Raw genomic sequence first — 115343 nt, forward strand, 5'->3', positions numbered from 1 at the left:
AACGGTACATGACCGCGAAGAAATTGAACAGGTTCTGTCACCAGCTATCAGTGATTATGTAACTGCGCTACAGCCTTATAAAGAGGATGAAGCGTTCCAGCGTGCATTAAAGCCTCTTCTATTGAATGTCATTGATGCAGAATGGATTAAGCACCTTGAAGCAATGGAACGTTTAAAAGAAGGAATTGGGTTACGAGGCTATAGCCAAGAAGATCCGATGCGCCAATATCAGCGTGAAGGCTTAGAGTTGTTTACGATGTCTTATCATCAATTAGAGAAAGTAGCGGTTCAGCAGCTCTCTGCTTTAATTGAAGCGACAGAAGAAGCACGACAAACGAACTTATAATCATAACGGAGGTTACTCATGCTTTCATTTTTCAAACGAAAAGGTAAAAACCCTAAAAAGCAAGGTTTAGATAGCACGGTCGAGTCAAAAGATATTGTGGCCATTGAGGAATCTGCCACAACAGAAGAAGAAGTGCAAACAACCTTATCCATTCACCCAGATTGGAATGTATCAGAAGAAGACCGTTACATTTATCAGTTCATGCACAATAGCTGTGATCCGTTAAAACCAAATCAACTTTCTTTATCAGGTCTTGATTTACATCGTGAAGAAGGAACGGAACGCGTGATTGTGACAGCACTTGTTCGTAACAGCCTTTCACAAACGGTTCGTCTACAAGCTACACCACTTGTTTTAATTGGATCAAACAATGAAATTCTTGCAAAAAAGACATTTGACTTAGAAGCAATCGGTGAAATCCCAGAAAGATCAAGCCGTCCATGGCATTTTGCTTTTGAAAAGGAAACACTCCTTACAGATACACTGCCAGAAAATGAGTGGAAATTAGCGTTTCAGTTAAAGCCATCTCACAAGCTTGATTTAGAAGAGTCTTGGCAAAAGTCATTAGCTCCTGAACAACAAGCTTCATTAAAAGAACTTGTTGAAACGAAATTACCAGCTTTAAACGAAGGTGAAGTAAACTTTATGGGTCTGCAAGCCAATCGTCCAGAGGATAAAAGTTTACACGTTACGATCTTAATTCGAAACGGTAGCGAAAAGGACTTAACACTGCAACAGCTTCCTCTTTTTGTTGAAGATGCTACAGGTGAAGTGGTAGCAACCGGTGGATTTAAGCTTGATAACTTAACGGTAAAAGCTTATACAACAAAGCCGTGGACCTTTATCTTCCCTGCTGAACTTGTTCAGAAAGAAGACATTGATTTAAGTAAGTGGAGAGCATACGCGAAGCAATAAAAAGGATGAAAAATCCCATGCCGTCAACCTATTGGATTGATGGCATGGGATTTATTTTTATATACCTTTTTCACATACATCTTAAAATAAAAAAAATGAGAAAAACGCCTAATTTGTTAGGCGTTTTTCTCATTGGGCTACCAACCGAGGTTATTATTTCAAAAGAAGGAAATATTTCTCTCTACTGTTATTTTATCACCGAAACCTCGATTGGACAATTGCTTTTTTTGAATTTCTTAAATTATTTTTGATCATACTTACTCAGTATGAAACGTGGCAGCTTGCGTGTTTTCTAGCTTATGCTTTGAGCTTTTCACGATCTTGCTCAATGCTTGTCGAAGCAATCGCATAGGCAATCATTAACAAGAACACAAGGTCTAGTAAACCTGTATGAATGGAGATAACAAAAATGGTTAAGACAAATCCATATGCTAATGATTGATACGATTTTACGCCTGTACGCTGCATTTGATTATAAATCATCGCTAGCACTGCTCCGTATAATGCAAAGCCAAGCGCAACAGCAATATATCCACCTTCAATAAAGAACTGACCAACAAGGGTTGGCGTTGTTGTACGACCTGGACGCGTCACGTACTTTCCTTCATCAACTGTTCGTTCATTTACAACTTCCGTAATCGTCATACGAGGTGATGTTTGCTCACCTGGTAACACCGTTGAGAAGATGCCTGCATGAAGGCTTCCATACATGTAGCCATTATCCCCTGTGTGATCCATAATCTTACTAACAACGATACGTCCTGTTACCATTTCACTTGTCAGCGCACGTACCCATTTCGGTGTACTATTGATCTCACGGATGAGTTCTAAGTCTTTTGATACCTCTTCCTCTTCACGAGGTTGCTCAACTTTCGGACCTTCACGGCTGTTGAACTTTTGTGTTGTATCTTCCGTTACAATACGGAACAAGCCGAATAACGAGAATGTGACGCCAATAACAATCATGAATAGAATAAGCCAAGATGTTTTAATCCGCTTCACAATGTAGTGGAATACAATTAACGACGTAAAGAACATCACAGCGATCGGTGTACGATATCCCATTAAAATAAATGCAACAAACACAAATGCTAATAAAATTAAGTAAAACACCTTGCGTTTTGATGTTAGTTCTTTTTCTTTAATGACGCGATAGCAAATTAAGAAAATAACAGCAAACCATAAGAATGAACTTAAAAAGTTCAGCTTTGGATCTAGGTTACGACGAACAGATTCGTCTGTAATCCCAATTTGACCAGTCGCTAGCATAATGATGTAACTAACAAGACCAATAATTCCTAATAAATATAAAAAGTAAATCGTTTTCCCTTTTAAGAAGCTAAGACCAAATGCCGGAAATGTCCACCCTAACTTTTGTACAGCATAAACTGCAAGGTAATAAGCGGCTAGTCCAACTAGAATCGGCCATAAAATATTTTCATGAGCTTCAAAATACTCAATTCGACCAAAGTCAAAAATACTTAAAAAGAAGTAAATGACTAAGATAGCCGGAAAGAATATATAGGGAGAAAATACATCGTGCTTGTTAATAGCTTGAATAAGTCGATTGTTTTTAAACATATTCTTTACAGGGTAAGGTTGTTTACCCACTTACCTCCCTTCACGCGCTTGGCGGCGGAATTCTTTAATGTTCATTAATTCTCGAATCGATTGCGATTTCATGAGCCATAAAAGCGCAAAATAAACGATGGCACCTACAGCTCCCATGATAAACACATACAGATACACATGAAGCTGTTGAAGTGCAAGTTGTGTTTTTGCAGTCCATAGTACTCCTAGCATTCCGGCTGTTGCGATCGTCATTTTTACATACTCTAAGCCTACATAACGCAGACTAAAGCCCTCTATCATTCGATAAAGAGTTGTAAATGTAATCGCTGAGTAAATAAATCCAACAAGCGAAAAGGACAGAGCAAGACCTGATGCACCCATCGTTTTTGATAAGATGGCATTTAAAATCACATTACAGATGATTGAAATAATACCGACTCTAAGCATATAATGTCCTTTTTCAAGCGTATAAAACCCTTTTGCAATGACAGCTTGAATACTATAGAACACAACTGAGCCTGTATATAAAACAGCGTATTTTGCTGTTTCAGAAGCGGCGTCTGCACTGAACGCACCACGTTGGTACACAATTTGAACCACTTCTTGCATTAAAAAGATCATTCCTGCAACCGTTGGCGCCAGCAATAAAAACATAAACGAAAGCCCTTTTTCGATTCCTCGCTTGAATAACGCCATGTTATTTTCAGTCTTCGCACGAGCAATAATCGGGAAAATGATGGTCGCAATTGTCACTCCAAATACAGCTTGTGGAATGTTCACAAGACGAAATGCGTAGTTTAAGTTCGCTAAAGCTGTTTTATCCTCCAACTGAGCAGAAAAGATCGTATTTACAAACAAGTTCACTTGTCCCACTGCAATCGTTAACCCAACTGGTAAAAAAATTAAATAAAATGCATACACTTCTTGTCGATCAATGGATTGCTTCCAGTCGAGAAAGTTTTTTGGCTTTACATACACAAGCTTAATGAAAAAGGATAAAATCGTTCCAATGAAATAACCAAGTGGCACAGAATAAATTCCAATTGAACCATGAAGCAACATCGCACCACCGATTGTACATAGAACGACAATCGTTTGTGAAAAGGTTGAAAATGAGAACTTTTTCTGAGAGTCAAAGTACCCTTCATAGACAGCATTAATGCCGACTAAAAAGACAGAGCCGAAGTAAATAATCGATGTCCAAATGGCTACTTGGATGACTTCTTCTTCCCCTGCCCATTGCGGGTAAATCAGAGGCATTAAAAAAGGTGATAAAGCGATGCCGATAATCGATACGAGTAACGAAATCCAAAACGTCCCTTTTAAAATGTTGGTTAAATGAGAGAAGCCTTGTCCCTTCGCTTCAAATTTATAATAGCTCGGTAAAAATGCTTCCTTCATTCCTGTTAACATAAATAAAATAAACGCATTTGGAATGGTCATGGCTGCTACATATGCACTTGTTACTGCACTAGAGCCAAAATAGTTTGCGATGACCATTTCGCGTAACAAACTCGAAAATTTTAAAACAAATGTGGAAACAAAAAATAAAAGAGTCGCAACTCGTAATTTTGACATAGCAACCCCTTCTATCCTTTTAATACTTTAATTAAAAATTTCGGTAGTACAAGTTGTCTTTTCCAACGCCACGGTTCTTTTAATAAGCGGTATAACCACTCCAAGCCAAAGCGTTGAAAGAAAGCTGGAGCACGATTTAAGCGACCTGAAATGACATCAAATGAGCCACCGACACCTTGATAGACAGATGGAGAAAGCTTGTCCTTATGCGAAATAATCCAATTTTCTTGCGTAGGACTCCCAAGTGCAACGAAAATGATTTCAGCTTTTGATTCATTGATGCGCGCTTCAATCACTTGTTCATCTTTTTCATAACCATCTAATGTGCCAACAATTTGAATGCCAGGATACATTTCTTCTAATTTACTCTTTGCTTCATCCGCAATGCCCGGCTTTGCTCCGTAAAGAAAGACTTTCTTTTGATGAATAGCCGCTTCTTTACAAAGGTGAAGCATCATATCAATTCCAGTTACACGCTTTCGAATCTTTCCACCTTTTAACATCGAAGCTAAGATAATCCCAATTCCATCTGGTATTTGATATGTCGCTTGATTTAAAAGATGGTTCAACTCTTCATCTTGTTGAGCCTTCATTATTTTTTCTGGGTTGATGGCAACAATAAATGACTTTCGCCCATGTTCGATATCCTCTAACAATTTATCGGCTAATTGTTCATACGTATCGCCACAAACATCTACCCCTAAGATGTTTTCCTTCATCAAATCACCTATTCAAAAGAGTTCTTGAGCGGATAACGCTCAAACCACATACTGCCTTTTATTTCTCATGGTTACTAAGAAGCGGTATGAATAACAATATTTACAATAAGGAGAGAAAGACAGGCAGCCTGCCCATCTTTTCTCACTTCATTTATCATTTATAGAGACGAGTTTTTAGAATCGCCTAATGAAACAACTTCAAATCCAGCTGACTCCCATTTCTCACGATCAATACAATTTTTTGTATCAAAGATAACAGGTGTACGCATTGAATCTTTTACTGTTTCAGGGCTAAGTTCTTTAAATTCATTATGATCCGTTAAAACAAGAATAAGATCTGCATGCGAAACCGCTTCTTCTAAGCGTTGTGTTTGACGCTCTAGCTTGTTCTCTTTAATATGTGGATCAAACGCTGTATAGTCTACTCCAGCTTGTTCTAGGTGATGAATCACTTCTGTTGAAGGACTTTCACGCATATCATCAATGTTTCCTTTGAACGCTAAGCCTAATACTGCCACACGACCGTGCTGAATACCTTTTTGCTCAATAATACTCTTTGCTTTTAACGCTGTGTATTCAGGCATTGAATCGTTTGTTTGACGAGATAAGGAAATAATTTTTGCTAATTCTGGTTGAAGCTCCACTAAGAACCATGGATCAACCGCGATACAGTGTCCACCTACACCTGGTCCTGGTAAGTGAATGTTTACACGTGGGTGATAGTTGGCAAGCTTAATCGCTTCCCATGCGTTCACACCAATTTTTTCACTGATTTTTGCTAATTCGTTTGCAAACGCAATGTTTACATCACGATACGTATTTTCAATTACTTTTACCATTTCAGCCGTTGTTGCATCTGTTACGTGAATGTTTCCTTTTACAAATGTCTTATACAACTCAACGGTTAAACGGCTTGATTCTTCATTAATTCCACCAACAATACGGTCATTGTTGATTAACTCTTCAAATACTTTACCTGGAATCACGCGCTCAGGTGAATGAGAAACAAAAATGTCTGTACCAATTTCAAGTCCCGTTTCTTCTAGTACAGGTAACATCACATCTTCTACTGTACGAGGAGGAACAGTTGATTCTAAAATCACTAAGTTTCCTTTACGAACGAAAGGAGCAATTGATTTTGTTGCTTCACGAACATAGTTTAAGTTCGCTGTTTTATCAGCATTAATTGGAGATGGAACAGCGATAATAAATACGTCTGCTTCTTCTGGTGTTGTTGAAGCAGTAAAGTGACCACTTTCAACTGCTGATATTAATCGTTCTTGTAATCCGTTTTCTTCTATGTGAAGTTGTTTTTTATTAATTAATTCGACTGCTCTTTCATTTACATCCACACCATGAACATGTAACCCATGGTTGGCAAACATAACAGCTGTTGGTAATCCAATGTAACCTAAACCAACTACGCATAACTTCTTTGTCATTGCAGAAAATCTCCTTTGTATGACTTCCTTTGTAATTTTAACCTAAATGATATTATATCGAAAAACACAAAATCATGATAGCATTTATCGAAAAACATGAAAAGAATTTATCTCATGTAAAATACGCTTTTTTTCCTGTTCTTTTAGGTTTTTTACCCAAAAAGCGACTTTTCACTCATCATTCTTTCTTCATATATGTTTATTATTTGTTGAGGATATGCTCTTTATCCAATTGTCATTCAAGTAAAAAAGCCGCTGATTAGCGACTTTTCTCGATAGGTTCCCGACCGATTGATAAGTACGTAATCGGATATTTTTTCGCTTCTTCAATTGAATAACAGTTACGACCGTCAAAAATCATCGGTTCCCTCATATATTCAATGTATGCGGTTAGTGGTAAGCTCTTAATGTCACTCCATTCGGTTACAATGAACGCTAGGTTGGCATCGGTAATTGCCTCAATTGAGGAACCTGCATACACTAATTGGTCTCCAAATTCTTTTTCAACATGAGGCATCGCAATAGGATCATACACCGTTACGTGAGCGCCATCCTTTAACAGCTCACGAATTAACAAAAGCGAAGCTCCTTCACGAATATCATCTGTGTTTGGCTTAAATGCCAAACCTAAAACCGCCACCTTTTTCCCTGTTAGCGAACCTACTTTTTCAACAGCTTTGCTATACAATACCACTCGTTGCTTGTCGTTGACTTCAATAACAGACTGCAGCATCGGTGAGGTATAGTCCTTTTCACTTGCTAGTTGAAGAAGGGCTTTCGTGTCTTTCGGGAAGCATGAGCCACCATATCCAATGCCAGCGCGCAAAAACTCTTTTCCAATGCGCTTATCCATCCCAATCCCTGATGACACATCATCAATGTTTGCGCCTACTCGCTCGCAAATATTGGCCATTTCATTAATGAAGCTGATTTTTGTTGCTAAAAAGGCATTGGCTGCATACTTAATCATTTCTGCACTGCGGATGCTTGTTTTGACAATCGGCAAGTTAAATGGCTTATAAAGTGCTTCTACTTTCAATGCGACTTCTTCTTCATCTGCTCCAATGACGATGCGATCTCCATTGAATGTGTCATATACAGCAGAGCCTTCTCGCAAAAACTCTGGATTTGATGCGACTTGAAACTGAACACCATTCTTATTCTTTTCTAATAAAATGCTTTTCACATGCTCATTTGTCCCAACTGGTACCGTGCTTTTTGTAATGACAATCGTGTCTTGCGTTGCATGAGTAGCAATTGCTTCAGCTACTGCTTCAACATATTGCAAATTAGCAGAGCCATCTTCTTTTTCTGGTGTGCCTACAGCAATAAAGATAAAGTCTTTCTTTTCATACGCTTCGTTCGCACTTGATGTAAAATGAAGTCGACCCTCTACAATGTTCTTTTTCATTAATTCTTCAAGTCCTGGCTCATAAATAGGAGAAATCCCGTCTCTCATGTGCTGAACTTTTCCTTCATCTATGTCATAGCACGTCACATGATAGCCAATCTCAGACAAGCAAACACCTGTCACAAGACCTACATATCCCGTTCCTGCAATTGAAATGTTCACAAAACTACCTCCACATATCTACAATCTAGACTATTACACTCGCTTCATCACATCTTGAAAATAAGCGATTAATTCATCACGAAGATGCTCTCGTCTTAAAGCAAAATCAATCGTTGCCTTAATAAATCCAAACTTATCTCCCACATCATAGCGAACACCTTCAAAATAGTAAGCAAGCACCTCTTGAAATTCGCTTAACTGACGAATGGCATCCGTTAATTGAACCTCTCCGCCTGCACCGGGTGGTAGCTCCTCTAAAATATGAAAAATTTCAGGTGTGAGCACGTAACGCCCCATAATGGCATAGTTTGATGGCGCCTGCTCTAACGTCGGCTTTTCAACGAGTGATTGAACCGTTAGAATGTCATTATCTAACGTTGACTCTTTTGGTGCAATAATTCCGTATTTTGATACATCTTCATCGTCTACTTCTTGCACACCTACCACCGCACAGTGATGCTTCTCATACACATCCATTAACTGACGCAAGCAAGGTACATCTGATTGTACAATATCGTCACCTAACATGACCGCAAATGGTTCGTTGCCAATAAAGCTCCTTGCACAATAAATAGCATCTCCTAAGCCTTTCGGTTCTTTTTGACGAATGTAATGGATATTCGCTAAATTTGAAATGGCTTGAATTTCGTCTAAGGAAGCCCACTTTTCTTTTTGAGCTAATGTTTCCTCTAATTCATATGATTTATCAAAATGATCTTCAATTGCTCGCTTTCCACGGCCACTAATGATCATAATATCTTCAATTCCAGATGCTACTGCCTCTTCTACAATATATTGAATAGTCGGCTTATCAACAATTGGCAGCATTTCTTTTGGTTGTGCTTTTGTAGCCGGTAAAAACCTCGTCCCCAATCCAGCCGCTGGAATAATAGCTTTTCGTATCTTCATTTAAATTGTCCCCCTATCATCTATGTATAGCTTAACCGCTATATTCTCATAAGGAAGCGCTTTTTCTCTATGCTTACACATAGCTAATTCAGTTCTTTCCACCATAATCATACCAAAAGCCCTTCGTTAATTCTATTTCTATCATGTAAATATAGCGTGAATTCGTTTACAAAAGGTGGAAGAAATTGACGAGTGTTTCATACTACGATTTCTCCCTTGTTCTTTAACGCTTGGTCTCACTCATTCAAATAGAATGCTTTAGCATTTCCACCTCGAAACTACTAGTTCTCCTTGTTAGATTTTCTGCATAAATTCAGATATAATTTGCTCATATATTTTGATGAACGAAAGGAAAGTTTAAGGATGAACGATTCAATCGCTAAGACAGAAGAACAATTCCTGCGTCTTTTTTCATATGAAGATTCGAGTGTGCGAGAAGCTGCACAAAAAGGATTACAGTTTTATCGTTTAAGTCATGTTAAGGAAAGCGAAGCGTTGCAGCGAACATTCGTTGACAACGAGCAGGTGCATATGGATGAAAAGAACCTAAAACAAAGTACTTGCTCATGTGGAAGAGCTAACCCATGCGAGCACTTTTTCGCTACTTTTTTCCATAAATACGCACGACAACAAGATTTAATGACCCTTATTCATACTTGGAAAAGCCAATCAACGCCTTCTGTCTCATTATCAACTTTAAACGTTTCACCTTCACAGACACACACCCACTCATATAAGAGTTGGAAAAAAGCATTTACCCATCAATATGAAACGTTCATTCAGCATCAATTAAATGTTGATTTTACAATCTATGAAAAGCTCTACCACCACTACTTTCAAAAATTGCAGAGTCAAGCTCCTTCAGCTTCTCCGTTGCGAGAACTTTATACCGTTTATAGCGGGGTGGAAACGTTTTTTAAAATGAGTCTCTGTATGCAAAGCCAAGAAATGACATCCCACCGATTAGATTCGTTTGTTCGACCCTATATCTATCAGCTACTAGAGCAAATTGACTCGCAGTTGTCTCAGCTAAAAAAGGAGCAGCTTTCACCGTATAAAACGTCCATTCTTTCTGCCAGTATCTCTGATATTCGCGAACTGTTACAGCTCTCTATTCCATTACCTTATGAGAAGGTCGAGCTTTATCAAATGATGTGGACAACTTTATATCAAGATTCAACATGGATGCGAAATGAGCAAAAAGAACTTCAAGAAAACTCACTCGAACAAACGATTGCACGAGCTCATTTGCTCTTTTTACAAAAGCAGGATACAAAAACGATTGAGCAAATTCGCCACCAACCAATCGCAACCTTTCTTCCTGCTATGAAGTGGGCCACAACTGTCGTCATGAATGAAGATAAAAAACGAGCGCCTCAATGGATGGATTACATAGAGCGTCATATGAATGGTTATGTTCGCAGTCTTTCCTCTTATCAAGGAAGTCGAAATATGGTGTCGATGATGTTAACACTGTTTGAATCTTATGATGAAGCTGCCTATATCCGCGCTCTTCGACGATTATTGCCTTATAGCTTTATCGAATATAGCCGCTTCTTGTACGAACGAGGAGACTTGAAGCAATGGATTGAGATGCAAGCTGCATTTCGGTACAACATTTTAGAGTATGAAAAAGAAGCATTAGCAACGATTAAACAAGATCATAAAGAATGGTTATTACCTATTTATCATCAATCTATTCATTCACTTATTGAACAACGCAATCGTAAAAGTTATGAAGAAGCTGTTCATCATTTGCATGAACTAAAAACACTTTATCATGCGCTTCAACAAGAGGACGAGTATAAAACCTACGTAGAAAAATTAACCACATCAACAAAGTCATTGCGGGCGTTTCAACAAGCCTTACAGAAAGGACAGCTTATTCATGTTTGATTTGTTTCATATGACCTTACATGTCGAATTGCAACAAGATGACCAATTTTTTATCTATTGTACAAATGAACAAGACAACGTCATAAAAGTAGACATGTGGAAGCACGCCGTTCTCCTGTGGCATAAGCCAACGTATTACGGAACACTTGTGACAACAGCAACGCTTGATGAAAAAGAAGGAGTTATCCTCTCTGCTTGGGAAGCCTTTTGTTTCTTTAAGCACTATACACAAGATTCCGTTCTACAGCTATCACTCTCAGCAAATGCACAAAGCTGGGTAAAACGCGCTCAAGAAGTTGAAGCGTTAATTGAAAATGAAGCATTCATTCCAAGCTTTACAGATTGGCAAAAAGGATCACTTCAGTGGATAGCAACCGTTGATCAAGTGTCTAAAGAGACCACCTACTTGCTTTCACACGTCGTCAATGAGCTTATTCAAGAGGATGAAACGATCGCTCACATTTGGAAGGAGCTCGTAGATCAACACTCACTGTTTAATAAAAATCCACTAATTGTAGACAAACAAGATTGGCTTGAGCAGACAGGTCTTCAGCAAATCGAGGTTCCGTTTCAGCTTATTTTACGATTAACAGAACCTGAGGAGGACGGTGGATTATGGCAAGTGCGTACACTCGTGATTCCTTCAGATGAAGAGAAAGAGCCGTTTACTTTTCATGGCTCCTTGCCAACAGAATGGGTAGAACACGAGCCCTATGTCGCACGTCAACACAATAAATGGAGGCTGTTAGCTCCTGTTTTAGATGGCTCTTCTTCTTGGATTAACGAATGGCTGACCGAGGACGAGGCGTGGCTGTTTTTAACCGAACAAAGTGAAGCTCTGTTACAGGCCGGAATTGATATTCACCTTCCAGCTTGGTGGCAAGCAGTGCATAAACTGAATATGAAGATGAGCGTGTCTGTAGTGGATTCAGCAGAGGATGGGCGTTCATCCTTCTTTGGATTGCAGTCTCTTATTAACTATCAATGGAAATTTTCTTTAGGCGGGATTGCGCTATCCGAAGAAGAATTTCAGCGTCTCGTTGAACAGAAGCGACGCTTGGTTCATATTGATGGTCAGTGGATTAAGCTTGATCCACAATTCATTAAACAAGCTCAATCACTCTTACGCGAAGCTGATAAGCGAGGTCTACATGTAAGAGATGTACTAACAAGTGAACTGAATCGTGCTAGTCACTCTTCCTCAGCTCCTCAAGACAGCACAGTTTCTCTTTCCTCGGTATCCATTGATTTATCAGGAGGGTTTAAGCAATTCGTGCGGCAATTACAGGCACAAAAGCCGTTGAAAACACATCCACTGCCTACTTTGTTCAACGGGCAACTTCGCCCTTATCAGCAAGAAGGATTCAATTGGCTCTTGTTTTTACGAAAGTACGGACTAGGGGCTTGTCTAGCAGATGACATGGGACTTGGAAAAACCATTCAACTCATTGCCTACTTTGCACACCTTAAAGAACAAGAAGAAGCGAGGCCATCTTTACTTATTTGCCCAACATCCTTAATTGGAAACTGGGAGCGCGAATTGAAGGAATTTGCTCCTTCCCTTAATGTCTATGTCCATTATGGATCAAAGCGGGATGACGATGCGTCCTTTTCTAAACGAGCAATGGATGCCGATATTGTTATTACGTCTTATCAACTCTCTGTTCTTGATTTTGAGCAGCTTTCTTCTGTTCATTGGACATCTATTTGTCTGGATGAAGCACAGCACATTAAAAATGCTTATACAAAGCAATCGAGAGCGATTCGAAAGCTTCATAGCCACCACAAAATCGCATTAACAGGTACACCGATGGAGAACCGCTTAACGGAGCTATGGGCAATTTACGACTTTATCAATCCAACTTATTTAGGAACACTTCCTTCTTTTCAAAAAAAGTTTGTAACTCCCATTGAAAAAGATGGAAGCAAACAAAAAGTGGCACAGCTTAAACGCTTTATTCAACCATTTATGCTGCGCCGAACAAAGCAAGATCAACACATTCAGCTTCACTTACCAAGTAAAAGTGAACAAAAGCAGTTTATTCCACTAACAATCGAGCAAGCTTCTTTATATGAACAGCTTGTAAAAGATACATTAACAGAAGTAGAGAAGCGGTCTGCGTTCGAACGAAAAGGATTCATATTGCAAATGCTCACAAAATTAAAGCAGCTTTGTAACCATCCTGCTCTTTATTTAAAAGAACCAGGATCCAGGCAAACCATTAAAAGATCACATAAACTTGAAGCATTATTAGACTTAATGAAGGAAATTCGTGCACAAGGTGAAAGCTGTCTCATTTTCACTCAATATATTGAGATGGGAACAATGATTGAACGAATGGTTGAAAAAGAATTAAAAGAAAAGGCACTCTTTTTGCACGGCAGCCTCTCAAAGACAGCGAGAGATGAAATGGTCGAATCATTTCAGCGAGGAGATTCTTCTATTTTTATCTTGTCATTAAGAGCCGGCGGAACAGGCTTGAATTTAACAGCCGCTAATCACGTCATTCATGTCGATCGTTGGTGGAATCCAGCTATTGAAAACCAGGCAACAGATCGTGCGTATCGAATTGGGCAAACAAAATTTGTTCACGTTCATAAACTCATGACCATCGGAACAATCGAAGAAAGAATTGACAAAATGATGACAGAAAAGCAAACTTTAAATGACCAAATTATCGGTGAGCAGCAATGGATAACAGAGCTATCAAATGAGGATTTAAAGGAGCTGTTGACCTATCACAGAGAAGAAACAACCAACCCAAAAGAACCAAGTTCAACCAGCTAACAAGTCTGAAAAGTGGACGAAATTCTATCAAACTATGAAAGAAAAAGTCAAAAAGTCCTAGCGAGGACTCTTTACTTTTTCTTTTTTTTCCATCATATTATACATAAGGACTAATTTGTCAGAAAAATAGTATAGTCTAGATACCCCTTTATCATCCATTTTAATCCATATACAACACACTGTGATGACTTACAGATTAGTTATCGTTACGCATATCAATTGTTTTAGAGGAATCTATAGAGGGTGTTTTTAAAATAAGACTTGTCACTTTGTTCATTGATTTAGTAGATTACTAACTTTTACATATCATACTTAAAAAACAATCGATTTGTTACATACCAGGAGGAACTGAAAATGAGAAAAAAGTCGTTAGCCTTTACATTTGGGGCTCTAGTTGGAGGAACATTTTTGTTTCAAGGATCCGCTTCAGCATCGACGGAAACAATTGAAGTTAAAAGTGGAGATTCATTGTGGGGATTAGCTCGTACACATCAAGTACCTGTTTCAGAATTGAGAAGCTATAATAAATTAACATCTGATACTATTTATGTTGGACAAAAGCTAAGCCTTCCTTCTTCTACCAATCAGGTTGTGTCAAAACCAGTTGTAACACCTCCCCAACCTCAACAACCTACTAGTATAACTACATATAAGGTAAAAAATGGTGATTCTCTTTGGGGCATCTCAAAGCAATTTGACTTGTCTGTAACCGAAGTAAAAACGTTAAACAACATGAACTCTGATGTCATCTATGTTAATCAAGAGCTAGTTGTAAAAGGACAAGGTGTACCACCAACACAGTCAATTTCGCCATCACCACCACCGGTATCATCGCCTGTTACAACCTTTCCAACTAGCTTAAATGTGAACACACTCTTAGATCACGCAAAAGCAGTTGTAGGTGTTCCTTATCAATGGGGTGGTTCTACGACCAAAGGCTTTGACTGTAGCGGATTTATCTATTATGTATTAAGCAAGCAGCTGCCAAATGAAAAGCGTGTAAATACGGTCAGCTACTGGAACAAGTCTCAATCTGTATCGAGCCCTCAACCTGGAGACTTTGTCTTTTTCTCTACATATGCTTCTGGTCCCTCTCATATGGGGATTTATATCGGGAATGGCTCTTTTATTCATGCAGGGTCTTCAACAGGCGTTACCATTACTAAGCTAGACAATAGCTACTGGAAATCTCGTTATCTTGGTGCAAAGCGTTACGCTACAAACTGAATACATAAGCAAAAAACAAGGTGAGAATGATAACTCACCTTGTTTTTTTAAATAAGTGAACTAAAAAAACTGTTGAGCATATCATGTCAACAGTTCAAATAAAAGTGGGCACTTTCGTGCATATTACAACGAGGTGTCTTGCTTATTTCTGGAAAAGGATTTGAGGAGAGTTCACTTAGTAAACTCTTTTGAAAAGAGGAATTCGGTATATTATACCAACTAAGAGTACTTATTACCTTTAATGATTATAAAAAGAAAGTTGTCATTCAATAGAAAGTTGCTAATAAAAAAGCTTGGTTACCTATCTTTTACAACATATCGCTACGTCAATCTCTAACGCTGAACGCCTCCTTTCTTTTATGAAAAAACGTTGATCCATTCACCTCCTTTCACTTTCGATTATTACTTTTCTAGTTTATTGCTTAAAAACTTCACATAGTCTGCTACAATATCGGTCACGTACACGCGTTGCTGCTGCTGATTCTCAAAGGACCTAGACTGTACTTTACCAGTGACACCTACTACCGCTCCTTTTTTACAGTAGCTTACTGTATTCTCTGCTGTTTTTCTCCATAGTGTTACATTGACGAAGTCTGCCTCTACTTCGCCTTCTTGATTCCGATAATGACGGCTAACGGCAAGTGTAATCGTAGCAAACGGGGTTCCTTCATTTGTATAACGCAGCTCCGGATTTTTTGTTAATCGACCAACAAGAACTAATTGATTAATCACGCATTTTCACTCCTTAGATTACTTCTTTAATCGTTTACAAATTTTGTAACAAGAAAGAATAATGTGAAAATTCATCCATTCATATGATATACTAGTCACTAAGAGTCATTTCAATTAATTGTAAAGGGGGAACTACGTATGAAAACCTTTAAATTAGTCGCTCTTCAATTTTCAGATGAACGTGTCAAATCGCAACAGCTTTCTTTATTAGATGGGCTTATTATTAATAAAGAAGATGGGGAAAATCATTGGGTGCTAGAAGCTTTACTGGATAAAGAGCATCGTGATGTGTTTCATCAACTATTGCTTACAAAAGAACGATTTAACATGTATGCAACGATTTCAAAGAAAAGCAACGATCCAGCAACCTTCTCTGCTATTGTGACTCATATTACAACAATCGGTGAACGAATTAGTGTTCTAATGGACGGACTGCTCATCGAGCGAAGAACAAATAGATCTGAAATGGTATTATCCGATTTAATTGAAAAGGGACTTAATGGGACGCAGCTCCTACATGAATTTAAGCTACAGCTACAAGAAAAGAAAATGAATCGCTCTTCTGTTAAATAAACATTCTTCATAAAAGGATAGATTGTCGATAAGGTGGAGAGTTAGAAAGTGGAGAAACTCATTTTGAGGTTTGTTTCACTTTCTGGTGTTGAAGATAATATTGCTTAAGCGGGTCGAATATAAATTGTGGACTTCGTTTTCCTAAAAATAAAGGTACACCTCGATTCGATAGTGCATTCTCTCTATTTTTAGTAGGCTTGTTCAGATGATACTTGGTCATTTCATCCTCCTTTTGATATGCTCTATTTGTAATAATAAACCATTTTTTCTAAAATACAACTATTTTTTCATCGTTATAACGAAAGCAAAATACGAAGGTTTACACCTTAGAGTCTCGGATGTAATCCGTTTTAATTGTTAGTAAATTTAACACTGTGTAAAAATTACTAACCTTCTTTTTTGTTTGTATCTCTTCATTTTTAATCACTCACATTCGTTTGTCTCGCATCTGCTTAGGCACAATTTTCTTAACATTGTTCGTATTTTGAACAATATTCAAAACTGTTCTTTTTATCTTTTTTGACAATTATTTTACACATTTACTTTAAAATATGACAAATTTCTAAGAAAGTAGTGTTCATCTATGAAACCTATTGGCGAAAAAATGACCTATCTACGTAAGCGCTCAGGCCTTTCTCAAGGAGAACTGGCCTTCCACCTCAATATGTCTCGATCAAAAGTAGCCAAGCTAGAAACAAATACACAACCTCCATCCATGGAAGACCTTATGACCATTGGAGATTTCTTTCAAATAAGCTTAGATCATCTCGTTGGACGAGACTTTTCTAAAATTCAAACTCTATCGGAAGTAAAGCAAGTTTATCAAGTTGGGCAGGCGGTATTAGATACTGAACTGTACGAGGTTGTCACATTACTATCAACTTATCCTCACTTACAATCTTCGTTACATCAAGTATCGTCTCTACCTAAAACAAAACAAGATAAGCGAATTCCTCTAATCACGTCATTAATGACACAAATAGCTCAATTAGATGACTAAACATAAAAAGTCCTCTTCATAAAAGACCTCTTCTCTTTTGGGACATGTTCATGATGATGCCTCTTTCTGTTATATTGTGTTGATACTTATACGACGTGTAGAAGGAATCTTGATTCCTGTAGAAAAAAACACCTCCAAGTTGAATTTCGGCATTGTAAATCCGTTTTTTCAACTGAAAGGTGTTTTTTATGAGTTAGGGTCAAATATGTTCCTTGTATATAAGTCCTATTACATAGCATTGCATGATTTCTTAGAAAAAGACCGCTTCATACGTCGCTATTCAGACGTTCTGAACTTTTTCTCACATAAGGTAGTGTGTCCGAGCTCGATTATTAAAGAATGTTGCACCTATATGACGCACCACTTATTTATGATGAAAGTTTATCAATTAAAAAACGTGCTTCCTCTTTACAAGAATAACTCACATCCGTCATATTGTGCTGTTCTAAGAGGCTTTCTACTTGTTGAATCTGCTCGTCAGTCGGTCTTTCTGTTAAAATCTTTTGAACCGTTTCATTAATTTTCACTGCTAGCTCTTCATGAAAAATTGGACTACCTTTTATTTCTTCATCGAGGTTTTTGTACCAAGACGCATGCTGCTCAATATATTGTTTCCACTCTTGAATAAAGTGTTCTAGTTTGTACTGGTCTTCATTCCATTCAATATTACTCATATACGTTTTAAAAGCAGTAACAATTGATCTTGTGATACTACTCTTCGTGCCAGGTGATAAATGTTTTAACATGTATTGAAAGTACCTCCAACATATAGTTTCAGTATGTATTATTTTATCAAAATTAATAAAAACTGTCATGTTTCAGAACATAGCTTCTACTCCAAAGCAAATAAGAGAAGTACAACCTTACAAAATAGGAGGCTGTACTTCTCTTAGTAAAAAATTCATTTTAAATTGTCTCTTGTTCCCTATCAAAGAACAAAATGAGTAATTAGTATTTCAAATCGAGTAGATTTTACTCCATTTGAAACATTTTTTATTCATCTTTTGTATCTTTGTCTTCCATGTCTTGTGGGTCTTCCATCATGTCTTCACCGTCTGATTCTGTGTTTTCATCATCTTGACCCATTTGATCATTTTCTTCCATACCAGGAGCTTGATCTTCTTCTGGTGCCATATCGTTTTCACCGTTATCTTCAGGAGCTTGCTCCATGTTCGGATCTTCTTCTGGAGGTGGCTCTTGAGTGTTACAAGCAGTTAACGCCATTGCAGATAAAAGTAAGGCTGTTACCATTAAAGATAGTTTTTTCATCAGTTTGTCTCCTTTCTGTGATATGTAAGACCATACAATGATACGGCCTGTGTATAGATTGCCCTCTCCATATTAAAATATTCACTCTAAAAACAATGTAAATAAAAAAGTTGCTTCTCATTGTACTGAAGCAACTTTTCGTTCATTCTTATTCAGCTTTTTCACCTAAAGCAAACATAATATCGGTTTCACAAACGAGCTCACCATCAACAGTAGCAATCCCTTTACCTTTACCAATTGCCCCTCTTACACGAACCATTTCCACTTCTAAGCGCAGTTGGTCACCTGGTTTTACTTGCTTCTTAAAACGGCAGTTATCAATGCCTGTAAAAAACGCAAGACGCCCACGGTTTTCTTCTTTTTTTAGCATCGCAACCGCTCCTACTTGAGCAAGTGCTTCAACAATTAACACACCTGGCATCACAGGATAGTCAGGAAAGTGTCCATTAAAGAACTCTTCATTTGCCGAGACGTTCTTGATTCCAACGGCACTCTTACCTTCTTCTATTTCAAGAATACGATCAACTAATAAAAATGGATAGCGATGCGGAATAATTTCCTTAATTTGTTGCACATCAAGCATCGTATAGTCTCCTTCCGGCTAAAAGCATTTACTACTTCCACTATACCGAATGCATGTGCATCACGCAATCATTTTTATGACCTGATACTAAAAACAAGTTCTATTAAGAGCGAATACTGTTGACAAGACCCATCATCTGATCCGACATCGAGATTGACCTTGAATTAAACTGATAAGCACGTTGCGTAAGCATCATTTCAGACATTTCTTTACTTAAATCGACATTTGATTGCTCTAATGCACCTTGTTGAATTCCCGCTTCTTGACGTCGCACGCCAATGAGCTCATTTACAATTTCTTCTGCATTTTGATTAGGGGGAAGTTCAAATAAATTTCCACCACTTGCAACAAGTAATTGTGGACGATTCACTTGCACCAAACCTAGCTCAAATGTTTGAGGTATACCGTTAGCAGATTGCGCTACAATCTCCCCGCTTGCCGTAATTGTAATATCCGTTGCTTCACGTGAAAACACAATTGAATTTCCGTTCGCATCAAGAATTGGATAACCATTGTCACTTACTAACATCACGTCGTTTTGTCCAACAGGTGTTAATTGAAAGTTCCCACTACGTGTATACTTGACTGCTTGCTGTCCATTTTGCTCAACAAGAACTTGAAAGAACATGCCCGCTTTGGAAAAAGCCACGTCTAAGGGTCTTTCCGTTTGTTGAATAGCACCTTGCGTTAACAGTAATTTTGTCGCACCAATTTTAGCTCCCACACCTTGTCGAATCCCCATGGGCGTTAAGCGATTATTCTCAAATCGTTCATCAAATTGATTGTCAAACTGTTGATAAAGCATCTCGCTAAACGTGGCTTCACGCTTTTTATAACCTACTGTATTTACATTCGCTACGTTATGGCTGATTAAGTCTAATCGTTGCTGAAGCTGACTCATTGTATTTGCTGCATGAATCATCGATCTATTCACGTTATAATCCCCCTAGATGTTCTTAACGAACTCTCCCGATATCATTGACAGATTTCTCCATACTACGATCATAGGCTTGCATAATCTTTTGATTGGCTTCAAAAGCACGGTAAGCTGTTAGCATCTCGGTCATGGTTTGAGACGTATCTACATTCGAACGCTCTAAAAAACCTTGCTGTATGTGATACGAAATCTCGTTGTTTCCAATTGCAGAAGGAAGGGGCTGCCCATTTTCAGTTCGGTAAAGACCATTTCCTTCCTTAGCAATAGTGGACAAGTTATTTGCGTACGCTACATTCAAGCGAGCTACCTCTTCTTCATTTTCAAAGATGATTCCACCTTCGTTAATGCGCACATTTTCACTTTGTAATTGAATTCGCTCGTTCGCCTCGTTTAACACATAGCGACCATCCGTTGTTGTTAAGAAACCCGCCTCATCAATTGTAAAGTTTCCATTACGCGTATAACGCAGCTCATTGTTATCACCTTCTACAACAAAAAACAGTGCACCTTTTTGTCCATTTTCATCGAAAGGTACAGCACGTTCTACTAAGGCAACATCAGTTGGAATTTCTGTTTCATGTATATCGCCTTGTGCTAAATTTGGCATCGTCTCTTGCATATATACACCCGTGTGTAACGATCCAATCGTTTGTTGAACGGGAACATGAAAGCTCTTCTCAACAGGTATATCTTTTGAATCCATACGCTGTACCAACATGTCAGGAAATGCACGAAGTGACGATTGATCAGCCTTAAAACCAGGAGTATTTGCATTTGCCATATTATTTGTTAACAAATCCGTTCTTCTTTGCTGTGCCATCATACCAGCTGTTGCTGTATAAAAGCCTTTAAACAAAGCAGTCACCTCTTTTAACTTTCAATAGTTTCATTTTAAAAGATGCCTTAGATGAGTTGACGACGAGAAAGCTTATCCATATTATCTAACATAATGCCAGTTCCGATAGCCACACAATCCATTGGTTGTTCAGCAATAAGAACTGGAACCTTCAGCTCTTCTGCAAGTAATTGGTCCATTCCGTGAAGAAGGGCGCCCCCACCTGTTAAAATGACACCTCTATCAATAATATCGGCAGAAAGTTCTGGTGGTGTACGCTCTAATACACTTTTAGATGCTTGAACAATGACACTTACAGATTCACGTAACGCTTCTTCTACTTCACGAGAATGAACGGTCACTGTACGTGGTAAGCCTGTTACCATATCTCGTCCACGAATTTCAAGCTCTTCTTCACGTGATCCAGGGAAGACGGTACCGATTTTAATTTTGATTTCCTCTGCTGTTCGTTCACCAATTAACAGCTTATATTTCTGTTTAATATAGTGTAGGATTTCATTGTCGAACTTGTCCCCTGCCATCTTAATGGAAGAAGCGGTTACAATGTCTCCCATTGATAGTACAGCAACATCTGTTGTACCTCCACCAATATCAACGACCATGTTACCACTCGGTTGAAAAATATCCATTCCGGCTCCAATTGCGGCAACTTTTGGCTCTTCTTCTAAGTAAATCTTCTTACCACCGCTCTTTTCGGCTGCTTCACGAATTGCTTTTTGTTCAACAGATGTGATATTTGTCGGGCAGCAAATCAGAATTCGTGGCTTCGATAAAAAGCCTTTGACATTTAATTTATTAATAAAATATTTTAACATTGCTTCTGTAATTTCAAAGTCAGCAATGACACCATCTTTTAATGGGCGAATAGCAATGATATGACCAGGTGTACGTCCAACCATTCGGCGAGCTTCCTCCCCAACAGCTAACACTTTTCCATTCGTTTTATCAATCGCTACAACTGAAGGCTCATTTAATACGATGCCTTTTCCTTTTACATGAATTAAGACGTTAGCGGTCCCTAGATCGATACCAATGTCCTTGGCTAACATACTTACAATCTCCTTCCATTTGACCATTCTATATGTGAAGATCAACCTTTTTTCCCTAATTTATTATTTTATCACAAATTGGTTTTACATGTAGATTATTACAAAAAACTTTTAATAAAGCTATCTAGAACGTAAGTTTGATTAAAAATGTTAGAACAAACCAACACCTTCTCCAACTTTTTCACTAAACAGTTACATATTGAACGTAAAAATAAAGATCGGGAACATGTTCGTATGACTCATGTCCCCGACCTTTATCTACTATTTTGATTGGATTTTCATAACTGACTGTCGATTTTATTTGACAGGCTCCTCTTGAAGTTCTTCTTTTTTGTACTTAAGCTTTGTTGCTTCCCCTCCGCGTAGATGTCTAATGGATTTATGATAATCGAGAATTTCTTTTACTTCATTTGCTAATTCAGGGTTTATTTCTGGTAGCCTCTCGGTTAAATCTTTATGGACAGTACTTTTGGAAACACCGAATTCTTTCGCAATTACACGAACGGTTTTCTTTGTCTCCACGATATACTTTCCAATCTTGATAGTCCTCTCTTTGATGTAATCGTGCACACCACTCGCCCTCCCCAAATTGGATGTGAGAAGTGTGAAATGAGACTAAATGCATGAAAACGAAATATTACTTTCGTGGCCTCACCTCAAACACTCTCTTTGTTAGGTTTGTAACATTTTATTAGCTTGGGTAAGGATATATGCTAGAAAAGTCAAGAAGGACAAGGGTTTTATCATATTTTTTTGAAAATTCATTTGGTGTTCGACACATTACATGACAACTTGATTTAAAAAGACAAATGTCGCGCTGGTGAATTTGTCACTTGTAAAAGATCTCCCCACGTCGAATAACCTCTATCTTTGAGATGACCTAATAATTCTACAAATAAATAAGCCGTCGTTAGTGCGTCCCCTAATGCTTGATGGCGAGGATAGATGCGCGTACCAAATGCTTGAGCATACTTTTCAAGATCTCTCATATCAAATGACGGAGCAAGAAAACCAATTAAATCGAGCGTATCAATGTGCTGTAGCTTTTTTAAATGGAATTTGCTTCTCTTTAATTCATTCTTTAATACAAGTACGTCAAAAGCGACATAGTGCCCTACAAGACAAGATGTTTCATTTCTCTGAACAAAGTCAAAAAATTGTTCAATAGCCTCTAAGGCAAAAGGTGCCCCTGCAACTTGTTCGTTTGTGATTGTCGTTAATTCGGTTATTTCCTGAGAAATTTGTCGCTCTGGGTTTACATATAATCGAAAGGTGTCAGAAGATTGTACCTGACAGCCTTTTACGGTTACTGCTGCGACTTCAATTAAGCGATCCGTCGAGGCAACCTGAAAGCCAGTCGTCTCTGTATCAAACACTGTGAAGACGATATTTTCGATTAACGTATTAAGTGGAAGGTGTTCATTGAATTGAACGGGAAATGCTTTTCTTGTAAAAAACACATTTTGCTCCTTTCTCTTCAAATAGAGAAGTGTAGTAGCATTTTACTTTGAAGCTCCTTTAGGGTTTTTAAGCTCCATATGAGTTCATCCTTTTGGCGAATAGTGAGAGTATGAAAAGAAAGAATAGAGTTTTTCTCTTCATTCATTGAAAATTGACGCCACTTTAATTGCACGTATCGTTCAAGAATCGTTTCAATGGCCTTTTTTATGTCTTCTGCAAAAGAAGCGGTCAATACGCCTTTTTGCACTAGTCGGTCCACTTGCTCCAAAGGTGAGCCGTGAAGTGTATCATGACTAGCGGCGAGGATTTGCAGTGCATGATGATATGGAAACAATACTTCTTTCTTTAAATCAATTTGCTTTCGTTCAAGATGAAGAAGAGAACGAATTCGCTGGTGAATAGATGGAATGGGCCTTGTTTTTTCTAGTTCTGCTAAGCGATACAAAAGAATTTGCGCTTTCTTCCTATGTGTTTGAACAAGGTGGTCAACTGCTTGATGAATGGATTCGTTTCCGTATAAAAGTCGATAAGAAAAGAAGTTTTGCACGTTTAACATCACTTCATTTGTCGATTCAAGTGTCCAAGAACGAATTCGATTGTCCCATTGCCCAACTGACCCTCTCCAAATATGGTTACTAGCCATCATGTTGCCTTTACATCGTTCATAACCAGCTTGCTCGAGTAACTTAACAATCCGCTCACTTAGCATTTTAAAATAATCATGATTGTCTCCTTGATAGACAAGGAAATGGTCTTGGTCTGTTAAGAGAAATTGTTCTTTACGACCACTACTGCCCATTTGGTAAAAACAAAATGGAGCTGGTTGCTTTTTTCCTTGCTTTTCTAAATCTTGTAATGCTAATTCAATGCATCGTTTCACAAGGCGATCGTAAAGCTTGGTTAAAATATCTAACATGCTAAGGACTGGAACTTGATGATGAATCAATGTTTGAATGATCTCGTATGCTGCTTCTTTTACAACAGGCAAAGTAGATGAATCTGCTTGATCAATTTGGTGAATGACCCTAATCATGTTTTCATTTTTCTTTCGTAATAAATCCGATAATGACACAACTCCTACCACTTGCCCTTCATCCGTAACTGGTAGATGCTTAATTCCTCTAAGTAGCATCATGGCTAACGCTTCATAATAGTAGGAAAAGCGAGAAACCGTAACAGGCTCTGGTGTCATAATCGTTTCCACAGCTTCTTCTACACTTCTTCTTTCTGTGATGACTCGTTTGACTAAGTCTTTTTCTGTCACAATTCCTACTAGTCGATGATTGTCGATTACGACAACAGAGCTTATATTATGATCAATCATTCGTTTAGATACTTCATGAATAGACATCACTGGTGAAGCTGAAATGACCTTGTCAGACATCACTTCTTGTACACGTAAAATGATTGAATCTTTCTCCCCAAATGAACTAGCTAACTCAATTTGTTCAGCTAATGATTGATACACACCTTTTAAGCGAATTGATACTTGTGTTAATAGATAATGTTTCACTTTTTCGTCTTGCCAACGATTTTCAATAACCGAAAAAGGGATAAGCAAAGCTTCAGCTTCTGTTAGCGTCCGAACTTCTAAGTTATCTTCCTGATACTTGATTTCTGCTTCATTCAAGAAATCTGCTAGTGTAGGAAAGCCAATAAGCTGGCCTTCTCTTACAACTTCTAATACTTCTTCACGCTCATGCTGACGATCCTTTACGTATACCTCCGCAATGCCATGAAGCAGCAGAAGGAGACCCTTCTGCTGCTTCGTTTCAAATAAAATATTCTGATGAGACTGATACGACTTTATCTGACAATCTTGTAAAAGCGACACCATTTCTTCTTCTGATAACCCTTGAAATAATGGATGGCCTTTGACCTTTAAAACATGTTGGTGATTACATTTGTTTGTCTGATCCATCGTTCATCCAAACCTCACCGTCTTTGTATGTCATTTGTTCTGGATAACGAAGATCCATGACTTCTTCTTGAAGTTTTTGAGAAGGTGCTTTTGTCGCTAGTGATACGCCAACGTTCGCCAAAATAGCTGCTACTGCTCCAAATACACCTGCACCTGTATCAATAATTCCGGCAATTGTGAAGCCACCATATTTTGCTGCAATAATATAGCCTAATGTGACAAACAGCCCAACAAGCATCCCTGCAATGACTCCATTTGAATTTGAGCGCTTCCACCAAACTCCTAATAAAAGAGCAGGGAAGAATGTACCAGATGCAATGGCAAATGCCCATGCAACAATTTGTGTGATGGCTCCCGGAGGGTTTAACGCAATTAACCCTGCAAACAGAGCGGCTAATGCAATCGATAAGCGAGCCATGAATAATCGACTTTTTTCTGATGCATCTGGCTTCAATACACGATAATAAATGTCATGAGCAAATGAAGAGGAAATAGCAATCATTAATCCTCCTGCCGTTGATAAGGCTGCAGCCATCGCTCCCGCTGCCACTAACCCAATGACGAATACGCCTAAATTTGCAATTTCAGGTGTAGCCATTACGACAATATCTTTATCAATCATGAGCTCAGACCACTGTAAAATTCCATCATTATTTGTATCTGCTAATTGCAATTTCCCTGTATTCACCCATGATTCTGTCCATGCTGGCAAATTATTAATATCACTACCTGCTACATTTTTCATTAAAATAAAACGTGAAAATGCTGCATATGCAGGAGCTGATATATAAAGTAAACCGATAAATAGTAACGCCCACGCCCCTGACCATCTTGCTGCTTTCATTGTAGACACGGTATAAAAACGAACAATTACGTGTGGTAAGCCTGCTGTACCTGCCATTAACGTAAACATAAGTGCAAGAAACTGCCACTTTGTATCCTCTGTAAAAGGAGCAAAATATTCAGAGAGTCCTAGTGCTCGGTCAAGTTCACCTAATTCAGATACAACTTTTCCATAGGATAGCCATGGAATCGGGTTATTTGTTAGTTGAAGTGACATAAAAATAACTGGAATTAAGTAAGCAATAATTAAAATGATGTACTGTGCAACCTGTGTCCAAGTAATTCCTTTCATTCCACCAAATGATGCATAGAATGCAATTAAAACGACACCAATCATTGTGCCTACTTTTGCATCAATCTCGAATAAACGACCAATAACCACACCTGACCCCGATAACTGTCCTACCGAGTATGTAAAACTAATTAAAATGGTACAAATGGCTGCGATAATACGTGCAGAGTGACTATTAAATCGATCTCCGATAAACTCTGGTACTGTATATCGACCATATTTACGAAGTTGTGGTGCTAATAGAAAGGTTAGAAGCAAATAACCGCCTGTCCACCCCATAATGTAAGCTAGTCCATCATAACCCATCAACATCACTGTTCCAGCCATACCAATAAAGGATGCAGCACTCATCCAGTCTGCTCCAATCGCCATTCCGTTATAAATAGCAGGAATCCCCCGACCCGCTACATAAAATTCGGAAGTTGCGCGCGCTTTGTTATAAATAGCAATTCCGATATATAAAGCAAATGTAAAAATAATAATTAAAAATGAGACCCAAAACTGCGTATCCATTCATGTTTCCCCCTTTGTCTAAATCATGTTCTCTAATCCCCTGATTTTCTTCCCTTAGTGATCAAACACTTTTCCTTCCGATAATTGTTTGTTTTTCGCTTCATCAATGCCATATTTACGATCAATGGAGTCACTCACTTTCGCATTCACAAACAGTAAAAGAATGAACACTAAAATAGATCCTAATGCTCCCATAAAATAGTGAAACGGGAAGCCTAAGAATGTAAACATTAAGGATTCTGCAAATAACACAACACCAAAGGACACCACAAACCAAATCACTAAGCAAATTGCAATGAGCCTTGTTCGCTCACGAAAGTAGGAATCCGCTATTTTTTTATCAATTTTTTTCAATCTCTCCACCCCCAAAAGTATTGAAAGCTTTTCACATTTCATCAATCTTTTTGAACATCAATTGATACATGTATCACATCCTTTCAAAGTGAGAGTTAAAGGAAACAGGTACATTCATTCGAAGATAAAAGACAAAGAAGTGTTGATAGGACTAATTGTGTAAGAGTAGAACGGAAGTCTTGTTGTAAGGTACAAAACGAGGTGACTAGACTCATGGAGAAAAATAATGTTAGTGCAAGCTAAAAATAAATTTGACCGTTTCAAAAAAGGGCGCTGGAACTAATGCGATTTCAACGACAAAATAAATCAATAAACTTAAAAACGGAACGGCAAAAAAGAACGGTTTCTGCTTTCTTAAAGCAATGACAATGCTTATAACTGTAATGATAACTAGTAAAGCCAAAATAACCATTCCGCCTCCCCCCCTCTCTGTAAGCGTTATCAAATTTGTTCTAATAAACCAACGATTGACTTAACCTACGATTAATTTCAAGAATATTCTAATAAGTAAAATATTACATTTTTTCCCTCATTCGTCAATACTTGTTCTCATATAATCCTAATATGAGTCTTTTCGCTTATAGGATAACCGATTAACTGATGAGTAAATAAAAAAAGTAGAAGTTGAGAAATCTCAACTTCTACTTTTTTTATTTAGGCTGTTTTATTAAAAGATGTGCTAGAGTCTTCTTCTTTCACATCTGATTCACCTTTTTCTTCATCAGAAGATTCTTCGGTTTCAGACTGCTCGTCCTTATCTGTTGATTCAGATTCAGATGCACCATCTTCCTTCTCTTCTTCTGAAGCTGTTGTGTCAGCTTCTACTTTAATGGTTGATAATGTTTTTCCAAAATAGCTATTAGGGTTAACAGCCACGCCATCTTTTCGTACTTCAAAGTGTACGTGTGTTTTTGCTTCTTGATTATAAATATTTTGACCTGCTTTTCCAATCACTTGTCCTTGCTTAACAGTATCGCCAACTTCAACACTAACATTTTCTAATGATTGATAGTTCGTTACGACACCATCGGCATGCTCTACTTCGACAACATAACCAAGTAAAGGATCTTTTTCGTTATTTGTCACAGTACCACTTGCTGCAGCTACTACATCAAATGAACTGCCATCTTTTGCAGTAATATCAATTCCTGTGTTTGGATGATACGTATTGTTGTAGAATACAAGCGCTGCTTCTTGCTCTTCTTTTGAAGCTTGGTCATCATAAAAAGACTTTTGAATTACTGTTTCTACTTCTTCTAGTACAGGCATTGCTAAATTTTCCATTGCACTGTTTACTTCAACTGCATCTTCAGTTGGGTCATAAGCTGTACCTTCTGATACATCATTCTGTTTGTCTTGTGCATTGTCTGGGCCATTTGCTTGAAACCAAAGGACTGCTGTAAGAATGATTGCTGCACTCATCAAATAAATTGCAGGAAATACCCAACGTTTTCTTAAAAGCTTTTGTAATTTTGAAGATTGAGAAATGCGATTCTTTTCTTCTTCTCTCATTTATTATCACCTCTGCAATCATTGTGAACAGAATTTAGTAAATATATACACATCAAAAAAAGTTTTTTCGATTATTGTTCGACAATGTTTGCAAAATTATACGAGGAAATCAAAATCGCATTTTTCTTATACAAGAATAGTCAAAAAAGGAGTGGCCTCAACTACTATGAAGCATAAGTAAAAGCTGTTGTTTGTAAACAAGTAGCGGTTAACTTGTAAGAAAACCATCTAACACAATCATCTTTTAGAAGAGAGCGGAAGAAAAGAATGACTTAACGTGAACATCCCTTGCTCATTTATCCATTAATGTTGGATATCATGAGCAAGGGATGTTGTGTGATGTAGTCAAAAGGAGACGTTTCGTTCATTTGACCATCTTCCCATTTTCTATTGTTTAGCTGTTAATTTTGAAACGTATTGATCTGGAAGAGCAATACTTACTCCTTTATAGTAATACTCAACAATTTGTTTGTATGACTTCCCTTCTACTGCCATTCCGTTTGCACCATATTGACTCATTCCTACACCATGTCCAGACCCTTTTGTTGTAATGACAATTTGATTCCCTTTTTTCGCCCAATTGAAGTCTGCAGAACGCAAATCAAGCTTTTCACGAACTTCTTTACCTGTTAACGTTTTTCCACCAATTTCAATAGAAGCAATTCGTTTACCAGTTGTTCGAGCGACTACCTTGCCTAACGAACCATCTGTTGGTATCTTTATTCCTAATTGTTGCTCAAATTCTTTGACTGAAACTACTTTTTGATCTGTAAAACTTGGTGCTTCTTTATCCCATGGGCTTTCTACACTCTGAAGGTAAGGAAAAGGATTCGACCAATACTCTTCCGAATTTTCAGTGTATCCGTTACTTGTTGAAAAGAATTGGGCACTAATCGGTTGATTTTCAAAAGTTAAAATTTGTCCTGCTGTTTCTTGTACCGCTTTTCTTACTTTCTCCATCTTCCAATTATAGTCACCTTGCCATTGTACTTTTAATTCATCTGCACTTTTATATACTTGATGTGTTACTGTATCGGATACATGCGCTCCTCCTGGTAGCTTTTTTCCAATATTACCACTTAGCATTTTTTGGACGATATACGTACGTGCCGCTAAACTTTGAGCTTTTAGTGCTTCTACTTCAAAATCTGCGGGCATTTCTGAAGCGACCACCCCTACAACGTATTCTTCTAATGGTAATGTCGCTACTTTCTTTGTGCTCATTCTATATACAGCCACTTCTATTTGCGGACCTAAGTTTGTTTGTTTCATTTCTACCTTTTGACTTTCAGATGTTTTTTTTTCTGTCAGCTTACCGTCTGTTTTATCTCCAAATGAAACAACGAGAAGCGTAGGGATCATCAAAACAATAAAAAAGAAGACCGAGACTAGTAGGACTACTGGTTTTATATGCTTCATCAATATTGAACCTCCATTGCCTGTGTAGGATAAGAACTATCTTCATAACATTTGTATGGAGATGGACAACCTTTTATGACTTAAATGGGGAAGATCATCATTTATACAAGTCACTCCTAAAAAGAGCCTATTAAAATAGCCAACCACCTAACCCAAAGAGGTCAAGTGATTGGCTATTTTCGTAAAAAGCATGAAACATGTTATCTTTCGTTCACACCGTTTTCATATAAAATGGTTCTCAGAAGTTTGAAGAAGAATTAGCTAATATCAGAAGATACTTGCTTTACTTCACCTGTTTCAGTTGCTTCTTCATTTACACGTTCAATATCTGCACCTAGCGCTTGTAGCTTATTGTGGAAATCTACATAACCGCGATCTAAGTGTTTTAATTCCGTTACGCGTGTATACCCATCTGCTACTAAGCCAGCTAATGTTAAAGCTGCTGCTGCACGAAGGTCTGTTGCTGCCACTTCTGCACCTTGAAGTTTAGAAGGACCATTGATAATAACTGAGCGCCCTTCAATTTTAATATCCGCATTCATGCGACGGAATTCTTCTACGTGCATAAAACGGTTTTCAAATACCGTTTCCGTAATCATACTTGTACCTTGAGCTGCTAACAGTAGTGACATCATTTGTGACTGCATATCAGTTGGGAACCCAGGGTGTGGCATTGTTTTAATATCAACCGCTTTTAACTTTTCAGGGCCGATTACACGCAAACCATCTTCTTCTTCGCTGATTTTAACACCCATCTCTTCCATTTTCGCTACAAGTGAGCTTAAGTGCTCCATTACAGCACCACGCACGAGAACATTTCCACCTGTAATTGCAGCAGCTACCATAAATGTTCCTGCTTCAATACGGTCTGGAATAATTGTATGGTTTGCACCATATAATTTTTTAACTCCCTCAATGCGGATTGTACCTGTACCAGCACCACGAACTTTACCTCCCATTGCATTTAGGAAGTTCGCTAAATCAACAATCTCTGGTTCTTTTGCAACATTCTCAATGATTGTTGTACCTTCAGCTAACGCTGCTGCCATCATAATATTTTCTGTTGCACCAACACTTGGGAAGTCTAAATAAATCTTAGCTCCACGTAATTTATCTTCTACTTCAGCATCAATAAACCCGTTTCCTACTTTAACTTTTACTCCCATAGCTTCAAAGCCTTTAAGGTGCTGATCAATTGGTCTTGAACCGATTGCACAGCCACCTGGTAATGCAACGCGTGCTTTACCTGTACGACCTAATAGTGGGCCCATAACAAGTACGGATGCGCGCATTTTTCTTACATATTCAAACGGTGCATCTGTCTTTAATTCTCTCGATGCATCTACAACAACACGATTTGTCCCAAAGTCTACTTCTGCATTAAGATGACGTAAAACTTCGCTAATCGTAAATACATCGGAGAGAGCTGGTACATCATTTAGAACTGTTTTTCCATCACTAGCTAATAAAGTTGCAGCGATAATAGGTAATACGGCATTTTTAGCACCTTCTGCTTTCACAGTACCGTTTAACCTTTTTCCGCCGCGGACGATGATTTTTTCCAAGGTATTCCCCTCCGCGTCCATTTTCTATATATTAATATTCAGACGTGATGATTGGTGTGCCAACAACTAGGGTTGTTTGACCGCCCAATCCTGTCTCTCGTAGTGCTATCTGTAAATTCATTTGTTGTCCTTTTGTTGGAATTGCTTCTTCCCACAATTCAGTATATGCCGACACTGATACGAATGACTCTTCGGTAATCGATTCAACCGGTGTAGCATGAAAAGCTTTCAATAATTTATCAGTTGTCAAAGACAAAACACTTTTCATCTTATCACTTAATTGCCCTTGCATACAAGAGAAAATTATGGGATTTGATAGAAAAAGTTTATGATAGCTTACTTGAAAGATTTCTTCATAAGAATTCCAGCTTTGATTACTCCAATCTGTTCCCGTCACATGATATAGTATATACGCATGCTGAATCTTTTTTGTGGGTGTATAGGCAAATGTAATTTTCTCTGTAATTGAGCCCGTTACATTCACACCAACTGCTTTCCACACTTCTCTTTCCCTCTTTAACTCCCAATTGAAACTATTAAATTCAATTTTTAATGCATTTAATTTGCGATTAAATGCATTCATGTTGTCAATTGTTAAAATTTCTTCCCTTGCATATAAAGACCATTCATCAACTTTAACATTTTGTTGTTGCAATACTTGAGCCAATTTTACAATGGTTGATTGGTTCTCTTCAGCTTGACTCACATAATTTCCATGATATATGAATGCAGCTATAATGAAAATAGCTAAAAAGACACTAATTTTTTTATTCACCCCGTCACTCCCTCTCCTTATCTTCATTTTTGCCAAAATAAAGAGTGACATACATGAAAAAGGTCGTCACATTTAGACAGAGAGGTGACAATTTTCATAAGCTCAATCATTCACAATCATCGTTAAAAAGAATGGTTCATTAAAATAATGAAGAAAGGCGCTGTGACCAAAATAAGTAATCTAAAAAGAAATTACTAACCGCTGATCCAATTGCAATTGTTAACAAAATCATCATTAATCGCCCTTGCATCACACGATTTGGTTTCATCATCTTCTCTATCTGAAACCCCTGTAAAGCATACCAAGTAATGACGATAAAGAACAAGTGAGAAATAATCCCCAATAAAGCTTGCGAACCTGCTCCTGGTAACAACATCTCATTTAACACCCCTTCACAATTATAAAGTGTACCCTCATAGATAAAGGATTGGCAAGTTTTTACCTTGCCAATCCTTTTTATAAATATAACGACTCATTTTCTATTGCTAATACACTTATTAAATCACAACTCCCTCGTCCCCGTAAATTACATTTCAAGAGAAAAAGTCTGTAAAGCCACTAAACTGTTCAAAGAAGAATGTATATGCAATGTTTGGAACAATCCCTAAAATGATTGTAAAGCATGCACACAATCCAATTGACACCAACAACCCATTTGGTTTCTTTATTTGCGCACTTTCATAAGAAGGTCGGAAAAACATATGAACAAAAAGAGTAAAGTAATAATAGTAGGAAATGACGGTGGTCACAATCATAATACTGACTAATACATAATGAGTAGATGAAACGGATAGTGCACCAACAAAGATGTTAAGCTTTCCAATAAAGCCAGCCGTTCCTGGAATTCCTGCTAATGAAAGGAGGAAAATAGCCATACTTATCGCTAAAAATGGCGATCGTTTGTACAATCCTGAAAAAGTAGTTATTTTCGCGCTATCACTCGCAATCGTGACAAGCTGGATAACAGCAAATGCTCCAAGGTTCATGAAAATGTAGGCTAGAAAATAAAACCAAATCGCATCGAACATAAACGGCGACAAAGCAGCCAATGCGACAAATAAATATCCTGCATGTGCCACACTAGAATAAGCGAACAATCGTTTAATGTTTTGTTGTTGAAGCGCCACAAGATTACCGATAATCATTGTAGCACCCGCTATTAATCCAATATAACCTTGCATGGATTCTAAAATGGATGTTGTCATTTCTTTTGCAGGGGCATTGGCAAAAATGGTGAAAAAGAGACGAATAAGAAGAGCAAAGCCTGCAATCTTAGAAATGACGCTTAAGAAAGCCGTAACAGGAATCGGAGACCCTTCGTATACATCTGGAGCCCACATATGAAAAGGAACGGTCGCTACTTTAAAAGACAAGCCAACGAGCATCATTAAAAAAGCCAGTGATAACATTCCCTCATAAGCACGTCCGTTTAAAAATGTAACCTGAGAGGCAATTTCTAATAAGTTTGTCGAGCCGGTTAATCCATATACATAGCTCATTCCAAACAATGTAATCGCTGTCGCAATCCCTCCATTAATCACATACTTCATCGCTGCTTCATTAGATGAAAGCTGCTGTTTACGTATACCTGCTAAGATATACGATGAAAGAGATAATAGCTCAAGTCCTACAAACAAAGTAATTAAGTCTCCACTCGATGTCATAAACATGGCCCCTAATAGAGCGGTTAACAACAGATAATAAAACTCGCCTCTATATGTTAGCCCCTCTTTTGGTTCATAGGAGGACGCTAATACCATCACACACGCCGCCCCTCCTAATAAAAGGAGCTTAAATGCTTTTGCAAATCCATCTAATCGAAAGGTATCTTCTAGTATGCTGACGGGTGGTTCATTTAGTAAAAGGAGAAGAGAAATCATTGCTAATAAAATACCAACAACCCCTATATACCCAAACCACTTTCGATTCCATGTCTTACGAGCGAATAAATCAAGAAGGGATAAAAATGTAGCAACTACTAAAATGATAAATTCCGGCAACATCGCTCCCCAACGATAACTTAACAATGCTTCCATATCCATCTCATTCACCTCCTAACCCTTCAACAATCATCTGTAAAGATGGCTCAATCATATTTGTTAACACATCCGGATACACACCAATCAGGAGAATAAAAAGCAGGAAAAGAGATACAATCGCGATTTCTCCTTTATACAAATCATGTTTGCTAACGTGGTGTTCTGATTGCTTACCAAACGTCATATTTAACACCGCTTTTAGCATATACACCGCGGTCATAATAATACCTAACGTTCCCAATGCTCCGAGCCAAGGAAATGTATTAAAAACACCTAAGAACGTCATAAACTCGCTAATAAATCCTGATAAACCAGGCAGACCTAATGATGCCATAGCTCCTGTTAATAACACACCTGATAAAATGGGGGCTGTGTTCGCCAATCCACCTAATTTCGAAATCATAGACGTATTGAAACGTTCTAATAAGGCATTAACGAGGAAGAATAACAGCGCCGAAATGAAGCCATGAGAGATAACTTGAAAAATCGCTCCTTGTACGCCTGCATGATTTAAAGCTCCCAGCCCCATTAACACAATGCCCATATGCGATACACTTGAATAAGCGAGAACTTTACGTAAGTCATCTTGCCGCCAAGCTAGAAACGCACCGTATAGTAAGTTAATGATCCCAAGAATCACAATCAACATCGAAAGTGAGGAAAACTCTCTAGGGAACATTCCTATGCCAAAACGAATCAAACCAAACGCACCAATTTTCAACAGAATGCCTGCATGGAGCATAACAATGGAAGGCGGTGCCTGCACATGAACACGTACCATCCATGTGTGAAGCGGAAAAACAGGTAATTTAACAGCAAAAGCAATTAGTAACCCAAGAAATAGCCCCCACTTTTCTTGATTTGTAAAGATCTTTAATTCATTGTTTGCTAATAGATCGGTTAAAAAAGCGATATTGGATGTTCCTGTCTTTGCAAATAGCGTCATAATGACAACTAATAAAATCGCAGAACCAATCCCGTTATAAAGGAGAAATGTGTACGCTGCTTTCTCCCGATCAAATCCCCCCCATTTGCCAATGAGAAAAAACATCGGGATGAGTGTAAGCTCAAAAAAGATGAAAAATAAAATTAAATTTTGAGCTACAAACACTCCAAGCATTCCTACTTCCAACAAAAGAAACAATGCATAATATCCTTTTAACCCACTTTTAATTGAAAAAGATCCAAACGCTGCTAGTGTTGAGATTGTGGTCGTTAATAATAAAAGCAGTAATGAAAACCCATCTATCCCAACTTCGTATTGAATAGAAAATAAGTCTGTTGGACTCTCTGTATAACCAAACCGAAACCATTCATACTGCTGTAGAAAAGAATCATACGCTCGCCCAGTCTTCACTTGTATATAAATGAGCCATGCAACTGAAAGAGGAAGAAGTGTTGATAACGCACCTACCCATTTTATTAATTTCTCTTTGTCTTTTTTTATAAAAAGAAGAAAGAGTAAGCCAATGAACGGGGAAAAAATAAGAAATGTAAGTAAAAAGGAATGCATCACCCTATATCCCCCCCTTTACGACAAGCAACAAGATGAAGAAAGCCAATCCTACAAATGCTACTAATCCATAACGCTGAACTTGACCATTTTGAACACGAGCCCCTGTTTGACTAGCGATAGCAATCAGACCGACAATAAAGCTTATCAACCCTTGAACTACAAACTTTTCAATATAGTAAAAAGTAAGGCTAATCACCTTGCCACTTTTTATAAACGTTGCTTTATAAAACTCATCCACGTAATAGTGATGAAGGAGTATACGAGTCATTGTAGGGAAAGATTGACTTCCCCAGCTTTTAGATACTGTCTGCCTTTTATACATGAGGTACGCTAAACCTATTCCTAAAGATGATAACAAGACCGTTACAAGCATAATCCATAAAGGGGCTTCAGTATGTGAAGCGTCTAACCACTGCTGATCCGCTGTTAACCAGTCTCCTAAAAATGTGCCAAACCAATGGGTGTTCACATACCCACTGCACACAGCTAGAAACGCTAACACTCCCATCGGAACCGTCATAAATAACGAAGATGGAGTCGTCTTGTGACTTTGAGGTTGCTTTTCTCCTGCAAAAATGAGAAAGAATAGACGAAACATATAAAATGCGGTTAAAAAAGCGGTCAAAAGCGCCACGATAAACAACACATATCGTCCATCATTCCACGTTGCAATCAATATTTCTTCTTTACTAAAAAAACCAGATAATAATGGCACACCGCTAATGGCTAATGTTCCAATCAAAAAGAAAACTCCAGTCATTTTCATGGTTTTCCATAAGCCACCTAGCTTTTGAACATCTTGAATATGAATCGTATGAATGACGCTGCCTGCTGCTAAGAACAGAAGCGCTTTGAAAAATGCATGGGTCATTAAATGAAATACACCTGCAACATAACCTGCTGATCCTAAAGCTAGCATCATATATCCAAGTTGACTTACCGTTGAATAAGCTAGAATTCTCTTTATATCTGTTTGAGCGAGCGCGATAGAAGCCGCAAACAAGGCCGTGAATCCACCGACCGTAGCAACAACTGTTAAAGCAAAAGAGCTTGCTGAAAATAAAGGAAACATTGTGGCTACTAAATACACGCCTGCTGCTACCATCGTTGCCGCATGAATGAGGGCTGATACTGGTGTAGGACCTTCCATAGCATCTGGTAGCCAGGAATGAAGGGGAAATTGACCTGATTTTCCAATAGCACCAACAAACAGTAAAAGACTTGTTAGTGTAATCATTGTCGGAGAGATTGTTCCAGCACTCACTGCAGCAAAAATCTCGTCATAATTAAAGCTTCCAACCTCCCAGAATAATAGAATGATTCCCATAAAAAGGCCGATATCGCCAATACGCGTCATAATAAATGCTTTTTTAGCCGCTTCTTTCGCTTCCTCTTTATGATAGTAGAAACCAATTAATAAAAACGATCCTACCCCTACTAATTCCCAAAACACATAGAGTTGTAATAAATTCGTCGATAACACAAGGCTTAACATCGCAAATGTAAAGAATCCTAGATAAGCATAAAAGACAGAGAAGCGCTTTTCACCTTTCATATATGCTTTTGAGTACATATGTACAAGCAAGCTAACCGTTGATACAATGACAAGCATTAACGCATTTAACGGTGTTACTTCAAAACCTACTTGAATGGAAAACTCTCCAATCGTGAGCCATGTTCTTTCTACTTTAAATGTGGACATATATAAACGGTCAATGAGTACCATGACTGAAAAGATAAGCGAAATAAATGTTAACAGAATTCCTACGTAAGCACATCGCTCTTTTAATTTCTTACCTATAAGTAAAAGCAAAATAAACGAGACAAGTGGAAAGAGTGGTATAAGCCATGCATTCTCCATCATCTTTTTGTCCCCCCTTTAATTAAGCAAAACACGAAATCTAGTGTTTTAGTGTATCCATCTCATCTACATTGACTGTTTTTTTGTTGCGATAAAGCGCAATTAAAATTGCTAGTCCGACCGCTGCCTCTGCTGCTGCAACGGTAATTGTAAACAAGGAAAAGATTTGCCCGGTAAGGTTCGCACCCATTCCATACTTACTAAATGCCACTAAATTAATGTTCACAGCATTTAACATCAGTTCAATACAAATCAACACAATGACCGCATTTCGCTTCGTAAGTGCACCGTACAAACCGATGCAAAATAAAATGAGAGCTAATACAAGATAGGATGATAATGGACTATTGCTCACTTTCATTCGCCTCCTCATCATCTTTCTTCGCTAAAATGATGGCCCCAATTAACGCCACAAGTAATAAGACAGACGTTAGTTCAAACGGGATGATAAACGTTGAGTAGAGTTCTATTCCAATTTGCTTTGTGTTTTCTTCATGCAACCCCGTCGCTTGCCCATCAAATGGCACGGCACTAATTGAACGAAAGGTAACAGCGGCGAATAAAAAAATCGAGAGTAAGATCAGTAGCTTTTTCCATCTTTTTATATGAGGAAAGGTTTGATCATTGTGTTTCGTTAGCATGATGCCAAATAACATAATAATGGTAATTGCACCTGAATAAATCAAGATTTGGACAGCAGCGACAAATTCTGCTGATAACAACACATACAATCCTGCAATACTAACAAAGGTAAAAACGAGCGCTACGACCATGTGGACAACTTTTGAAAGGCTTAGCATCAAAATGCCTCCAGCGAGAGCGACGAGTGCAAGACATAAAAAGATGATGTATTCACCAGAGAACATCATGCCTTGTTCTCCTCTCTTACATGTTGATTGTTTTCATCAAGCCACTTCATATCTTTAAATAGCGCATCACGGCTATACTCTGCTAACTCAAAATTACTCGTCATGACAATCGCTTCTGTCGGACAGACTTCTGTACATAAATCACATAAAATACAAATCTCAAAGTTTATATCATACGTATCAATAATTTTTCCTTTTTTTGTTGGGTCAGGATGTTTTTTACCTGTTAACTGAATACAGTCAGTTGGACAAATATTCGCGCATTGATTACATACAATGCATTTTTCGGGGTAAAACTTTTGAATACCTCGAAAGCGATCTGGAAGTGGCAAAGGTTCGTTAGGATAGTCGTATGTGACTTTTTTCTTCGTTAAATTCTTCAATGTATAAGCTAACCCTTTTGCTAAACCAAACATAGCCGTCACCCTTTCCTTTTCTTTTTTATTACGAAAAGAATAATTCCTTAATGAGAGCCGTGATAAAAATATTCGCTAATGCGACAGGAAGCAATACTTTCCATCCAAATTCCATCAGCTGATCGGCACGTACACGTGGAAATGACACGCGAAACCAAATAAGAACAAACACAACCATAATGAACTTTAAAGCGAACCAAGCCGCCGCTGGAATAAAGTCTAAAAATAAAACGGGTTGCCACCCTCCTAAAAACAAAACGGTTGTTAAAGAGGCCATTGCAAAAAAATACACGTACTCGGCGAGCATAAAGAAGGCCCATCGAAAACCAGAATATTCAACATGAAAGCCTGCAACTAGCTCCGACTCTGCTTCAGGTAAGTCAAAAGGAGTTCGATTTAATTCCGCTACTGATGCAATGAAGAATACTATGAAGCCCACAGGTTGAACAAAGATATACCATACGTCTTTTTGAGCATGCACAATCTCATTTAGATTTAAGCTACCGGTCAACAGCACTACTCCCACGATCGACATTACAAGGGGCACTTCATAGGAAATCATTTGTGCAGCTGCACGCATTCCTCCTAGTAATGCATACTTATTATTGGAAGCCCAAGCTCCTGCTACAATTCCAACCGTTGACAGGCCTGAAATCGCGATATAATAGAGCAAACCAATACCAATATCAGCAAACTGGAGTTTATCTGTAAAAGGAATGGTCGCTAACACCATAAAAGCAGGAGCAAACGCTAATACGGGTGCTAAAATAAACAACGGACGATCGGCTAGTTTTGGGATGGTGTCTTCTTTTATGAGTAGCTTTAACACATCCGCTACGGTTTGAAGCAACCCCCACCTGCCACCTACTTGGTTCGGACCGTACCTCCCCTGCATAAATCCCATCACTTTTCGCTCTGCTAAAATCCCATATGTGACAAAGCCTAAAACTACAAAGAGAAAACAAGCTGCTAATCCAAAAAACAAAAAGAACTGTGTCCAACTAGGAGATGATTGTAACAAGCTTTCAATCATTAACCGTCTACCTCCCCTAATACAATGTCAATAGCGCCTAAGATCGTAATAAGGTTTGCGATGTTCTCTCCTTTCAATAACTTAGGTAGAATTTGTAAGTTATAAAAAGACGGTCTACGAAATTTTAGTCGATACGGCTCTTTTTTCCCCTCACTTGCAATGTAACAGCCAATCTCCCCTCGAGGCGATTCAATTCGAACGAACGCTTCCCCTTTTGGTGGTTTAATAATCTTGGGCACTTTCGCCATGATATCTCCTTGCCTCGGCATTTGTTCGACTGCCTGCTCAATAATCTTAAGTGACTCTTCAATTTCCTCTAAACGACACTCATATCTTGCAAATGCATCTCCCTTTTCTCGAACGGGGATATCAAAGTGAAAACGGTTATAAATGGAATAGGGTTCATCTACACGAAGATCCCATTTCACGCCGGTACATCGTAGATTCGCTCCGCTTAACGAATACTGCAACGCTTCTTCTTTTGAATAAATACCAATTCCTTTTACTCGGTTTAAAAAGATTTCATTCCCTGATACAAGGTCATGATAGCCTTTTAATTGTTCTCTCATGTAAGGAATGAATTCTTCTACTTTCTCAACCCAACCATCTGGTGCATCCCATTTAACACCCCCAATTCGCATATAATTAAAGGTTAATCTTGCACCTGATAACTCATTTAATAAGTTAATAATCATCTCACGCTCACGAAAAGCGTATAAAAAAGGACTAACTGCTCCAATATCAAGTAAATACGTCCCCCACCAAACAAGGTGACTCGCAACTCGTCCTAACTCCATCACGAGCACTCGTAAATACTCTGCTCGTTCGGGCAATTCAATCTCCATCATTGTTTCAACGGCATGACAGAGAACATAGTTATTAGTCATCGCTGATAAGTAATCCATACGGTCTGTGTATGGAATGATTTGTGTATATTGTAGGTCTTCGGCAAGCTTCTCCGTACCTCGATGTAGGTAGCCAATCACGGGTGTCGCTTCTGTAATGATCTCTCCATCGATTTTTAAAACAAGACGAAATACACCGTGTGTGCTTGGATGTTGAGGGCCAACGTTTAATAGCATTTCTTCTGTACGAATCAACCGTTACACCTCCACATCGTAAGCTTCGTAGTCTTTGCGTAATGGATAGCCAACCCAATCATCCGTTAACATAATTCGCTTTAAATTAGGATGGCCGGTAAATTGTATACCTAATAAATCAAACGCCTCACGCTCTGGCCAATCTGCACCATTCCATAGAGGCTGTAGAGAATCAATTACTGGTTGCTCTCGATTCACTTTTACCTTTAAGGCAACCGATTGTTTATGTTTAGATGAAAACAAATGAACATATAGTTCAAAGTGAGTTTGAAAATCTGTTCCATGCAGTTCCGATAAATAATCAAATGCAAGTTCCTCATTGTTTTTCAACAACTGTGCGACTTGGAAGTATGTATCATCGTTAGCAACTAAGGTGGGTACGTGTTTTGAGAGACGATTAATATAGTAGTCATGGATAGCGTCATCGTTTAAATGCTTTCGAATGACACTCACATATTGATCTAGAAATGGTTGATTAGGAGATGGAATTTCTTCTGGTTGAGGTGGATGATCGACGTCATTCATATTAGCCGACTTAGCTTTTTCTATGGCGAGCGCTTTTGCTTTTGCCGCTGCAGCCGCCTTTTTCTTCGCGAGCTCTAGGTCTTCTTCGTCTGTCTCTTCTCGCTTTTGTTTTGCTTGCGCTGCTGCCTTCGCTTTTGCCGCTGCGGCCGCCTTTTTCTTGGCAAGCTCTAGGTCTTCTTCGCCTGTCTCTTCTCGCTTTTGTTTTGCTTGCGCCGCTGCCTTTGCTTTTGCCGCTGCGGCCGCCTTTTTCTTGGCAAGCTCTAGGTCTTCTTCGCCTGTCTCTTCTCGCTTTTGTTTTGCTTGCGCTGCTGCCTTTGCTTTTGCCGCTGCGGCCGCCTTTTTCTTCGCGAGCTCTAGGTCTTCTTCGCCTGTCTCTTCTCGCTTTTGTTTTGCTTGCGCTGCTGCCTTCGCTTTTGCCGCTGCGGCCGCCTTTTTCTTGGCAAGCTCTAGGTCTTCTTCGCCTGTCTCTTCTCGCTTTTGTTTTGCTTGCGCTGCTGCCTTTGCTTTTGCCGCTGCGGCCGCCTTTTTCTTGGCAAGCTCTAGGTCTTCTTCGCCTGTCTCTTCTCGCTTTTGTTTTGCTTGCGCCGCTGCCTTCGCTTTTGCCGCTGCGGCCGCCTTTTTCTTGGCAAGCTCTAAACCTGACTCTAACGCCACTTCTGTTTCTTTCTTGCTTTCAGTGGACTTTTTTAACACGTCTTCCTTTGCTTTTTGAGCTTCTTCCTTCTTTCGTTCCTCTAGCGACTGGTCTCGACTCATCGACTACATCACTCGCTTTCCGGTCTTTGCTTCATATCTTATTTTTTCTTTTAATTTATTGATTCCATAAATTAAAGCTGCTGGGTTAGGAGGACAGCCAGGAATATAGACATCCACAGGAATGATTTGATCGACACCTTTTACAACAGCGTATGACTTCACATACGGTCCTCCTGCTGTCGCACAAGAGCCCATTGCAATGACCCACTTTGGTTCAGGCATTTGATCATACAGTCTTTGTACAACAGGAGCCATCTTTTTAGTCACTGTTCCTGAAATAATCATCACATCAGACTGACGAGGAGATGTCCGAAAAAAGGAGCCAAACCGATCTAAATCGTAATGAGAAGAGCCAACTCCCATCATTTCAATCGCACAACAAGCAAGTCCGAATGTAAGAGGCCATAACGAATTACTTCTTGCCCACGCTTTTAACTGCTCAAGAGTAGTTAAAAAGATATTTCGACGCATCTCTTCTAATTCTTCTTTAGAGATATTTTCAATATTTAATTCCATTTCAACACCTTCTTCTTCCAAGCATATAAAAGACCGATTAATAACATCGCAACAAAAATGAGCATTTCAATTAATGCGAATAAACCAAGCTCATTATAAGCAACTGCCCACGGGTATAAAAAAACCGCTTCGACATCAAAGATTACAAATAATAACGCAAAGATATAATACCTTACGTTAAATTGAATTCTTGCATCGTGAAACGGTTCAATACCACTTTCATATGTTGTTTGTTTTTCCTTGGTTGGTGCATGTGGTCGCAACCATTTTCCGAGTGTCAATGCGACAACGGGAAGTAACATACCAATTAATAAAAAAACCAAAACAATAACGTAGTTATTCACATAAACATTTTGGAAGTCCACCTACACACCCCTTTGTTTATTTTCTGATTTTTCTAAATGTAATCGCTATCATTATAGCAAATCTATTTAATAGTGTCGATACAAATCATGGTTATCACTCTTTCTCTACTATATGTAGTAAATAAGCCATAAAAAAATAACCGCTCTTTCGAAAAAGAGCGGTTATTTCGTCAAGCACGCTTAATTAATTTGACAACTAGCACGATCAGCGCAATCACCAGTAATGCATGAATTAAGCTTCCTACATCAAACACGACACCTAATAACCATGCTAATAATAAAACTCCAATAATTGTCCATAGCATTTTATCATCACTCCTTATGTATAAGTTTCTTTATTGTTTGCTTATTTTATACCCATCATGAATGTAGACAAACATTTATAAGAAATATTTTTTATAAAAAGGATGTAAGTTAAGCTGATGAATCTTATTTAAAATAAACATAAAAAATAAACCCTTGAAGGCAAGAATACCTCCAAGGGTTTACATTACATTTTACGTTGTGTTACTTCAATACGGTTAATTGCACGCTTAAGCGCAAGTTCTGCACGTTTGAAGTCAACGTCATCTTGTTTACTGTTTAATCTTGATTCTGCTCGGTTCTTCGCTTCTTCAGCACGAACAAAATCAATATCTTCAGCTTTTTCAGCAGTCTGTGCTAAAATTGTCACTTTGTCAGGTCTTACTTCAAGAAAGCCTCCACTAACAGCCACAAGTTCTGTGCTGCTTCCTTTCTTCAAGCGGACAGCTCCAATTTGTAAAGGAGCAACCATTGGGATGTGACCTGGTAAAACACCTAACTCACCACTTTGAGCTTTCGTGCTCACCATTTCCACATCTGATTCATAAACCGGGCCATCAGGAGTGACTACACTGACATGGATTGTCTTCATTTAAAAAACCTCCTATGTCCCTAAATTAAACTTCTACTCCCATACGCTTCGCATTCTCAATTACCTCTTCGATGCGTCCTACAAGACGGAATGCATCTTCTGGTAAATGATCATACTTGCCTTCAAGGATTTCCTTGAATCCACGAACCGTTTCTTTTACAGGTACATAAGATCCTGGTTGACCTGTAAACTGCTCAGCAACGTGGAAGTTTTGAGATAAGAAGAATTGAACGCGACGTGCACGTTGTACAACAAGCTTGTCTTCTTCAGAAAGCTCGTCCATACCTAAGATCGCGATAATATCTTGTAACTCTTTGTAACGTTGTAATGTTTGCTGTACTTGACGAGCCACAGCATAGTGCTCTTCACCAACGATTTCAGGTGATAACGCACGAGAAGTTGATGCTAAAGGATCCACGGCTGGGTAGATACCCATCTCTGAAAGCTTACGCTCAAGGTTTGTTGTTGCATCTAAGTGAGCGAAAGTTGTTGCAGGAGCTGGATCCGTGTAGTCATCGGCTGGTACGTAAATCGCTTGAATCGATGTTACAGAACCTACGCTTGTTGACGTGATACGCTCTTGTAATTGACCCATCTCTGTTGCTAATGTTGGCTGATAACCTACGGCTGATGGCATACGACCAAGTAATGCCGATACCTCAGAACCAGCTTGCGTGAAACGGAAGATGTTGTCAATAAAGAATAATACGTCTTGACCTTGCTCATCACGGAAGTATTCTGCCATTGTTAAACCAGTTAATGCAACACGTTGACGTGCTCCAGGTGGCTCATTCATCTGACCGAATACCATCGCTGTTTTCTTAATAACGCCTGAATCAGTCATTTCATGATAAAGGTCATTACCTTCACGAGTACGCTCACCAACACCTGCGAATACCGAGATACCACCATGCTCTTGAGCGATGTTGTTGATTAACTCCTGAATTAATACTGTCTTACCTACACCGGCACCACCAAATAGACCGATTTTTCCACCCTTGATATAAGGAGCAAGTAAATCTACTACTTTGATACCTGTCTCAAGAATTTCTGCTTGAGTTGATAATTCTTCAAACTTCGGAGCTTGACGGTGAATTGGATCACGACGAGCACCTGCTTCAATTGGTGCATCTAAATCGATGTTTTCACCAAGTACATTGAATACGCGTCCTAAAGTTATGTCACCAACAGGAACAGAAATTGGTGCACCAGTATCTTCTACTTCTAAACCACGAACTAATCCGTCAGTAGAAGACATTGCTACTGTACGAACTGTGTCATCACCTAAGTGAAGCGCCACCTCAAGTGTTAATTCGATGCCTGCTTCATTTTCATTGTTCGCTTTATGAGAAATTTTAAGGGCGTTATAAATTTCAGGAAGGTGTCCGCTGTCAAACTTTACGTCTACAACAGGACCCATGATTTGAGTAACGCGTCCTTTTGCCATCGTGTTCCCTCCTAACTTGCTTCTCTATGATATGAAACCAAAAACTGTTCTATTCTAATGCAGCTGCACCGCCAACGATCTCTGTGATCTCTTGGGTAATCGCTGCTTGACGAGCTCGGTTATAAGATAGAGTAAGTGAATTAATAAGTTCTTTTGCATTATCTGTTGCACTTTTCATCGCTGTCATACGAGCAGCATGTTCACTTGCTTTACCATCAAGTAACGCGCCGTAAATTAAACTTTCTGCATACTGTGGTAATAAAACCTCAAGAATTTCTTCTTGAGAAGGTTCGAATTCATACGACATAAGCTTTGTTGAAGAAGCAATATCTGTTAATGGTAATAGCTTCTTCTCCGTTACTTCTTGTGAAATTGCACTTACAAAGTGGTTGTAGAACATGTAAAGCTCATCAAACGTTCCATCTCCAAACATATTAACCGTTTGAGATGTAATCCCTTGAATATCGGCAAATGATGGTTGGTCAGATAAACCAGTAATCTCTAGAAATACCGGTATTTGACGTTTTTTAAAGAAGTCACGGCCTACACGACCAATTGCAATGATTGCATATTCATCTGTTGACTTGTGACGCTTTTGGATTGTTTGATAAACCGTACGTAATACGTTACTGTTGTAAGCACCAGCTAAACCACGATCAGATGTAATAACAAGATAACCTGTTTTTTTCACTGTTCGTGACACTAGCATCGGATGAGAAGCATCTTTACTACCGACTGCAATGCTTGCTACAACCTCTTGGATTTTATCCATATACGGAACAAATGATTTCGCATTTTGCTCTGCTCGATTAAGCTTGGCAGCTGAAACCATCTCCATTGCTTTTGTAATCTGGCTTGTTTTTTTTGTCGATGTGATTCTTGTTTTTATATCACGTAATGATGCCAAAGGTTTCACCACCTTTTTCAGAAGATCACATGGTAATTGAAGGTGAACAAAAACGAACAGTATGATGTTCACCTTCATCATTATTTATTATTCTGATGGAACGAACGTTTTCTTAAATGCCGCAATTGCTGCTTCGAAATCAGCATCTTCTGGTAAACCACCAGTCGTGCGGATTGTTTCAAGTAGCTCTTTACGGTTTGAATCTAACCATGTTAAGTACTCGTCCTCAAAACGGTTAATGTCAGTTACAGGAACATCGTCTAAATGTCCACGTGTTAACGCATAAAGAATCGCTACTTGCTTTTCAACAGCAAGTGGCTTGTGTAAGCCTTGTTTTAACACTTCTACTGTACGTGCACCACGGTTAAGCTTCGCTTGTGTTGCTTGGTCTAAGTCAGAACCAAACTGAGCGAATGCCTCAAGCTCACGATAAGAAGCTAAGTCTAAACGAAGTGTACCTGATACCTTCTTCATCGCTTTAATTTGCGCTGAACCACCTACACGTGATACTGAAAGACCCGCGTTAATCGCTGGACGTACACCCGAGAAGAATAAGTCAGATTGTAAGAAAATCTGTCCGTCTGTAATTGAAATTACGTTTGTTGGGATATAAGCAGATACGTCACCTGCTTGTGTTTCGATAAATGGAAGTGCTGTTAAAGAACCTGCACCTTTTGCATCTGATAATTTTGCAGCACGCTCAAGTAAACGAGAATGCAAGTAGAATACGTCACCAGGATATGCTTCACGACCTGGAGGACGACGTAGTAATAATGAAAGCTCACGGTAAGCCGCTGCTTGCTTCGTTAAGTCATCGTATACAACAAGAACGTGCTTGCCGTTATACATGAACTCTTCACCCATTGTTACCCCTGCATAAGGTGCTAAGAATAATAATGGAGCTGGTTGAGAAGCTGATGCTGTTACTACGATTGTGTAATCTAATGCACCGTGGTTACGAAGTGTTTCTACTACGTTACGCACCGTTGATTCTTTTTGTCCGATTGCTACATAGATACAAATCATATCTTGACCTTTTTGGTTAAGAATTGAATCAATTGCAACCGATGTTTTACCTGTTTGGCGGTCACCGATGATTAACTCACGTTGACCACGACCGATTGGCACAAGCGCGTCAATCGCTTTAATACCTGTTTGTAATGGCTCATGTACAGACTTACGATCCATTACACCTGGTGCTGGGCTTTCAATTGGACGTGTTTTTGTTGTTTCAATTGGGCCTAAACCGTCTACTGGTTGACCTAATGAGTTAACAACACGACCGATTAACGCTTCACCAACTGGTACCTCCATGATACGACCCGTACGACGCACTTCGTCACCTTCACGAATGCCTGTATAAGGACCAAGGATAATGATACCTACGTTATTTTCTTCAAGGTTTTGTGCCATACCCATGACACCGTTTGAGAATTCAACAAGTTCTCCAGCCATGACATTGTCGAGGCCATGAGCACGTGCGATACCGTCACCAACTTGAATAACTGTACCTACATCACTCACTTTAATTTCAGACTGATAGTTTTCAATTTGCTTTTTTATAAGCGCACTAATTTCTTCAGCTTTGATGCTCATGCATTTCACCCCTATCTACGATCTGTTCGCTAGAAGCTCACGATGGATACGCTCTAGTTTACCGTGGACACTACCATCATAAATACGATTACCGATTCGAAGCTTCACGCCACCAATTAAACTTTTATCTACAACATTCGAAATACGTAATGATTGCTTGCCAACTTTGCTTGCAAATGCTTCTGATAACGCCTTTTCTTCATCTTCACTTAAAGGCTTTACAGAATACACTGTTGCTTGAGCAATTCCACGTGCTTCGTTCGCTAGTGTGACATATTCATTGATTACATCTACTGTACTATTAACACGATGACGCTCTAATAGTAAGAAGAGTGTATTTTGTACAAATGGTACTAATCCTGAAAAAGCAGAACTTACCATTTGCTTTTTTGTTTCTAACTCAACTTTTGGATGCATTAATAACTCCAATAAGTCTTTGTTTTCTAGAAACACTTGTTTAACAACAAGCAACTGATCTTCAATTTGATCGACCATGTTCTGTTCGTTTGCTAATTGAAAAAGAGCGAGTGCGTAGCGTTTTGCGACTAATTCGTTGCTCATCGCGCGTCCCCTACTTCTTGAATGTACTCATTGATTAACTTTTCTTGGTCTTGTTCAGAAAGTTCTTTTTCAATTACTTTAGAAGCGATAAGAACAGATAATGACGCTACTTGCTCACGTAAAGCTGCAACAGCTTGCTCTTTCTCTTGCTCGATTTCTTTCTTTGCTGCTTCTTTCAGACGATTAGCTTCAGCACGAGCTGTAACCATGATTTCTTCTTTTTTGTCTTCTGCAGACTTTCTTGCGCTTTCCATTAAAGCTTGTACTTCTTGACGCGCTTCTTTTATCGCTTGCTGTTGTTCTTCCATCAGCTTTTTCGCTTCTGCATTTTGCTTTTCTGCTGAAGCAATCTCATTCGCGATATGGTCTTCACGCTCTTTCATGATGCCCATTAATGGACCCCATGCAAATTTACGAAGTAATACTAATAAGATAAGGAACATGACTAATTGGAAAAGGATATCTCCCGTATTTAGACCCGCAGCTCCTACTACAAACATATTTGACACGACCATGTTCACTCCCTTCAGAGATTCAACATATGTGAATGTAAGACAAATTTTTGTTCTTTAAATTAAAGACATAAAGCAATGGCGAAGGTTCTTTTCGAATGATCTTCGCCATTTTTGAACGTTGTTAAATTGCTATTATTGACCTTGTACCATGAACGCGATAACTACAGCGATGATAGGAATCGCCTCTACTAATGCTACCCCGATGAACATAGTTGTAGTTAAAGTACCACGTGCTTCTGGTTGACGAGCGATACCTTCTACAGTTTTAGATACGATTAAACCGTTACCAATACCTGCACCTAGTGCGGCTAAACCAATTGCGATTGCAGCTGCTAATAAACCCATTGTATAAAGTCCTCCCTTAATGTATGTAGAATTTTTTCAACAAAGTTTCAAATTGTCCAAAATGGGTATTTGAACAAAAAGTTTTATAAATTAATGGTCCTGACTCACTTTGTGTGCCAAATAAACCATTGTTAACATTGTAAAGATAAATGCTTGAATTGAACCTACAAAAATACTAAATCCTTGCCATATAAGCGTTGGAACTGCTGCTCCTAACACGCCCATAAAGCCAGTTGCTGCCATACCTGCTAGTAGACCTAATAAAATCTCACCAGCGTAGATATTCCCGAAAAGACGAAGACCAAGCGTTAATGTGTTCGCAAACTCTTCAATAATCTTAAGTGGGAATAAGAAAGGCATTGGTCTAAAGTAATCTTTGCCGTATTCTGCGAAACCTTTCATCTTAATTCCATAGTAATGTGATAATACAACTACCATGGCTGCCAATGTTAAAGTAATCGCTGGGTCGGCAGTCGGTGATTTCCACCATAGATTATGGTCAACAATGACTGCAAATGGTAAACCTAACATATTTGAAACAAAAATATACATTAATAAAGTCATTCCAAGTGTTAAGAATCTTCCACCTGTTTTCCAATCCATCGTGCTGTTAATGATGTTTTTCACAAAATCAACAATCCACTCCATGAAGTTTTGAATACCTGTTGGCTTCATAGCTAAAGAACGAGTGGCTAAGACAGCAATAAAAAATACGATGGCAGAAGCTACTGTAATCATTAAGACGTTACTTAAGTTAAAGGTAAGACCTAAAAACTCCGTAGTTGGCGATTCGTGACCCAACTGTTTTCACCTCTCTTCCCATCTCTTACGTAAATTTTGGACAACTAAATCTATGATTATGACAAGATAGGATGTCATTAATCCCAAAACAACACTAACTATATGGAACTCAGTTGGATAACGCATTGCAATAATGACAGCTAATGCAGCTGAAGCAAATCGTGCAAACGTTCCTACTGATCGGGGTCTCCGCCCCTCTTCTACGGCTTGTCCAAATTGCTTTGACCTTCTTACTAGCACCCACAGACTGTACAAACTGAGCACTGTCCCTAAAATTAAGCCTAAAAAGACAGACTGATAGCTTGTAAATCCCCAGCCCAACACATATAAAGCTAGTAAGTAGAAAATGTATGAACGAAGTCGTGGAAACATTTGATGCAGCTCTTGCATAGGATACTATTCTCCTGAGAAAAAATGACGGACTGATCGCAACATGGCATAAACACCTGTTGCAAGCCCTAAAAGAAGGCCGACAATTAAAAAAAGTGGTTCGGTTACAAATCTTTCATCGAGCCATTTGCCTAAAAATAGCCCTATTAAGACTGACCCCGCTAATTGCGAAAGAATGGCTGTCATAAGCGCCATTGCTTGTAAAGGGTGACGTTGTTTTCGACTCATTTTACCCACTCCTTTTTTAGCAAAAATTCCATATTTTCGAAATACTTTCTTCGTTACATTATATGTATATACAATGTGAAAATATTGCTAAAAAAGTGTAAGATATTGTCGAAAAATTATGGCAAAAACGTTGATTTTCCAACATTGAAAACCTTACCATTTATGTCCCCTGTAAGCATACAATAGCTACTATTTAATGTCAATGTCTTTAAGCCAAAAACTTCACAAACTGTCAAGCATCGTTCACAAAATTGTCATACCATAAACAAAAAAGTGTATCAAGAAAAGCAAATAGTATGTTATTTAACACAGCAAGCAACACTCCTCACCATTAAAATCCAGTTATATCAACAGGTGGGCAAGGAATGTTGCATAAAAACATTCTTTTTTCTCGTCTTAACCACTTATAGGACAACTCCTATTTATTGCATTTCAATTGTAACATCAAGTGTATCTTCATGACCATTCTTTTTCGCAAACACAATTGCTTTGTACATTCCACGTGGAATTGTATTACCGATTTGAACAGTGCGACGTACTGTTCCTCTTTCGACATTTTCCTCAACACCTAGGTACGTAACAAACCTTAACGTATCTGGATGATAAAGCGCAATCCCTACTTCATCTGCTCCTTCTGGTAAAAATAATTCATAGATATATTCTCCTTTTTTATCACCTGGAACAAATTGAAAACCCATGACTCTTGGATAATCTGGTTCCTCTATAATAAATAGATATGGAATTTCAACGACCTCTTTATTGGACTGTATACGAAGCACTCCATCATGCATGCCCGCTCTCCACTTTCTTGCATCTACTTCTAAACCAATCTCAATTTGTTTTTTCTCTTTTGGCCCCACTACAAAGGAAAGCGGGAATTTCCACGTTAAGCCTGGCTCATAATGAGGGGATTCGATTTTATACATTTGTTTTGTTGAAGATTGATTATCAATCGTAACGACTTGTTTAACGAGTTGAAGCGGCTTATCTTTCTTATGGACTCGATAAGATAATGTACTTGGATAAATAAGTGATGATGATTGGATGGCTTTATCCACTTGTATCCTGCCAGTTCCTTGTTCATAAGGAGCATATCTCTTTCCATTAGACTTAAATAGTGGTTTCGCCGTATTCATAAGAGCTGCTTTCACTTGTTCAGGTGACCATTCAGGATGCGCTTGCAATAACAGTGCACAAGCTCCAGCTACATGCGGCGCTGCCATACTTGTTCCATGCATGGAAACATACCCACCTGGAACGGTACTATCAATGCTATAACCAGGTGCAACGATATCTGGCTTAATATCCCAAGTTGAGGTAACAGGACCTTTTGAGCTAAACGAAGCCAAAAAATCCTGAATCACTGCATAGCGTGTATATAAAAGGACGTTTGACTGGACTCCCTCTTTTAATTTGATGGCATTTTCTTTACTTATTGATACAACTGGAATTCCTACCTCTTGTTCTAAAGCACCTAAAAAGCTTCCTTTTAAATTGTTTCCAATGATTAACGCAATCGCTCCTGCTTTTTCAGCATTTCGTGCTTTTTGTGTAAAGGAAAGCTCCCCTCTTTCAACTAAGACAACCTTGCCTAATGCACTTGTTAAGTCACTTTCCTCCCCTATTCCTCCATCTATCACCTCATACCCTCTAGTAAATGCCCACGGAATTGAGCCTTGAAGAGGGTTCACTTCTATCTTTTTATTATCAAAGCCTAGCTGAAGATAGGGAAGTTTAACAGGTGGAAGTGACGCTCCTACTGAAATGGCTTTTGATGCTGTACCTGGTGATCCTACTGTCCATAAATCTGGACCGGAGTTTCCACTTGAAGTAACGGTGACAATTCCTTTTTCTGTTGCCTTATTTAATGCAAGACTTGTAGGTAAATCGGGACCATTCACTTCATTACCAAGTGATAAATTAATCACATCCACTCCATCTTGAATGGCTTTCTCTACTGCTAAAATGACACTTTCCGATGTTCCTACTCCTCCTGGACCAAGCGCTCGATACGCATAAATTTCAGCTTCCGGCGCTACACCTCTCATTTTACCGTTTGCGGCAATGACACCCGCTACATGTGTGCCATGGATGGTAGGATCGCCTTCTCCTTTCAGCGTTTCCATTGGCTTATAGTCTTTATCAATAACATCATAGCCACCTATGTAATTGCGCCTCAAATCAGGATGAGTAAAATCAACCCCTGTATCAATCACCCCTACTTTTACTCCCTCACCCGTTAATCGGTGATGATGCTCATCAAAAAGCCCTCGAACTTGCTCACTTCCGATAAAAGGAACACTTTCATTCATTGTTACTTTATATTCAGAAAGAGCATGAGTACTTTGAACAAATGGTTCCTGCGCTACCTTGTTTAATTCTCTATTCGTTCCTTTAATAGATAAACCCGAAAAAGCAGTTTGAAATGTTGTTCTTATACGTAGGGTTGGATACTTTTTTTTAATCATTTCTTTTGCTTCTTTTACATCATCACGCAATAAGAAAATCTTCGTCTCCTCTTTTTCAACCATGATATCTTGAACGAGCGGACGATCTGGAAATGTAAAAGTAGTAGACTGACCTGTTGTAATGAAAAGAAGTAATAACATCATCCATTTTGACCAAAACATAAAAAAACACCCCTTCACCATATCGTGTGTCAATTAGACCCATTTCATGTGAAGAGGTGTTTGATTCTATTTTAACTTAATGGTCGAAATTCATCTGGTCGCTCACTTCGCTGTTTAAAGTGATAACTAATCGCATCACAAATGCGCTTAGACGCTAAGCCATCTCCATAAGGATTCGATGCTTTAGACATTTTTTCATAAGCATCTTGGTCCGTTAGTAACTCTTTCGCTAACGAGTAGATGGTTTCTTCTTCTGTACCTGCTAGCTTAAGAGTCCCCGCGTCAATTCCTTCTGGTCGCTCTGTCGTATCACGTAAAACTAATACAGGAACTCCTAAAGATGGTGCTTCTTCTTGTACACCGCCAGAGTCTGTTAAGATTAAATGAGCGCGCTCCGCAAAGTTATGAAAGTCAATCACATCAAGCGGCTCAATCAGATGAATACGAGCATCTTCTCCTAAAATTTCAGCTGCCGTTTCACGCACAACAGGATTCAAATGTACAGGATATACAACTTGAACATCCTCATGCTCATCAACAATTCGCTTTACTGCTCGGAACATGTTTTTCATTGGCTCACCTAAATTTTCACGACGATGAGCTGTTAGAAGGATTAGACGGTCTTCTCCAACTTTTTCTAATACAGAGTGCGAATACTCTTCTTTTACAGTTGTTTTTAACGCATCAATTGCAGTATTACCCGTAATAAAGATCGATTCCTTCGGCTTATTCTCTGTTACTAAGTTTCCAGCCGATTTTTCCGTTGGAGCAAAGTGAAGGTCGGCTAGTACACCCGTTAATTGACGGTTCATTTCTTCTGGATATGGAGAGTATTTGTTCCATGTACGCAGTCCTGCTTCTACGTGTCCTACTTCAATTTGATTATAAAAAGCCGCTAAGCCTGCAATGAATGTTGTTGTCGTATCTCCGTGTACAAGTACAATATCAGGTTGTACTTTTTTCATCACGTCATCTAAGCCTTGTAAGCCTCTTGTTGTTACATCCATCAAGGTTTGACGATCCTTCATGATGTTTAGGTCATAATCTGGTGTAATGTCAAAGATACTTAATACTTGATCTAACATTTCACGATGCTGAGCCGTTACAGTCACAATTGCTTCGAATTCTTCTGGACGTTTTTTTAATTCTAATACAAGCGGCGCCATTTTAATTGCTTCAGGTCTAGTGCCAAATATCGTCATTACTTTAATTGGTTTTTTCATTATCGATCACCTGAACTTATCAAATTATTTCGTTCCAAATAAACGATCCCCTGCATCTCCTAAACCTGGCACAATATAGCCATGGTCATTTAGCTTTTCATCTAACGCAGCAATATAGATGTCTACATCAGGATGAGCTTCTTTTACTACTTCTACACCTTCAGGAGCAGCAATTAAACACATAAATTTGATGTTTTTTGCTCCACGCTTCTTTAAAGAGTTAATTGCTTCAACGGCAGAACCGCCCGTCGCTAACATTGGGTCGACTACAATGAAATCACGCTCTTCTACGTCATTTGGTAGCTTTACATAATATTCAACTGGTTGTAACGTCTGAGGGTCACGGTATAGACCAACGTGCCCTACTTTCGCAGCTGGCATTAATTTTAAGATTCCATCTACCATTCCAATACCTGCACGTAAAATCGGAACAATTCCAAGCTTTTTACCAGCTAGTACTTTTGACGTTGTTTTGCATACAGGTGTTTCAATCTCTACTTCTTCTAGAGGTAAATCACGTGTAATTTCAAATGCCATCAAACTTGCAACTTCGTCTACTAACTCACGAAATTCTTTTGTACCTGTTTTGATGTCACGTATGTACGTTAGCTTATGTTGAATTAGAGGGTGGTCGAACACATATACTTTAGCCATTTATATCTCTCCTTTTAAGTAAAGTGAAGCTTCCATCAGTAAGATTTTCATCTTAGAGGATCTTTCGTTAGCAAGCTATCATTGCTTCATTAACGATGTTATTTGTAAATAAGACTTTTGCACATGGAAGTGGCTGACTCGTGAAAACCTGAATCATGTACAGTACATAGTCTCTACTTTTATCAAGAGATTAACTACTCTACAGAATCATGTTCTTTCTTTTTGTCAGCCACTACTATACAGACTTATGAAAAGAATTCTTTACACATTGCGTCTATTTTACAGAAAAAGAAAATTGAGTTCAAGCGTTATCAGCAAAATGACAGGGATTGTTAGAAATTTGTCATCTCCGCAAGAAAGCTACGATAGAAAACATAAAATATCGTACGTTATGCATAAAAAAGACCACCTTTTTAGTAGATGGTCTTTTCAAACACAAAGCAACATTAGCGAGTTGAATATAACTCAAACTTAGCTGTTAACTCTTCAACACGTTTTTTCGCTTCTTCTAATTTCTCTTCATTCTCAACATTTTTAAGTGTAAGCGCCATAATAGATGCGATTTCATCCATATCTTCTAAACCAAAGCCTCGGCTTGTCACCGCTGCTGTACCGATACGGATACCACTTGTTACAAACGGACTTTCAGGGTCAAATGGAATCGTATTTTTATTTACTGTAATTCCCACGTCATCAAGTGCTTTTTCAGCAACTTTACCTGTTAAATTCATAGAACGAACATCAATTAACACAAGATGATTATCTGTTCCATCTGAAACAAGAGAGAAGCCTTCTTTTTTCAATGACTCCGCTAGACGATTTGCATTGTCCACAATATTCTGAGCATATACTTTGAAGTCATCTTGTAATGCTTCTCCAAATGCTACTGCTTTTGCAGCAATTACATGCATAAGTGGTCCACCTTGGATACCAGGGAAGATGGATTTATCAATCTTCTTCGCAAATTCTTCACGACAAAGAATCATTCCACCACGAGGTCCACGTAACGTTTTATGTGTTGTCGTTGTCACAAAGTCTGCGTAAGGAACAGGGTTTGGATGAATACCCGCTGCTACTAATCCAGCAATATGAGCCATATCAACCATTAAATAAGCGCCCACTTCGTCTGCAATTTCACGGAAACGTTTAAAATCAATGACGCGAGGATATGCGCTTGCACCTGCTACAATAAGCTTTGGTTTATGTAGACGCGCTTTTTCTAATACATCTTCATAATTAATACGATGAGACTCTTCATCTACACCATACTCGACAAAGTTGTATTGAACACCACTAAAGTTTACAGGGCTACCATGTGTTAAATGACCACCATGTGATAAGTTCATACCTAAAACTGTATCACCTGGATTTAGCACCGTGAAGTAAACGGCCATATTAGCTTGTGCACCAGAGTGAGGCTGTACGTTCGCGTGTTCAGCACCGAACAATTGCTTTGCACGATCACGAGCAAAGTCTTCTGCTACGTCTACATGCTCACAACCGCCATAATAGCGCTTGCCAGGATATCCTTCTGCATATTTGTTCGTAAGTACAGAACCTTGCGCTTCCATAACAGCTTCACTTACAAAGTTCTCTGAAGCAATTAGTTCAATCTTTGTACGCTGTCTTCCTAATTCTTCTTGTATTGCTTTATAAATTTCTGGATCTTGCTGCAATAATCGGTTTTCCATCAAAATCCTCCTCACGTTGATAACGTTCGTATTTTATAAAATTCAGTTACATTGTAACACGTTTTTATTATTATTAAAATCTAAAATGTGAATTAACAACTCATATTTTCTTCAGATTGTTCGTAAACAGCTCGGGAACCACCAATTAACTTAGGACGAGTTGTCGCAATCGTCACATGTGCACTGCCTACTTGCTTGATTGAGCAACGAACCGGGACTGCTACGTGCTTTATATGCATACCAATAAATGTATCACCAATATCTATTCCAGCATCTGCTTTTATAAATTCTACTACTACAGGATTTTGAAGGTGCTGATATGCATATGTAGCCATTGCGCCTCCTGCCCGACGGACTGGAATAACAGATACCACTTCAAGTCGATGCTGATTTGCTACTTCTTTTTCAACAACAAGCGCTCGATTTAAATGTTCACAACATTGAAACGCAAAAGACACGCCTGTTTCTTCTTTAAAATCAGCCAATGTACGGAAAATCATCTCAGCGACTTCCGTTGTGCCTGATGTTCCAATACGCTCTCCTATCACTTCACTGGTGCTACAGCCAATAACCATGAGTTGGCCACTCTCTATCTTTACTTGCTTATGTAAATCACGAAGAATGGTTTGAAGCTCTTTTTGCCAATGCAAAATGTGATGATTCAACATTGCCACCCTCTTTTCGTTTTAAACACACATTTAATCTTCGTACTGTTTAATTTTATTCACACGATTTTCATGTCTTCCACCTTCAAAATCAGTGGTTAACCAAATTTTCGCAATGTCTCGAGCAAGACCTGGACCGATGACACGCTCTCCCATTGCAAGGATGTTACTATCATTATGCTCTCGCGTTGCTTTTGCACTGAATGTGTCATGAACAAGTGCACAACGTACGCCCTTTACTTTATTAGCTGCAATGCTCATACCAATTCCTGTGCCACAAATTAAGATCCCTTTATCTACTTCACCACTTGCTACCTTTTCAGCAACAGGAATTGCATAGTCAGGGTAATCAACAGAAGTACCACATTCACAACCTAAGTCTTCAAATTCAATATTTAACTCTTTCATTAATTCCATAATTTCTTGGCGAATATTGACGCCACCATGATCAGATGCAATTGCTACTTTCATTTCTTATAACCTCCTGATGTGATGCTTATTGTCACTTAGTTCGTCACTAAGGATTGATATCGACTATTCATAATGTTACATGATTTCTACATAAAAATATATAATTCAACATTGCAAATATTTCACCTTTGAATTTGCGCTAAAAATTATACATGTTTATCATACCCGTCACCTTTGTTTCTAAAAGAACAAGACCATTCTATATAGAAAAAACCCTCTCACACTTGTCCACTTATAAATGAACAAGTGCGAGAGGGCCCCTTATCTATATAAGGCCATCTCAACCATTTATCACTACTCTTTAAACAAGTAACTCATCCTTGGCTCGAGATGTTGACATAACTATCCGTCCACTTCTAGACGAGCTCTCCTATTTATATAGTGAACTGCTGAATGGTTTCTTTTAACTCTTTAGCTTGCATAGAAAGTTGTTTTGACGTTTCGTCGATTTGATCAATTAAAGCGCTTTGTTGTTGAGTCGCTGCATTGACTTCTTGTGCTCCTGCTGACGTCTCCTCAGCAATCGCTGCCACTTCTTGTGACTGCTGTGCAGTGTAACGAATGCTTTCCATTTGCTGTTCCACAAGACCGGTAATATCTTTAACCGCTTCGACTACTTGATGAACAGATTGCGTCATGATGGTAATTTCTTTTGTTGTTTCATTTCCTTTAGTCGCTTCTTGCCTTGCAGTTGCTACTTGCTTTTGAATATGTACGACTACGTTCTTCACTTCATCTTGGATATTATGGATAAGACTCGTAATACCTTGCACCGCTTTTGCACTTTCATCAGCTAGCTTTCTTACCTCTTCAGCAACAACCGCAAAACCTTTCCCCTGTTCACCTGCTCTTGCAGCCTCAATTGAAGCATTTAATGCTAACAAATTGGTTTGTCCTGCAATATCTCCTACAAGTGAAATGATATGTTCAACTTGTTTGGCATGCTGCTCTAATCGTTGAACAGCATCTAATGATTGTTCATTATTCGTAGCCAAAATGTGAATTCCTTGAATTAATGAATCCGTTGCCTCTTTACTAGCTTGCAATGTTCCTACCATTTCAGCAGAAAGTTGCATGGATGTATGTGCTTTTTGCTGAACCTTTTCAGCAATCACAATTACCTCATCAACAGATTCTGATGTTTCTTGAATGGAAACAGCAGCTCCTTCTGCTCCTTTTGAAATTTCATCAATTGTCCGAGCAATGTTTTCTGCTTGGATAGCAGCTTCACTAGAAGAAGCAGAGATGGAAATAACACCTTCATTTGTGTGATCAAAGTTTTGGTTGATATTACGAATAATTCCTTTTACATTTCCTAGCATCTTATTAAAAGCGAGTCCCAACGCGCGAATCTCATCATCAGATGTTGAAACCTTGACTTCTTCCGTCATGATTCCTTCAGCTGCTTTCTTTGCTACTCGCTCTAATTCTTGAAGCGGCCTAATAATAAAGCCTGCTGCTAGATAAGCTAACAACCCCGACCAAAAAATACCTAACACAAGCGTACTCACTGTAAAAATATGCTCATTGATATACGATTGTACAAAAGGATAAACAAAATAAATAAAAAATGCACTTGTTGAATAAGTAATAATTGCCAAAACAGAGATAAATATAACAAGCTTTACTCTTAAACCAAATCGATAATGCGACTTCTCTCCCATACTTGCCCCCTGGTTATTTTAATTTATTAACAAGCTTGTCCACAAATGAATCAATTTCCTGCAATGTTTGTCGATAGATAGATAACGAGCCACCAAACGGATCTGATATATCTCCACTATGTCCAACAAATTCTGCTAAAGTGAACGTTTTCCCCGCAGCTTCTGGTACACGCTCTAAAACAAAGTGTTTATGAGACATCGTCATTGTCAAAATGTGAGTTGCCCAGTTGATTAGCTCTTCATCTACTACATTAGATAGGTGTTGATGATTAATGCCCTTTTCCTCTAAAGCCTTCTTCGCATGAGCAGAAGCATCACTACCAGGAGAAGCAAAAATACCAGCCGATTTCACCTCTACCCCTTTTACATCTCTTGCTTTTAATAAGGCTTCAGCAATAGGGCTGCGGCATGTGTTTCCTGTACAAACAAATAAAACACGGTTCACAAAAAGACCTCCTTTTTACCTATTATAAGTGATAATATCTAACCATATAATCCTTTTCACAAGATTTTCATAATCTTTCAATAAAAAAGAATAACTCGTCTCTTATACACCTTATCAAATGGCATAAGAAAACGCGTCATTCTAATGAACTCACTTCATTAAACTACGTAAATCATAACGGAAATAAAAGCTTGATACCAAAAGCGAGTAGAATGCTACCTCCTAGCACCTCACTGTAAGATCCAAGCCATCCCTGCACTCTTTTACCTAATAAAAGTCCAAGCCACGTTAACCCCATACTCACCACACCGAACACAGCAATTGTTAAGAGTGTACGCGCACCAAAAATACCTAGACTTAGACCAACTGAAAAGCTATCTAAGCTAACGCTAAGCGCAAATACAAGTAAGCCAAAACCGACTGGTTTGATGAATCCCGCTTCTTCTTTCTTAAAAGATGAATAGATCATCTGAACTCCGAGAGCGAGCAATAAAATACCACCTGCATAGGAAGCGATATGACCTAATTTATCAGATAACAATTTACCAATTGACATCCCTAATAAAGGCATCCACACATGAAAGAAACCAATTGTTACGCCAATATAAAAGATTTGTTTTAAGCGTAAGCGAATGAGGCCCATCCCTAACCCTACCGAAAAGGCGTCTAGTCCTAATGCAAATGCCATAATGACTAATGTAATCATTTCACCAACAATTTCTGAAAAGTTCATCCCTCTCCCCCTCGGACTTGCCTATTTCACCATATGCATGTACAAGGGTATTTAGAATGACTTTTCCATACACTTCTGCGGTTTATTCCGAGATAATCTTATGCCCAGCAGCCTTTGTTAAGCGATTCATAATAGCCTGTCCAACTCCATCATAAGGAAAGCTTTCACTCAAAATAACATCTAACTCACACTCGTTAAACGATCGCAATGTATCATAGAGCTGACTAGCAACCGTTACTAAGTTTGCTCTTGTTCCGCAAGTCTTTATTACATCCGCTTGGTAGAACGTTTGATTTTCCATTGTCGTAAGAACTCCTACCCTTTTTCCTTCCTTTTGATACTCTTCAATCTTTGCTTGTAAAAACGATTTGGAGCCTTCCACAATCATCAATAGAGCATCAGGAGCATAATGAGTGTATTTCATACCAGGAGATTTTGGCGCTTCCTTTTCATCTACTAACGCTTGATCTACTTCTACTGCACCGACTACCTCTTCTATCTGTTCTTTTGTTACACCACCAGGTCTTAGGATAACAGGGACTTCTCCTGTACAATCAAGTACGGTTGACTCTAATCCAACACCTGTTGGTCCACCATCAACAACCCCACTAATTCGACCCTCTAAATCATTTATGACATGCTTTGCTAATGTAGGGCTAGGCTTACCCGACAAATTCGCACTTGGAGCAGCAATAGGTAGATTCACTTCCTTCAAAAGAGCAAGTGCTACTGGATGCGCTGGCATTCGAACAGCAACCGTTGATAAACCAGCTGTTACCTTCTCTGATAATCCAGCTTTTTTAGGTAAAATAATAGTGAGCGGACCAGGCCAAAATTGTTCAATTAGCTTTTCAGCTTTCATTGGAACGTGTGTCACAATACTAGATAGTTGTTCTTTATACCCAATGTGGACAATAAGTGGATTATCACTTGGTCGTCCTTTCGCTAAAAAAATCTTATCAACAGCTTGATCTGATGTCGCATCTCCACCTAACCCATAAACTGTTTCTGTAGGAAACGCCACCACTTCACCTTTTTTCAATAATTTAGCAGCTTCTTTTATCTGTGGATAACTTTCATTTTCATCAACATCATTATCCACAATCCACTTGTTCGTATCCAACTTATTCCACTTCCTTTTTTCCCTTTGTCTATTTATTAAAATCGTTGTTATATCAAGGTTTATTTTCTTTTTAGTATGATGATTGTTCTTGCATTTTATCAACAAACAAGCTTTATCCACAAAATGTGGATAAAGCTTGTTTGTTCGTGGATAAGTTTGTGGATATACACTTATCATTCTTGATAACACATCACGTATAACTTATCCACATTGTGGGTGTTTAAAAGATTTGATTGTTCTTGTAAACCAATAGGGATTGACTCTTTAGAAACGATTTGAAAGTGCAGTAGTTCAAAGAAAGAAAGTGATGCTTCTTTATTCGTCACAAGAAATAATTGATCAATGCCATTTTCTTTCGCTAAGCTAACAACGCTTTTGAATAACATGAGAATTTTTTCTTGCGTTAAAGATGGCACAATAACTAGGGACCTTAATAACCCAGAAGCACCTTCTTTTTGAAAACCAACTGTTGCTAGTAATTCTTTCTTGTCATTCTCCATTATAACAAAGTGTTCAATGTGACATTCTAGATCTTCCACACTAACATCCGCTTTTTGCAAAAAGTGGTTTACTCTCGATACATCGTTCATCGTAGCTAATTGAATTCGTTCATTCATTCTCCTATCACCTCGACTAGTTTTCTAGTAACTAATCTATGAGCCGTTAAGAGAAATAGAACTGGTTTCTATTATTTTCTCTACGAAAATAATTTCGAGAACCATTCTACCAGAAAAAATTTCACTTCCACTTCTTGTTGCTGTAACTCTTCTGACTTTTCTTCTTTTTCTTCATCAATCGGCATTGGTTCTTGAACTGCTTCACCATTTGAAAAATCTAAGAAACAAAGTGGAGGAAATAACACGCACCACCAATTGGCTCCTTTTGCTTCTCCTAATGAAATTAAAATGGCTTCGTACTCACCAGCTGGATATAAAAATTGACCGTATAACTTTGTCGGAAAGCTCACTTTACCAAAATCAACTGTAACGGATTGATTCACTTGTTCTTCATCTAGCACTTGTTGAGCAATCATTTCAATGTTGTCTAAGTTTCCACGAATAACATTGCGTGCTTCTTCTACAGATGTTAACTCCTGTACCCACTTTGTAATTTCCGCATTTACACGATCACGAATTAATCGTTTGACATGTTGATCTTCGTCGTCATCACTATTAGCTAGAATACGTAAGCGAATTGCCTCGTCTGGAATAACCATCGGCTCGTTTGCCTGTACTTCCTCATTGGTATATAAAAGGTGCGTATTAGCTCCTATTAATAATAAGATAAAATAAATAATGACTTGTTTTTTCATGTTCTCCACCATCCCCTCATCACACAGTATGGACAGTGGATTCTCATATTAAACTACCAATCTTAAAAAAATTGATAGTAAACAACAAAGGGGAATGAACGAACATCCACCTCTGTTGTTTAACCTTAACGGAATAACTGCCTAAGCATTCCGTTAGGTAGATTTTTGAAAGTCTATTCTAGTAGCAACAGTCTTAATTTAGTTCAACGAATACCATACGGTCTTTGCCGTTGATGTCGTAAACGACTTCTACTTTCGCCGTTGGAAAGGTTTCGTTTAACATGTTTGCAACTGTTTGTGCCTGCCCTACTCCCACTTCAAAGCCGATTATGCCTTTTTTATTCATCACGAGTGGCAGCTCTTCCATGAAACGTCTGTAAAAGTCTAATCCATCTTGTCCGCCAAATAAAGCACGGCTTGGTTCATGATCTTTCACGACGTTTGAGAGAGTTGTCGCATCTTCATCTGGAATATAAGGTGGATTTGAAACAAGCACATCTATTTTTTTGTTCTGCTGTATAAGTGGCTGTAGTAAATCTCCACATAGAAAATCAACAGGCGCACCTAGCGTCTTAGCATTATGGTTTGCTACATCTAAAGATGCTTGAGCGATATCAGTTGCAGTGACAGCTGCTGTTGATAACTCTAATGCTAATGTAATAGCAATTGCTCCACTACCCGTACCTACATCCACAACCTCAACAGGCTGAGTTGAAAAGATACGTTGTACACGCTCTACAATTCCTTCAACTAACTCCTCGGTTTCAGGTCGAGGAATCAGCACTTCTTTATTTACCTTAAAACGTCGACCATAAAATTCTTCGTATCCAATGATGTGCTGAACAGGTACACCCTCTACGTGTTGTTTTACGTCTGCTTCAAACTGATCGTATACCTCTTCACTCAATTCGTCTCGAAGTGAACTGAGCAAGTGAGCTCGACTTACATTTAAACGATAACGCAGCAATAACTCGCCAGCATTCTCATCCCGCCCTGCCGACTTTAAAAAAGAAGAAGCCCATTTAAGGGCTTCAAATACTTTTTTTGACATTATTACGCTTGCTCCATCTTCAGTGCTTGATCTTCCATGATCAGAGTTGTAATAACCTCATCAAGCTTACCTTCTAGAATTTGATCAAGCTTTTGAATCGTTAAGCCAATACGATGATCCGTTACACGGTTTTGCGGGAAGTTATATGTACGAATACGTTCTGAACGATCACCTGAACCGACCGCTTGTTTACGAGTCGCATCGTACTCTGCTTGCGCTTCTTGTTGAAATTTATCATAAACACGAGCACGTAGAACTTTCATTGCTTTTTCTTTATTTTTAATCTGTGATTTCTCATCTTGACATGATACAACAATCCCTGTTGGCAAGTGAGTTAAACGAACAGCCGACATTGTTGTATTAACACTTTGTCCACCAGGTCCGCTAGAAGCAAATGTATCTACACGAATATCTTTTTCATGCACATCCACTTCTACCTCTTCCGCTTCCGGTAAGCAAGCTACCGTTGCTGTTGATGTATGAATACGGCCTCCAGACTCTGTTTCCGGTACACGCTGTACACGGTGAGCTCCGTTTTCAAACTTCATTTTAGAATAAGCACCCTTACCGTTAATCATAAAGATGATTTCCTTGTATCCACCTACACCGGTAGATGTCGCTTCCATTACTTCGGTTTTCCACCCTTGTGTCTCTGCATAACGAGAGTACATACGGTATAAATCACCAGCAAATAGAGCTGCTTCATCGCCACCAGCTGCTCCACGAATTTCCATGATAACGTTTTTATCATCATTCGGGTCTTTTGGTAACAATAATACACGAAGAAGCTCAACCAACTCTTCTTCACGCTCTGCTAGTTCACTAATCTCTTCTTTCACCATCTCGCGCATATCGGCATCTAACTTATCTTCTAGCATTGCTTTTGCTTCTTTTAACTGTTCACTTACTTCTTTATATTCTTGATAAGCTGTAACGGTTTCTTGGATATCTGATTGTTCTTTTGAATACTCTCTTAATTTAGAGGGATTATTGACAATCTCTGGATCACTAAGAAACTCATTTAGCTTCTCATAACGAGCCTCTACCGCTTCTAAACGATCAAACACGTTATTCACCTCATTTTTCACTTTTCTTATTCGTCGCTTGTCCTAAAGGAAAATACGACATCTCGTCTATTCGTTTAACTTCTTAAATCAGCTAAAACATACTTGTTTTATGCGTTAAGAAGCTTCTTTTTACCCATAACATTCTAATTATAGTATAGGTCACAAACTGAGTCAAAAGCAAATTACATAAGGTAAATAACCGTTTGAAGTCGTTAAGGCTTCACATTTACATGAAAATGTAAGCGTGGTAATCCTTTTGATAAAAGGTGTGTCACTTCTTTTGCTGTTTCCTTTTGCTCAGCAGCAGACATTTCTTGTCCTGTATGAATCGTCACCCAAGCATCTCGTCCGTTCACAACGACATTCCCCACTTCATAAGGGGTTGTTGCATGGATAATTTCTTCAAATTTCTTATTGTTATTCATTGATTGCGAACGCATTGGGGTCGTATTAGGGAAGTTAGGATTTTGATCAGTTGACTCTAAATAATTTTCCGTTTCTTGTTTCATTTCTTTTTCACTTTTCGTGTACGTCATAAGTTGCGATCCGTCTTTGTTTTCACGTTCATTCGCTTGATTCGACTGACCAGAGCAGGCTGCTAGACAAAGGATTGATAATAGAATGATTTTTTTCATTTCTTGCACCTCCTGCCTTTAGCTTTCCCACACTCATCCAAATTTACGTAAAAAAGAAAGAGCGACGGAAAAAGTATACTTGAGTATACTTTTTCCGTCGCTCTCTTTTTTGATTGCATCTCTATTACGGTGTAACAGTCTCATCTATGATCTTGATGTGGCCAATACGCTTTTTTTTTTACAACGTGACAGTGGCGGCATCTCGGCTCATACGATTCTGATGCACCGACTAAAATGATTGGATCATCATACGAAGCAGGCTCGTCATTAATTAGACGTTGTGTACGACTTGCAGGTGAACCACAAGATGCACAAACTGCTTGGAGTTTTGTGACCGACTCAGCAATCGCCATTAAATGAGGAACTTGGCCAAACGGTTCTCCTCTAAAATCTTGATCAAGACCCGCTACAATTACTCGGTATCCTCGGTTTGCTAATTCTTGTACAACTTCAACAATGTTATCATCAAAGAACTGCACTTCATCAATGGCAACAACATCAGTATTTTTAGAAACTTTCTCTAAAATCATTAATGAATTTGAAATAGGCTGAGCTATAACAGATGTACCATTATGTGACACAACCGCCTCTTCACTATATCGATTATCAATAGCAGGTTTAAACACTTCTACTGCTTGCTTTGCAAATTGTGTACGGCGTACACGACGAATAAGTTCCTCTGACTTTCCAGAAAACATACTACCGCAAATTACTTCAATCCAGCCACTTTGCTTCATTACGTACATGTTGCGGGTCTCTCCCTTCTTTCTTTTTCATTGTAATTGAGCGAACCGCTACTTTATATCATCTACCGCGTTGTATGTAGACTATACTACTTATATAAAATGTTCATCCGAATTGGACTCTCATGAATGTCAATAAAAAGGCTTTTACAAGTAAAAAAACAGGCAAGAGGTAAACTTACTTGCCTGTTTGTTCAAATAATCTCGATTATTTAATACCGTACTTCTTGTTGAATCTATCTACACGTCCACCAGCTTCAGCGAACTTCTGACGGCCAGTGTAAAATGGATGACATTCAGAACAAGTCTCGATGCGCACCTCGTCTTTTACAGAACCACTTTCAAATTCGTTTCCACAAGTACATTTCACCATAACTTTTTTGTAGTTTGGATGAATTCCTGCTTTCATTCTTTTCATCTCCTTCCGCCCTGAATCATTTTTGAAACAGAGTTTATCGATAAACGTAAGCACTCATAGGTTGTACTACTTGTGCATTAATTTATCAACACACATGATGAAATTATAACAAGGGTTCTTATGTTTTGCAACCACCTGTTTAATGAATCGATGACAATCTTTCATCATGGATTTTTATATCATTCTGTCAGCTATTATAAATTATCTTTTCGCTGCAAGCAATGCCTTTCGTTCTTCATCTAACATTTGGAAGAATTCAATATTTGTCTTTGTCTGTCTTAATCGCTTTAAGAACTTTTCAACAAAGTCCGGCGTATCAGTCATCGACTTACGAATTGCCCATAAATGATCAAGATGCTCTTTTGGAATAAGTAGCTCTTCTTTACGTGTTCCAGAGCGACGAATGTCGATTGCTGGGAAGATTCTCTTTTCAGATAATGAACGGTCTAAATGAAGCTCCATGTTGCCCGTTCCTTTAAATTCTTCATAAATGACATCATCCATACGTGAACCTGTATCGATAAGTGCCGTTGCCAAAATAGTCAGACTGCCACCTTCTTCAATGTTTCTCGCAGCACCGAAGAAGCGCTTAGGACGATGAAATGCCGCCGGATCAATACCACCAGACAATGTACGTCCACTTGGTGGGATGACTAGGTTGTATGCTCGAGCTAAACGAGTGATACTATCCATTAAAATAATAACGTCTTTCTTATGTTCCACAAGACGCATTGCACGCTCTAACACAAGCTCTGCTACTTTAATATGGTTTTCTGGTACTTCATCAAATGTAGAACTTACTACATCTCCAGCTACTGAACGCTCAATATCCGTTACTTCCTCAGGGCGCTCGTCAATTAATAAAACAATAAGCTCTGCTTCTGGATGGTTGGTTGTAATGCTGTTTGCAATTTCCTTTAATAGCATCGTTTTACCTGCTTTTGGAGGTGCAACAACTAGTCCCCTTTGTCCAAAGCCAATTGGAGCAATAAGGTCGATAATCCTTGTAGAAAAGCTTCGTGGAGTTGTTTCTAAAACCATTTGGCGATTCGGATAAATCGGTGTTAACGCCGGGAAGTGTACACGCTCTTTTGCGGATTCAGGATCGTCACCATTTACTGCCTCAACATGAAGCAAGCCGTAGTAACGTTCATTCTCTTTTGGCGGCCTTACTTTACCAGAAACCTTATCTCCATTACGCAAATCAAAACGTCTAATTTGTGACGCAGAAATATAAATGTCTTCCGAGCTAGGCGAATAATTAATTGGACGAAGGAATCCAAATCCCTCTGACTGAATAATTTCTAGTACGCCTTCCATAAACAGAAGACCGTCTTGTTCTGCTTGCGCTTTAAGAATTGCAAACACAAGCTCTTTTTTTGTTAATTTACCGTAGTATGAAATTTTATACTCCCGTGCGAGCTCATATAGCTCTTTTAATTTCATATTTTCTAAATTCGATAATGTCAAACTCATGGGAACACCACTCTTTATTTATGAAATAATTTCTGATTTCCCCCATATTAAATTCAACCGGTTACATGAGATATGATATGGATGGAATGTATAATTGAAGATGGAGAAGGTAGTCTAGAAGTATGCATAAGTAGAATCTTTTAGATGTTTACAATAGTCGCTTAAAAGATAGAACTTACTGTTTCACTTTACGCAAACAGATAAACCAACGTAGCAATTTATATTCTACCCTTTTTCTATCTTTTTAATCAATCTTTTTTTCTCTAGTCCTTTACTAGTAGAAAATGGATGTATAAATTTAATAGATTAAAAGGCTTATAGTTCCGTTCCTCACGTTATACGTACTGTATTTAGGAACAGAAAGGAGTGAGAACCTTTTTGGTTATCACTCCATAATTATCTCTCTCATCCTTTTATCCTTACATCCATTCAATCATTAAGGCTTGATGACTAAATTTGGCTTTTTCTTTAAGCTATGTTTGCCATCAATAAAGCGTACAGTTCCAGACTTAGCACGCATAACAATGGATTGTGTTGTACCAGTTGTTCCTTTAAATTGAACACCTTTTAAAAGCTCACCATCTGTTACACCGGTAGCTGAAAAGATTGCATCCTCACCTTTTACAAGGTCATCCATGTATAAGACGCGACTGATGTCCGTAATCCCCATATTTAGACAACGCTTTAGCTCATCATCACTTTGTGGCAGAAGCTTACCTTGTAATTCTCCACCAAGACACTTTAAAGCAACCGCTGCAATTACGCCTTCAGGTGCCCCTCCTGAGCCGAATAAAATGTCTACTCCGGTATGATCGAATGCCGTGTTAATTGCACCTGCTACATCTCCGTCATTGATTAACTTAATACGCGCACCCGCTTCTCGTAATTCATTGATAATCTTCTCATGTCGTGGACGATTAAGCACCGTTGCCACTACATCTTCAATGTCTTTGTTTTTTGCTTTCGCTACAGCTCTTAAATTATCAATAACTGGTGCATTGATATCAATTTGTCCAACGGCTTCGGGGCCGACTGCAATTTTATCCATATACATATCGGGAGCATGCAGCAAATTACCATGATCTGCTACCGCCAAAACAGCTAGTGCATTCCAGCCACCTGATGCCACAATGCTTGTTCCTTCTAAAGGATCAACTGCTACATCTACTCTTGGACCATAGCCTGTCCCTAACTTCTCACCAATATAAAGCATCGGTGCTTCATCCATTTCTCCCTCTCCAATGACAACCGTACCTTTCATTGGAATCGTATCAAACACATCACGCATAGCAGAAGTGGCTGCATCATCTGCTTCATCTTTTTTTCCTCTCCCCATCCATCGAGCGGAAGCTAAAGCAGCTGCCTCTGTTACACGTACTAATTCCATTGATAAACTTCTTTCCATCCGATTTTCCCCCTTGTTGTCAATCAAACTCTATTCCCTTTATCTTTGTTACGAATTTTGAAATTGTTCGATTTCTTGCTCCGTCATTCGTTCACGCCAAACCATCGCTCCTAAATTCGATAGCTTGTCAACAAGATGACTATAACCACGATCTACATGCTCTAATCCCGTTAGTTCTGTGATTCCCTTCGCCATTAACCCAGCTGTCACTAGCGCTGCGCCCGCACGTAAATCTGATGCTTTCACTCGTGCTCCTTGCAGTTGAACAGGACCATTAATGATAGCAGATCTTCCTTCTACTTTGACCGAAGCATTCATTCTTCGTAACTCATCAATGTGCTTAAAGCGCGCCCCGTAAATAGTGTCTGTTACCATGCTTGTCCCAGTTGCTCTTGTTAGAAGTGACGTAAAAGGTTGCTGTAAGTCTGTTGGAAACCCTGGGTATACTAATGTTTTAATATCCACAGCTTTCAAACTCGGCTGAGTCGCAACGAGAATTTGATCTGAACTTGTTTCAATACGAATTCCCATCTCTCTCAACTTGGCAATAACAGACTCTAAATGTTGAGGAATGACATTATCAATAATCATTTCTTTCCCCATAGCAGCACCCATGATTATATAAGTACCTGCTTCAATTCGGTCCGGGATGATGGAATGACGACATCCTTTTAGCTCATCTACACCATCAATACGAATAACATCCGTTCCTGCTCCTTTAATTCTTGCTCCCATGTTTGTAAGCAAGGTCGCGACATCAATGATTTCTGGTTCTTTCGCTGCATTTTCAATAACCGTACGACCTTTCGCACGAACCGCCGCTAACATAATGTTAATCGTTGCGCCAACACTCACAACGTCAAGATAAATTCTTGCCCCTCTTAATTCGTCAGCACGTAAGTAAATCGCCCCTTGTTCATTTGTCACCGTTGCACCTAGCGCTTCAAATCCTTTGATATGTTGGTCAATTGGGCGCGGTCCTAAGTGACAACCACCAGGCAAACCGACCACTGCTTTTTTAAAGCGTCCTAGCATTGCCCCCATTAAGTAATACGAAGCACGTAATCTTTTTACTTTTCCGTTCGGTAAAGGCATTGCAACCATTCTTGATGGATCAACCGTTAACTCATTGTTTTCATACGTCACTTGCCCACCAATTTCTTCCACTAAGTCACTCAGCATTTGAACATCAGAAATGTCTGGTAACCCTTCTATCGTTACCGGCGACTCGGCTAAAATAGTAGCTGGTATAAGCGCTACCGCACTATTTTTAGCTCCACTTACCCGGACTTCTCCACTAAGTGTGAATCCACCTTGTATTTTTAACTTTTCCATTTGCTTCTCCTTTCTAGCGAAGATGCTCATTATCTCCCCTATGCATTGTATAAGGAATTATTTGGAAATTATTTTGACAAAAGAATGGTTATTTTCCTTATTACCTACTAGTTTACACGAAAATAAAAATTTCATGTATAAAATCGCAAATTTTACAGAAAAATGGAGGTTGAACCAAAGAAGCGAGCCTTTCTCTCTGATCCAACCTCAAACATATAACCAATTTTTTACCCTTTATAAATCACTCATCAGGCAGAAGCAAACCTGTTTTTTGTACTTTTAATTAGGCTTTACGATTTTCCCAATCTGCTAAAAATTTCTCAATTCCAGAATCAGTTAACGGATGTTTAAATAATTGCATTAATACTTGATAAGGAATTGTAGCGATGTGAGCTCCGTTTAAAGCTGCCTCTGTTACATGCATCGGATGACGAATAGATGCAGCAATAATCTCTGTTGAAATGTCATGAATCGCAAAAATTTCTGCAATTTCCGAGATTAATTGAATGCCATTATGACCAAGATCATCTAAGCGCCCTAAGAACGGCGACACGTATGTTGCACCTGCTCGTGCTGCTAATAAGGCTTGATTAGCTGAGAAGATTAATGTTACGTTCGTTTGAATTCCTTCACTCGCAAATACCTTGACTGCCTTTAATCCGTCTGGTGTCATTGGTACTTTAATTGTAATATTTGGTGCAATTTTCGCTAGTTCTTTTCCTTCCGAAATCATTCCTTCAGCATCTGTTGCAATGACTTCAGCACTTACAGAACCAGAAACAAAGCTAGTAATCTCACGTAAGCGGTCTTCAAATTGAATACCTTCTTTCGCTACTAAACTTGGATTGGTTGTGACTCCTGATAATAATCCTAATGAATGCGCTTCCTTAATTTCTTCTAAGTTTGCTGTATCAATAAAAAATTTCATCGTCCATTCCCCCATTATTTTAATGAATGTCTTCTGTATGTTAATTTTACACAACTACAAATCACTTAATAAAATAGAAATCGTCTCGCAACTGGTCATCTAGCCCTTTTTGAATGCTCCCCTTACATGTTCTAGATGACACTTCATACCGGAAACGCTTACTTTTATGATACAAGAGAAACCGCCCTACGAATAAGGCGGTTTCTTAATTAAGATGTCATAGAACCTCTAAGATAGAGTAATGCTTCTATTACGCTTTATTAGAAGAACCGAATTCACGCATTTTACCTTTTACCGTCTCTTTAATTGCATCGCGAGCTGGTCCTAAGTATTTACGTGGATCGTATTGCTCTGGTTGTGCAGCTAGTACTTCACGAACTGCTTTTGCAGAAGCAATTTGGTTCTCAGTGTTTACATTGATTTTAGCTGTTCCTAAAGAAACTGCTTTTTGGATATCTTTCGTTGGGATACCTGTACCACCATGAAGAACTAAAGGTACACCTGTACGTTGTCCAATTTCTTCCATTTCAGTGAAACCAAGGTTTGGTTCACCTTTGTAAGGACCGTGAACAGATCCTAATGCTGGAGCTAGGCAATCGATACCTGTGCGCTTAACAAGCTCTTCACACTCGTTTGCATCTGCGTAAATAACGCCATCAGCAATTACGTCATCTTCTTGTCCACCAACAACACCTAACTCAGCTTCTACAGATACACCGTGGAAATGAGCTAATTCTACTACTTTAGAAGTTGTAGCAATGTTTTGTTCGAATGGATCATGAGAAGCGTCAATCATAACAGATGTGAAACCTGCATGGATAGCTTTTGCACATGACTCAAAGCTTGAACCGTGGTCTAAGTGAATCGCAACTGGAACCGTCACTTTGTACTCTTCCATTAATGCTTTAACTAGTGCCACAATTGTTTTGAATCCGCCCATGTAACGAGCAGCACCTTCAGATACACCAAGAATAACTGGGGAGTTCTCTTCTTGTGCAGCTTGAAGAATTGCTTGAGTGAATTCTAAGTTATTTAAGTTAAACTGACCTACTGCGTAACCTTCTTCTTTTGCTTTATTCAGCATCTCTGTCATTGATACTAAAGGCATAATGAATCCTCCTTGAGATAAGCCATTATCAGTACTATTCGAAAATTCTTCACTTACCTAGTATGTTCTGAAATGAACGTTTCATGTAACTAGATAATACTATCTAAACTTGTCGAATAGCCAATCACAGTACTTAGGATACCAACTATAAAGCAAAACGGCAACATTTTTACAAAGATATTCAAAAAATGTTTGGCTTTTTCACTATGGTTACGCTTCACTTGTTCTTACTGGTAAATATTCCTTGACAGCTTTACGAATTTCATCAATATCAAATGGCTTGGCAAAATGCGTTAAAGCACCTAAATCTTTTGACTCTTGAATCATATCAAGTTCACCGTAAGCGGTCATAATAATTACTTTAATATCTGCATCGTATTGTTTTAGTCTTTTCAAAATTTCAATTCCGTCCATACCAGGAATCTTCATGTCTAATAACACCAAGTCAGGTGATTCTTTCTTCGCAATGTCAATTGCTTGAAATCCATTTGCTGCTTGGAATGTTTGATATCCTTCTTTTTGTAGCACTTCTGTTAACAAGATTCGAATCCCATACTGATCATCGACAATTAGAATTTTCTCACTCAATGTAACCCCACCTTTTATTTATAAAAATCCCACACAAACATAACTAAACCTATATTTCGACTTTGAAAATAAAATTCCTTCTTTTTAAATAAAATGACACTTGTATTTTTTTCCTTATTTCCAACTACTCATCCCTATGTCTATGAAGGATTGCTTCAATGAATGGTAATGACACACCCTTTATTTTTATTATACCAAGATAATACACTCGTTTCTTCATGAATTCATCTAGCTCATTATAGATAAGAGCTGTTTACTTATTTTGTCACACCTCCTCGCTTTCTTTGTTATTTTACTTTCGTTATAATGACTAACAGAATGTAAAGGAGAAAGGTGAAGAACATCATGCTTAAGATTTTCACAACTCAATTAATGGGTTTACTTAAACGAATTGATGAAAAAGAAGAATTTACGATAGAAGATGGTGCACGCATACTAGCACAAGCAGCTGTGGGAGATGGCTCAATTTTCATCTACGGCGCAGGTGAAATGGAGGCAGTCACTCTAGAAGCAACTGTGAGTGAAGAACCACTTCCTTATGCAAAGCCTTTTACGTCTTTTGATGAATTAACATCTGTTGATCGTGTTTTACTCGTGTCTCGATTTTCAACAAATGAAACAGTGATAGAAATGGCTAAACAGCTACAAGAGAAAGGAATTTCTACTGTTAGTATTGGAGCTGTTCCAAAAGAGATTGAACGTGAATCTGTACACACCCTTACAGATGTACACATTGATACAAAGCTTCTTAAGGCTCTTATTCCTGGTGAAGATGGAATGCGTTTTGGTTTTCCTGCAGTAATCACTGCGTTATATGCTTACTATGGTCTCGCATTTACGATGAAGGAAATGGTTGAAGAGTATGAATAAAAAACGCCATCCGCTTGAGCGGATGGCGTTTTTTATTAGTTATTTTCACTAAGCTCAATTGATGCACGAACAAAATCTCTAAATAACGGCTGAGGTCTTGTTGGACGAGATTTGAACTCTGGATGGAATTGAGATGCTACGAACCAAGGGTGGTCTTTTAACTCAACGATCTCAACTAAGCGACCATCTGGGCTTGTTCCAGAGAAGATAAACCCTGCGTTTTCCATCGCTTGACGATACTCATTGTTAAATTCATAGCGATGACGGTGACGTTCATATACAACTTCATCTTGATACGCTTCGTAAGCTAATGAACCTTCTGTTAATTTACAAGGATATAAACCTAAGCGTAACGTTCCACCTAAATCTTCTACATCTTTTTGTTCAGGCAGTAAGTCAATGATTGGATTTGTCGTTTCAGGGTTAAGCTCAGCAGAATGCGCATCTGTTAATCCTAACACGTTACGTGCATACTCAACTGAAGCTAATTGCATCCCTAGACAAATACCTAAGAACGGCACCTTATTTTCACGAGCATATTGTGTAGCAACGATTTTACCTTCTACACCACGATCACCAAATCCACCAGGAACTAAAATCCCATCAACATCTGATAATAATTCTTTCGCATTTTCAGGTGTTACATGTTCAGAGTTAATCCATTTCACATTTACATCTGCATCAAACGCATACCCAGCATGGCGTAATGCTTCAACAACTGAAATGTATGCATCTTGTAACTCTACATATTTACCAACAAGCGCAATTCTCGTTGTTTTTGATAATGCTTTTACCTTTTCAACTAACGCTGTCCACTCTGCCATATCTGGCTCTTTCGAATTTAACTTTAAGTGATCACACGTAATTTGATCTAATTTTTGTTGTTGTAATGCTAATGGTACTTCATATAATGTCTCTGCATCACGACATTCAATAACTGCATTTGAATCGATGTCACAGAATAGTGCTAGCTTATCTTTCATATCGTCTGAGATCGGCATTTCTGTGCGTACAACAATAACATTTGGTTGAATACCTAAGCTACGCAATTCTTTTACACTATGTTGCGTTGGTTTTGTTTTCATTTCGCCAGCTGCTTTAATATATGGCACAAGTGTACAATGAATGTACATCACATTATCGCGGCCAATATCACTCTTAATTTGACGAATCGCTTCTAAGAATGGTAATGACTCAATATCTCCTACCGTTCCACCAATTTCTGTGATAACAACGTCTGCATTTGTTTCTTTACCAGCACGGAATACGCGCTCTTTAATTTCATTTGTGATGTGAGGGATAACTTGTACAGTACCACCTAAATAATCACCGCGACGCTCTTTACGTAAAACAGTTGAGTAAACTTTACCTGTTGTAACGTTGCTGTATTTGTTTAAGTTAATATCGATAAAGCGCTCATAGTGACCTAAGTCTAAGTCTGTTTCTGCACCGTCATCTGTTACGAATACCTCTCCGTGCTGATAAGGACTCATTGTACCCGGGTCTACGTTAATGTATGGATCAAATTTTTGAATCGTTACGTTTAACCCGCGATTTTTCAATAGACGACCTAAAGATGCAGCCGTGATTCCCTTTCCTAAAGATGATACTACGCCACCTGTTACAAAAATGTATTTTGTCATGTTTTTTCCCCCTCTAGATTGAAGTATGCAATATTAAAAGTGTTCACATAAACCATTATGATTCATTCATGAAAGCCTCTAAAATAACCATTGTTACGTTTATAAAAAACAAAAAAATTGCTCCCAATACCTTAACGGATTGGGAGCAATTATCTATAGACGTAGATTCTATTTTATAGAATCCTCTCTTGAAGAGCCCAAAAAAGATTCTACAGATTTCAACATAAAAAGTCAAGAGACGATTACTTATCTTCGTCTTCCTCTTCTTCATATTCTAGATCATCTTCTAATTCTTCATCTTCTAGATCATAATCTTCATCTTCATCTTCTTCAATTGACTCATCATCGAAATCGTCCGCATCGATGCTTTCGAAATCTTCCTCTTCGTCATCGTCCTCATCTAGAGAATCTAAATCTTCATATTCTAAATCTTCTTCATCTAAATCATCAAAGTCTTCGATGTCCTCATCTACAACTTTCTTCGCTTTTTTCTTTTTAGGCTTAGCTGCTGGAAGTACTTCTTCATCAATTTGATCATACGGATACCAGCTACGTAAACCCCAACGATTTTCTCCAACAGAAATGAAGCGACCATCAATGTTTAAGTCTGTATAGAACTGTGCAATTTTTGCTTTTACTTCTTCATCTGTTAGCTCTAAAATTGCTTTTACTTCATTCATAATTTCTTGAAAAGACATTGGTGTACGATCTGCTTTTTCTGAAAGAAGCGTGTAAGTTAGTCCAATCATAGACATCTCTTTTAATTGCTCTTTTGAGTATTGTGCTAGACTCAAATTAGGCACATCCTTTCTATGTATACATAAAATCTATTTCATGCGTTCATCATACGTGCAAAATGATGGAAATGAATAAATACATACCATTCATTATAAACAAATTCAATACATTTATGCTAGTGTTCCTTTTAAAAAACTATTTACAGAACAAAAATGCCTTGCCTATTCCATCCTGTTAAACCAATGGATAAATAGACAAGGTATTTTGCTTAAAAAATCTCGTTGACCCTCGTTATAACTTAGGTGAAAATCACTTCTATTTACATGTTACGACGATATTGACCGCCTACTTCATAAAGAGCTCTTGTAATTTGACCAAGACTTGCCACTTTTACTGTTTCCATTAACTCTTCAAAAATGTTTCCATTTCTTCTTGCTACTGCTTTTAAATTTTCTAATGCTTGATCCAGTCTGTCACTATGCTTTTCTTGGAACTTTTGAAGTTGCTTGATTTGATATTCTTTTTCCTCGTTTGATGCACGAGCTAACTCAATTTCGTTCAGCTCTTCTTTTGAAGGAGGATTTGGATTTAAATACGTGTTCACACCAATAATTGGTAGATCACCTGTATGCTTTTTCATCTCATAATGCATCGATTCGTCTTGAATCTTTCCTCGTTGATATTGCATCTCCATAGCGCCTAATACACCGCCACGATCACTAATTCGCTCAAACTCTTGAAGAACCGCTTCTTCAACTAAATCTGTCAACTCTTCAATGATAAATGCCCCTTGAAGTGGATTTTCATTTTTTGTTAATCCATGCTCTTTTGTAATAATCATTTGAATCGCCATGGCACGACGAACAGATTCTTCAGTTGGAGTTGTAATAGCTTCATCGTATGCATTCGTATGAAGAGAGTTACAATTATCATGCAGCGCCATTAATGCCTGTAACGTTGTACGAATATCGTTAAAGTCGATCTCCTGAGCATGTAATGAGCGACCTGATGTTTGAACATGATACTTTAATTTTTGACTTCGTTCATTTGCTCCATATTTATCACGCATGACAACTGACCAAATCCGACGTGCTACACGACCAATGACACTATACTCTGGATCTAAGCCATTACTGAAGAAGAAAGAAAGGTTTGGTGCAAAGTCATCAATACTCATTCCTCGACTTAAGTAGTACTCTACATATGTGAATCCATTTGCCAACGTAAAGGCTAACTGTGAAATTGGATTTGCCCCTGCTTCAGCAATATGATAACCAGAAATCGAAACAGAGTAATAGTTGCGTACCTGATTTTGAATGAAGTACTCTTGAATATCTCCCATCATTTTCAGCGCAAACTCCGTAGAGAAGATGCATGTATTTTGCCCTTGATCTTCTTTTAAAATATCTGCTTGAACCGTACCACGAACTTGCTCTAACGTATACGTCTTCACATTCGTATATTCCTCTAGCGTTAACATACGGCCTAATTCTTGCTCTTTCTTCTCTATTTGCTGACTAATTGCCGTATTCATGAACATCGCTAAAATGATTGGAGCAGGGCCGTTAATAGTCATGGAAACCGATGTAGATGGTGCACATAAATCAAAGCCGTTATAAAGCTTTTTCATATCTTCGAGTGAACAAACATTCACACCACTTTCACCAATCTTCCCAAAGATATCTGGACGATAATCTGGGTCTTCTCCGTAAAGAGTAACCGAATCAAATGCCGTGCTTAAGCGTTTTGCATCATCATCCTTTGATAAATAATGGAAGCGTCGATTTGTACGATCTGGCGTTCCTTCACCAGCGAACTGTCGCTTTGGATCTTCCCCTTCTCGTTTAAACGGGAATACACCTGCCGTAAACGGAAACGATCCAGGTACGTTCTCTTTATAAACCCATCGTAAAATTTCTCCGTATTCCTTAAATCTCGGAAGCGCTACCTTTGGAATTGATAGACCTGATAACGTTTCAGTTCGTAGCACCGTGACGATTTCTTTGTCACGAATCTTTGTAACTAATTTTTCTCCACTATAAGCCTGCTTCTTTTCATCCCACGTGTTTAGGATTTTCTTTGAGTGTTGCGTTAGCTTGCCTTCATATTGCTCTTTTACAGCTTCTAATGTTTCAAGCGTCGTCTCATCTGACACTTCTTCCATTGCACCTTCAAGCTGATAAAATTTACGAGCAATATGCACTTGATCTTCAGTTTGTTGATGATACGTACGAACAGTATCTGCAATTTCTCTTAGATATTGTTGCTTTTCATTTGGAATAATGATGTTTTGTTTTTCAACGGTTGCGGCTACCTCTAACGTTGTTTGCCAATTCAACTCATACTTTTCATTCACACGATCTAATAGCTTTGCAAAGAACGTGTTTGTACCCACATCGTTAAACTGACTAGCAATCGTTCCATATACAGGCATTTCATCAATCTCTTGCTCAAATAGAACATGATTTCGTTGATATTGCTTTTGAACTTGACGCTTTGCATCTAACGAGCCTTTTTTCTCAAACTTGTTAATAACGATGAAGTCTGCGTAATCAATCATTTCAATTTTCTCTAATTGAGATGGTGCTCCAAACTCGCTTGTCATCACATAAAGAGACACATCTGAAATATCTTTAATTTGCGCATCTGCCTGCCCAATTCCACTTGTTTCAACAATTATTAAATCAAAGCCAGCTTTTCTAACAATTGAAATCGCATCTTTAATCGCTGTAGATAGCTCTGTTCCTGATTGACGTGTAGCCAAGCTTCTCATATAGATGCGTGATGACGAAACAGAGTTCATACGAATGCGGTCACCAAGCAGAGCACCACCCGTTTTTTGCTTTGTTGGATCAACAGACAAAACGGCAATATTAATATCTTTTACTTCTGTTAAAAAGCGTCTTACGAGTTCATCTGTTAATGAACTTTTACCAGCTCCTCCTGTACCCGTAATCCCGATAACAGGTGCAACCTTATTCTCCTCATTCGCCTTTGTTCTAACTTCCTCTAACGTTGCGGCATGCTCGTCGACTAGCTGATGAGCATTTTCAACTAAACTAATTAAGCGAGCAATTGACAAATGATTCGAAGGAGATAGCTGCTCTAAATCACGTTCAACTTGATGCACTGTTGTAAAGTCGCATTCCTGAAGCATAACGTCAATCATTCCTTGTAAGCCTAGCTCTCTTCCATCTTCAGGCGAAAAAATACGAGCAATTCCGTATTCATGAAGTTCATCAATTTCTCTCGGAATAATAACGCCTCCGCCACCACCATAGATACGAATATGAGAAGCGCCTCTTTCTTTTAACAAATCATACATGTATTTAAAATATTCAACATGACCGCCTTGATACGAAGAAATCGCAATTCCTTGGACATCTTCTTGGATTGCTGCATTGACAATATCTTCAACTGAGCGGTTATGACCTAAGTGAATCACCTCTGCACCACCAGCTTGAAGAATGCGACGCATAATATTAATGGAAGCATCATGACCATCAAACAAACTAGAAGCTGTCACAAAACGAACATGATTTTTCAACTTATACCCCGACACGTAAAAATCCCCCTTGTTAATACGTAGTTTGACGTGAGAAATCTTGCAGTAAAAACTTAATTTGCATGTTTGTGTATTCTTCAAGGCTATATAGACGATGTAAGGCCCATCTCCTAAACGCCCACATTTGACCTTGAACAAAAATGTGATGAGCAAGCAATTGAATTTCTTTTTCGGTTAATGAACATTCATTGTTTAGGACACACCCTTGAATAATGGTTTCGAACATACTAACCATCTCAACTTCTTTTTTTAGTACATAAGGCAGTGCATCTTTTGACAATGACTTAACCTCTTGATACATGACCAGCACTTCATCTTGTAATTCATCTACTACTTTAAAGTAGTTTTCAATGGCTTTTTCCAAGCTTTTCACTGTATATTGCTCTGTATGAATGGCCTGTTCTAAGCGTTGGCGAACTTGGTCATAGATGCTGTCACAAACAAGGTAGAGGACATCCTCTTTCGTTTGAATATACTCGTATAGGGTACCAATGCTAAAACCTGAAGACTTCGCAATTTCTCTTGTCGTTGTGCGATGAAATCCTTTTTCCTTAAAAAGACTTACCGCCCCCTTGACCATTTCATTACGTCGCTTCTCTATTAAACGCTCATCTTTTACAGAGGCCGGTACTTCTCGTTTCTTCAAACCCTCCACCTCATTTAACAGCTGAATTTTACTTTCCTAAATATCTTGAAATAACAAGACGTTGAATTTCTTGTGTTCCTTCATAAATTTGCGTAATTTTTGCATCACGCATAAAACGCTCGACCGGATAGTCTTTCGTATAGCCATAACCTCCAAAGACTTGAACCGCTTCTGTTGTGACTTTCATCGCTGCATCACCCGCATATAGCTTAGACATAGCAGACTCTTTTCCATAAGGAAGCCCTTCTGATTCTAGCCAAGCTGCTTGGTACGTTAACAAGCGAGCTGCCTCAATACTTGTTGCCATGTCTGCTAATTTAAACGCGATACCTTGTTGAGCAATAATTGGCTTACCAAATTGATAGCGCTCTTTTGCGTAAGCAACCGCTGCATCTAGTGCACCTTGGGCGATACCAACTGCTTGAGCAGCAATACCGTTGCGGCCACCGTCTAATGTCATCATCGCTACTTTAAATCCGTCACCTTCTTCACCTAATACGTTCTCTTTTGGAACACGGCACTCTTCAAACATGATTTCAGTTGTTGGTGAAGAGCGAATCCCTAGCTTGCTTTCCTTTTTACCAACCGAGAAGCCTGGCATATCTTTATCAATAATAAAAGCAGTTGTTCCACGCTGCTTTTGATTTGGATCTGTTAAGGCAAACACCACGTAGAAATCAGCAATACCACCGTTTGTAATGAAGATTTTAGAGCCATTTAAAATATAATCATCGCCATCTTTTTTAGCCGTTGTGCGTAAGCCACCTGCATCTGAACCAGATCCTGGCTCTGTTAAACCGTAACCGCCAATGCTTTTCCCTTGTGCCATTGGCTTTAAATATTTTTGCTTTTGTTCTTCTGTACCAAATTTGTAAATTGGCCAACCAGCTAGTGATGTATGTGCAGATAAGGTTACTCCCGTCGATGCACATACACGAGATAATTCTTCAACTGCGATACAATACGCTAAGTAATCGCTTCCAATTCCGCCGTATTCTTCTGGCCAAGGAATACCCGTTAGCCCTAGGTCTGCCATTTTATCAAAAATCTCACGATCGAATCGTTCTTCTTCATCACGCTCTGCAGCCGTTGGCTCTACTTCATTTTTAGCAAAGTCTCTTACCATCTTGCGAATCATTTCATGCTCTTCTGATAATTTAAAATACATCTCTTCATCCCCCGTCTTATAAATGCTTACTAATGACAATTCGTTGAATCTCACTTGTACCTTCGTAAATTTCACAAACTTTTGCATCACGGAAATAGCGTTCAACTGGATAGTCTTTTGTGTAACCGTAGCCACCAAGTACTTGAATGGCTTCTGTTGCGACCTGCATAGCTGTTTGAGAGGCAAATAATTTAGCCATCGATGCTTGTTTACCACAAGGTAGGTTATTTGCACGTAAATACGCAGCTTGATAGGTTAATAGTTTAGCAGCCTCTACACTTGTTGCCATATCAGCTAACTTGAATGCGATACCTTGTTGCTTGGAGATTGGTTTACCAAATTGATGTCGCTCCTCTGCATACTCAGTTGCCTTCATCAAAGCTGCCTCGGCAATCCCTAATGATTGTGCGGCAATCCCAATTCTTCCAACGTCTAAATTGGCCATCGCAATTTTAAATCCTTCGCCTTCGTCCCCTAAGCGATTTTCAATTGGAACACGCACATCTTCTAATGTAATCTGAACGGTCCTTGAGCCATATAAGCCCATTTTCTTTTCGTCTTTCCCAACGTGGAAACCAGGCATATCTTTTTCTACAATAAATGCAGTCACACCTTTGCTTCCTAGCTCTAGATTTGTCGTTGCAAACACGATATACGTGTCAGCTTCGCCTCCGTTTGTAATAAACACCTTTGATCCATTTAAAAGATACGTATTCCCATCTTTAGTTGCTCTCGTTTTCAAGCTTGCTGCATCCGATCCTGCTTGTGGCTCTGTTAAACAAAACGCCCCTAAATACTCACCAGTCGCTAGTTTAGGAATATATTTTTTCTTTTGCTCTTCTGTGCCGAAATAAAGAATGGGATTCGTTCCAACAGATGTATGAACAGATAGGATAACTCCCATCGTTGCACTTACTTTTGAAATTTCATGTATCGCGATGATATAGGACAGAAAGTCCATTCCAGACCCGCCATACTCTTCTGAAATCGGAATCCCTAGTAATCCTAACGCTCCCATTTTCTTTAAGACTTCTCGCGGAAATTCTCCCTGTTCCATTTTTTCAACAAAGGGTTCAATCTCATTGCTTGCAAAGTCCCTTACCATGGCTTGCATCATCTTTTGCTCTTCTGTTAATGGAATCATGCTGTGCCTCCTAAGCAATTATTCGTACACATAAAACCCTCTGCCTGTTTTCTTTCCTAGCCATCCAGCTTTTACATATTTTCGTAAAAGTGGACATGGTCTGTATTTGTCATCTCCAAATCCTTCATGAAGAGTTTCCATAATATAAAGGCATGTATCAAGCCCTATAAAGTCAGCAAGCGTTAATGGTCCCATCGGATGGTTCATTCCGAGTTTCATCACATCATCGATTGCTTCTTTTGTTGCTACCCCTTCGTATAACGTATAAATGGCTTCATTAATCATTGGCATTAAAATTCGATTCGAAACAAATCCAGGAAAGTCATTAACCTCTACCGGAACTTTATTTAACACTTTTGTCGTTTCATAAATGACTTGATACACCTCTTCACTTGTCGCTAACCCACGAATAATTTCTACTAGCTTCATAACAGGTACTGGGTTCATAAAGTGCATGCCAATAACTTGCTCTGGTCTTTTTGTTGCTGCTGCAATTTCTGTAATTGGTAATGAAGATGTATTAGACGCTAAGATCGTATGTTCAGGTGCTAACTCATCTAGCTTAGCGAATAGCTTTGTTTTCACATCCATGTTTTCAACAATAGCTTCAACGACTAAATCCACGTCTTTTACTGCTTCTACTTCAACAGTTGGATGTAAGCGACTTAACGTTTGATCTCTCTCTTCACCTGAAAGCTTTCCTTTTTCCACTTGTCGATTTAAGTTCTTTTCAATTGTTTTCATGCCACGCTGTAAAAATGCTTCTTGCAAGTCTTGAAGCTTTACCTCATACCCAGCCATTGCAAATACTTGTGCAATACCTGCCCCCATTTGTCCTGCTCCTATAACCATTACTTTTTTCATTTCCATGTCCATCCCCCTGGTTCTCTATTAATCTACTTGAATCATAATGGCATCGCCTTGGCCGCCACCACTACAAATTGAAGCAATTCCAATGCCGCCACCACGGCGTTTTAACTCATGGATAAGCGTGACAATGATTCTTGCACCACTCGCCCCAATTGGATGACCAAGTGCTACGGCACCACCGTTTACATTTACCTTTTCTTCTGGAATATCTGCTAATTTCATACTAATAAGTGCCACGGCCGCAAACGCTTCGTTAATTTCAAAAAGATCAATATCTGCAACTGTTTTACCAGTCTTCTCTAATAGTTTTGTAATAACGAGTCCTGGCGTTTTCGGAAAATCTTTCGGCTCTCCTGCTAACGATGCATGACCTAAAATGGTTGCTAGCGGCTTTTTCCCCTCTTTGATTGCTCTTTCCTCGCTCATAAGAACAAGCGCGGCCGCTCCATCGTTTACCCCTGGCGCATTGCCTGCCGTGATGGTTCCAACTTGGCCGAATACAGGTCGTAGCGTAGACAGCTTTTCAATTGATGTGTCTTTCCTTGGTGCTTCGTCTCTTGAAACAGCAAGTGGTTCCCCTTTACGCTGTGGCACGTTCACCGTCACCATTTCATCTTCAAACTTCCCTTGTTCATGAGCCGCTACCGTAAGTTGATGGCTACGAAATGCCCATTGGTCTTGTGCCTCTCTTGAAATGTCCATTTCGGTTGAAATTTCGTTTCCGTATGTACCCATTTGAACACCTGTAAAGCTACATGTTAAGCCATCATGAATCATCAAATCCTTCACGGCTGCATCGCCCATTCTTAATCCCCAACGAGCTTTTGGAAGAATATAAGGTGCATTACTCATGGACTCCATACCACCTGCTACAATCACTTCTTCATCTCCAGCTCGAATGATTTGATCAGCCATTGTGACGCTACGAAGACCAGATGCACATACCTTATTAATGGTTTCCGTTTTCACCTGTGGAGGAAGGCCTGCGTAGTGACTAGCTTGATGAGAAGGGATTTGCCCTTGCCCTCCTTGTAAGACACAGCCCATTAGTACTTCCTCTACCTCTTCTTTTGCAACACCTGCCCGATTTAATGCCTCATCAATCGCAATCCCACCTAATTCTGTAGCCTTTAACGAGCTTAAACTACCTCCGAGCTTTCCAAAAGGTGTACGCACACCGCTTAAAATCACTGTTCGACTCATGTTCAATTCCTCCCCTATTATTACTTGCTTCTTTTGACTGAACGCTCGCTCGACATAACCGAAAAACAAACGGACTGCCATAAAACGAGCGATAAACACTCCTTTTATGACAGCCCATGAAAGCCCCTGCTTTGTAGAACCGGTTGATAGATGGGCAGAGGATTTCATAGGATACATTTCTTCTTGCCTTTCATACAGCTCTTTTATTCATTACGATACTAATTCTTGTTGCGTACCAAATACCGCTTTTTCTAGTAGTTCTGCTACATCGTATGTGGACACTTGCTCTTCTACTTCTTTTGCTTTTGTTCCATCACTTAACATCGTTAAGCAATAAGGACATCCAGCACTAATAACACTTGGACTTACAGCCAACGCTTGTTCCGTGCGGGCTACGTTAATGCGATTTCCTGTTGTTTCCTCCATCCACATTAAGCCACCACCTGCTCCACAGCACATTCCTGTTTCACGGTTACGCTCCATCTCTACTAATTTCACACCAGGAATTGATTTTAAGATTTCTCGTGGTGGATCGTACACTTCGTTATAACGACCTAAATAGCAAGAATCATGGAACGTAATGGTTTCATTTACTTCAAACGTTGGTTTTAACTTTCCTTCTTTAACAAGCTGATCTAGTAGTTCAGTATGATGATAGACCTCTGCTTCTAACCCAAAATCTGGATACTCATTTTTGAAGATATTATAAGCATGCGGGTCAATCGTTACAATTTTCTTCACATCATTTTTAGCAAATTCTTCAATGTTTTTTGTTACAAGCTCCTGGAATAAGAATTCATTCCCAAGACGACGCGGTGTATCTCCAGAGTTCTTCTCTTTATTACCAAGGATGGCAAACTTCACACCCGCTTCGTTCAATAACTTCGCAAAGGATAACGCAATTTTTTGACTGCGGTTGTCGTAAGAACCCATTGATCCAACCCAGAATAGATATTCAAAGTCTTCTCCAGCTTTGCTCATTTCCTTTACAGTTGGAATTTGCACATCTTCACGTGCTTCACGCCATGTTTCACGCTCTTTACGGTTTAATCCCCATGGATTACCTTGACGCTCAATGTTTGTCATCGCACGCTGAGCATCTGCATCCATCTTTCCTTCTGTTAAAACAAGGAATCGTCGTAAATCAATAATTTTATCTACATGCTCATTCATAACTGGACATTGATCTTCACAGTTACGACACGTTGTACATGCCCAAATCTCTTCTTCCGTAATGACATCACCGATTAAAGAAGGATTGTATTCTGTTGTAGCAGCCGCCTCTACACTCCCGCTACCTGCAGCCATCATTGCAAGCTGATTGCCTTTTGTGTTAGAAAACGCGTAGGTTGGAACCCAAGGAGCTTTTGATGTAATAACGGCGCCTTTTTCTGTTAAGTGATCACGCAACTTAATAATTAAGTCCATTGGAGATAATATTTTCCCTGTGCCTGTTGCTGGACACATGTTGGTACATCGTCCACATTCTACACAAGCATATAGGTCAATCAATTGTGGTTGAGTAAAGTCTTCAATTTTCCCAACACCAAATGACTCTTGAGATTCATCTTCAAAATCAATTTTTTCAAGTTTTCCTGGATTTGATAAACGAGTAAAAAAGACGTTTGCTGGACCTGCAATTAAATGTGCATGCTTAGACTGTGGCACGTACACTAAGAATGCAAGTAATACGAGTAAGTGAATCCACCATGATACGTAAAACAATGCGATAGCAACGGTTTGATTAATGCCACCTAATAAGAACGCAAACGCTGATGCGACAGGCTCTGTCCACGTTAAGCTATGTTCATGCCAGATGAGTGACATGCCATTTCCAAATAAGACGGATAACATTAAAGAACCAATAAAGATCAGTACAAGTCCTGATTTAAAGCCTCTTTTTAGACGAACTAATTTTTCAATATAACGACGGTGAAATGCCCATATAACAGCAACTAAGATGGTAAGTGTGACAATCTCTTGGAAGAAGGTAAATGCAGGGTATAGCGGGCCTAGTGGTAAGTGAGCACCAGGAATAAGTCCTTTTAAAATAAAGTCAATGGCACCGAATTGAACAAGAATAAAGCCATAAAAAAACATCACATGCATAATGCCACTTTTTTTATCTTTTAACAACTTTTTTTGTCCAAAAACGTTAACCCAAACTTTATCTAAACGCTCTTTAAATTTTTGATCAAACTCTACTTTTTTGCCTAGTCGAATATACGCAATACGTGTCTTAATTAGATACACAAACAAGGATAATGCGTAAGCGGTTACAAACAGAAACAAACCAAAGTTGATCCACAATAAAACATCCACGCTGAAAACTCCTTTCATCCTCATTATAGTCGGCTCATAGGTGTTTGACTATAATAAATTTTCAGATAATATCGTTAGTTTTATTGTAGTTATGAATGAGCATTCAGTCAACAGCTTTTTTTACTTCTTTTCATATTCTTGGTAAAGAAGGTGAAACTAATAAAAAGAAAAAGGAGGAGTTCCATTTGCTAGCTATTCTCGTGATCATCTTGCTTCTAATTGTTCTCGTTGCTTGGTTTGCTCTTGATTTCTCACTCGGAAAAAAAGCACACCTTCAAAAGCAAGAAGAACAAACATTTTCAAAAAAACATGCTCACATTCAATTATTTACAAATGGTACTGACCTTTTCAAAGATTTGTTTGCTGCAATCGATCAAGCCACTCACTCCATTCATATTGAGTTTTACATTATAAAAAGAGATAACATAAGTCAGCAATTCCTACAGCTCCTGGAGAAAAAAGCAAGCGAAGGGGTAGAAGTTCGTTTACTGACCGATCGTATTGGGAGTTTAAAAATACGAAAAAAGGCTATTTCTTCTTTAAAGGCTCACGGCGTTCAGTTTTCCTATAGTCAAATACCTAGATTGCCTTTTCTTTTCTATACGCTACATGCAAGAAATCATCGGAAGATTTCTGTCATTGATGGAAAGGTAGGTTATATCGGTGGATTTAATATTGGCCAAGAATATTTAGGACTCGATCCTACCTTGGGAATATGGAAGGATTATCACTTGAAATTAAAAGGATTAGTGGTAAATGACTTACAAAGACAGTTTTTACTTGATTGGAAAGCAACGACAAAAAATAACTTACTTCACGAATCAAGGTATTTTTCTGCTCAACCTGCTGGCACAGAGATGGTTCAGTTAAAATCAACGGAAGGCTATACATTAGAGCGTGATTTCTTAATGCTAATTGAAAAAGCAAAGCATGAGCTTTGTATTGGTACTCCTTATTTTATTCCAAGTGAAAAATTATTTAATGCTTTGTTAGAAGCAATAAAAAGAGGGGTAAAGGTTAATGTATTAATCCCTATGCGGGCAGATCATCCGTTTGTCCGAGACGCTGCTTTTGCTTATATTCCGACTCTTTTAGAAGCTGGCGGATCTGTATACGAGTATTATTATGGATTTTATCACGCCAAGGTCATTATTGTAGATGATGACATTTGTGACATTGGAACCGGTAACTTTGATAAACGCAGTTTGTTTTTAAATCAAGAAGTGAATTGTTATATTTTCGATCAATCTTTTATTAAACAAGCGAAAGAAACGTTTTACAAAAGCTTGATGGAGTCAAAACAGTTACAATTAAAAGATTTGAAAAAACGAAAACTTCTTGATCATGTAAAGCAAGCATTTGCCACACTAATCTCCCCTCTTTTATAAAAAGAAGGAGTCATCCACCTAGTAAAAAGCAAAGAAAGGATTTTTACATGGATATTCGATTTGGCTATGTGTCACACGCATTATCACTATGGGATTGCTCCCCTGCTAAAACACTCACATTTACAAGATGGAGTAAGATGGAACAAGCAGAGCGAACCGAGAAGCTACTTGACGTAACGAGGCAAAATTTACATCATACAAAACGAGCGATACATTTTAACATTGCACATGAAATCCCTCTCTACCGCCTATCATCTTCCCTTGTCCCTCTTGCCACTCATCCTGAGGCAAAGTGGGATTATCTTTCGGCGTTTAAAGATGAATGGAAAGAGCTTGGTGAGCTGATTAAAAAGCATCGCTTACGTGTTAGTCTACATCCAAATCAATTTACCTTATTTACAAGTGATAAAAAGCATATTACTGAAAATGCGGTGATTGATATGGAATACCATTACAATATGTTAGAAGCCATGGGAGTCGCAGATGAAGCGGTTATTAATATTCATGTTGGTGGTGCATACGGGAATAAGCATGCGGCAGTTGAACGTTTCCATCAAAATATTTCTATACTCCCTCCTCCTATCAAACAACGCATGACACTTGAAAATGATGATAAAACCTATACGACGGAAGAAACGCTTGATATTTGTGAACAAGAAAACATCCCTTTGGTTTTTGACTATCACCACCACCAAGCAAACCCGTGCGAGACAGCACTAGAGACGTTACTCCCAAGAGTGTTCTCTACGTGGAAACATACAGGGTTAAAGCCAAAAGTGCATTTATCTTCACCAAAGTCTGATCAGGCTTTTCGTAGTCATGCTGATTACGTCTCTTTTGAATTTATTCACCCATTTTTAGAGCTAGCAAAAGGGGTAAATGAAGACTTTGACGTCATGATTGAAGCGAAATTAAAGGATCAAGCACTTTTAAAGCTGATTGAAGACATTAGCAAAGTACGGGGGGTAAAACGAATTGGCGGTGCGACCATTCGCTATTAAAAAAGATGACCTAGACAGAAGCGATTTAATATCGCTTCTGTTAGGTCATCTTTTTACATCTTCTCTGGAGCTGATACACCAATAAGTTTTAACGCATTTTGTAACGTAATTTGAACTGATTTAATTAGAGCTAAGCGAGCTTTACTCTTCTCAATGTTTTCACTATCTAACACTTTTTCAGCGTTATAGAAGCTGTGAAGAGCTGAAGCAAGATCAAACACATAATTTGTAATGCGGTGTGGAATACGCTTCGTTGCTGCTTCTGCTACAGCTGCTGGGAATTCTCCCACTTTCTTTAACAAATCAATTTCTTTTTCTGCACTAATATGACTTAACACTAAGTCTTTATCAATGGAAATGCCCATTTCTTCACCTTGACGTAAAATGCTACAAATACGAGCATGCGCATATTGTGCATAGTACACTGGGTTTTCATTTGATTGAGATACAGCTAAATCCAAATCAAAGTCCATATGTGTATCACCGCTACGCATTGCAAAGAAATAACGAGTTGCATCTAGTCCTACTTCTTCAATTAGGTCGCGCATCGTAACAGCTTTACCTGTACGTTTACTCATTTTCATTTTTTCACCATTTTGATAAAGCTGTACCATTTGAATGATTTCAACTTCAAGCGTATCTTTTTCATAGCCAAGCGCTTGAATTGCCGCTTTCATACGTGGAATGTAACCATGGTGATCTGCACCCCAAATATTGATTAGCTTATTAAAGCCACGCTTAATTTTATCTTGGTGATAGGCAATATCTGGTGTTAAATACGTGTAAGACCCGTCATTTTTAATTAATACACGATCTTTGTCATCACCAAATGTAGTGGAGCGGAACCACGTTGCTCCTTCTTCTTCAAAAATGTGACCTTGCTCACGTAATGTTGAAAGTGCATCATCAATTTTTCCGTTTTTATAAAGAGATGTTTCTGAATACCACACATCAAATTTCACACGGAACTCTTCTAAATCACGCTTTAACTTTTCCATCTCATACTCTAATCCATATTGACGGAAAAACGCTAAACGCTCTTCTTCTGAAACTTGAATATATTGGTCACCATGTGTGTCGGCAAGCCCTTTACCAATTTTAATGATATCTTCACCATGATATCCGTCTTCTGGCATTGCTTGATCCATTCCTAGCGCTTGCATATAGCGAGCTTCGACCGATTTAGCTAGGTTGTTAATTTGATTTCCTGCATCGTTAATGTAATACTCACGTGACACATCGTAGCCTGCTTTTGCTAATACGTTACAAAGAGAATCACCAACTGCTGCTCCACGTGCATGTCCTAAGTGTAGGTCTCCTGTAGGATTAGCTGAAACAAACTCTACTTGTACTTTTTGACCGTTACCTGTGTTTGTTTCCCCGTATGCTTCACCTGCATCTAAAATAGTTGGTACAAGGTCTGTTAAATACGAATTATTCATATAGAAGTTAATAAATCCTGGTCCAGCAATCTCAATCTTTTCGATTGAAGCTTTCGTTTTATCAAAGTGATTCACTAAATCTTCCGCAATCATACGTGGTGCTTTTTTAGCAACGCGTGCTAATTGCATCGCCATATTTGTTGAGTAATCACCGTGTGACTTATCTTTTGGTGTTTCTAAAATCACATCAGGAATTTCTTCTACTTGTGCAAGACCTGCTTTTAAAACCGCTTGTTTGACTTCTTCTTTTAAATTTAATTGAACTTTCTCCACTATGTTCATGACGTTACGCCTCCTTAAAAGTGATTGTTAACGCATAGTTGCCTGCATAATCACCTTGCATATGCAAATCATATGTCATAAACAATCTACCCTTTTTATTCATTTGTTTATATTCAATGTTATGGGCAAGTGTCTTCATGTCCATACGCCCGAATGGACTGATGTATGTACTTTCTGATAGCTCTCTTTTACGAAACACTTGCTTCATTTTTACAGCACCAGACCTTGTAACACTGACTTCTTGCTCACTAACTTTTACAATCGTCTGAATTTCACCTACTTCTTGCTTTTCTTTATAAGCAAGGTAGATTGTCTCACCTTTTTTATAGTACATTCCCTTCGCGCTCATCGCTGTTGTTTCTTTGCGATGACCATCTCGAATGTCTGTTACGATACGAATTTGAACGGCCTTCTTTTCTGATGAAGCATAATCCACCAAAAGACACTCCTTATTTACATGGTTATAACCTAACTAGTATAAACATTCTAGGACAAGAATTCAACAAGAGGAAAAAGGAAAAACGAGAGTTCATCGTTACCTTTTCTCTTCAAGAGATTGTAGAAATCCAATTCCTTGCAAAGTAATCTTTGTCCCTGATCTCCCTCTTCCCTTTGTAATGAATGAGTGAGATTCAAGTGCGTTTAATCGGTGACGAATTTGTTGGTCAGTAAGAACTTGATCTGTATGCTTCATTTCTTGAGAAATGATTCGTCGACTGGCTGCTTGGCTATTCTCATTGCAACGTTTAATGATGCGAAGGATTAATTCATATTCCTTTCTTTCCATGAGTGTAAGAGACGATTGTTTCACATGAAACACACTGTCCTCTGCTGTCGAGTGCGTAAAAGAAGACCAATTTTTCGGGATATCTTGTAACGTTAATCGCTCACCGTTACACACCGTTAGCATGTAGTCAATTGTGTTCTTTAATTCACGAATATTCCCTTCCCACTTGTGTTGAATGAGCATATCCATGACAGTATGTTCAATGTCCACTGTTTGATTACTTTGATTAATAAAGTGCTCAACTAATAACGGAATATCTGCTTTTCGTTCTACTAAGCTTGGAAGCTGGAGACTGAGAACGTTTAATCGGTAGTAAAGATCTGAACGAAACTCTCCCTTTACAATTTTGGCTTGCAAGTTTTTGTTTGTCGCTGCAACGACTCGCACATTAATGGGAATGAGCTTTTCACCACCTATTCTTCTTACTTCTTTTTCTTGTAAAACACGAAGTAAACGGGCTTGTAAGTTAGGACTAATATCGCCAATTTCATCTAAAAAAATGGTTCCCCCATCAGCTAATTCAAATAATCCTCTTTTTCCTCCTCGTTGTGCACCTGTAAAAGCTCCTTCTTCATAACCAAACAGTTCACTTTCAAGTAACGTCTCTGTAATCGCGCTACAGTTCACAGCTAAAAATGGACCTGTATGCCGAAAAGATGAATGGTGAATTGCATGAGCAAACAACTCTTTTCCGGTTCCTGTCTCTCCTTGAATTAAAACTGGGAGCTCGGACTTGGCAAGCTTTTCACCAATCTTTTTCGTTTCCTTAATCGTTGGGTGGGAACCAATAATATGCGTAAAGTGATATTTAGCAACGAGGCCGCTCTTCAGTTGCTCTTTCTTTACTTTCTTTTCAATCTCAATAGCTTGATTAACATTTTTAATCGTGACAACAATGGCTTTCTCTTGTGACAATTCTAACCTGTGAACAACCACATCGATGCCGTTAATCGTAAATAATCCATCTTCGCCTTGTCTTTGTTGAATAAAGGTTGCTACGTCCTTTTGAACTTTTAATTCATCTATTGATTTGCCTATTGCTTCTTGTTGCGGAATACCAAATACTTTTGCAGCAAACGCATTATACACTGTCACTTCTCGACCTTCATTTAACGCTAAGACCCCTTCATCTACAGCATCTACAACATTTTCTAAATGAAGACGTAATCGTTCTGCTTGCTTTTCAGCATGAAGTAGTTTTTGGTTGAGGTGAATGAAGCTCTGAATATAACGTTGCGATACAACTGTTGACATATGAGTAAGGGCGTAGTGATCGACTAGCTTCAAGATCGTAGATACATCTAAAAGCCGAACACCAATGTCGATTTTATGTGGTATATATTTTGGAATGATAGTCGTTTCCCCAGGTGTAATCGCAATGTCGATGTCGTTATAATATCGTTTATTTGAATCATAAGGGACGTATTGAAGGTGTAGCAATCCAATTTCAAGTAATGTATCAATTAATTCAAGAGCTGTTTCTTTAAAGTCATTGACCACTAATACTTTCTTTCCCTTCTCAAGTTCTAATAGTTTATCTAGTTGCTCATGATTAACTGTACGATTCGCCACAATTACATTAGAGTGAGTAGATAGCATCTCTTTCACTTCTTGTAGAACATGATTCGATGAAAGCAAAATCGTTTCGTCATTCAATTGATTTGGCAGTCCTTCATCTACAGCAAAGCTATGGATGTGTAAAAATTCACCCATCAAATGGTTTAACTGCTTGGTTAATGCCTCTTTGGTTTCAATCGTTCCTGCAATTAATGTCAATGTATACTTTCTCACACCAAACCCCTCCTAATTGGTTTTATTATAACAACCAAAAAGAACTTATTTATAGTCAATCGACAAAAAGATGTCTAAAAAAACTGACAATAGAACTTTTCAATCGATTGGCACACTTCTTGCATGTAATAAAGATAGATAGATAGAGAGAGAGAAGCGTTAAAAAATAGAGAGGGGAAACAAGCATGAAAAACGAAAAGCAAAAACAACCTAAAGCAATTTCAATGCCACACACGTTTGTCATCATCTTTTTCGTGGTATTATTTGCAGCTTTACTAACTTATCTTGTTCCAAAAGGCATGTTCCAAACAGAAGAAATCACGTACTCTGATCAAGGTAATGAAGTAACAAAGACTGTTTTAATTCCAGATAGCTTTGAATATGAAACAGATGAGAGTGGAGAGGCCGTTAAAGAAGGCGTTCGTTTGTTTGAACCTTTTGGAGAGGTCGGAATTTTAAACTATGTATTTGAAGGACTTGTCTCAGGAGATAAATGGGGATCTGCTGTTGGAGTCGTTGCCTTCATTTTAATCATTGGAGGCGCGTTTGGTATCGTTATGCAAACAAAAGCGATTGACCATGGCCTTCTATCGATGATTAATAAAACAAAAGGAAAAGAAATTTTACTTATTCCACTTATGTTCTTTTTATTCTCCCTTGGTGGTGCTGTTTTTGGAATGGGAGAAGAGGCCATTGCATTTGCAATGATTTTAGTTCCAATCGTCATTCGACTTGGCTATGATGCCATTACAGGTGTCATGATTACTTATGTAGCAACACAGATTGGATTTGCTGCTTCGTGGATGAATCCTTTTGGTGTGGCAATTGCTCAAGGTGTGGCAGGTGTGCCCGTTTTATCAGGAGCACCTTTTCGAATCGTCATGTGGATTATCTTTACGGCTGTTGGGGTTGCCTATACAATGTGGTATGCATCGAAAATCCGAAAGGACCCAACAAAATCTCTCGCTTATAGCACGAGTGAATATTTCAAGAAGAAACAAGACTCTGAAGAGCTAAAAGCAGACTTTAAATTAGGGCATGGGTTAGTTGTATTAACGCTTACGTTAGGAATCATTTGGATTGTATGGGGTGTTGTAAAACACGCTTATTATATTCCTGAAATCGCAACACAGTTCTTTATCATTGGATTTGTAGCAGGAATTATCGGTGTTATTTTCAAATTGAATAACATGACTGTAAACAGTATTGCCGAGAGCTTTACGCAAGGAGCAAAAGACTTGTTACCAGCTGCTTTAGTCGTTGGAATGGCGAAGGGAATTGTCTTGATTCTAGGCGGAGATTCACCAGATGCTCCTTCTGTACTTAATACAGTCTTGTATCATGCAGGCGGTTTGACCGATAACATGCCAGCGGCTCTATCTGCTTGGTTTATGTTAGCATTTCAATCCATCTTCAATTTCTTTGTTGTTTCAGGATCAGGGCAAGCAGCTCTTACAATGCCTCTAATGGCGCCATTAGCTGACGTTGCAGGTGTGACACGTCAAGTAGCCGTTCTAGCGTTCCAATTAGGAGACGGACTAACCAATATTATCGTCCCAACATCAGCTGCTTTAATGGGTACACTAGGGGCAGCACGGATCGATTGGGGTACATGGTTTAAGTTTATTTTTAAGTTTCAAATCGTATTGTTCATTCTTTCTAGTATTTTTGTTATTATAGGTGCTTTAATTGCATTCTAAAATGAACATCGCTAATTTCGATAAAGGGAGTTCTAGCTATGCTTGTATTAATTAAAAACGCAGAAATATATAGTCCAGACTATCTTGGAAAAAAAGATGTACTGATTGTTTCCAACAAAATTGGGTATATCCGTGACACCATTCAAATCGATGAAGATTTGGTCACAGAGATCATCGATGCCGAAGGGAAGCTATTATTTCCAGGCTTTATTGACTCACACGTTCATATTATGGGTGGTGGTGGTGAAGGAAGCTACAAAACTCGCACACCTGAAATGATGCTAACAGATGCGACCACTTCCGGCATCACAACGATTGTAGGAGTCATTGGAACAGACGGCACAACACGTACAATGAGCGCTCTCTTAGCAAAAGCACGAGGATTAGAAGAAGAGGGCATCACCTGCTATGTTCATACAGGCAGCTATCAAGTCCCTGTTAAAACCTTAACAGGCAAAATCGAAGATGATTTAATCTTAATCGACAAAATCATTGGTACAGGTGAAATTGCGATTAGTGATCATCGCTCTTCTCAGCCAACAGTAGAGGAAATGGCGAAAATCGCATCTGCAACAAGAATTGGGGGCATGCTTTCTGGGAAGGCTGGCATCGTAAATGTACATTTAGGCGACAGTCATTCTAAGCTATCTCTTCTTGAAGAGGTTGTAGCAACAACAGATATCCCAATTCGCACCTTCCACCCTACCCATATTAACCGTAACCCCTACTTGTTTGAAGCAGGTATTGAGTTTGCAAAAAAAGGGGGCTATGTAGATTTTACGACAAGTACCATTCCTCGCTTTTTAGAAATGGGCGAAGTAAAATGCAGCAAAGGTTTAAAACAAATGCTGGATGCAGGTGTGAGCATTGACCAAATCACCTTCACATCAGATGGGCAAGCAAGCCTTCCTGACTTTGATGAAAACGGCGAGCTGTTAGGTCTTCAAATTGGGAAAGTATCATCTCTTTATCGTGAAGTCAGAGCAGCCATCTTAGAAGAGCACCTACCGATTGAAACGGCGATTCGTGTCATTACATCCAATCCTGCTCACTTGTTAAAGCTTAACCAAAAAGGACGAGTGGAAACAGGCAGAGACGCTGACTTAGTGTTGGTAGATCAGGAAACACTCGAAATTCAGACCGTTTTTGCTAAAGGCGTTTGCATGGTAAACGAAAAAAACATACTTGTTAAAGGGACATTTGAATAGCATAAATAAAAAAGAGGTAAGTGCTTAAAGGCACTTACCTCTTTTTTTGTTTATTTTTGTACCCATCCTAAAATCATTTCACGAATAAGCTTACTAGCTGTATTGGCTGTTTGCTCTGATGGATCGTAAATTGGTGCAACCTCAACTAAGTCTGCTCCCACTACATTTACATCTGAATGTGCAATGGCATGAATCGATGCAAGTAGCTCTTTTGATGTAATACCACCACAGTCAACCGTACCCGTACCAGGTGCATGAGCTGGGTCTAGTACATCAATATCAATTGTGACATAAACAGGACGACCTGCAAGTGTTGGAAGCACTTCTTTCAATGGCTCTAGCACCTCAAATTTTGAGATGTGCATGCCGTTTTCTTTTGCCCATTTAAACTCTTCTTTCATTCCAGAACGAATGCCGAATGAATAAACGTTTTTAGGACCAATTAATTCAGCGACTTTACGAATTGGTGTTGAATGAGATAGAGGCTCTCCTTCATACTCTTCGCGTAAATCTGTATGAGCATCCATATGAATGATTGCTAAATCTGGATACTTCTTATACATTGCTTTCATAACTGGCCATGATACTAAATGCTCTCCGCCCATTCCTAATGGAAACTTCCCTGCATCTAATAATTGATCAATGTATTCCTCAATCATGTCTAAGCTGCGCTGTGGATTTCCAAACGGTAATGGAATATCACCTGCGTCAAAATATTTTACTTCCTCTAGCTCGCGGTCTAAATAAGCACTATACTCTTCTAAACCAATTGATACTTCACGAATACGAGTAGGACCAAAACGAGAGCCTGGACGATAACTTACGGTCCAGTCCATTGGCATACCGTATAAAACGGCTTCACTTTCTTCAAAACTTGGATGACTTTTAATGAACACATTGCCTGAATAAGCTTCATCAAAACGCATGGTCGAATCCTCCCTGTATATGAGATGAACACGAAACATGACAGAAGCGTCTTCACCTACTCCTGTCATGTTTCATCATCAATCATTTCTTATTTAATTAAATCAGACACAAACTTCGGTAATGCAAAGCAAGCTTTGTGTAGCTCTGGTGTATAGTATTTTGTTTCAATGTCAAAGAAGCGATCACTGCTTACTTCTAATGGATCATGCTTTTTAGAACCAATTGTGAATGTCCACATTCCACTTGGATATGTCGGGATGTTTGCAATGTATAGACGCGTAATTGGGAAAATTTCTTTCACATCACGTTGTACATTCGTAATAAGCTCTGGTGTGAACCAAGGGTTATCTGTTTGTGCAACAAAAATACCGTCTTCTTTTAATGCTTTTGAAATCCCTGCATAGAAGCCTTTTGTGAATAAGTTTACAGCTGGTCCAACAGGCTCTGTTGAATCAACCATAATGACATCATACACGTTTTCACTTTTTGCAATGTGCATAAAGCCGTCATCTACTTTTACTTCTACACGTGGATCTTCTAACTTGCCTGCGATTTCTGGTAAGTATTGCTTTGAGTACTCAATAACCTTTCCATCAATTTCAACAAGTGTCGCTTTTTTCACGCTTGGGTGCTTTAACACTTCACGGATAACACCGCCGTCTCCGCCTCCTACTACAAGAACGTTTTCAGGATTTGGGTGTGTAAATAAAGGCACATGTGCAACCATTTCATGATACACAAACTCATCTTTTTGAGTCGTCATAACCATGCCATCTAACACTAACATGTTGCCAAACTCTTCTGTTTCAATCATATCTAATTTTTGAAACTCTGTTTGCTCTGTATGTAAAGTACGTTTAATTTTCGCCGTAATACCAAAGTTCTTCGTTTGTTTCTCAGTGAACCATAATTCCATTTATGTTCTTCCCTTCTATTTTGTATTAAATCTATCCATAGATTACCCTAACACAATTTATACAAACATGAAAAAAGTATAGAGGAATCTAGCAAAAATGCAAGTGAATTTTTAATATTTATTTCATACGTTTAAAAAAATAGTTTCCATTTCATACTGTTAAAGAGTGAATAATAGGGCGGTGAAAATTGATGGAAGCTGTACGAATAGAGCAACTTAAACGAGCACGTAAGTATTTGCGCATGATATTTGTCATAGCATTTATCCTATTAATCTTTTCTCTTTTCATCATTGCGAGCATAGTCATTTACGCTAAAATACAAGGCCCTCCACCTCTCACTGTTCCTCAGACTGTTATTTTTTATACTGATGATGGAGACAACGTTCTTGATGAAGTCCACCACGGTGAGAAACGCTATTGGGTTAGTCTAGGTGACATTTCTCCTTTTCTTTTGCAGGCCACCTTATCTGTTGAAGATAAAAGGTTTTACCAACATCACGGGTTTGATTACAAGCGAATTGCAGGTGCATTACTAGCGGACATAAAAGCCATGTCTAAAGTACAAGGAGCTAGTACGATCACCCAGCAATATGCACGAAATTTATTTTTAGAGCACGACAAAACATGGAAGCGAAAAATGGAAGAAGCCTTCTACACTATTCGTCTAGAAGCTAATTACGATAAAAATCGCATTTTAGAAGGCTATTTAAATACGATTTACTATGGACATGGTGCATACGGCATTGAAGCCGCTTCAAGAGCGTATTTTGGAAAGTCAGCCAGCAATTTAACATTAAGTGAAGCCACGTTACTAGCCGGTATACCAAAGGGGCCTAGCTATTATTCTCCTCTCCTTCATTTTGATAATGCCAAAAAAAGACAACAAATTATCTTAAACATGATGGTTGAAGATGAATTTATTTCAAAAGAGCTAGCTCATACAACGCACAAAGAGAACGTCACGTTTACTTCTGCCTCCGTTGAGCATAAAGAAGCAGACGCTCCTTACTTTCTAGCTGCCGCGATGGTGCAGTTAAAGGATGAACTTCACATTGATGAGCAGATGATTCAAACAAAAGGGTTAAGAGTATACACAACGTTAGACGCGACACTACAAAAGATTGCAGAAGAAAAGATGGATGAAACGATTTCGGCACAATCTTCTATTCAAGCTGCTTTTGTAGCGATGAATCCTAAAAATGGTGAAGTAAAGGCGCTCATTGGAGGACGAGATTACACTGAAAGTCCTTTTAACCGAGCAACACAAGCTGTTCGGCAGCCTGGATCAACAATGAAACCACTTTTATATTACGCTGCCCTAGAAGATGGCTTTACCCCTTCTACGGTTATGAGAAGTGAGCGTACAACGTTCACATTTGATGATGGGGCATCAACTTATACACCTAGTAATTTTAATCATTACTATGCAAAAGGACCAATTACGCTCGCGCAAGCCATCGCTCTTTCTGACAACGTTTATGCGGTGAAAACCCATTTGTTTATCGGGCAACATCGCTTAGTGGAAACAGCTAAAAAGATGGGAATCACGACACCGTTAAAACGTGTCCCATCTCTTGCACTAGGAACATCTCCTGTAAAAGTGATTGAGATGGTCAATGCTTATAGCATACTGGCCAATGGAGGCGCTGAAGTAAAGCCAACGTTCATTAGAAAAGTGGAAACATATGATGGAGAGTTGCTTTATGAGGCAGAGAGCGAAAAGAAGCAAGTTCTTGATGAAGGGCTTGCATCTGTTGCGACCCATTTAATGACAGGAATGTTTAGCGAAAGCTTAAATGGTTATACGACCATTACTGGCAAACCAATTTTAAAATACATTTCCCGTCCTTATGCTGGAAAATCTGGTTCAACCTCCACTGATAGTTGGATGATTGGTTATTCTCCAGAGTTAGTATCAGGTGTGTGGACAGGCTATGACAAAGGAAAATCCATTGATTCTGTGCCAGAGCGATCCTATGCGAAGAAGATGTGGGTTACGTTTATGGAAGAAGCGTTAAGAAAGCAACCTATCTCTTCGTTTGAACAGCCGAAAGAAGTCAAAAAGGTTAAAATAAATCCAGAAAATGGATTATTAGCTACGGACGCTTGCCCTGTAAAGCATACTGCCTATTATATGAGTGGAACAGAACCGACAGAGCAGTGTACAGACCATTTGTACAACAGCTCTGAATCAGCACCAACGAAAGAGAAAACCCAAGAGAAGACAAAATGGTATAAAAAATGGTTACCATGGTTTAATTAGAAAAGCCGAAGGGATAAATCCCTTCGGCTTTTCTAGTGTCCTAGTTCTATAAAATATCCATAATTATTTTAAGTTTACTTATTTTGTGAGAAAACCTCAAGTAGCTAAAAGAAAAACGTCACAATTTAGACAAATTTTATCCACTTTTTATTGATTGAGGAGACCTTCTTTTAATTTCACATCAGATGCTTCCCACATCTCAGGGTTATGTCCTTTTAAGAATTCTCTTAATGTATGCTTAGATGTCTCATCCATATGATCGACCATAATGTAACGCTTCAATGATTTGTCCATCTTATTTACATGCTCCGGTAAAGACTTATAGCCTCGACGAATTTCACGATCCACAGTCATTTCACAAGCCGTTACACCTGCATAATAAGGGCCTGTTTCTTTACGGTCAATTGTCACCCATACAAGCCAATATAATTTACCGTTTGGCACGTCTTCTTTATTGGGAAGAAATTTAATTCCTTTTTCTACAACACTACGTGCATGCATTGCTCCAATATCAACAAATGCTTCTTTTTCTGTTGGATCCACAAATACAGGAGAAATGTTATCTAAGCTTAACGCCCCTACGCCAAATCCTCCATGTCCATCTGTTGGATCATTTTTAATAATATTAAAACCGATATTTTTCTTTTTAGGTTGATCTGTCATAATAATCCTCCTATCGTCAGCTGTATAATTGGATGTAACAAGCTATCAAAAATGCGTATAAAAAACTCCACACCTATATTATAAATAGGGGCAATGACATAGTCACTTAGTGGCGTAATGGCAATAATAAGAAACATAAGAATTCCCCAAGATTCATACTGCGTCATCTTGGCGCGAATGTCATTAGGCATTAAATCTTCCAAAATGCGGTATCCGTCTAGAGGTGGGAATGGTAATAGATTAAAGAGAAATAAAACAACATTAATTACGATAAACAGATTAAAGAACTCATATAACCACTCACTTGTCCCTGTATCAACACCAAAGCGGATACACAAATACCAGATAACCATACCTAAAAACGCCAATATCAAATTGCTAATAGGCCCTGCTATGGATACTAAAATACCTGCCAAACGTGGATTTTTAAAATAGAACCGGTTCACAGGAACAGGACGTGCCCAACCGAATCCTGCAATAATAATTAAAAGCGTTCCAAATGGATCTAAATGAGACAAGGGAGAAAGTGTCAATCTACCCTGGTTCTTAGCCGTTGGATCACCAAACTTATAAGCCACATATGCATGTGCAAATTCATGCACAGTAAACGCAATCAACAACGTTACGACTACATAAGGGATAGTTGAAAGAGGAAAAGCTAAAAATTGTTCCACATCGCAACTCCTTTATTTTTGTTTTCACCGTACGACAAGTATACTATAGATGTATGTATGAAACACTTTCTGTCATCGTGTTTTTTACAAATCATTCTTTCCATTACCCACATCAAAGGAGCGATTGAAATGCCTTATGTAACAGTTAAAATGCTTGAAGGACGTACAGAAGATCAAAAACGAGCACTTGTTGAAAAAGTAACAGAAGCCGTATCTGAAACTACAGGTGCACCAGCTGAAAAGATTGCTGTATTTATTGAAGAGATGTCTAAAAACCATTACGGTGTAGGCGGAAAGCGTCTAAGCGATCAGGAATAAGGACCTTATGCATAAAGGGCTGAGTGAAAAGGGGCGAAGACCACCCCTATTTGGCTCAGCTCACAATGTCCCTTGCTGGAAAAACCCAGTCATATCAACGGATAGACGAGCAAGGGATGTTGCATGCAACCTTCCTTTACTTACCTTTACTTACTTTTACTCACTCATCTTCAAGCCTCTTACGCATAAAACACATTAATGCCGAAGTGTTTGTGTCGCTATTGCTTTTTCACATAGCTCTTCAATATAAAGATAAGCTGATTCAATATCTTCTTCTGTATAGCCTTGTTTACTTTTTAATGTGAACACTTTTTCTTTTACTTCCTCTTTGGATAAATCATCAAAGTAAAGAATTGTGGATACAAGCTCTAGAAACTTTGAGCTTCGGTCATTCATATCAACCATACACGGTTCTAAATGAGGAAGCTCTAGCTCATAATGACTTAGAAATCGTTCACCTTCTTCTGTAAGTCCGTATCGATACTGCATGTAGCCACCTTTTTTCTCTTTTACCTCACTTAAAAAACCTAAGTTGCACAGTTCTTCAATACGAAGCGTTAATTCTTCAGAATATGGTCCAAAAAAGTGAAAATTATATTTTTCATAAAAAGGAAACTTTAATTTCTTTGCAATAAAAATCATCTTTTGTAACTTTTTTCTACCAACAATCTCTCCAGCAGCCGCAAACACCTTCACGATTTTCGCATGATCATTTAACAAAGCCCCTTCAACTCCTATACTATTTAACTCTTATCTCTTTGCAACAAGCTTCTAATTTGCTCTTTTACTTTTCGTTTAGATGATAATTGATCAATTAAATCTTGAGGAAAGTATAATTTATGATCTGTTCTTTTTTTACCTGAAATGGATTCAACAATTTCTGATTGACGAGAAAGTTCCTTTAACTCACCGTTAGGGATGAGTAAATGAATAGGCAACCGCTCTTCTTCTTCTCCTGGTCGATAGAAATCGTATGGCAAGTCACTTGAAGAATCGACAACGAGGTAATATTCAGGATCAATTCCAGCTTTTTTAAAAAGCTGAGTAAGCTCCATCCACATTTTCATCTGTGAGTTCGGATTAAACTCAATATACTGAAATAGTTTTCTATTAAGAAAGCGACGGCATAAATCTGATAAAATTTTATCTTCTTCTTCCTGCCATGCCTGAAAGTAAAACAAGACGACCGATTCATCTAGTTTTAGGTATTCTTCAACAGACACTTTATCTTCAAAAATTGAATAAAAGTGAACAGGTTGTTGTTTAAATGGGTAATGGTCGAGGTGTAACTCTTTTGCGCGGTGCAAAATCTTTGTTAAAATGACTTCAGCACTTCTCGTTACAGGATGAAAATATACTTGCCAATACATTTGATAGCGGCTCATAATATAGTCTTCAACCGCATGCATGCCACTTTCTTTGATCACAACTTGATCTTCTCTTGGTCTCATGACTCGTAATATACGCTCCATGTCAAAATGACCGTAGCTCACGCCTGTATAGTAAGCATCACGCTGTAAATAATCCATTCGATCTGCATCAATTTGACTTGAGATTAAGCTAACAACAAGCTTGCTTTTGTAGGTTTTTGCAATGACTTCTGCTACTTTTTTCGGAAAGTCTTCACTTACTTTGCGCAACACTTCGTTGACTTCTGTTTTTCCCATTATGATGGCTTGAGTAAACTGCTCATGGTCGAGGTGAAAAACTTTTTCAAATGAGTGCGAAAAAGGGCCATGACCTAAATCATGCAGCAACGCAGCACAAAGGCAGAGCAATCTCTCATCATTATTCCATTGTTCACGATCTTGAAAAACATCATCAATAATGCGACGAACAATCTCATATACACCAAGAGAATGGTTAAATCGACTATGTTCTGCACCATGAAATGTTAAATACGTTGTACCGAGTTGACGAATGCGACGTAATCGTTGAAACTCCGATGTTCCAATTAAGTCCCAGATTACTTTATCTCTCACGTGTACATATCGATGAACGGGATCTTTAAATACTTTTTCTTCGCTTAATTTTTCATTAGGATATGCCATCTGCTACATACCTCTCTATTTTTGTACTTGTTGTTATTACTTTTCTACAGTGACAAGAGATTTTCCTAGTAGGAATAAAAAATCACCTTCTATAAAAAACAAAGGTGACTTTATCTATATTCATTTGACACTCTACCTGTTGGAATCCATCAAATAATGAGTGTCGAGCTTTACTTTTTTAATTTCTTTTCAATCTTTTCAATTAACTCGTCTTCCGTTGGAGCTGAGACAGGACGATTATTGACAAATGCAAATGACTTTTTACGACCCGGTCCACAATATGATTGGCAACCAACCTCGACTTCAGCCTCTGCATCTACTTTTTTTAACTTTGGTAACAATGTTTTTAAGTTTGTAGCCTGGCAATCATCACAAACTCGAAACTCATTTGCCATTCTCATACAACCCTTTCAAAATTCGTTCAACAATTCCTTTTTAACCTAAAGGGTATTTTACATTTATTTATCAAGCAATGCAAGCTAGAGAAAAATCTAGCAAAAGCAAGCAATCCGTAAAAATCACGGTATGAAAGGGCTATTTTCATCTAAAGCAGCCAGTTAGGGTTTTCATTAAAGAAAAGACCTCTTTTCTCCAGAAAATAAAGCATGGCAGCTCTTCACCACGGTTCATTGTCTAAATTGATTTCTATATATTAGTACTTTGGTATAAACTAGTTTCCTTTTGTCCATGCTGATAGTAACAAAGTTTCTATATTAAATAGCCGCAAGGAGTGAATAAAATGAAAGATAGACAAGATGCTTGGACAGAAGAAAATGATTTATTATTAGCAGAGACGGTTCTTCGTCATGTACGTGAGGGTAGCACTCAATTAAATGCATTTGAAGAAGTGGGAGACGAATTAAATCGCACATCTGCTGCATGTGGATTTCGATGGAATGCAGTCGTTAGACATCAGTATGAGAAAGCATTACAGCTAGCAAAAAAACAGCGTAAGCAACGCATGCGAGCGCTTGGACAAACACAAGGCAAGAAAAAGTTACTCTATACACCTCCAACACCTGGATTAGATCTATTAGAAGAGCTAGAGGAAACCGTAGAAACGATAGAAACGGTACATGCAGAGCCTGCTCTTGTACCACCGACTACAAGCACGTATTCAAGCCCTTCATCGAAGCTTACACTAGAAGGTGTCATTCAATACTTACAAACGTTAAGTACTCAAGCTGGAGATATACACGTATTACGTAATGAAAACCTTAGCCTTTCGCATGAAAACAAGGATCTTAAGCAGAAGAATCAAGAGCTTATGAAGAAGGTAGAACTATTAGAAGCAAATGCTACTACTATTCAAGAAGACTATGAAACATTAATGCAAATCATGAACCGAGCACGTAAATTTGTTCTTCTTGATGATGAAGAAAGGCCATCAACCAAATTTAAGATGGACCGAAACGGAAATTTAGAAAAATTAGCTGAATAAAACAAGAATAAATGGGAATCATAAAGATAAGGAATCCCATCCCCCTATTCTATAGATGAAAAAGCTGGACCGTCAGAAGAACTCGGTAATACCTAGAGTTTTTTGACGGTCCAGTTTGCGTGAAACAGAAATGCTTGTGACAACTCCTTTTCTAATCGGTTAATATGCTATAATATGTTCATCTTATATAAGCATAATTTCATTGGTTGAACTCCTCACTACTTAGCTGACGCTTGAGGTGGGAGTCTTCTGTCGGAAATGATAAAAGGAGTTAGACAATGAATTCTACGATTTCTGAACTTTTAATTCAGCCACAATGGCGAATTATTGACCAGTCCAGTCTTGGACCTCAGTTCAACCCTCTTCAATCGTTTGCCATGGATGATACCCTATGTACAGTTGTTGGAAAAAGACAATCACTGCCTACCATCCGTTCTTGGGTACACCACCAAACCATTGTATTAGGAATTCAAGATGCACGACTTCCTCATTTAGAGCAAGGCGTATCTTTTTTACATGAACAAGGCTTTCGAGCCATTGTCCGTAATTCTGGCGGGTTGGCTGTTGTATTAGATGAAGGAGTATTGAACCTTTCACTTATTTTCCCTGATACAGAAAAAGGAATTGATATTGATCGTGGATACGATGCGATGTGGATTCTCATTAAAGAATTGTTTAAATCTTATCATGTTGAAATTGAAGCGAAGGAAATCGTTGGCTCTTACTGTCCCGGAAGCTACGATTTAAGCATTAACAATAAAAAGTTTGCCGGTATCTCTCAACGTCGTGTACGTGGTGGTGTAGCCGTCCAAATTTATTTATGCGTATCTGGCAGCGGCTCAAAAAGAGCTCAACTCATTAAAGATTTTTACGCGCTCGCTCTTCAAGGCGAACAAACAAAATTTTCTTACCCGACGATCGTTCCAGAAACGATGGCCTCTTTAACTGAACTGTTAGGAGAAGAAATAACCGTTTCCTCTGTTATGCTTTCTTTGTATCAAACATTACAGAGTCTCGGTTCTTCGTTAAAACCTATTAGTCTTAATGACCAAGAAAGTCAGCTTTTCGACCAAAACCTACAGCGTATGTATGATCGAAATGAAAAGGCGTTAGGTGACTTCTTTAAGTAAAAATGGCTGACTCTAGCGTGAGAGTCAGCCATTTTTGTTTATTTTACAGAGCTTGAGCTGCTGTAATTAATGCTAGTTTATAAACGTCTTCCTCGTTGCAACCACGAGATAAATCATTTACTGGTTTGTTTAAGCCTTGTAAGATTGGTCCTACAGCTTCAAAATTCCCTAGACGTTGCGCAATCTTATAACCAATGTTTCCAGCCTCTAGGCTTGGGAATACAAACACGTTTGCATCACCTTTGATGACGGATCCTGGTGCTTTCTTTTCTGCTACAGATGGAACAAACGCTGCATCAAATTGGAATTCACCATCTAACGTCAAGCTTGGTGCTTTTTCTTTGGCGATTTCAACCGCTTTTGACACCTTTTCTGTCTCAGGAGATTTTGCTGAACCTTTTGTAGAAAAGCTTAGCATCGCAACACGTGGATCAATGTCAAACATTGCTGCTGTACGAGAGCTTTCAATAGCAATTTCAGCTAAGTCGTTGCTGTCTGGTGAAATGTTAATAGCACAGTCTGCAAATACATACTTTTCATCACCACGAACCATGATGAATACGCCAGATGTCTTCTTTACGCCTTCTTTTGTTTTAATAATTTGTAATGCAGGGCGTACTGTATCTGCTGTAGAGTGCGCTGCACCACTTACAAGTCCGTCTGCTTTGTTCATATGAACAAGCATTGTACCAAAGTAGTTTTCATCTAATAAAATTTTACGCGCATCTTCTTCAGACACTTTTCCTTTACGACGCTCAATGAATGATGCAACCATTTCATCAAATGCAGGGAAATTTTGTGGATCGTACACTTCCACTCCCTCAAGACTTACATTTAAATTAGCTGCTTTTGCTTCAATTTCTTCTTTGTTTCCAACGACGATTGGAGTTAAGATATTTTCACCTGCTAAGCGTCTTACCGCTCCTAAAATACGCTCATCTAATCCTTCTGGAAAGACAATTTTAATGTCTTTTTCTGATACTTTATTCTTTAATCCTGTAAATAAATCACTCACAGTGAATCCTCCTTACTATGTAAAACAGCTTTCATCATTATAGGATACTTTACTTCTACTTGAAATTCAAAGGAATCTACCTTAATAGTCGGCACCTCTAAAAAGTCTTTCAATTGCTAATTTTCCACAAACTAAAACTCTTAAACATCTCTTTATAATATGAGCTTCCCTTCTTTTCTTTAGTCATAAAATTAAGGGGTTTTCGCTAAGAGGATTAGGATAAACTGTGATATAGTAAAAGGAGACTTCAATAAAATGTAGTAATAGGAGTGAATGATTAATGGCAGAAGCGGCTCAAACACTAGATGGATGGTACTCTCTTCATGATTTACGCTCAATCGACTGGAGTGCTTGGAAGCGCTTATCTAGCGACGAACGCCAAGCGGCAATTCATGAATTTTTAGGATTAATGGAAAAATGGAAGAAAACAGAAACAGAACAGCAAGGAAGCCACGCTCTATATACAATCGTTGGGCAAAAAGCAGACTTTATTCTTATGTTTGTGAGACCGACAATGGAAGAATTAAATGAAATTGAGCTAGAATTTAATAAAACAAAATTAGCTGAGTTTACAATCCCTACATATTCATATGTATCAGTAGTTGAACTAAGCAACTACTTACCAGCTGGTGAAGATCCATATGAAAACCCACAGGTTCGTGCTCGCTTATATCCAACTCTACCAAAAGCAAATCACATTTGCTTCTATCCAATGGATAAACGTCGCCAAGGAAACGATAACTGGTACATGCTTCCGATGGAAGAGCGTCGTGATTTAATGCGTAGCCACGGAATGATTGGGCGTCAATATGCAGGAAAAGTAAAGCAGATTATCACTGGCTCTGTTGGGTTTGATGATTACGAGTGGGGCGTTACATTATTTGCTGATGACGTTCTACAATTTAAAAAGCTAGTCTATGAAATGCGCTTTGATGAGGTAAGTGCTCGTTATGGTGAATTTGGTAGCTTCTTTGTAGGAAATATCCTTCCTGAAGAGCGCATCCATTCATTCCTTCATATCTAACCACAAAGCTCTCGTTACAATTATGTAACGAGAGCTTTTTTTATGGAAAGAAAGCATATTCTATGTCACTAGTCATATTTATGGAATAGTGGAGTATTAAAGCGAGGTGAGAAGATGGCAGTCGTCGCACACAACGAAGAAGATGTAAAGCTTCTAGCCAGACTCCTACGCGCTGAAGCTGAAGGCGAAGGTAAGCAAGGGATGCTGTTAGTAGGAAATACTGGAGTAAACCGTGCTAGAGCAGCTTGCTTAGACTTTAAAGATATTCGAACCATTAGACAAATGGTTTTTCAAAGCCCAGGAGGTTTTGAAGCGACGCAAAAAGGATATTTTTATCAACGTGCTAGAGAATCAGAAATCGCATTGGCAAGACGAGTTCTAAAGGGCGAGCGGTTTAATCCTGCGACGAACTCTTTGTGGTTTTTTAAGCCTAGTGGAAATTGCCCTGCTCAATGGTATAACCAAAACAATAGCGGTCGATTTAAATCTCACTGCTTCTATATCCCAACACGTGCAGATTGTCCTCAAGTTTATTAGTTAAAAGGGGGGTTCTATGAACAATGAAGAAGCCAAAATCAAATCAGCAACAGCAACAACAACAAGCTTATATGCAAAACCCTTATATGAGCTACAATTATCCATACTATAGCAGCCCATATCAAGGGCAACAAGGAGGACAAATGCCTCCTCAAATTCCAGCTGGAGGTACAGGTGCTCCTCAAGACCCATCAATGCTTCCACTTGAAGAATCCTATATTGAAAACATCTTACGCTTGAATCGAGGAAAATTAGCGACTGTTTATATGACATTTGAAAACAATACACAATGGAACGCCAAAGTATTTAAAGGAATTATAGAAGCTGCTGGACGTGATCATTTAATTTTAAGTGATCCTCAAACAGGAAAGCGATATTTACTCTTAATGGTGTATTTAGACTACATTACATTCGATGAAGAGATTAATTACAACTATCCATTTAATAGCGCTGGTCAACAGCAGCTAAGTAATTATTCTCCGCGTTAATCTACCAAAAAGCCCTGCATGTTAGTAACATGCAGGGCTTTTTGTGCTTTTTACAACCATTTTACTGCTGCAATGATGATTAAAATCCACGCAACGATAAATGCGACTCCACCAAACGGTGTAACCGCTCCTAAAATTTTAATACCAGATGTACTTAATACATATAGGCTTCCTGAAAATAAAAGAATGCCAATCAACATAACCCAGCCTGACGCTTGAATCAATGAAGATTCTGGAAAGCGTCCTGCTAAAAATGCCACAATGAATAGACCAAATGCATGAAACATGTGATAAAGAACGCCTGTTTTCCAAACCTCTAAATACTTAGCGGAAATCTTCCCCTCTAAACCGTGCGCACCAAATGCTCCTAATGCCACTGCTAAAACTGCATTAATGGCTCCTAAAATCAGAAAAATTTTCATGTTATCCTTCCCCTACCCTTTGCTTAAAAATCAAAAAGACTATCACCATTTGCATCCTCAGATATGTACTTTTTCTCCTCTTGAGAAGAAGGACCAGCTTGAATGATTTGCGGTTGCTGCATATATGGAACAACTTGCGGCGAGGGAGTACTCGTAGGCTGTTGTACATTCCCTTTTTGTTGATCAAGAGCTAGTTCACATAATGTTTTAATGGCAATAAGCTGATCGCGAACTTGAGTTTGTGATGAAGAATGAGCCTTTTGCTTTGCTTTACTAACTTCTTCACTCATCTTATCAAGCAAACGAGCTATCGTAATATCCATATTATTTGTCACCTCTTAGTTAATTCAGCACCTTTTCATCTCTTCATCATTTTAACAAAAGTTAAAAAGACAAGCTATCATTCAATGTTGTCAATTTGCCAATCAATTGGAGCTCTTCCGTTTTCCTCTAAAAATTGATTGGCTTTTGCAAAGTGATCATTTCCAAAAAACCCTCGATTGGCTGAAAACGGGCTAGGATGCGGGCTCTCAAGGATCAAATGATGACTTTTTTGAATCAATGCTTTTTTTTCCTGTGCATGTCTCCCCCACAGCATAAAGACAACAGGTTCTTCTTTCTCAGCCACTAACTCAATAACACGGTTTGTAAACTGCTCCCATCCCTTTCCTTTATGAGAATTCGGATTGCTTCGACGTACCGTTAATACCGTATTTAACAGCAGTACTCCCTGTTCAGCCCACTTCACTAAATAGCCATTGTTTGGAATGTCACAATCCAATTCAGCTTGTAACTCTTTGTAAATATTCACAAGAGATGGTGGAGTTTTCACACCGGGCTTTACCGAAAAGCTCAACCCATGCGCTTGCCCCGGACCATGATAAGGATCTTGACCGAGAATGACCACTTTTACATGTTCATAACTCGTTAAATGTAATGCGTTAAAAATATCATATTTATCAGGATAGATTGTTTGATTATTATACTCATTGACAAGAAATTCTCGTAATTGTACGTAATAAGGCTCTTGGAATTGATCTTCAAGTAACAGCGCCCAATCATTCTTTAAAACAGACATCTGCTCACACCTTTCCATTTCGTTTAACTATGTAAATTATGTGACGTCTATATAGCTAGAATACCCTACTTACGCTTTATAAACTCACCTCCCTACATCTCCTTGTCATGTTCTTCTTGTATTTGTATAAAATGATAAAGAGAAGATTTTCAATTCAAGGAGGGATTACCATGCTTATATTAAATCCCGACAAAGTTGATATCAAATACCAACTAGGTGCTACACCAACACAACCAATTATTCCAAGAAAGTACACTTTTCTTCCTATTGTCAATACATCAACAATTTCAATGATTGTAGGCTTAGAATATGCTTATGATCAAATGAAGCAGTCTCGTGATGAGCTCCTTGCATCTTTTAAGTTTCACCGTCATCATTACTTCTTTTATATGTATTGCTATATTGGTAAAGAAACAACTATTTCGTTAGCTCGTAAACGCTATGAAACGTTCTTAAAACAAATTCCGATTGCACTAAAAGCGATGTACCACGGTGACTCAGCGTTTTTTAAGGCCCATCCCTTTTTAGAGCAATGCCCTGTTTATATTCATTTTGATTCTGATTATCCATCTTTAAATGGTGTTGAGCAGATTGGCTATTTATCAAATTATAAGTAAAGGACGTTACGAGTGAAAGCAACAACAAACGCATACATCTATCTATATATTAGTAGGAGATTCCTTTTTTAAGATAGCAAAAGGCCGCTATCACCGAAAAGGAACTCCTTTTTTATTCGTTTCTTAGGATGAATCTCATCCTTTAGTTAACACTAACATTGGTTATGTGTCTTACAATATCAAACAAAATGCTTTTAAAGTGAGCAAAAACATGGAATAATAACAACAAAACGTCTAATAGTTACGTTAAAACTTTTAACTGTGTTGCTAAATGGCAACACATAACATGTACATAATGACGAGTAAACGTATTTACAACAAAGTGAGGTCCTGTAAGTGATGACAAATACACAACCGAAATCCATTATTGTAATCTTTGGAGCTACCGGTGATTTAGCAAAACGCAAACTATTTCCTTCTATTTTCCGCTTATATAAAGAAAATAAGCTATCAGAAGATTTTGCGGTAGTAGGTGTAGCGAGACGACCGTGGACAAACGATGAACTTCGTAGCAACGTTAAGAAGTCCGTTGAAAAGTTACAAAGCGAAAATGCTGATGTCGAAAAGTTCGCTTCTCATTTTTACTATCAACCATTTGATGTGACAGATGTCGCATCGTATCAACAATTGAATCATTTACTTAGCGATCTAGACAAACAATATAATGTACCTGGTAACCGCATCTTTTATTTAGCGATGGCTCCTGAGTTTTTCGGAACAATTGCGTCTAACTTAAAAGATGAAGGACTAACATCAACAGAGGGTTGGAGCCGACTAGTAATCGAGAAGCCTTTTGGCCATAACCACCCGTCTGCTAAGCAGCTAAATGAGCAAATTCGCCAAGCTTTCAATGAAGATCAAATTTATCGTATCGACCATTATTTAGGAAAAGAAATGGTTCAAAACATTGAAGTTATTCGTTTTGCTAATGCACTATTTGAACCAATGTGGAACAACCAATACATTTCTAACATTCAAATTACATCGAGTGAGACACTCGGCGTTGAAGACCGCGGACGTTACTATGAATCTTCTGGCGCATTACGCGATATGGTCCAAAACCATATGCTTCAAATGGTGGCTCTTCTAGCGATGGAACCGCCAATCAAGCTAACACCAGAAGAGATTCGCAGTGAGAAAGTAAAAGTGTTACGTGCATTACGAAAAATGGATGTAACAGAAGTTGATGACTACTTCGTACGCGGACAGTATGGAAAAGGCATCGTTGAAGAGCAAGAGGTACAAGCATATAATGAAGAGCAATCTGTTGACCCAGATTCAAACACAGAAACGTTTGTTTCAGGTAAGCTAATGATTGATAACTTTAGATGGGCTGGTGTACCAA

Annotated in this window: 114 protein-coding genes (2 of these 114 cut by a window edge); 21 read left to right on the forward strand and 93 right to left on the reverse strand. The window is 38.6% G+C overall.

The window, feature by feature from the left end; translation table 11 throughout:
* Positions 1-346 carry the 3' portion of an accessory Sec system translocase SecA2 gene (gene secA2 / locus JOC83_RS14070; protein WP_205188024.1) on the forward strand. Its footprint begins 2024 nt before the window's first position, so 346 of the gene's 2370 nt are visible here — the last part of the coding sequence; the start codon falls outside the window, past its left edge; it ends in the stop codon at positions 344-346.
* 18 nt (positions 347-364) lie between these two features.
* Positions 365-1261 carry an accessory Sec system S-layer assembly protein gene (locus tag JOC83_RS14075; RefSeq protein ID WP_205188025.1) on the forward strand — a complete coding sequence of 299 codons (897 nt, stop codon included), beginning with the start codon at positions 365-367 and terminating at the stop codon, positions 1259-1261.
* Between the two features lie 297 nt (positions 1262-1558).
* Here JOC83_RS14075 and JOC83_RS14080 read toward each other — a convergent pair whose 3' ends face one another.
* The 6 genes from JOC83_RS14080 to galU form a co-directional block, all read right to left on the reverse strand.
* Positions 1559-2872, reverse strand: coding sequence for an oligosaccharide repeat unit polymerase (locus JOC83_RS14080; protein ID WP_338038925.1), 1314 nt, complete (start codon positions 2870-2872; stop codon positions 1559-1561).
* Positions 2873-4411, reverse strand: coding sequence for a murein biosynthesis integral membrane protein MurJ (gene murJ / locus JOC83_RS14085; RefSeq protein WP_205188026.1), 1539 nt, complete (start codon positions 4409-4411; stop codon positions 2873-2875). It lies immediately after the preceding gene.
* Between the two features lie 11 nt (positions 4412-4422).
* Positions 4423-5130, reverse strand: a complete 708-nt coding sequence (locus tag JOC83_RS14090; protein WP_205188027.1) for a WecB/TagA/CpsF family glycosyltransferase — start codon at positions 5128-5130, stop codon at positions 4423-4425.
* A gap of 158 nt (positions 5131-5288) precedes the next feature.
* Entirely contained in the window at positions 5289-6572 is a 1284-nt protein-coding gene (locus JOC83_RS14095; RefSeq protein WP_205188028.1) for a nucleotide sugar dehydrogenase, read from the reverse strand.
* Positions 6573-6831: 259 nt separating this feature from the next.
* Positions 6832-8145, reverse strand: coding sequence for a nucleotide sugar dehydrogenase (locus JOC83_RS14100; RefSeq protein WP_205188029.1), 1314 nt, complete (start codon positions 8143-8145; stop codon positions 6832-6834).
* Positions 8146-8178: 33 nt separating this feature from the next.
* On the reverse strand, positions 8179-9054 hold the full coding sequence (gene galU, locus JOC83_RS14105) for a UTP--glucose-1-phosphate uridylyltransferase GalU (RefSeq protein ID WP_205188030.1): 876 nt from the start codon (positions 9052-9054) through the stop codon (positions 8179-8181).
* Between the two features lie 363 nt (positions 9055-9417).
* Between galU and JOC83_RS14110 the strand changes: the two genes are divergently transcribed.
* The 3 genes from JOC83_RS14110 to JOC83_RS14120 all read left to right on the forward strand — a co-directional run bounded on the left by JOC83_RS14110 (position 9418) and on the right by JOC83_RS14120 (position 14965).
* Positions 9418-10950: a hypothetical protein gene (locus JOC83_RS14110; RefSeq protein ID WP_205188031.1), complete on the forward strand. Its 1533-nt coding sequence runs from the start codon at positions 9418-9420 to the stop codon at positions 10948-10950.
* Entirely contained in the window at positions 10943-13738 is a 2796-nt protein-coding gene (locus JOC83_RS14115; protein WP_205188032.1) for a DEAD/DEAH box helicase, read from the forward strand. The genes JOC83_RS14110 and JOC83_RS14115 overlap by 8 nt, the downstream gene beginning before the upstream one ends.
* A gap of 354 nt (positions 13739-14092) precedes the next feature.
* Positions 14093-14965: a C40 family peptidase gene (locus JOC83_RS14120; protein ID WP_205188033.1), complete on the forward strand. Its 873-nt coding sequence runs from the start codon at positions 14093-14095 to the stop codon at positions 14963-14965.
* A 402-nt stretch (positions 14966-15367) separates the two neighbouring features.
* On the opposite strand, the gene ssb is transcribed toward JOC83_RS14120, so the two are convergent.
* On the reverse strand, positions 15368-15697 hold the full coding sequence (ssb, locus tag JOC83_RS14125; protein ID WP_205188034.1) for a single-stranded DNA-binding protein: 330 nt from the start codon (positions 15695-15697) through the stop codon (positions 15368-15370).
* Positions 15698-15835: 138 nt separating this feature from the next.
* On the opposite strand from ssb, the gene JOC83_RS14130 reads away from it, so the two are divergent.
* Complete coding sequence (locus JOC83_RS14130) at positions 15836-16270, forward strand: YwpF-like family protein (RefSeq protein ID WP_205188035.1); 435 nt, start codon at positions 15836-15838, stop codon at positions 16268-16270.
* Positions 16271-16328: 58 nt separating this feature from the next.
* Here the strand turns inward: JOC83_RS14130 and JOC83_RS14135 are convergent, their stop codons facing one another.
* Entirely contained in the window at positions 16329-16490 is a 162-nt protein-coding gene (locus JOC83_RS14135; RefSeq protein ID WP_205188036.1) for a hypothetical protein, read from the reverse strand.
* 363 nt (positions 16491-16853) lie between these two features.
* Between JOC83_RS14135 and JOC83_RS14140 the strand changes: the two genes are divergently transcribed.
* Positions 16854-17270 (forward strand): helix-turn-helix domain-containing protein, encoded by a 417-nt coding sequence (locus JOC83_RS14140; protein ID WP_205188037.1) that lies wholly within the window; start codon positions 16854-16856, stop codon positions 17268-17270.
* 368 nt (positions 17271-17638) lie between these two features.
* Here JOC83_RS14140 and JOC83_RS14145 read toward each other — a convergent pair whose 3' ends face one another.
* The 62 genes from JOC83_RS14145 to JOC83_RS14450 form a co-directional block, all read right to left on the reverse strand.
* The gene (locus JOC83_RS14145; RefSeq protein WP_205188038.1) at positions 17639-18016 is read right to left on the reverse strand and encodes a hypothetical protein; all 378 of its coding nucleotides are present in this window, start codon (positions 18014-18016) and stop codon (positions 17639-17641) included.
* A 247-nt stretch (positions 18017-18263) separates the two neighbouring features.
* Entirely contained in the window at positions 18264-18539 is a 276-nt protein-coding gene (locus JOC83_RS14150) for a hypothetical protein (RefSeq protein WP_205188039.1), read from the reverse strand.
* 148 nt (positions 18540-18687) lie between these two features.
* The gene (gene fabZ / locus JOC83_RS14155; protein WP_205188040.1) at positions 18688-19122 is read right to left on the reverse strand and encodes a 3-hydroxyacyl-ACP dehydratase FabZ; all 435 of its coding nucleotides are present in this window, start codon (positions 19120-19122) and stop codon (positions 18688-18690) included.
* Between the two features lie 103 nt (positions 19123-19225).
* Positions 19226-20056 carry a flagellar hook-basal body complex protein gene (locus tag JOC83_RS14160; RefSeq protein ID WP_205188041.1) on the reverse strand — a complete coding sequence of 277 codons (831 nt, stop codon included), beginning with the start codon at positions 20054-20056 and terminating at the stop codon, positions 19226-19228.
* Positions 20057-20078: 22 nt separating this feature from the next.
* A complete protein-coding gene (locus JOC83_RS14165) occupies positions 20079-20915 on the reverse strand; it encodes a flagellar hook-basal body protein (RefSeq protein ID WP_205188042.1) in 837 nt (278 codons plus the stop codon).
* 47 nt (positions 20916-20962) lie between these two features.
* Positions 20963-21964, reverse strand: coding sequence for a rod shape-determining protein (gene mreB, locus JOC83_RS14170; RefSeq protein ID WP_205188043.1), 1002 nt, complete (start codon positions 21962-21964; stop codon positions 20963-20965).
* Positions 21965-22261: 297 nt separating this feature from the next.
* On the reverse strand, positions 22262-22534 hold the full coding sequence (gene spoIIID / locus JOC83_RS14175; protein WP_110112593.1) for a sporulation transcriptional regulator SpoIIID: 273 nt from the start codon (positions 22532-22534) through the stop codon (positions 22262-22264).
* Between the two features lie 227 nt (positions 22535-22761).
* Positions 22762-23424, reverse strand: a complete 663-nt coding sequence (locus JOC83_RS14180) for an exonuclease domain-containing protein (RefSeq protein WP_205188044.1) — start codon at positions 23422-23424, stop codon at positions 22762-22764.
* A 17-nt stretch (positions 23425-23441) separates the two neighbouring features.
* Positions 23442-25346 (reverse strand): DUF294 nucleotidyltransferase-like domain-containing protein, encoded by a 1905-nt coding sequence (locus JOC83_RS14185; protein ID WP_205188045.1) that lies wholly within the window; start codon positions 25344-25346, stop codon positions 23442-23444.
* A complete protein-coding gene (locus tag JOC83_RS14190; RefSeq protein ID WP_205188046.1) occupies positions 25324-26994 on the reverse strand; it encodes a sodium:solute symporter family protein in 1671 nt (556 codons plus the stop codon). Before JOC83_RS14190 ends, JOC83_RS14185 begins: the two co-directional genes overlap by 23 nt.
* A 54-nt stretch (positions 26995-27048) precedes the next feature.
* Positions 27049-27348 (reverse strand): DUF4212 domain-containing protein, encoded by a 300-nt coding sequence (locus JOC83_RS14195; protein WP_205188047.1) that lies wholly within the window; start codon positions 27346-27348, stop codon positions 27049-27051.
* A gap of 229 nt (positions 27349-27577) precedes the next feature.
* Positions 27578-27760: a hypothetical protein gene (locus tag JOC83_RS14200; protein WP_205188048.1), complete on the reverse strand. Its 183-nt coding sequence runs from the start codon at positions 27758-27760 to the stop codon at positions 27578-27580.
* Between the two features lie 242 nt (positions 27761-28002).
* Positions 28003-28860 (reverse strand): stage II sporulation protein SpoIIQ, encoded by an 858-nt coding sequence (locus JOC83_RS14205; RefSeq protein WP_205188049.1) that lies wholly within the window; start codon positions 28858-28860, stop codon positions 28003-28005.
* 387 nt (positions 28861-29247) lie between these two features.
* Complete coding sequence (gene spoIID / locus JOC83_RS14210) at positions 29248-30279, reverse strand: stage II sporulation protein D (protein WP_205188050.1); 1032 nt, start codon at positions 30277-30279, stop codon at positions 29248-29250.
* Between the two features lie 257 nt (positions 30280-30536).
* Entirely contained in the window at positions 30537-31844 is a 1308-nt protein-coding gene (gene murA / locus JOC83_RS14215; RefSeq protein ID WP_205188051.1) for a UDP-N-acetylglucosamine 1-carboxyvinyltransferase, read from the reverse strand.
* 31 nt (positions 31845-31875) lie between these two features.
* A complete protein-coding gene (locus tag JOC83_RS14220) occupies positions 31876-32619 on the reverse strand; it encodes a YwmB family TATA-box binding protein (RefSeq protein WP_205188052.1) in 744 nt (247 codons plus the stop codon).
* 139 nt (positions 32620-32758) lie between these two features.
* On the reverse strand, positions 32759-32995 hold the full coding sequence (locus tag JOC83_RS14225) for a DUF1146 family protein (RefSeq protein WP_378912686.1): 237 nt from the start codon (positions 32993-32995) through the stop codon (positions 32759-32761).
* A 157-nt stretch (positions 32996-33152) separates the two neighbouring features.
* Positions 33153-34661: an NADH-quinone oxidoreductase subunit NuoN gene (gene nuoN / locus JOC83_RS14230; protein WP_205188053.1), complete on the reverse strand. Its 1509-nt coding sequence runs from the start codon at positions 34659-34661 to the stop codon at positions 33153-33155.
* Position 34662: 1 nt separating this feature from the next.
* Positions 34663-36171: an NADH-quinone oxidoreductase subunit M gene (locus tag JOC83_RS14235; protein WP_205188237.1), complete on the reverse strand. Its 1509-nt coding sequence runs from the start codon at positions 36169-36171 to the stop codon at positions 34663-34665.
* A 4-nt stretch (positions 36172-36175) separates the two neighbouring features.
* Positions 36176-38038, reverse strand: coding sequence for an NADH-quinone oxidoreductase subunit L (gene nuoL / locus JOC83_RS14240; protein WP_205188054.1), 1863 nt, complete (start codon positions 38036-38038; stop codon positions 36176-36178).
* A 37-nt stretch (positions 38039-38075) separates the two neighbouring features.
* Positions 38076-38390: an NADH-quinone oxidoreductase subunit NuoK gene (nuoK, locus tag JOC83_RS14245; RefSeq protein WP_205188055.1), complete on the reverse strand. Its 315-nt coding sequence runs from the start codon at positions 38388-38390 to the stop codon at positions 38076-38078.
* Entirely contained in the window at positions 38380-38904 is a 525-nt protein-coding gene (locus JOC83_RS14250; RefSeq protein WP_205188056.1) for an NADH-quinone oxidoreductase subunit J, read from the reverse strand. Before JOC83_RS14250 ends, nuoK begins: the two co-directional genes overlap by 11 nt.
* Positions 38901-39320 (reverse strand): NADH-quinone oxidoreductase subunit NuoI, encoded by a 420-nt coding sequence (gene nuoI / locus JOC83_RS14255; protein WP_205188057.1) that lies wholly within the window; start codon positions 39318-39320, stop codon positions 38901-38903. The genes JOC83_RS14250 and nuoI overlap by 4 nt, the downstream gene beginning before the upstream one ends.
* A 28-nt stretch (positions 39321-39348) precedes the next feature.
* Positions 39349-40353: an NADH-quinone oxidoreductase subunit NuoH gene (nuoH, locus tag JOC83_RS14260; protein WP_205188058.1), complete on the reverse strand. Its 1005-nt coding sequence runs from the start codon at positions 40351-40353 to the stop codon at positions 39349-39351.
* Positions 40353-41453, reverse strand: a complete 1101-nt coding sequence (locus JOC83_RS14265; RefSeq protein ID WP_205188059.1) for an NADH-quinone oxidoreductase subunit D — start codon at positions 41451-41453, stop codon at positions 40353-40355. The genes nuoH and JOC83_RS14265 overlap by 1 nt, the downstream gene beginning before the upstream one ends.
* Positions 41454-41456: 3 nt before the next feature.
* Positions 41457-42734, reverse strand: a complete 1278-nt coding sequence (locus JOC83_RS14270; RefSeq protein ID WP_205188060.1) for an NADH-quinone oxidoreductase subunit C — start codon at positions 42732-42734, stop codon at positions 41457-41459.
* A gap of 3 nt (positions 42735-42737) precedes the next feature.
* Positions 42738-43250, reverse strand: coding sequence for a NuoB/complex I 20 kDa subunit family protein (locus JOC83_RS14275; RefSeq protein ID WP_205188061.1), 513 nt, complete (start codon positions 43248-43250; stop codon positions 42738-42740).
* The gene (locus tag JOC83_RS14280) at positions 43241-43552 is read right to left on the reverse strand and encodes an NADH-quinone oxidoreductase subunit A (RefSeq protein ID WP_239583559.1); all 312 of its coding nucleotides are present in this window, start codon (positions 43550-43552) and stop codon (positions 43241-43243) included. Before JOC83_RS14280 ends, JOC83_RS14275 begins: the two co-directional genes overlap by 10 nt.
* Before the next feature lie 233 nt (positions 43553-43785).
* A complete protein-coding gene (locus JOC83_RS14285; protein ID WP_110112613.1) occupies positions 43786-43920 on the reverse strand; it encodes a lmo0937 family membrane protein in 135 nt (44 codons plus the stop codon).
* A gap of 185 nt (positions 43921-44105) precedes the next feature.
* Positions 44106-44510 carry a F0F1 ATP synthase subunit epsilon gene (locus JOC83_RS14290; protein WP_205188063.1) on the reverse strand — a complete coding sequence of 135 codons (405 nt, stop codon included), beginning with the start codon at positions 44508-44510 and terminating at the stop codon, positions 44106-44108.
* Positions 44511-44535: 25 nt separating this feature from the next.
* The gene (gene atpD / locus JOC83_RS14295; protein WP_205188064.1) at positions 44536-45957 is read right to left on the reverse strand and encodes a F0F1 ATP synthase subunit beta; all 1422 of its coding nucleotides are present in this window, start codon (positions 45955-45957) and stop codon (positions 44536-44538) included.
* Between the two features lie 49 nt (positions 45958-46006).
* Positions 46007-46864, reverse strand: a complete 858-nt coding sequence (locus JOC83_RS14300; protein ID WP_205188065.1) for a F0F1 ATP synthase subunit gamma — start codon at positions 46862-46864, stop codon at positions 46007-46009.
* 87 nt (positions 46865-46951) lie between these two features.
* Entirely contained in the window at positions 46952-48460 is a 1509-nt protein-coding gene (gene atpA / locus JOC83_RS14305) for a F0F1 ATP synthase subunit alpha (protein ID WP_205188066.1), read from the reverse strand.
* A 15-nt stretch (positions 48461-48475) separates the two neighbouring features.
* Positions 48476-49021, reverse strand: a complete 546-nt coding sequence (locus JOC83_RS14310; protein ID WP_205188067.1) for a F0F1 ATP synthase subunit delta — start codon at positions 49019-49021, stop codon at positions 48476-48478.
* Entirely contained in the window at positions 49018-49536 is a 519-nt protein-coding gene (locus JOC83_RS14315) for a F0F1 ATP synthase subunit B (protein ID WP_205188068.1), read from the reverse strand. The genes JOC83_RS14310 and JOC83_RS14315 overlap by 4 nt, the downstream gene beginning before the upstream one ends.
* Before the next feature lie 132 nt (positions 49537-49668).
* Entirely contained in the window at positions 49669-49881 is a 213-nt protein-coding gene (atpE, locus tag JOC83_RS14320) for a F0F1 ATP synthase subunit C (protein WP_025908757.1), read from the reverse strand.
* Positions 49882-49971: 90 nt separating this feature from the next.
* Positions 49972-50682, reverse strand: a complete 711-nt coding sequence (gene atpB, locus JOC83_RS14325) for a F0F1 ATP synthase subunit A (RefSeq protein ID WP_205188069.1) — start codon at positions 50680-50682, stop codon at positions 49972-49974.
* 6 nt (positions 50683-50688) lie between these two features.
* Positions 50689-51072, reverse strand: coding sequence for an ATP synthase subunit I (locus JOC83_RS14330; protein WP_205188070.1), 384 nt, complete (start codon positions 51070-51072; stop codon positions 50689-50691).
* Positions 51073-51078: 6 nt separating this feature from the next.
* Complete coding sequence (locus tag JOC83_RS14335) at positions 51079-51300, reverse strand: AtpZ/AtpI family protein (RefSeq protein WP_205188071.1); 222 nt, start codon at positions 51298-51300, stop codon at positions 51079-51081.
* A gap of 422 nt (positions 51301-51722) precedes the next feature.
* On the reverse strand, positions 51723-53930 hold the full coding sequence (locus JOC83_RS14340; protein WP_205188072.1) for a S8 family serine peptidase: 2208 nt from the start codon (positions 53928-53930) through the stop codon (positions 51723-51725).
* 71 nt (positions 53931-54001) lie between these two features.
* Positions 54002-55153, reverse strand: a complete 1152-nt coding sequence (gene wecB / locus JOC83_RS14345; RefSeq protein WP_205188073.1) for a non-hydrolyzing UDP-N-acetylglucosamine 2-epimerase — start codon at positions 55151-55153, stop codon at positions 54002-54004.
* 24 nt (positions 55154-55177) lie between these two features.
* Positions 55178-55807, reverse strand: coding sequence for a uracil phosphoribosyltransferase (upp, locus tag JOC83_RS14350; protein WP_205188074.1), 630 nt, complete (start codon positions 55805-55807; stop codon positions 55178-55180).
* A 446-nt stretch (positions 55808-56253) separates the two neighbouring features.
* Positions 56254-57498, reverse strand: coding sequence for a serine hydroxymethyltransferase (gene glyA, locus JOC83_RS14355; RefSeq protein WP_205188075.1), 1245 nt, complete (start codon positions 57496-57498; stop codon positions 56254-56256).
* 92 nt (positions 57499-57590) lie between these two features.
* Positions 57591-58166, reverse strand: a complete 576-nt coding sequence (locus JOC83_RS14360) for a TIGR01440 family protein (RefSeq protein WP_205188076.1) — start codon at positions 58164-58166, stop codon at positions 57591-57593.
* Between the two features lie 30 nt (positions 58167-58196).
* Positions 58197-58634 carry a ribose 5-phosphate isomerase B gene (gene rpiB / locus JOC83_RS14365; protein ID WP_205188077.1) on the reverse strand — a complete coding sequence of 146 codons (438 nt, stop codon included), beginning with the start codon at positions 58632-58634 and terminating at the stop codon, positions 58197-58199.
* Between the two features lie 374 nt (positions 58635-59008).
* On the reverse strand, positions 59009-60298 hold the full coding sequence (locus JOC83_RS14370) for a methyl-accepting chemotaxis protein (protein ID WP_205188078.1): 1290 nt from the start codon (positions 60296-60298) through the stop codon (positions 59009-59011).
* A 13-nt stretch (positions 60299-60311) separates the two neighbouring features.
* On the reverse strand, positions 60312-60743 hold the full coding sequence (locus JOC83_RS14375; RefSeq protein WP_205188079.1) for a low molecular weight protein arginine phosphatase: 432 nt from the start codon (positions 60741-60743) through the stop codon (positions 60312-60314).
* 172 nt (positions 60744-60915) lie between these two features.
* A complete protein-coding gene (locus tag JOC83_RS14380) occupies positions 60916-61476 on the reverse strand; it encodes a manganese efflux pump MntP (protein WP_205188080.1) in 561 nt (186 codons plus the stop codon).
* 82 nt (positions 61477-61558) lie between these two features.
* Positions 61559-62599, reverse strand: a complete 1041-nt coding sequence (locus JOC83_RS14385; protein WP_205188081.1) for an L-threonylcarbamoyladenylate synthase — start codon at positions 62597-62599, stop codon at positions 61559-61561.
* Positions 62600-62772: 173 nt separating this feature from the next.
* Complete coding sequence (locus JOC83_RS14390; RefSeq protein WP_205188082.1) at positions 62773-63216, reverse strand: GNAT family N-acetyltransferase; 444 nt, start codon at positions 63214-63216, stop codon at positions 62773-62775.
* A gap of 80 nt (positions 63217-63296) precedes the next feature.
* On the reverse strand, positions 63297-63911 hold the full coding sequence (gene spoIIR, locus JOC83_RS14395) for a stage II sporulation protein R (RefSeq protein WP_205188083.1): 615 nt from the start codon (positions 63909-63911) through the stop codon (positions 63297-63299).
* 193 nt (positions 63912-64104) lie between these two features.
* Positions 64105-64962, reverse strand: a complete 858-nt coding sequence (gene prmC, locus JOC83_RS14400) for a peptide chain release factor N(5)-glutamine methyltransferase (protein WP_205188084.1) — start codon at positions 64960-64962, stop codon at positions 64105-64107.
* 2 nt (positions 64963-64964) lie between these two features.
* Entirely contained in the window at positions 64965-66029 is a 1065-nt protein-coding gene (gene prfA, locus JOC83_RS14405; RefSeq protein WP_205188085.1) for a peptide chain release factor 1, read from the reverse strand.
* Between the two features lie 212 nt (positions 66030-66241).
* Positions 66242-66664: a hypothetical protein gene (locus tag JOC83_RS14410; RefSeq protein WP_205188086.1), complete on the reverse strand. Its 423-nt coding sequence runs from the start codon at positions 66662-66664 to the stop codon at positions 66242-66244.
* A gap of 140 nt (positions 66665-66804) precedes the next feature.
* Positions 66805-67410 carry a thymidine kinase gene (locus tag JOC83_RS14415; protein ID WP_205188087.1) on the reverse strand — a complete coding sequence of 202 codons (606 nt, stop codon included), beginning with the start codon at positions 67408-67410 and terminating at the stop codon, positions 66805-66807.
* Positions 67411-67615: 205 nt separating this feature from the next.
* On the reverse strand, positions 67616-67816 hold the full coding sequence (gene rpmE, locus JOC83_RS14420; RefSeq protein ID WP_110112640.1) for a 50S ribosomal protein L31: 201 nt from the start codon (positions 67814-67816) through the stop codon (positions 67616-67618).
* A 210-nt stretch (positions 67817-68026) separates the two neighbouring features.
* Positions 68027-69301, reverse strand: a complete 1275-nt coding sequence (gene rho / locus JOC83_RS14425) for a transcription termination factor Rho (protein ID WP_205188088.1) — start codon at positions 69299-69301, stop codon at positions 68027-68029.
* Between the two features lie 436 nt (positions 69302-69737).
* On the reverse strand, positions 69738-70706 hold the full coding sequence (glpX, locus tag JOC83_RS14430; RefSeq protein ID WP_205188089.1) for a class II fructose-bisphosphatase: 969 nt from the start codon (positions 70704-70706) through the stop codon (positions 69738-69740).
* Positions 70707-70754: 48 nt separating this feature from the next.
* The gene (locus tag JOC83_RS14435) at positions 70755-72041 is read right to left on the reverse strand and encodes a UDP-N-acetylglucosamine 1-carboxyvinyltransferase (protein WP_205188090.1); all 1287 of its coding nucleotides are present in this window, start codon (positions 72039-72041) and stop codon (positions 70755-70757) included.
* 283 nt (positions 72042-72324) lie between these two features.
* The gene (gene fsa, locus JOC83_RS14440) at positions 72325-72969 is read right to left on the reverse strand and encodes a fructose-6-phosphate aldolase (protein WP_205188091.1); all 645 of its coding nucleotides are present in this window, start codon (positions 72967-72969) and stop codon (positions 72325-72327) included.
* 250 nt (positions 72970-73219) lie between these two features.
* The gene (locus tag JOC83_RS14445; RefSeq protein WP_205188092.1) at positions 73220-74077 is read right to left on the reverse strand and encodes a class II fructose-bisphosphate aldolase; all 858 of its coding nucleotides are present in this window, start codon (positions 74075-74077) and stop codon (positions 73220-73222) included.
* Between the two features lie 210 nt (positions 74078-74287).
* Entirely contained in the window at positions 74288-74665 is a 378-nt protein-coding gene (locus JOC83_RS14450) for a response regulator (protein WP_205188093.1), read from the reverse strand.
* A 345-nt stretch (positions 74666-75010) separates the two neighbouring features.
* On the opposite strand from JOC83_RS14450, the gene JOC83_RS14455 reads away from it, so the two are divergent.
* On the forward strand, positions 75011-75535 hold the full coding sequence (locus tag JOC83_RS14455) for a DUF2529 domain-containing protein (RefSeq protein WP_205188094.1): 525 nt from the start codon (positions 75011-75013) through the stop codon (positions 75533-75535).
* Positions 75536-75570: 35 nt separating this feature from the next.
* Here the strand turns inward: JOC83_RS14455 and JOC83_RS14460 are convergent, their stop codons facing one another.
* The 9 genes from JOC83_RS14460 to JOC83_RS14500 form a co-directional block, all read right to left on the reverse strand.
* Entirely contained in the window at positions 75571-77178 is a 1608-nt protein-coding gene (locus JOC83_RS14460; protein WP_205188095.1) for a CTP synthase, read from the reverse strand.
* Positions 77179-77420: 242 nt separating this feature from the next.
* Complete coding sequence (gene rpoE, locus JOC83_RS14465) at positions 77421-77972, reverse strand: DNA-directed RNA polymerase subunit delta (protein ID WP_205188096.1); 552 nt, start codon at positions 77970-77972, stop codon at positions 77421-77423.
* Positions 77973-78235: 263 nt separating this feature from the next.
* A complete protein-coding gene (icmF, locus tag JOC83_RS14470; RefSeq protein WP_338038926.1) occupies positions 78236-81478 on the reverse strand; it encodes a fused isobutyryl-CoA mutase/GTPase IcmF in 3243 nt (1080 codons plus the stop codon).
* A gap of 16 nt (positions 81479-81494) precedes the next feature.
* On the reverse strand, positions 81495-82127 hold the full coding sequence (locus tag JOC83_RS14475; RefSeq protein ID WP_205188097.1) for a TetR/AcrR family transcriptional regulator: 633 nt from the start codon (positions 82125-82127) through the stop codon (positions 81495-81497).
* Positions 82128-82155: 28 nt separating this feature from the next.
* Positions 82156-83295, reverse strand: coding sequence for an acyl-CoA dehydrogenase (locus tag JOC83_RS14480; protein ID WP_205188098.1), 1140 nt, complete (start codon positions 83293-83295; stop codon positions 82156-82158).
* A gap of 16 nt (positions 83296-83311) precedes the next feature.
* A complete protein-coding gene (locus JOC83_RS14485; RefSeq protein ID WP_205188099.1) occupies positions 83312-84439 on the reverse strand; it encodes an acyl-CoA dehydrogenase in 1128 nt (375 codons plus the stop codon).
* Between the two features lie 18 nt (positions 84440-84457).
* Entirely contained in the window at positions 84458-85309 is an 852-nt protein-coding gene (locus JOC83_RS14490; RefSeq protein WP_205188100.1) for a 3-hydroxybutyryl-CoA dehydrogenase, read from the reverse strand.
* Positions 85310-85330: 21 nt separating this feature from the next.
* Positions 85331-86512 carry an acetyl-CoA C-acetyltransferase gene (locus JOC83_RS14495; protein ID WP_205188101.1) on the reverse strand — a complete coding sequence of 394 codons (1182 nt, stop codon included), beginning with the start codon at positions 86510-86512 and terminating at the stop codon, positions 85331-85333.
* A gap of 210 nt (positions 86513-86722) precedes the next feature.
* Positions 86723-88834, reverse strand: a complete 2112-nt coding sequence (locus JOC83_RS14500; protein ID WP_338038927.1) for a (Fe-S)-binding protein — start codon at positions 88832-88834, stop codon at positions 86723-86725.
* A gap of 185 nt (positions 88835-89019) precedes the next feature.
* Here JOC83_RS14500 and cls point away from each other — a divergent pair, with 185 nt between their 5' ends.
* Both cls and uvsE read left to right on the forward strand, forming a co-directional pair.
* On the forward strand, positions 89020-90222 hold the full coding sequence (cls, locus tag JOC83_RS14505) for a cardiolipin synthase (RefSeq protein ID WP_239583550.1): 1203 nt from the start codon (positions 89020-89022) through the stop codon (positions 90220-90222).
* A gap of 47 nt (positions 90223-90269) precedes the next feature.
* Complete coding sequence (gene uvsE, locus JOC83_RS14510; RefSeq protein WP_205188103.1) at positions 90270-91223, forward strand: UV DNA damage repair endonuclease UvsE; 954 nt, start codon at positions 90270-90272, stop codon at positions 91221-91223.
* Between the two features lie 53 nt (positions 91224-91276).
* On the opposite strand, the gene argS is transcribed toward uvsE, so the two are convergent.
* The 3 genes from argS to JOC83_RS14525 all read right to left on the reverse strand — a co-directional run bounded on the left by argS (position 91277) and on the right by JOC83_RS14525 (position 95525).
* Complete coding sequence (gene argS / locus JOC83_RS14515) at positions 91277-92947, reverse strand: arginine--tRNA ligase (protein ID WP_205188104.1); 1671 nt, start codon at positions 92945-92947, stop codon at positions 91277-91279.
* A 4-nt stretch (positions 92948-92951) separates the two neighbouring features.
* On the reverse strand, positions 92952-93383 hold the full coding sequence (locus JOC83_RS14520) for a DUF1934 family protein (RefSeq protein ID WP_205188105.1): 432 nt from the start codon (positions 93381-93383) through the stop codon (positions 92952-92954).
* Between the two features lie 99 nt (positions 93384-93482).
* On the reverse strand, positions 93483-95525 hold the full coding sequence (locus JOC83_RS14525) for a sigma 54-interacting transcriptional regulator (protein ID WP_205188106.1): 2043 nt from the start codon (positions 95523-95525) through the stop codon (positions 93483-93485).
* A 185-nt stretch (positions 95526-95710) separates the two neighbouring features.
* On the opposite strand from JOC83_RS14525, the gene yfcC reads away from it, so the two are divergent.
* Positions 95711-97225 carry a putative basic amino acid antiporter YfcC gene (yfcC, locus tag JOC83_RS14530; RefSeq protein ID WP_205188107.1) on the forward strand — a complete coding sequence of 505 codons (1515 nt, stop codon included), beginning with the start codon at positions 95711-95713 and terminating at the stop codon, positions 97223-97225.
* Positions 97226-97263: 38 nt separating this feature from the next.
* Positions 97264-98433 carry a beta-aspartyl-peptidase gene (gene iadA / locus JOC83_RS14535; RefSeq protein ID WP_205188108.1) on the forward strand — a complete coding sequence of 390 codons (1170 nt, stop codon included), beginning with the start codon at positions 97264-97266 and terminating at the stop codon, positions 98431-98433.
* 50 nt (positions 98434-98483) lie between these two features.
* On the opposite strand, the gene speB is transcribed toward iadA, so the two are convergent.
* Together speB and speE are read right to left on the reverse strand one after the other, a co-directional pair.
* Entirely contained in the window at positions 98484-99359 is an 876-nt protein-coding gene (gene speB / locus JOC83_RS14540) for an agmatinase (RefSeq protein ID WP_205188109.1), read from the reverse strand.
* Between the two features lie 89 nt (positions 99360-99448).
* Positions 99449-100276: a polyamine aminopropyltransferase gene (gene speE / locus JOC83_RS14545; RefSeq protein ID WP_205188110.1), complete on the reverse strand. Its 828-nt coding sequence runs from the start codon at positions 100274-100276 to the stop codon at positions 99449-99451.
* Between the two features lie 191 nt (positions 100277-100467).
* Here speE and JOC83_RS14550 point away from each other — a divergent pair, with 191 nt between their 5' ends.
* Positions 100468-102540 carry a transglycosylase domain-containing protein gene (locus tag JOC83_RS14550; RefSeq protein ID WP_205188111.1) on the forward strand — a complete coding sequence of 691 codons (2073 nt, stop codon included), beginning with the start codon at positions 100468-100470 and terminating at the stop codon, positions 102538-102540.
* Between the two features lie 147 nt (positions 102541-102687).
* On the opposite strand, the gene JOC83_RS14555 is transcribed toward JOC83_RS14550, so the two are convergent.
* Positions 102688-103203 (reverse strand): YwhD family protein, encoded by a 516-nt coding sequence (locus JOC83_RS14555; RefSeq protein WP_205188112.1) that lies wholly within the window; start codon positions 103201-103203, stop codon positions 102688-102690.
* On the reverse strand, positions 103200-103877 hold the full coding sequence (locus JOC83_RS14560) for a site-2 protease family protein (protein WP_205188113.1): 678 nt from the start codon (positions 103875-103877) through the stop codon (positions 103200-103202). Before JOC83_RS14560 ends, JOC83_RS14555 begins: the two co-directional genes overlap by 4 nt.
* 129 nt (positions 103878-104006) lie before the next feature.
* Here JOC83_RS14560 and JOC83_RS14565 point away from each other — a divergent pair, with 129 nt between their 5' ends.
* Positions 104007-104195 (forward strand): 2-hydroxymuconate tautomerase, encoded by a 189-nt coding sequence (locus tag JOC83_RS14565; protein ID WP_205188114.1) that lies wholly within the window; start codon positions 104007-104009, stop codon positions 104193-104195.
* 195 nt (positions 104196-104390) lie between these two features.
* Here the strand turns inward: JOC83_RS14565 and JOC83_RS14570 are convergent, their stop codons facing one another.
* The 3 genes from JOC83_RS14570 to JOC83_RS14580 form a co-directional block, all read right to left on the reverse strand.
* The gene (locus JOC83_RS14570) at positions 104391-104915 is read right to left on the reverse strand and encodes a YwgA family protein (RefSeq protein ID WP_205188115.1); all 525 of its coding nucleotides are present in this window, start codon (positions 104913-104915) and stop codon (positions 104391-104393) included.
* Between the two features lie 23 nt (positions 104916-104938).
* Positions 104939-106246 carry an HD domain-containing protein gene (locus JOC83_RS14575; protein WP_205188116.1) on the reverse strand — a complete coding sequence of 436 codons (1308 nt, stop codon included), beginning with the start codon at positions 106244-106246 and terminating at the stop codon, positions 104939-104941.
* Positions 106247-106416: 170 nt separating this feature from the next.
* Entirely contained in the window at positions 106417-106641 is a 225-nt protein-coding gene (locus JOC83_RS14580) for a DUF1450 domain-containing protein (RefSeq protein WP_205188117.1), read from the reverse strand.
* A 344-nt stretch (positions 106642-106985) separates the two neighbouring features.
* On the opposite strand from JOC83_RS14580, the gene JOC83_RS14585 reads away from it, so the two are divergent.
* Together JOC83_RS14585 and lipL are read left to right on the forward strand one after the other, a co-directional pair.
* Positions 106986-107687: an RsfA family transcriptional regulator gene (locus tag JOC83_RS14585; RefSeq protein ID WP_205188118.1), complete on the forward strand. Its 702-nt coding sequence runs from the start codon at positions 106986-106988 to the stop codon at positions 107685-107687.
* Positions 107688-107965: 278 nt separating this feature from the next.
* Positions 107966-108817, forward strand: a complete 852-nt coding sequence (lipL, locus tag JOC83_RS14590; RefSeq protein WP_205188119.1) for an octanoyl-[GcvH]:protein N-octanoyltransferase — start codon at positions 107966-107968, stop codon at positions 108815-108817.
* A 43-nt stretch (positions 108818-108860) separates the two neighbouring features.
* Here the strand turns inward: lipL and pta are convergent, their stop codons facing one another.
* The gene (gene pta / locus JOC83_RS14595) at positions 108861-109832 is read right to left on the reverse strand and encodes a phosphate acetyltransferase (RefSeq protein ID WP_205188120.1); all 972 of its coding nucleotides are present in this window, start codon (positions 109830-109832) and stop codon (positions 108861-108863) included.
* A 280-nt stretch (positions 109833-110112) separates the two neighbouring features.
* Here pta and hemQ point away from each other — a divergent pair, with 280 nt between their 5' ends.
* The 3 genes from hemQ (at position 110113) to gerQ (ending at position 111881) form a co-directional block, all read left to right on the forward strand.
* On the forward strand, positions 110113-110856 hold the full coding sequence (gene hemQ, locus JOC83_RS14600; protein ID WP_205188121.1) for a hydrogen peroxide-dependent heme synthase: 744 nt from the start codon (positions 110113-110115) through the stop codon (positions 110854-110856).
* Between the two features lie 114 nt (positions 110857-110970).
* The gene (locus JOC83_RS14605) at positions 110971-111393 is read left to right on the forward strand and encodes a cell wall hydrolase (protein WP_205188122.1); all 423 of its coding nucleotides are present in this window, start codon (positions 110971-110973) and stop codon (positions 111391-111393) included.
* A 23-nt stretch (positions 111394-111416) separates the two neighbouring features.
* Positions 111417-111881 (forward strand): spore coat protein GerQ, encoded by a 465-nt coding sequence (gene gerQ / locus JOC83_RS14610; RefSeq protein WP_205188123.1) that lies wholly within the window; start codon positions 111417-111419, stop codon positions 111879-111881.
* Positions 111882-111931: 50 nt separating this feature from the next.
* On the opposite strand, the gene JOC83_RS14615 is transcribed toward gerQ, so the two are convergent.
* The 3 genes from JOC83_RS14615 to JOC83_RS14625 all read right to left on the reverse strand — a co-directional run bounded on the left by JOC83_RS14615 (position 111932) and on the right by JOC83_RS14625 (position 113381).
* Complete coding sequence (locus tag JOC83_RS14615) at positions 111932-112303, reverse strand: DUF423 domain-containing protein (protein ID WP_205188124.1); 372 nt, start codon at positions 112301-112303, stop codon at positions 111932-111934.
* A gap of 23 nt (positions 112304-112326) precedes the next feature.
* On the reverse strand, positions 112327-112626 hold the full coding sequence (locus tag JOC83_RS14620) for a YwdI family protein (protein ID WP_205188125.1): 300 nt from the start codon (positions 112624-112626) through the stop codon (positions 112327-112329).
* Between the two features lie 77 nt (positions 112627-112703).
* A complete protein-coding gene (locus JOC83_RS14625; protein WP_205188126.1) occupies positions 112704-113381 on the reverse strand; it encodes a uracil-DNA glycosylase in 678 nt (225 codons plus the stop codon).
* 170 nt (positions 113382-113551) lie between these two features.
* Between JOC83_RS14625 and JOC83_RS14630 the strand changes: the two genes are divergently transcribed.
* Entirely contained in the window at positions 113552-113998 is a 447-nt protein-coding gene (locus JOC83_RS14630; RefSeq protein WP_205188127.1) for a staygreen family protein, read from the forward strand.
* Positions 113999-114337: 339 nt separating this feature from the next.
* Positions 114338-115343: the 5' portion of a glucose-6-phosphate dehydrogenase gene (gene zwf, locus JOC83_RS14635; protein WP_205188239.1), read on the forward strand. It continues 494 nt past the right edge of the window; the window shows 1006 of its 1500 coding nt (coding positions 1-1006); it begins with the start codon at positions 114338-114340; its stop codon lies off the right edge, out of view.

The organism is Priestia iocasae (assembly GCF_016909075.1).
GTDB lineage: Bacteria > Bacillota > Bacilli > Bacillales > Bacillaceae_H > Priestia > Priestia iocasae.

What these genes read in the sequence shown, in the direction of transcription:
- JOC83_RS14075 (WP_205188025.1), top strand. Translation starts at nt 365, where the DNA reads ATGCTTTCATTTTTCAAACGAAAAGGTAAAAACCCTAAAAAGCAAGGT.
- murJ (WP_205188026.1), bottom strand. Translation starts at nt 4,411, where the DNA reads ATGTCAAAATTACGAGTTGCGACTCTTTTATTTTTTGTTTCCACATTT.
- JOC83_RS14090 (WP_205188027.1), bottom strand. Translation starts at nt 5,130, where the DNA reads ATGAAGGAAAACATCTTAGGGGTAGATGTTTGTGGCGATACGTATGAA.
- JOC83_RS14095 (WP_205188028.1), bottom strand. Translation starts at nt 6,572, where the DNA reads ATGACAAAGAAGTTATGCGTAGTTGGTTTAGGTTACATTGGATTACCA.
- galU (WP_205188030.1), bottom strand. Translation starts at nt 9,054, where the DNA reads ATGAAGATACGAAAAGCTATTATTCCAGCGGCTGGATTGGGGACGAGG.
- JOC83_RS14110 (WP_205188031.1), top strand. Translation starts at nt 9,418, where the DNA reads ATGAACGATTCAATCGCTAAGACAGAAGAACAATTCCTGCGTCTTTTT.
- JOC83_RS14115 (WP_205188032.1), top strand. Translation starts at nt 10,943, where the DNA reads ATGTTTGATTTGTTTCATATGACCTTACATGTCGAATTGCAACAAGAT.
- JOC83_RS14120 (WP_205188033.1), top strand. Translation starts at nt 14,093, where the DNA reads ATGAGAAAAAAGTCGTTAGCCTTTACATTTGGGGCTCTAGTTGGAGGA.
- JOC83_RS14130 (WP_205188035.1), top strand. Translation starts at nt 15,836, where the DNA reads ATGAAAACCTTTAAATTAGTCGCTCTTCAATTTTCAGATGAACGTGTC.
- JOC83_RS14135 (WP_205188036.1), bottom strand. Translation starts at nt 16,490, where the DNA reads ATGACCAAGTATCATCTGAACAAGCCTACTAAAAATAGAGAGAATGCA.
- JOC83_RS14140 (WP_205188037.1), top strand. Translation starts at nt 16,854, where the DNA reads ATGAAACCTATTGGCGAAAAAATGACCTATCTACGTAAGCGCTCAGGC.
- JOC83_RS14145 (WP_205188038.1), bottom strand. Translation starts at nt 18,016, where the DNA reads ATGTTAAAACATTTATCACCTGGCACGAAGAGTAGTATCACAAGATCA.
- JOC83_RS14150 (WP_205188039.1), bottom strand. Translation starts at nt 18,539, where the DNA reads ATGAAAAAACTATCTTTAATGGTAACAGCCTTACTTTTATCTGCAATG.
- fabZ (WP_205188040.1), bottom strand. Translation starts at nt 19,122, where the DNA reads ATGCTTGATGTGCAACAAATTAAGGAAATTATTCCGCATCGCTATCCA.
- mreB (WP_205188043.1), bottom strand. Translation starts at nt 21,964, where the DNA reads ATGTTAGCCAAGGACATTGGTATCGATCTAGGGACCGCTAACGTCTTA.
- JOC83_RS14185 (WP_205188045.1), bottom strand. Translation starts at nt 25,346, where the DNA reads ATGGATCAGACAAACAAATGTAATCACCAACATGTTTTAAAGGTCAAA.
- JOC83_RS14190 (WP_205188046.1), bottom strand. Translation starts at nt 26,994, where the DNA reads ATGGATACGCAGTTTTGGGTCTCATTTTTAATTATTATTTTTACATTT.
- JOC83_RS14200 (WP_205188048.1), bottom strand. Translation starts at nt 27,760, where the DNA reads ATGGTTATTTTGGCTTTACTAGTTATCATTACAGTTATAAGCATTGTC.
- JOC83_RS14205 (WP_205188049.1), bottom strand. Translation starts at nt 28,860, where the DNA reads ATGAGAGAAGAAGAAAAGAATCGCATTTCTCAATCTTCAAAATTACAA.
- spoIID (WP_205188050.1), bottom strand. Translation starts at nt 30,279, where the DNA reads ATGAAGCATATAAAACCAGTAGTCCTACTAGTCTCGGTCTTCTTTTTT.
- JOC83_RS14225 (WP_378912686.1), bottom strand. Translation starts at nt 32,995, where the DNA reads ATGTTGTTACCAGGAGCAGGTTCGCAAGCTTTATTGGGGATTATTTCT.
- nuoN (WP_205188053.1), bottom strand. Translation starts at nt 34,661, where the DNA reads ATGGATATGGAAGCATTGTTAAGTTATCGTTGGGGAGCGATGTTGCCG.
- JOC83_RS14235 (WP_205188237.1), bottom strand. Translation starts at nt 36,171, where the DNA reads ATGCATTCCTTTTTACTTACATTTCTTATTTTTTCCCCGTTCATTGGC.
- nuoL (WP_205188054.1), bottom strand. Translation starts at nt 38,038, where the DNA reads ATGATGGAGAATGCATGGCTTATACCACTCTTTCCACTTGTCTCGTTT.
- JOC83_RS14250 (WP_205188056.1), bottom strand. Translation starts at nt 38,904, where the DNA reads ATGATGTTCTCTGGTGAATACATCATCTTTTTATGTCTTGCACTCGTC.
- nuoI (WP_205188057.1), bottom strand. Translation starts at nt 39,320, where the DNA reads ATGTTTGGTTTAGCAAAAGGGTTAGCTTATACATTGAAGAATTTAACG.
- nuoH (WP_205188058.1), bottom strand. Translation starts at nt 40,353, where the DNA reads ATGATTGAAAGCTTGTTACAATCATCTCCTAGTTGGACACAGTTCTTT.
- JOC83_RS14270 (WP_205188060.1), bottom strand. Translation starts at nt 42,734, where the DNA reads ATGAGTCGAGACCAGTCGCTAGAGGAACGAAAGAAGGAAGAAGCTCAA.
- JOC83_RS14275 (WP_205188061.1), bottom strand. Translation starts at nt 43,250, where the DNA reads ATGGAATTAAATATTGAAAATATCTCTAAAGAAGAATTAGAAGAGATG.
- JOC83_RS14280 (WP_239583559.1), bottom strand. Translation starts at nt 43,552, where the DNA reads ATGTTACTTCCCGTTGTCGCATTGACACTCGGAAAATGGTTGCGACCA.
- JOC83_RS14285 (WP_110112613.1), bottom strand. Translation starts at nt 43,920, where the DNA reads ATGCTATGGACAATTATTGGAGTTTTATTATTAGCATGGTTATTAGGT.
- JOC83_RS14290 (WP_205188063.1), bottom strand. Translation starts at nt 44,510, where the DNA reads ATGAAGACAATCCATGTCAGTGTAGTCACTCCTGATGGCCCGGTTTAT.
- atpD (WP_205188064.1), bottom strand. Translation starts at nt 45,957, where the DNA reads ATGGCAAAAGGACGCGTTACTCAAATCATGGGTCCTGTTGTAGACGTA.
- atpA (WP_205188066.1), bottom strand. Translation starts at nt 48,460, where the DNA reads ATGAGCATCAAAGCTGAAGAAATTAGTGCGCTTATAAAAAAGCAAATT.
- JOC83_RS14310 (WP_205188067.1), bottom strand. Translation starts at nt 49,021, where the DNA reads ATGAGCAACGAATTAGTCGCAAAACGCTACGCACTCGCTCTTTTTCAA.
- JOC83_RS14315 (WP_205188068.1), bottom strand. Translation starts at nt 49,536, where the DNA reads ATGGTCGTGTCAAATATGTTTGTAGTAGGAGCTGCGGGTCTAAATACG.
- atpE (WP_025908757.1), bottom strand. Translation starts at nt 49,881, where the DNA reads ATGGGTTTATTAGCAGCTGCAATCGCAATTGGTTTAGCCGCACTAGGT.
- JOC83_RS14330 (WP_205188070.1), bottom strand. Translation starts at nt 51,072, where the DNA reads ATGCAAGAGCTGCATCAAATGTTTCCACGACTTCGTTCATACATTTTC.
- JOC83_RS14335 (WP_205188071.1), bottom strand. Translation starts at nt 51,300, where the DNA reads ATGAGTCGAAAACAACGTCACCCTTTACAAGCAATGGCGCTTATGACA.
- JOC83_RS14340 (WP_205188072.1), bottom strand. Translation starts at nt 53,930, where the DNA reads ATGTTTTGGTCAAAATGGATGATGTTATTACTTCTTTTCATTACAACA.
- wecB (WP_205188073.1), bottom strand. Translation starts at nt 55,153, where the DNA reads ATGAAAAAACCAATTAAAGTAATGACGATATTTGGCACTAGACCTGAA.
- upp (WP_205188074.1), bottom strand. Translation starts at nt 55,807, where the DNA reads ATGGCTAAAGTATATGTGTTCGACCACCCTCTAATTCAACATAAGCTA.
- glyA (WP_205188075.1), bottom strand. Translation starts at nt 57,498, where the DNA reads ATGGAAAACCGATTATTGCAGCAAGATCCAGAAATTTATAAAGCAATA.
- JOC83_RS14360 (WP_205188076.1), bottom strand. Translation starts at nt 58,166, where the DNA reads ATGTTGAATCATCACATTTTGCATTGGCAAAAAGAGCTTCAAACCATT.
- rpiB (WP_205188077.1), bottom strand. Translation starts at nt 58,634, where the DNA reads ATGAAAGTAGCAATTGCATCTGATCATGGTGGCGTCAATATTCGCCAA.
- JOC83_RS14370 (WP_205188078.1), bottom strand. Translation starts at nt 60,298, where the DNA reads ATGGGAGAGAAGTCGCATTATCGATTTGGTTTAAGAGTAAAGCTTGTT.
- JOC83_RS14380 (WP_205188080.1), bottom strand. Translation starts at nt 61,476, where the DNA reads ATGAACTTTTCAGAAATTGTTGGTGAAATGATTACATTAGTCATTATG.
- JOC83_RS14390 (WP_205188082.1), bottom strand. Translation starts at nt 63,216, where the DNA reads ATGAATGAACGAATTCAATTAGCTACGATGAACGATGTATCGAGAGTA.
- spoIIR (WP_205188083.1), bottom strand. Translation starts at nt 63,911, where the DNA reads ATGAAAAAACAAGTCATTATTTATTTTATCTTATTATTAATAGGAGCT.
- prmC (WP_205188084.1), bottom strand. Translation starts at nt 64,962, where the DNA reads ATGTCAAAAAAAGTATTTGAAGCCCTTAAATGGGCTTCTTCTTTTTTA.
- JOC83_RS14410 (WP_205188086.1), bottom strand. Translation starts at nt 66,664, where the DNA reads ATGAAAAAAATCATTCTATTATCAATCCTTTGTCTAGCAGCCTGCTCT.
- JOC83_RS14415 (WP_205188087.1), bottom strand. Translation starts at nt 67,410, where the DNA reads ATGTACGTAATGAAGCAAAGTGGCTGGATTGAAGTAATTTGCGGTAGT.
- rpmE (WP_110112640.1), bottom strand. Translation starts at nt 67,816, where the DNA reads ATGAAAGCAGGAATTCATCCAAACTACAAAAAAGTTATGGTGAAATGT.
- rho (WP_205188088.1), bottom strand. Translation starts at nt 69,301, where the DNA reads ATGAGTTTGACATTATCGAATTTAGAAAATATGAAATTAAAAGAGCTA.
- glpX (WP_205188089.1), bottom strand. Translation starts at nt 70,706, where the DNA reads ATGGAAAGAAGTTTATCAATGGAATTAGTACGTGTAACAGAGGCAGCT.
- JOC83_RS14435 (WP_205188090.1), bottom strand. Translation starts at nt 72,041, where the DNA reads ATGGAAAAGTTAAAAATACAAGGTGGATTCACACTTAGTGGAGAAGTC.
- fsa (WP_205188091.1), bottom strand. Translation starts at nt 72,969, where the DNA reads ATGAAATTTTTTATTGATACAGCAAACTTAGAAGAAATTAAGGAAGCG.
- JOC83_RS14445 (WP_205188092.1), bottom strand. Translation starts at nt 74,077, where the DNA reads ATGCCTTTAGTATCAATGACAGAGATGCTGAATAAAGCAAAAGAAGAA.
- JOC83_RS14455 (WP_205188094.1), top strand. Translation starts at nt 75,011, where the DNA reads ATGCTTAAGATTTTCACAACTCAATTAATGGGTTTACTTAAACGAATT.
- JOC83_RS14460 (WP_205188095.1), bottom strand. Translation starts at nt 77,178, where the DNA reads ATGACAAAATACATTTTTGTAACAGGTGGCGTAGTATCATCTTTAGGA.
- JOC83_RS14480 (WP_205188098.1), bottom strand. Translation starts at nt 83,295, where the DNA reads ATGTATTTTAAATTATCAGAAGAGCATGAAATGATTCGCAAGATGGTA.
- JOC83_RS14485 (WP_205188099.1), bottom strand. Translation starts at nt 84,439, where the DNA reads ATGATTCCATTAACAGAAGAGCAAAAGATGATGCAAGCCATGGTAAGG.
- JOC83_RS14490 (WP_205188100.1), bottom strand. Translation starts at nt 85,309, where the DNA reads ATGGAAATGAAAAAAGTAATGGTTATAGGAGCAGGACAAATGGGGGCA.
- JOC83_RS14495 (WP_205188101.1), bottom strand. Translation starts at nt 86,512, where the DNA reads ATGAGTCGAACAGTGATTTTAAGCGGTGTGCGTACACCTTTTGGAAAG.
- uvsE (WP_205188103.1), top strand. Translation starts at nt 90,270, where the DNA reads ATGGATATTCGATTTGGCTATGTGTCACACGCATTATCACTATGGGAT.
- argS (WP_205188104.1), bottom strand. Translation starts at nt 92,947, where the DNA reads ATGAACATAGTGGAGAAAGTTCAATTAAATTTAAAAGAAGAAGTCAAA.
- yfcC (WP_205188107.1), top strand. Translation starts at nt 95,711, where the DNA reads ATGAAAAACGAAAAGCAAAAACAACCTAAAGCAATTTCAATGCCACAC.
- iadA (WP_205188108.1), top strand. Translation starts at nt 97,264, where the DNA reads ATGCTTGTATTAATTAAAAACGCAGAAATATATAGTCCAGACTATCTT.
- speB (WP_205188109.1), bottom strand. Translation starts at nt 99,359, where the DNA reads ATGCGTTTTGATGAAGCTTATTCAGGCAATGTGTTCATTAAAAGTCAT.
- speE (WP_205188110.1), bottom strand. Translation starts at nt 100,276, where the DNA reads ATGGAATTATGGTTCACTGAGAAACAAACGAAGAACTTTGGTATTACG.
- JOC83_RS14550 (WP_205188111.1), top strand. Translation starts at nt 100,468, where the DNA reads ATGGAAGCTGTACGAATAGAGCAACTTAAACGAGCACGTAAGTATTTG.
- JOC83_RS14555 (WP_205188112.1), bottom strand. Translation starts at nt 103,203, where the DNA reads ATGACAGATCAACCTAAAAAGAAAAATATCGGTTTTAATATTATTAAA.
- JOC83_RS14565 (WP_205188114.1), top strand. Translation starts at nt 104,007, where the DNA reads ATGCCTTATGTAACAGTTAAAATGCTTGAAGGACGTACAGAAGATCAA.
- JOC83_RS14575 (WP_205188116.1), bottom strand. Translation starts at nt 106,246, where the DNA reads ATGGCATATCCTAATGAAAAATTAAGCGAAGAAAAAGTATTTAAAGAT.
- JOC83_RS14580 (WP_205188117.1), bottom strand. Translation starts at nt 106,641, where the DNA reads ATGGCAAATGAGTTTCGAGTTTGTGATGATTGCCAGGCTACAAACTTA.
- JOC83_RS14585 (WP_205188118.1), top strand. Translation starts at nt 106,986, where the DNA reads ATGAAAGATAGACAAGATGCTTGGACAGAAGAAAATGATTTATTATTA.
- lipL (WP_205188119.1), top strand. Translation starts at nt 107,966, where the DNA reads ATGAATTCTACGATTTCTGAACTTTTAATTCAGCCACAATGGCGAATT.
- hemQ (WP_205188121.1), top strand. Translation starts at nt 110,113, where the DNA reads ATGGCAGAAGCGGCTCAAACACTAGATGGATGGTACTCTCTTCATGAT.
- JOC83_RS14605 (WP_205188122.1), top strand. Translation starts at nt 110,971, where the DNA reads ATGGCAGTCGTCGCACACAACGAAGAAGATGTAAAGCTTCTAGCCAGA.
- gerQ (WP_205188123.1), top strand. Translation starts at nt 111,417, where the DNA reads ATGAAGAAGCCAAAATCAAATCAGCAACAGCAACAACAACAAGCTTAT.
- JOC83_RS14615 (WP_205188124.1), bottom strand. Translation starts at nt 112,303, where the DNA reads ATGAAAATTTTTCTGATTTTAGGAGCCATTAATGCAGTTTTAGCAGTG.
- JOC83_RS14620 (WP_205188125.1), bottom strand. Translation starts at nt 112,626, where the DNA reads ATGGATATTACGATAGCTCGTTTGCTTGATAAGATGAGTGAAGAAGTT.
- JOC83_RS14625 (WP_205188126.1), bottom strand. Translation starts at nt 113,381, where the DNA reads ATGTCTGTTTTAAAGAATGATTGGGCGCTGTTACTTGAAGATCAATTC.
- JOC83_RS14630 (WP_205188127.1), top strand. Translation starts at nt 113,552, where the DNA reads ATGCTTATATTAAATCCCGACAAAGTTGATATCAAATACCAACTAGGT.